Genomic DNA, 84,116 nt, shown 5'->3' with positions numbered 1-84,116 from the left:
TAAAGAAGACTGGGATTTGTTCAGGTTGTTCTGAGTCAGCAGAGACAGGCTGTTAGTGTTAATGACCGCCATAGTGGATATTCCTTAAATTCTGTTAGATTATGGTTCGAGCTTATCGCCCACGGTTTTATCACCGTTACAGCTTGTATCGGCGGATTTGACCAAACCTTTAATTAACTATTTTGGAATATTGCCCCTAATAGGCGGGTCAATGCCGCAAATAGCACTCTGTTATCCCCTGCTATTCTGCCCATCATTATTTATATTTTATGTGTAAACTTTTCCATCCCCTGGCCGATAACCCGGTAACGACACTTGAATATTAAGGATTAGACATGGCAAGTATCAGTTCGCTGGGCGTTGGATCAGGCTTGGAGTTAAGTTCTCTTTTGACGAGTTTATCAAATGCAGAACAAGCGCGATTAACACCGCTGACCACACAGCAAACAAGTTATAAAAGCAAACTTACCGCTTATGGTATTTTGCAAAGTGCGCTGGCAAAAGTGGAAACTGCTTCAGCAGCGCTGAAAAAAGCTGACACACTGACATCTACCGCCGTAAGTAGCACAAACACAGCATTCAGTGCGGTAACTGATAGTGCAGCCAGTGCTGGTAGTTACTCTATCGAAGTGACTAATCTCGCGAAATCACAGTCCTTGTTGTCCGCAGAGGTACCCAATTCGACCAATAAGTTAGGTAATGATAATGCCTCACGGACTATCACTATCACCCAACCAGGCAAAAAAGATCCGCTTGAAGTCACTCTAACCAGCGATCAAACTTCGTTGACCGGTATCCGCGATGCCATCAATAAACAAGAAGGCGGTGTTAGCGCCAGCATCATGAAAGCGGATGATAATACCTATTATCTGGCGTTAACGTCGAAAGACACCGGTACTCAGTCAGAAATGACTATCAATGTCACCGGTGATGATACTTTAAATGATTTTCTTAATTACACACCAAGCAGCACCGGTGGCAGCGGTGGCATGACGCAAAAAGTGGCAGCAGAAGATGCAGCACTAACCGTCAATGGTGTGGCAATTACTCGCCAAAGCAACACCATTACCGATGCACCACAAGGCGTCACTTTAACACTAAAAGCCAAAACCAAGACCGGTGAGCCAGAATCACTAAACATCACGCGCGACAGCACCGCGATGAAAACAGCAATTCAAACCTGGGTTGACGCTTATAACTCATTGCAGACTACTTTCGGCTCACTCACGCAATACACTGCAGTTGAGCAAGGAAAAGATCAGTCAACCAATAATGGTGCCTTGGTCGGTGATGGCACATTGCGTAGTATTCAAACACAATTGAAAAGTCAATTGGCTTCTGCGCAGCCGGGTGATGTGAAGACCTTGGCCAGTTTGGGAATCACGCAAGATATCAAAGGCAAACTGACAATAGACTCAACTAAACTGGATAAAGCCTTAACCGAGAAGCCAAACGGCGTAGTGGCATTCTTCGTGGGTGATGGCAAAGAGACTGGATTTGCAACCCAAACTGATAAATTGCTGACTACTGTGCTGGATACTACCAAGGGCACACTCAAAAGTGCCACTGATGGCATCAATAAGTCATTAAAGAATCTGGATACTCAAGTCACTGCAACCACGGCTAGCATTGCACTAACCATTGAGCGTTATAAAACACAATTTACTCAATTGGATAAAATGATGACGTCAATGAACAGTACTCTCAGTTTCTTAACTCAGCAATTTTCTTCATAAGGGATAGGATATGTACAACCGATCAGGGAGCCAGGCATATGCTCAGGTAGGCCTGGAAAGTGGGGTAATGAGTGCCAGCCCACATCAATTGATCGTGATGCTATTCGACGGGGCGCAGAGCGCCCTGGTTCGCGCTCGCATCTTGATGAATCAGGGAGATATTCCAGCTAAAGGTGCTGCACTTTCTAAAGCCATTAACATTATTAATAATGGGCTGAGTGCTGGCCTTAATATGGAAAAAGGCGGTGAGCTGGCAGAGAATTTGTCGGCTTTATATGACTATATGTCGCGGCGCTTGCTGCATGCCAACTTGCATAATGACGAACAGGCAATTACTGAAGTGCTCGCTTTGCTCGAAAATATTGCGGATGCCTGGCGGCAGATCGGCCCCAATTATCAACCTGATTAGGACCCCATTTAATGGAACGTCACCAGCACCTTTTGTCTGAATATCAACAAATCCTGACCCTCAGCGAGCAAATGTTAGTGCTGGCGACCGAGGGTAATTGGGATGCGCTGGTTGATCTGGAAATGACTTACCTTAAAGCTGTTGAAAACACCGCTAATATCACTATTTCTTCATGCTCATCGCTAATGCTACAAGATTTATTACGGGAGAAGCTAAGAGCTATTTTGGATAATGAAATTGAGATTAAACGTTTATTGCAACTACGCCTTGATACATTAAGTGACTTAGTTGGGCAATCGACCAAACAACAGGCGGTAAATAATACGTACGGCCAATTCCCTGACCATGCTTTGCTATTAGGCGAAACACAGTAATCTACCGCTAGCATGGTCATACAATAGTGTTTATAACTGAAAAATCGCTTGCAACTACAATTATTAAAATAGCAATCAATTCAAATTGTTATTGTTTTTAACAAAGAAATTTATTGATGGTAACAATTTTCCATGTCTGATTGACTATTATTCTCACTCCATAGCTTTTCGCTAAAATAGTCAGTGATGGTGAATTTTCTATTAAAATAAGTTGCTAGTCTGCCATTCAAAGCGTAAAGATATTCTCAGGCCAAAATTGTGAAATGAATATCGATGGAACGTACAATTAAATTTTGCCCCGGTGTGGGTAGCTCGGCACATGTTATTCAACATACAGAGCTACTCCTTACCTCAGTCTATATTGAGCATCCTTTGCTCATCATGGTTAACCGTGGGCATAAAGTCATTCGCTGGGATAATCAAGAGTGCATCGTCCGGCCGGGTGAAATAGTCGCCGTCAGTAGTGGCCAAACAATTGACATAATTAATGGACTATCTACTGAGGGGCTATTTTTTAGCCACCAACTTCGCTGCGATCCGCGTTTGATAACGACATTTGCTAATCACCCTGCCTCTGCAGGCCTTGGCGTTATACCTGGGGTTATGCCGGTGCGTGATTTGGCACCTGAATTTATTAATACTTTTGGTAATACATTTAAAGCAATATCCGATGTGGGTGATATCCCTCCTACTATTGTCAGGCACCGTATGCTTGAGTTATTACTTTGGTTAGCTCAGCGCGGTGTTAAATTTAGACTTAATGATGATCATTTATTAAGTGAAAAGGTACGACGCTGCCTGTCAATTGACCCACACAAAATATGGTCAGCCGCTGAAGTTGCCGATCATATGGCAATGAGCGAAGTGGTATTGCGGCGAAAATTAGCGGCCGAAAATATACTCTTACGTGATTTGATGATTGATGTCCGTATGACCAGCGCTTTACGTTTATTGCAAGGTACTGATTGGCCAATTTCATTAATTGCCAGTCAAGTTGGTTATGAAAGCGCATCACGTTTCGCAGAACGCTTTCGTAAACGTTTTGGATTTGCTCCTACAGCCATACGTGGGCATCATCGCTTACAACCTATGGATACTGATCCCCCCCCAGTGAGCTTTCAGCGTTATTTAAACCTAATTTAGGGCCTGGATGAGTCTGTTCAGACTCTATTTTTGATCTTTTTCGCCAGGATTTATCTACCCTCCCGCCATACACCCCGTTGCATCCCCTCATATTTTTGCTCAGCATCATCCGGACTGTTAAATACTGCTTTTAGATATTCCACACACTAAAACATTATTTTTTAGGCCACCTCCAGTTTTTTCCTCCAGCAATACAACCTTAATATCGATAAAAGTCTTTATAATCATATGAATAAATGTAAGCCACTGAAAGAAAGAGGAATATGTCACTTCTGCAAGGGCATCCTATGATTAAAATTGGTTAAATAATATCCTCTCAGGATCGCAATGATGCCCAGTAACTTGCTCGGACTAAAAAGCCGCTATCCATTGCATATCCAGATTGCGGTACTCTTCACTCTATTGATTGTCTCAATCGGTACCGTCATTATCATTTTCAGTCATAGCCAATTGACTAAATTGACTGAAATCAGCACCAACCGGCAGTATCAAAAAACGGGTGAGGCAATCGCAGCAGAATTAGACGCAGTAACACGGCCCATGATGATGTCTGTCAACATCCTTGCCAGTATGCAAATTACAGAGTTATCAACACTTGAACAGCGCATGAGTTTTGTCGGTAAATTTATTGAAATACTGAAACAGAATGATTATGCCAGTGCCGTATATAGTGCCTATCCTAATGGCGATTTATTTATGTTGCGGCGTCTGACCGAAGCTAACCGTAAACTATTTCACGCCCCAGAGGGGGCCGAGTGGATGATTCAAAGTAATCGATTCCTCGACAGTTTGCCAGAAAAACGGTTTATTTATCTGAACGAAAAGCAGCAAGTCATTGCCGTTATGCCCAGAGATAATGATAATTATGATCCCAGAAAACGGGATTGGTTTATTTTGGCATCAGCCACCCCTGGTCTTATTACATCACCTATTTATATTTTCAAGGGGACCGGTGAAGCGGGTTTCACTTATAGTCGTCAGTCTGAAAATAATCAGGCAATTATTGGGTTGGATGTTTCCCTGGCCTCGTTATCGCAGTTTTTAATAAGACAGAACCTACCGCCTGGCAGCCAGGCTATTATTATAAATTCTCACGGTGAGGTTATCGCAAGCTTACCTAAACCTAAAAATTCCCCAGTAGACCCTACTCATGCGGATAAGCAAGTCCCGGTATTACAAACATTATTAGATACCCAAGAAAATAGCCTTGTGAGCAATAACCAACAGGTTAATAACAATGGCAACAGCATCATGTTTGAAGCGCAAGGTAAGCACTGGTACGGCTCCATTGTCGATATTGATAACAGCGGCAATAAATATCAGCTAGTTATTGCGACGCCAGCCAGTTATTTGACTGCTGATGCAAACTCCATTCGGAATCACTCAACCCTTATCGCCTTTATCCTATTAATACTCAGTTTACCGTTGGTGTGGTATTTCTCTCGGAAGATATCCAATCCACTGATTCGCCTCCGCCAGGATGCTGATTCCATCAGTAACTTGCATTTCGAAGAGCGTGAGTCTGAACATTCTATGATTGAAGAAGTCGATGAACTGCACAAATCGATGTCAAAAATGAAATCGACACTGAAGCAGTTTATTTCAATGGGAAATATGCTGACAGCGGAAAATAACTTCTTCCGCCAGATGCAGGGGTTATTAAGTGAAACAACTGAAATCGCCGCGATGACCGGCGGCATTATATTCCTTGCAGATAAACAAGAAGGCCATTTCACACCGACAGCATTTCGTTGGAATGGTGAAAATATCCCAGTAGCTGAAATGTCCTCATTGAGTATAACAGAAGATAACTTCACCACTTTCCAGCCCGTTCTTGAGGGAAAAACTATTGCTGGAACGCTAAATAAAGAAAATATATTCAGTCAATTACAAGACTTCTTACAGCCTTATTTACCCTTACGGTTTGTTGCTGTGCCCATGAAAACTCACGATAAACAACTTTTAGGTTTTTTGTTGCTATTTAACCCTTATCAATTAAATGCAGAACGTGAACGTTCTAAAATTCAATTAGTTAATGCACTGGTCGGCAGTTTATCTGTTTCCGTAGAGACCCAGCAATTATTGCAGGAGCAAAAAAACCTGCTCAATGCATTTATTGAGCTTATTGCGGGAGCTATCGATGCCAAGAGTGCCTATACCGGCGGCCACTGCCAGCGAGTCCCTGAAATCACCAAAATGCTTGCCAGAGCCGCAGTGAATATCAAAGAAGGACCGTTCGCTAACTTTAATTTATCTGAAAATGAGTGGGAAGAACTGCATACAGCATGCTGGCTACACGATTGTGGCAAGATAACGACACCTGAATTTGTCGTGGACAAATCGACAAAACTGGAATTAATCTATGATCGTATTCATGAAATACGCATGAGATTTGAAGTCATAAAACGTGAAAAAGAGATCGACTTCTTACGTCATCATGCCACCGTTAACGTCAATGAAACTGATCAACAAGCACTGGCTGCGGAATTGCGCCAATTGGATGATGATTTTTACTTTATTGCCCACTGCAATATCGGTGGTGAATTTATGTCTGATGAAGCGATCGCGCGTATTCAGCAAATTGCCGGATATCAGTGGACTCGAACATTAGACGATAATGCCGGTATTGCTCAGGAAGAACGCGAGCGCAAAGCCCGGCAGCCAGCAATCCCATTACCAGTGCAAGAGCCTCTATTGGCAGATAAAAAAGAGCATATTATCTACCGAGATAATAAGAATAAACGCCCAGAGTATTATGATTTCAAACTACCAGAACCCACTTTGCTTTATAACCGTGGTGAGATTTATAACCTCAGTATTCGGCGTGGTACCTTGACCGAAGAGGATCGTTATAAAATAAATGAGCACATTATGCAGACTATTGTCATGCTCAAAAAACTCCCCTTCCCGCGTACCATGGCGAATGTTCCCTCTATTGCCGGTGGTCACCATGAGCGTATGGATGGCAAGGGATATCCCTATCAACTCACTTATAAACAGATGAGTATTCCGGTTCGAATGATGGCTATTGCTGATGTATTTGAAGCACTGACAGCGGCAGATCGTCCTTATAAACCAGGGAAATTATTATCTGAAGCACTCAATATTATGTTGAAAATGGTGAATGAAAATCACCTGGATAGAGAGCTATTTATTTTATTCCTGGAATCTGGAATCTGGCATGAATATGCCATTGCTCACTTGAAGGCAGACAAAATCGATGATGTGGATATTTCGGTAATACTGCAAAAAATTGGCCATCAAAATATAGTGCTGGCACAGAGCGCTTAGTCAGCAAGAAATAGAGAGTCATCGGTGGACGTTAAGGTTATGTTATGCTAAATCAAATCATTTTATAGTCGGCAATGTTGGGAGCAAATACGTGTTCTACAGTTACGGTGAAACAGAGATAAATCATCTTAAGCGGCGGGACAAAAAGATGGCGGCAGCTATCGAGCGATTAGGAATGATTGCCCGCCCATTATCACCAGATTTATTTGCTGCACTCATCAGAAACATTGTTGATCAGCAAATTTCTGTTAAAGCGGCACTCACCGTTAATGCACGTCTGATGACATTAGTCGGCACGGTAACACCAATAACTATTGCCGCAGCACCGATAGAAGCTATTCAGGGCTGTGGAATGACGATGCGCAAAGCCGGATATATTAAAGGTGCAGCGAATGCAGCACTTGATGGATCTCTGGATTTATCAGCTATTTCTTTGTTACCGGATAATGAGGTCATTACCCAGCTTTCGAGCCTGAATGGTATCGGTATCTGGACTGCAGAAATGCTACTTATTTCTTCGCTTTCTCGCCCTGATGTGCTCAGTTGGGGTGATTTGGCGATCCGCCGCGGCATGATGAATTTATATCGCCACAAAACGCTACCGCGCGAACGTTTTGAACGCTATCGCCGCCGCTACACGCCTTATGGCACAACCGCATCTCTTTATTTATGGGCATTGTCACATGAAGTTTAGACACCCATATTCATAACGTCTTGATAAGCCGCTACTAATTTATTACGTACTTGAATACCGAGCTGCAAAGATACAGATGATTTCTGCATATTTACCATCACGTCATTTATGCCAACACCGGGCACACCTAATTCAAAATTCTGCGCTAACGTACGGGCTGTTTGCTGGTTTTCACTGATTTTGCCGATAGCCGCTTTTAATTCACTCGCAAATCCAGCCTCTGCGGGCAGCGTTTTCGCTGAGCCTGATGCTTGCAATGCAGTGACCTGCAACTGCTGTAAAACCCCTTCGATACCTTGAACAGACATACTCATCCCCAGAGTGCTTCAGTTGGTCAATAACTGCGTGGCAAATCGATAAGTTACTGCAGTTGTTTGCCATCAAGCAGGTATCACTTTTTTCAGGATGACACCCTAACACATCATTTTTGAGCTAAAGCGGCTAAATAGACACAAAAATACCAGCTTATTGAGCCATCGAATTTCCACTTACAGCAAATAATGGCATGCCGATATAGTCCAAATAATTCGAGTTGCAGGAAGGCGGCAAGGGAGAGAGTCCCGATGAGCTTACTGTAGTAAGTGATTCGGGTGATTGAGCGCGGCCAACGCACATGCGGCTTGAAGTATGACGAGTATAAAAGGGGATATCAGCTATTGATGCGTTATCGCTCACAGCATTTGGGAGTCTGTTTTGTTCCAACACATTAGTTATATAAAAAATACTAACTCAAACGTTATTCAGCTTGGCCAAGGACGTGTATGAATGCCTCGATAACTGGCGGTGAAAATCGTGAGAACACCTTTACGACGACACTGGCACGCCTACGCGCGAATCCAAAAATCCCATTGCTGATTGCTGCGGCTGCGGCCGTCGCTATTCTTGTCGCGCTGATGTTATGGGCTAAAAGCCCAGATTATCGCGTTCTTTATAGCAACCTGAATGATCGTGATGGTGGTGATATCGTCACGCAGTTGACGCAACTGAATATTCCCTATCGCTTCGCTGATAATGGCGGAGCATTGCTGATCCCGGCAGATAAAGTGCATGAAACCCGTCTGCGCCTGGCTCAACAAGGTTTACCGAAAGGTGGTGCCGTAGGCTTCGAACTACTGGATCAGGAAAAATTTGGCATCAGCCAATTCAGTGAACAAGTCAACTACCAGCGGGCGCTGGAAGGCGAACTGGCACGAACGATTGGCACACTCGGCCCGGTATTAAATGTGCGAGTGCACTTAGCCATGCCGAAACCGTCACTGTTTGTCCGTGAGCAAAAATCACCAACTGCCTCTGTCACCTTAGCCCTGCAACCTGGTCGCGCACTTGACGATGGTCAAATCAACGCCATCGTCTATATGGTTTCCAGCAGCGTAGCGGGCTTACCGCCTGCCAACGTTACCGTCGTCGATCAAACCGGTCGTCTGTTGACACAATCGGATAGCGCCGGCCGTGATTTAAATGCAGCGCAACTCAAATTTACCAATGAAGTTGAGAACCGCTTCCAACGCCGCATTGAAACTATCCTGGCACCGATGGTGGGCAGCGGTAATGTTCACGCGCAAGTGACTGCACAAGTTGATTTTGCCAGCCGTGAGCAAACGGACGAAGAGTACAAACCGAATCAGGCTGCTAACCAAGGGGCGGTGCGCTCTCAGCAAGTCAGTACCAGCGAACAACTGGGTGGGACCAATGTCGGGGGAGTTCCTGGCGCGTTGTCCAACCAACCATCCGCGACACCGGTCGCACCGATTGAAGTACCTCAGGCAACCCCTGCGGCAGGTGCTGGCGCGGCGGCGAATGCCGCTAATGCAGCCAATCGTCCAGCAACCGCTGCCAGACAAACCGCGACGTCCAGTAATAGTCGTCACGACCAAACCACCAACTTCGAAGTTGACCGTACTATCCGCCATACCCAGCAACAAGCTGGCATGGTGCAGCGCCTCTCCGTTGCAGTGGTGGTTAATTACGGCAGCGATAAAGCAGGCAAACCTATCGCGCTGAGCAAAGATCAGTTGGCGCAAGTGGAATCGCTAACCCGTGAGGCCATGGGCTTCTCCACGGTACGCGGCGACACATTAAATGTGGTGAACACACCGTTTAATGCCACTGACGATGCTAGCGGCAGTAACTTGCCATTCTGGCAACAGCCGTCGTTCTTTGATCAGCTGCTGAATATTGGTCGCTACTTACTCATCTTACTGGTGGCGTGGATCTTGTGGCGCAAACTGGTGCGCCCATTGATTGCTAAGAAACAAGAAGCAGATAAAGCAGCGGCGTCGGTCAATAACATTGTCCAGGCTGCACAAACCACTGAAACAGCGAAACAAACTAAAGAAGAGCTGGCCCTGCGTAAGAAAAATCAGCAGCGAGTAAGTGCTGAAGTTCAGGCCCAGCGTATACGCGAACTAGCGGATAAAGACCCACGTATTGTCGCGCTGGTTATCCGTCAATGGATGAGTAATGACCAATGAGCCTGACCGGAACTGAAAAAAGCGCCATCATGCTGATGACTCTGGGTGAAGACCATGCCGCCGAGGTGTTTAAACACCTCTCCTCGCGCGAAGTTCAACAACTCAGTACCACCATGGCGAGTATGCGTCAGGTTTCTCACCAACAGTTGGTTGATGTATTGGCTGAGTTTGAAGACGATGCAGAGCAATATGCCGCACTGAGTGTGAATGCCAGCGATTACCTGCGCACCGTGCTAATAAAAGCATTGGGGGAAGAACGCGCCTCCAGTCTGTTGGAAGACATTCTGGAATCACGCGAAACCACCAGTGGCATGGAAACCCTCAACTTTATGGAACCGCAGATGGCGGCCGATCTGATCCGCGACGAACATCCGCAGATTATCGCCACTATTTTGGTTCATCTGAAACGTGCTCAAGCGGCCGATATCCTGGCGCTGTTTGACGAACGTCTGCGTAACGATGTCATGTTGCGTATTGCCACCTTCGGCGGCGTTCAGCCAGCAGCATTGGCTGAATTGACCGAAGTGCTGAACAACCTGCTCGATGGTCAGAATCTCAAACGCAGCAAAATGGGCGGTATCCGTACCGCGGCTGAGATTATCAACCTGATGAAAAGCCAGCAGGAAGAGACGGTTATGGACGCAGTACGCGAATACGACGGCGAGCTGGCACAGAAGATCATCGACGAAATGTTCCTGTTCGAGAACCTGGTCAGTGTCGACGACCGCAGCATCCAGCGTTTACTGCAAGAGGTCGACAACGAGTCGCTACTGATTGCGTTGAAAGGTGCCGATCAGGCGCTGCGCGAGCGCTTCCTCAGCAACATGTCGCTGCGAGCAGCAGAAATTCTGCGCGACGATCTGGCCACCCGTGGGCCGGTACGTATGTCTCTGGTCGAAAACGAACAGAAAGCCATCTTGCTTATCGTCCGTCGTTTGGCGGAAAGCGGCGAGATAGTCATCGGCGGCGGCGAGGATATCTATGTCTGATAGGATTAATACCCTGCCCTGGCAACCCTGGTCATTGAATGACTTTGCCAGCCAACCTGAGCCTACCGCGGCCACAGCGCCGCCGGATATCAGTATGCTGTTTACTGATGAGCCCAGAGAGGACGGCGAACCAACAGAAGGTGATGAACAGCAGATATTGATGAACCTGCAACTCGAAGCCGAGAAGCAGGGTCGCCAGCAAGGATTTGCCAAAGGGTTACAAGAAGGCCTGGATAAAGGTTATCAAACCGGTTTGGAAGAGGGTCATCAACAAGCGCTGGCAGATGCTGAGAAACAGTTGGCACCCATCACCGCACACTGGCAAACCTTGGTCAGCGATTTCCAAAATACCCTTGATGCGCTGGACAGTGTCATTGCCTCACGGCTAATGCAAATGGCATTGGCGGCAGCCAAACAGATTCTGGGCCAACCGGCAATTTGTGATGGCACCGCGTTGCTGGCTCAAATTCAGCAAATGATTCAGCAAGAACCGATGTTTGCCGGTAAACCGCAATTGCGTGTCAATCCTAATGATCTCGCCGTGGTTGAGCAGCGCTTAGGCTCGACCTTGAGTCTGCATGGCTGGCGTTTGTTGGGCGATAGCCAAATTCACCCAGGTGGCTGCAAAGTCAGCGCTGAAGAAGGTGATTTGGATGCCAGTCTGGCGACGCGCTGGCATGAATTATGCCGTCTGGCAGCGCCGGGAGAATTATGATGACTGCGCGCCTCGGTCGCTGGCTGGCTTCGATGGATAAATTCGAAGAACGTATTAGCCAATCAACTACCATTCGTCGTTATGGGCGATTAACGCGCGCCACCGGTCTGGTGCTGGAAGCCACTGGCTTGCAATTGCCACTGGGGGCCACCTGTCTGATTGAGCGCCATGATAACGGCGAAGTACAAGAAGTTGAGAGTGAAGTGGTCGGCTTTAACGGCCAGCGCCTGTTCCTGATGCCACTGGAAGAAGTGGAAGGGATTGTGCCCGGAGCCCGGGTTTATGCGCGCATCACCACCGGTGGAGCCTCTGCCAGTAAGCAATTGCCACTCGGCCCAGAATTACTGGGGCGCGTATTAGATGGCAGCGCTAAGCCACTTGATGGCTTACCCGCCCCTGAAACCGGCTACCGTGCCCCGCTTATCACTCCCCCGATCAACCCATTACAACGTACCGCGATTGAACAGGTATTGGATGTTGGCGTGCGGACCATTAATGCCCTACTGACCGTCGGCCGTGGACAGCGTATGGGCCTGTTCGCTGGCTCTGGGGTGGGGAAAAGTGTGTTGTTAGGCATGATGGCTCGCTACACCCAAGCGGATGTCATTGTCGTTGGCTTGATCGGTGAACGTGGCCGTGAAGTAAAAGATTTTATTGAGAACATTTTAGGCCCCGAAGGGCGTGCGCGCTCAGTTGTCATCGCGGCACCAGCTGACGTATCGCCGTTACTGCGCATGCAAGGGGCGGCTTATGCCACTCGTATTGCAGAAGATTTTCGTGACCGTGGTCAGCATGTCCTGCTTATCATGGACTCCCTGACGCGCTATGCCATGGCACAACGTGAAATCGCGCTGGCTATCGGCGAACCTCCGGCGACCAAAGGTTATCCGCCGTCGGTATTTGCCAAATTACCAGCGTTGGTTGAGCGCGCCGGTAACGGGGTGTCCGGTGGTGGATCGATCACCGCATTTTATACGGTATTGACTGAGGGCGATGATCAGCAAGACCCGATCGCCGACTCTGCTCGCGCCATTCTTGATGGGCACGTGGTGCTATCGCGCCGCCTGGCTGAATCGGGCCACTACCCTGCTATTGATATTGAAGCCTCTATCAGCCGCGCCATGACTTCGCTGATAGATGAAAACCACTACAGCAAAGTTCGCCAATTTAAACAATTGCTTGCAAGCTTCCAACGTAACCGTGATTTAGTCAGCGTAGGAGCCTATGCCGCCGGAAGTGACCCATTATTGGATAAGGCCATTGCTTTGTATCCGCAAATGGAAATCTTCTTGCAGCAAGGCATGTTCGAACGCAGCAGTTACGAAGATGCCTGCCAGCATCTGAAAAGCCTGTTTCCGGGTTAATAGCCAGTGACCCAAGCCACAGCCCCTGTCGTATACCCAAAGTAGTTGGCGTTGCAGGTAGGCGGCAAGTGAATAAATCCCGATGAGCTGACTCAAGTCAGTGATTCGGGTGCATGAACGTAGCTAACAACCCTGCGGCGTCAAATACGAAGGGTATTTGAGGAATACGATGAAAAATCAGTCACCTCTCGTCACCCTGCGCGACCTGGCTCAAAAGGCGGTCGAGCAGGCAAGTACTCAATTAGGGCAGGCACGCTTGTCCTATCAGAATGCTGAGCAGCAACTCAGCATGTTGCTGTCCTATCAGGATGAATACCGGGTGCGGCTAAATGACACGCTGAGTAACGGCATGGCCTCTTCCAGTTGGCAAAATTATCAGCAATTTATTCAAACATTGGAGCAAGCCATTGATCAACATCGTCATCAATTGGCCCAGTGGAATACAAAAGTTGAACAAGCAGTCAAGCATTGGCAAGAAAAGCAACAGCGGTTAAATGCGTTTGAAACACTGAATGAGCGGGCCGAAACCAGCGCGCGCTTGCAAGAAAACCGATTGGATCAAAAATTGATGGATGAGTTCGCCCAGCGCGCCTCACAAAGGAGTCTAAATTCATGAATCTGTCTTTATTGCCTGCTGTTACAACCGCTGGTGAAGCCGAGGGGGCATCATCCTCGTCATCCATTGCTGCGCTCTTTACCGACGCAGGGCTACCGGCTGATTTCGCCAAACTGTTAGGCGATCAATTGGGAAAAGAACTCACCGCTCTGGATGCTTCGACCCTGAAATCATCTCTGGCCGCAACAACTGACCTCACCGCTGATGTTGACAGTGGTAAGTCAGCTGGCGGTAGCAGCAAGTTGAACCAATTGTTGGCTGCATTAGGTGATATCAGCGCCACGTTACCTGCGGGTTTGACTCATGCTGGACAGACTGGCGAAGCAGCCGGTAGTAAGAAAACAGCAATCAGTGATGACAGTAAGCTCGACAGCGCCAGTGATAAAACTGATCCCACGGCATTGCAGACGTTACTGGCAATGTTGCCACATCAGGTCGCTAACACGTTGGGCACCGCAAACAGTGGGCAAAAGGCCACACTAACTGATGGCAAAGGCTTAACTGACAGCAAAACTACCGCCCAGCAAGATATTGCCACTTTGACCAGCCTGACATCGCAAGATAAAGGGTTAGCTGCGCTGATCGGTGGCACCGTAGGCAGTGTGAAGAGTGATAAAGCCGTGAGCACTGGCGATACATTAGCGGGCACAACCACCAAGAGCAAAACCAGTGCCGCACAAGATAAGCTGGCTCAATTGAGTGCGAAAGATGCCGATACCAGCACACTCAACGCCAAAGTTACACCACTGTCAGCACCCGTTGACACTGCAGCAACTGCTGCCGCAGACAGAACTTTGCTCAGCTCGGCTGCCGTGACCCCGTCTCTCCCTCCAGTGTCCAGCCCGGTGTTATCGACCACCGCCAGCACCCATATCGCGGCTCCCGCCAGTGGTTATTTAAGCGCACAGTTGGGCAGCCAGGAATGGCAACAGTCGCTGGGACAACAAGTGATTATGTTCAGCCGCAATGGGCAACAAAATGCCGAGTTGCGCCTCAATCCACAAGAGTTGGGTGCCTTGCAAATTAGTCTGAAAATCGACGATAACCAGGCACAGTTACACTTTGCTTCCGCGCACAGTCAGGTTCGGGCCGCAATTGAAGCTGCCATGCCAAGTTTACGCACCGCTCTGGCTGAAAGTGGTATTCAGTTAGGTCAAAGCAGTGTCGGCAGCGAAGGTCAATGGCAACAAGCGCAGCAACAAAGCCAACAGAATCAGCAAGATTTTGCCTCACGCGGTCAACCTGGATATGGTGAAGTCGCCACGGGAGAGGCGCTGAACAGCACACCATTGGTGACGCCAGCCTCGCTGCAAGCACTGGCAAATGGTAATGGCGGCGTTGATATTTTCGCCTAACGGGGATATTAATTGCGCCAAAAGGTGACAAACGGGCAAGTTAGGCCGTTTTTCGCCACCTATTCTGCCTATTGGGATTAAAGATACGCGGGATAATCATCAGTAATAATTCGGATAGCTTGGTGTCAGTTGCTCCTGGCTATTACCGTGATCCACCGGTTTGATACCAAAACAGGAATTTGCCTTCTCCATGTCTCAAAATACCTTCCCGGCCAAGCGTAAGAGTTCGATCTGGGTGATCCTGCTGGTGCTGATTGCCGTAGCAGCCACTGCGGGTGGCGGTTATAGCTGGTGGATACTCAATAAGAGTAAACCCACCACAGCGAAAGTGGTTCCGGTGATCCCGGTGTTCATGCCACTAGAGACCTTCACGGTCAATCTGATCACACCCGATAATAATCTGGATCGTGTGCTTTATATCGGATTAACGTTAAGACTTCCCGACGATAGCACGCGCACAAAACTGAATGACTATCTGCCGGAAGTGCGCAGCCGTTTGCTGCTACTGCTCTCCCGTCAGTCCGCTGATAGCCTGGCGAACGAAGAAGGCAAACAGCGGTTAGTTGGTGAAATTAAAAACGTTCTTAGCCCGCCAATGGTTAAAGGTCAACCTAATCAGGTAGTCAGCGATGTGCTGTTTACCGCATTTATATTGCGATAATCATTATGGGCGATAGCATTCTTTCACAAGCAGAGATTGATGCACTGTTAAACGGCGACAGCGGAGGTGATGAACCCGAAGCTGTCATCGGTAATGAGACAGACGTCAAGCCTTATGATCCGACGACCCAGCGGCGAGTGGTGCGTGAGCGCCTCCATGCGCTGGAGATAATCAATGAGCGGTTTGCCCGTCAGTTCCGTATGGGGCTATTTAACCTGTTACGCCGCAGCCCAGACATCACGGTTGGCCCGATAAAAATTCAGCCATACCATGATTTTGCCCGTAACTTGCCGGTGCCAACTAACCTCAACTTGATACATTTGAAACCGTTGCGCGGAACAGCACTGTTTGTTTTCGCTCCGAGTTTGGTATTTATTGCAGTTGATAATCTGTTTGGTGGCGATGGCCGTTTTCCGACCAAAGTGGAAGGCCGCGAGTTTACGCATACAGAACAACGCGTTATTAACCGGATGTTGCGCTTAGCGTTGGATGCTTATCGCGACGCCTGGGCTCCTATCTATAAAATAGATGTGGAATATGTCCGTTCTGAAATACAGGTGAAGTTTACCAATATCACCACCTCCCCTAACGATATCGTGGTCACGACCCCTTTCCAGGTGGAAATCGGTGCGTTGAGTGGTGAGTTTAATATCTGTATTCCATTCGCCATGATTGAGCCGTTACGCGAACTGCTGACCAATCCACCACTGGAAAATTCCCGTCAGGAAGACAGTCACTGGCGTGAAACACTGGTTAAGCAAGTTCAGCATTCCGAGCTGGAACTGGTGGCTAATTTTGTCGATATCCCGCTGAGATTGTCGCAGATACTCAAGCTACAACCGGGGGATGTGTTACCGATAGATAAACCGGACCGACTGATTGCTCATGTCGACGGCGTACCTGTGCTGACCAGTCAGTACGGGACATTAAACGGGCAATACGCCCTACGTGTTGAACATTTGATTAACCCTATTTTGAATGCTCTGAATGAGGAACAGCCCAATGAGTGACCCTAAGCTTCCGTCTGATGATGGAAAGGAATCCGTGGACGATCTGTGGGCTGATGCGTTTAATGAGCAGTTGGCATCGGACAAGCCAGCGGCCACTACTGATGGTGTATTTAAATCACTGGAAGCGCCTGATGCACTGGGTAATCTACAAGATATCGATTTGATTCTTGATATCCCGGTGAAGCTGACCGTTGAATTGGGGCGCACCAAAATGACTATCAAAGAGTTGCTGCGCCTGTCTCAAGGTTCAGTTGTTTCTCTGGATGGCCTGGCGGGTGAACCTTTAGATATTCTGATCAATGGTTATCTGATTGCGCAGGGTGAAGTGGTGGTGGTGGCGGATAAATACGGCGTTCGCATTACTGACATTATTACCCCGTCAGAACGTATGCGTCGTCTGAGTCGCTAATGACCGCAGCGCAAACAGTGGCGACAACCACCACTGACTCAACATCTTCTGATTCTGCACCGGCTGCCGATATGCCGGTGTTAGGAAATACTCAGGTGACAACACCGCAAACCCCTGTTACCGGATTTGCGGCCAGTCACCCGGGTATTGCCTCGCAACAAGCTGCCCCAGCGATGCCCGCAGGCTCGGTATTGACGCAAGTTGGCTCGGTGCTGGGCGGTATTTTACTGCTGATTTTATGTGCCGCCTGGTTGGTGCGCCGCTTAGGTTTTGCGCCACAGGCCCGCAACAATAAGCTGTTAAATGTGCGAGCCAGTTGTCAGGTTGGTCAACGCGAACGCGTTGTTATTGTCGAGGTGGACAATACCTGGCTGGTATTGGGTGTCACCGCCCAAAGCGTGACACAGCTTCATACTCTGCCACGCCCACCGGTTGACGAAACCGATACAGCGCTGTCGGCTGATAGTGGAAAACCGGCTGATTTTCGCCAGATACTGAACACCTATCTATTAAATAAGAAGTCAAAACCTCCGGAAAAATCGGCATGATGTCCCTGCGTCCGCTCATCAATAAAGCCCCCCTACTGCTACTCGCTCTGCTGTGCTCTCCGGCAGCAATGGCGCAACTACCGGGTATTATCAGCCAGCCGCTGGCCAATGGCGGGCAAAGTTGGTCTTTACCGGTACAGACGCTGGTCTTTATCACCACCCTGAGCTTCCTTCCTGCCGCATTACTGATGATGACCAGCTTTACCCGCATCATTATTGTGCTTGGTTTGTTGCGCAACGCATTGGGTACTCCCTCAGCACCACCGAACCAAGTGATGCTGGGTTTGGCGCTGTTCCTGACTTTCTTCATCATGTCGCCGGTGTTTGACAAGGTCTATCAAGATGCTTATCTGCCCTTCAGCCAGGACAAAATAAGTATGGAAGTGGCGATGGATAAAGGCTCACAACCGCTGCGCGAGTTTATGTTACGCCAGACCCGCGAATCTGACCTGGCACTGTATGCCCGTTTAGCTAATCTGCCGCCACTGGAAGGTCCTGAAGTCGTACCTTTGCGCATTCTGTTACCGGCGTATGTGACCAGCGAGCTAAAAACCGCGTTCCAAATTGGTTTTACCGTATTTATTCCGTTTTTGATTATCGACCTGGTAGTTGCCAGTGTGCTGATGGCTCTGGGGATGATGATGGTTCCGCCCGCCAGTATCTCGTTGCCCTTTAAACTCATGCTGTTTGTGTTGGTTGATGGTTGGCAGTTGCTACTCGGCTCGTTAGCACAGAGTTTTTATAGCTAAGGTAAATACGTCATGACACCTGAATCGGTAATGGCCCTCGGCGTTGAGGCAATGAAGATAGCCCTTGCATTGGCCGCGCCATTATTACTGGCGGCATTGGTCAGTGGCTTGATTGTCAGCCTGTTGCAAGCCGCGACACAGATTAACGAAATGACACTGTCATTTATCCCCAAAATACTGGCGGTGTTCGCCACTTTAGTTATTGCTGGCCCGTGGATGCTCAGCCTGATCCTCGACTATATGCGTAATTTGTTCACCAGCCTGCCAACGTTGATTGGCTAAGCATGCTTTCTCTTGATACCACTCAACTTAGCGTCTGGGTCAGCCAATACTTTTGGCCACTGATCCGAATATTGGCGCTGATCTCCACCGCGCCGGTATTAAGCGAGAAGCAGATAAATCGTAAAGTGAAAGTCGGTCTGGCGGTATTAATTACCTTTCTGATTGCTCCATCCCTGCCACCGGTAAATATTCCTTTAGTCTCCAGCGGGGCTTTATGGGTCGCTGGCCAGCAGGTATTGATTGGCGTCGCTATCGGCTTGACTATGCAGTTTGCTTTTGCGGCTATCCGATTGGCCGGTGAAGTGATTGGTTTACAAATGGGCTTGTCTTTCGCCACCTTCTTTGACCCCTCCGGCGGGCCGAATATGCCAGTGCTTGCCCGGTTGCTAAACTTGCTAGCGATGCTGTTATTTCTCTCGTTCGATGGGCATTTATGGCTGATTTCTTTATTAGCTGACAGTTTCCATACCTTACCTATCCAGTTCGAACCGCTTAATGGTAATGGTTTCCTGGCGTTAACCCAGGCCGGTTCGTTGATCTTTATGAATGGACTGATGCTGGCATTACCGCTTATTACTCTGTTACTGACCCTAAACATGGCGTTAGGGATGCTTAACCGTATGACGCCACAACTTTCTGTTTTCGTTATTGGTTTCCCTCTCACATTGACGGTCGGTATTATCTCGCTGGGATTAATCATGCCGTTATTAGCACCTTTTACCGAGCATCTGTTTGGCGAATTTTTTGACCGCCTGGCGGGGGTACTAAGTGGCCTGGCAAGTTAGAATTTAAGATTGCAGTGAGTGATTCGGGTAGCCGAGTGCAGCCAACACCGCTGCAACTTGAAAGATGACGGATAGAAAAGAAGGTATGTCACCCCAAACCTTAGTGGGAAAAGGTGACATACCAAAAAGTGTACCCGGTTTAAGTACACCTAAGAGGGAACCTGCGGGGCTGGCCCACAGGTAGAAGACAGATTATTTATTCAGTTGGAACAGAGACAAACCCTGCATATTGGTGAATGTGGTGTAAGACGCCTGCAATGCAGCCTGCTGCATGACATAAGACGAGATAGCCGAGTTCCAGTCCACATCTTGTAAATCACTCAAACGCTGTTTGTTGATCAAGGTACGATCAGAACCCAGGCTGTCAAGACTGTCTAATTCCTGTAATTGCGTACCTATCTCAGCCTGTACAGACAGCACGTTATTCAGTGAGTTAGCCATGCCACGGATACCTTTATCCATCTCATCAGAAGCCTGTTGCTTCACAGCATCCGTTGCGCCTTGCAGTGGGGTCTTCAATGATTTTAGAACCGTGTCGATGGTATTAAAGATATTGCTTTCGGCGGCCACCGGATCACCATTCACATCATTTGGCTCTGGTGTCGCATTGCTGGTTAATGCCATAAATACGCTGGAACCGGTATGCCCCACCGTCATGGTACGGTTCGAGTCTACCCGTTGTTGAATCGCGACGTCCCCCCCTACGTAAGTCACTTCACCTGTATTGCTCACCGCAAAAGGCGCTTTCTCGCTTTGAAATCCACCAAACATATAGCGGCCATTACCGTCAGTTGAGTTGGCCTGATTTAGCAACTGGTCTTTTAGACCCTGCAATTGTGTTGCCATTGACGCCCGGTCATCATCACTCAAAGAGTCTTTAGCGGCACCAATGATCAGACTTTGAATTGACTGAATGGTGGAGGTCGCCTGTGATAATACAGTTGTTTCCAGCGAGGAACTTTGACGCGCAAAGCTTCGCGCTAAGGTGTACTGGCTATTTTCCGACTGGGACTGTGACACCATAACCGCCTGAGATGCCGCCATCGGATCATCAGAAGGATTGACCACCCGTTTGCCCGTCGAGAGTTGTTGGCCCGACTGCATCCACAGGGATTGGGCATTAGTGACGCCCTGCATATTTTGCTGATACAGCATGCTGGTACTTAAGCGCACGATGTCAGTTCCTTTTTAGCAACAGCTTAGTCAGTTTTCCCGCATTGAGCGCAATACTGACTAAACCTAAAATGAGATAAGTAGCGGCATCAACGCCCTGCCGCTGACCAAACTTAACCGCGCAAGTCCAGCAGCGCATTAAATAAAGTTGAAGCAGTCTGAATCACCTGCGCATTCGCCAGATAATATTGCTGGAAACGTTGTAAATCGCCGTACTCTTCATCCAGATTTACCCCGGAAATTGACTGCTGTTCTGCTGTTAACTGGGTAACGATGTTGGCCTGTGCCGTGCTGTTGGTTTTCGCCGTAGCTGTCTGGTTGCCCACATTACTGACTAACCCGGCATAAGCACCTGAAAGTGTTGCTTTACCATCAACCAGCTTCTTGGTTTGTAGGTCTAACAGTGCTTGTGCGTTGACGTTGTCACTCGCACCACCATTAGCTGTACCACCCGCGGCAATCATGCTGGAGTCTTTAATATCGACCTGTAAGTTAGCTGCAACATTGGACACAGTTTTGATAGTAAATTTATCTTTGGCTTGCGGTCCGGTTGCGCCGTTATCAATACTGACCGCCACACCGTCAAAGTTTAGCGTCGGCTTACCGTTGGCATCCGTACCCGCCGTGGTAGGCACTTTGGTGTTATCCGACAAGCGTGTGACCTGCCAGTTAGTCCCATCAAATTCCACGCTATAATCACTGGCTTTCACTTTAGAGGTATCGGTGTAAGCCACGCTTAAACCGGCATCACCTTGATTTTTGGCATTTTTTAGCGCTGTAGGTTGGGCAAAGCTAAAGAAGTCAGTACCCGCATCGCCATTAGCATCAAAGCCAGCTTTATGTTGGGTGTTAAAGCTATCAGCCATCACCAACGCCAATTGCCCTAATTGGTTACGGGCGCTATCTAGCGCTTCACTGCGGAATTTCAAGGTTCCACCCAGTGACCCGGTAGTCAGACGACTTTCGTCGATCTCCATGGTGTCGCCAGAGCCGCGGTTATAGCCCAATGTCAGACGAGTCGCATCGGCGCTGGAGGGAATAGCTTCCACTTTATAGGCATTCGGCCCCTGAACCAGAGACAAACCACCGGCAAATGACACATTGTAAGTATCGCCATCTTGCTGGGTTACCGTCACGGCAACAATTTTGTTTAACTCGGTTACCAGTTGGTCACGTTGGTCGAGCAAGGCATTTGGCTCGCTACCACTGCTACCACGTAGGCGGGTAATCTGGTCATTTAGCTTGGCGATTTGCTCGGCATAGTTATTAATTTGCGTCGCACTATCGCTTATCTTTTGATTAACGCCGGTATCCATATCACGCAGATATTTATCGGCATTTTGGAATTGGTTAACCAACCCTTCAGCTTTACCTAATACTGTTTTACGCGCAGCGTCATCGCCCGCATTACTCACCAGATTTTGCAAGTTACTAAAGAAGTCCTGCATGGTGGTTGAGATGTTATTTGAAGTATTGGACAGTAAATTATCAATTTGCGAAATTTGTTGATAATAGGTTGTCAGCCCGCTGCTTTGCGTTTGCGAGGCACGCAATTGGTTGGTAATAAAGGCGTTATACTCACGGTTAACACCGGTCACGGACACACCGTTACCAATAAAACCCGCTGGGCTTAATGTCCCACCATTTTGTGCAAAAATGGTGTTCTGACGGTTATAACCGGCTACCTGGAAATTGGTGATGTTATTACTGACGGTGCTCAGGGCATATTGTGCTGCGCTCAGACCACTCATCGCAGTATTCATTAAACTATTGGACATGAAGAGATCCTTTTACCGCAGGCGATTCACATCGCACACCTGCATTTATTAATATGGGGATACTGCCTGAGGAAACCTAAGCCCCCGCACAGCCTATTCAGAGTATCGGCCCGAGTTTGGAAAACTTGAGTGAAAATATGGGTGTTATTGCCAGTAAAACCAATGAATAAAGTCGCGTACGTTACAGTGAGGACAGGCAGATCATAAAGACGCCGTACTTCTTTTGTTAAAACAAGCCTCCCTGGGGGCTCGAGCCGCGCCCTACCTGGCGCGGACGCTTTACTCTTCTGCCTATCCTCCCTCACCAATAGATATTGGAGATTTTGGAGTCCAAACACTGCCCAACCCCAAAATGCCATGTAAAATAGCCTATTAGAACAGCTGGCTCAGATCGCTGTTGTAGGCTTTTACCGCCTGTTCGCCGGCATTCTTCATTTGCTGAATGACACTCACCAATTTTTGGGCATATTGCGGATCAGTCGCATAACCGGCACGTTGCAAAGCATGCGCGCCTTGTTCAGGGCTTTGGGCAGCAGCGACATTGGCGTAGCGCGGATTTTGCGTCAGCAATTTGACATAATCACTGACAGCCTCGACGTAGGAACCATAAACCCGGAAACGGGCTTTGGTTTTCTTGGCCACACCTTGCTCATATTCCGTAGTGGTGATTTCACTGACCGGGCCATCCCAGTTGCTGCCTGCTTTGATACCAAAGACGTTGTAGCTGCTTTTGCCATCAGCTGTTGGGATCTCTCGCTGACCCCAACCAGATTCCAACGCGGCCTGCGCCATAATAAGCTGATGCGGAATACCACTCTGTTGGCTGGCAATTTGTGCCGGAATCGACATACGTGCGACGAAGTTACCGGTGCTTTGTGGCAGTGACGCTGAATTGTTGGCCGGTGGTGTCGGTATTGCCCGACGCACCATTTGCTCCAATGCCTGCGCAGGCAGGGTTTGCAAGACTTCGTTATCCAACATCATTGGCACTGTACCGGCAGTTTCACTCGGTGAAGTGGTACCCGAAAGCTGCTCCACCATCATATCCGCCAGCCCTAACCCTTTGACCGACATTTGCTGAGCAATCTGTTGGTCATACATTGAGGTATAGAGCCGGGTTTGATCACTGTTCATAACGCCATCTTGCGGCAAAGCAGAACGCATGCTTTTCAGCATCATCTGCACAAACATCCCCTCCACCTGCTGTGCAACCTTCTTTAGGTTGCCATCGGGATCTCTTGCCGCATCGCGTTTTAAGCTGTTCAGTGATTGGGTATCATAAGCCGCCCCGAACATTTCATTAGCGCTGCCGGACCTTGCCATCAAATCACTCATTAGATAATTTCCAATTTAGCCCGTAAGCAGCCAGCACTTTGCATCGCCTGCAAGATAGACATTAAATCAATCGGGGTTGCGCCCAGTGAGTTCAAAGCCCGAACCACATTATTCAGATTTGGGCTGGCATTAACGCGCTGCAATACGCCACCTTGTTGCTGAACGGAAATCTGAGTATTCGGTGTCACCACCGTCTGACCACCACCGAAAGGTGTATCAGGTTGACTGACGGTATTTTGTTTATCCACCACTACCGACAGGTTCCCTTGCGCTACAGCGCAGGAGTCCAGCACCACATTGCGGTTCATCACCACCGAGCCAGTACGGGAGTTGATAATGACCTTGGCATCGCCTGCATCAATATTCACCGGGATATTCTGGATATCCGCCAGGAAACGCACTTGCGAACTGTTGCCGCGCGGCACCAAAACCTGAATAGTCCGGGCGTCGATGGCGGTGGCAGAACCAAAGCCACGTTGGCGGTTAATGGCATCACTGACCTGCTGTGCTGTGGTGAAATCTTCAGTATTCAATTGCAGATTTATCACCCCATCGGTGCCAAAGGTGGTTGGCAGTTCGCGTTCAATAGTCGCACCATTGCTGATGCGCCCACCCGTCAATTGGTTGACCTGAACACTGCTACCACCAGAAGATGCACCCGCCCCGCCCACTAATACGTTACCCTGAGCCAGGGCATAAACCTGATTATCGACCCCTTTTAGCGGGGTCATCAGCAGCGTACCACCACGAATACTTTTGGCATTCCCCATTGAAGACACCACCACATCAATGGTTTGCCCGGCACGGGAAAACGCCGGTAACTTAGCGGTAACCATCACTGCGGCTACGTTTTTAAGCTGCATATTGGTGCCCGGTGGCACGGTAATCCCCAATTGGGACAACATGTTACTCAGACTTTGCGTGGTAAACGGTGTTTGCATGGTTTGGTCACCGGAACCATCTAAACCGACCACCAGGCCATAACCAATTAATGCGTTATCGCGCACGCCCTGAACGGTCACCAAATCGCGGATACGCTCGGCTGACGCCGGTGATGACACCAGCGTGAACAGCACAACAAGCTGCAGTATAAATTGAGTGATAAGTGACTGTTTACGCATCAATGGGCCTCTTAGTATGGCGAAACGTTAAGGAAGAACCGCTGCAACCAGCCCATGGTTTGCGCTTCATTGATATAACCATTACCCACATACTCGATACGTGCATCTGCCACCTGAGTTGAGGTCACGGTATTGCTGCCGCTGATGGTGCGCGGGTTGACTACCCCAGAGAAGCGAATGAATTCGGTGCCCTGATTAATGGCTATCTGTTTCTCACCCACCACATGCAAGTTGCCGTTAGCCAGCACTTGATCAACGGTCACCGTGATAGTGCCACTGAAGGTGTTGTTCGCATTGGCGCCACCTTTGCCACCAAAGGTGTTATCACCAGAAATATCCATATCCGCGCGTGCATTACCCAGTAACCCTTCGAGATAGCGAGGAGCAGTAGCAACACCAAATTTGCTAGAACCATTGCGGCTCGCATTAGCTGAAGAACTTTTGCTGGCACTGACATTTTCCTGCAAAGTAATCGTCAGCGTATCACCGATATTACGTGGGCGACGGTCTTCGAACAGTGGCTGATAACCATAGTTCATCGGCTGGGCAGCCTGGAAAATAGAGCCATTCGGCAGCGGCGCACTGGCAGGAGCAGGCTGGGCAGACGTCGAACCATCTACTAGTGATTTGTGCGGAATATACGCGCAGCCATTGAGTAGCAGCGTCGCCATCAAAGGCGCCCCCACCCATCTCAACTCAGCTAATTTACGCAGCGGCTTTCTATCCATCTCTGATTATCTGTCCTGTAACCTGTTGGAGGCTGGCAAGGTCAGCCCCAAAGACTCATTATTCTGCGGCAATCAGGGGACATCATTGCCCCCCGAGAGCGGATTTACAGCTGTGTCAGTTTTTGCAACATCTGATCTGAAGTTGAAACCGCTTTACTGTTTATTTCATAGGCGCGCTGCGTCTGGATCATGTTGACTAACTCTTCCGCCACATTGACGTTAGACGTCTCAACATACCCCTGATACAACAAGCCGCCGCCGTTCAGACCCGGCGTAGTTTCATTCGGTGCACCGGAACTGGCAGTTTCCTGATACAGGTTCTCACCAACACTTTCCAGACCACTGTTGTTGATGAAGGTCGTCAATGTCAGTTGCCCAACTTGCTGGATAGCTGTTTGCCCCGGCAAAGTCACGCTGACGATACCGTCGCGCCCAACCGTCATGCTTAACGCATTCGCTGGAATGGTAATAGCCGGTTGCACCTGAAAACCACCCGATGTCACCAACTGACCATTTTGGTCAACCTGAAAAGACCCATCGCGGGTATAGGCATTGGTGCCATCAGGCATTTGCACCTGGAAGAACCCCTCACCTTTGATGGCGATATCTTTGCTGTTATCGGTTTTGGACAGGTTACCCTGACTGTGCAAACGCTCAGTGGCAACCGGACGAACACCGGTACCAATCTGCAAACCCGATGGCAAGGTGGTCTGCTCGGAAGATTGTGCTCCCGGTTGACGCATGGTTTGGTATAACAAATCTTCAAAAACCGCCCGTTGGCGTTTAAAGCCATTGGTGCTGACGTTCGCCAGGTTGTTGGCGATAACATCCATATTGGTCTGCTGGGCATCCAAGCCGGTTTTGGCAATCCAGAGTGATCGGATCATCAGTTTATTCCTCTGCGCTTAGGCGCTTAGCTCATTGCTAACAGTTGATTAGCGCGCTGTTCGTTTTCATCCACACTGTGGATGACTTTCATCTGCATTTCGAAACTACGGGCATTGGCAATCATGTCGGTCATGGCTTCAACCGCTTTCACGTTACTGCCTTCCAGCACGCCCGGCATAATCTTGATAAGCGGGTCATTCGCCAACTGAGCACCCCGCGCCTGCTGTGTCTCAGGTGTCAGATGGAACAAGCCGTCATCACCGTGCATCACTTCACCCGCTGTTGCTCTAACCCGTTTAATCTGCCCAAGCTGCGCGATGGTATTCGGTGAGTCACCGGCGTTCAGCGCCGAAATAGTACCATCGGCAGCAATGGTGACAGCCGCTTGCGGAGGCACTTCAATCGGGCCGTTATCACCCATTAACGGGTAACCCTGTACCGTCATTTGCCCATCAGCTGAGATTTGAATATTCCCGTTACGGGTATAAGCCTCAGTGCCATCGGGCAGTCGAACCGCCAAATAGCCATCTTGCTGCAAGGCCACATCCAACGGGCGACCGCTGTAGTTCATCGTCCCCTGGCTGATATCTACGCCGGGGGTCGATGCTGTGACCATGGTCCGAGTGGCCATACTTGGCCCATCAATAGGCACAGCCCGCATCGCCGCCAACTGCGAGCGAAAACCCGGCGTCGAGGCATTGGCCAGGTTATTAGCGGTAACCGCTTGCAGTTCGAGTGACTGCCGTGCAGCCCCCATTGCGGTATATATTGCGTGATCCATGAGCGAGTCCCGTCAGTTCGATTAACGCAGGTTAACCAGAGTTTGTAAGATCTGATCCTGGGTTTTGATGGTTTGCGCGTTAGACTGGTAGTTACGCTGCGCCACAATCATATTGACCAGTTCTTTACTCAAATCCACGTTAGAGGATTCCAGTGCGCCGCTGGTCAATGTACCGAAACCGCCACTGCCCGCCGTCCCAAGGATTGGGTTACCGGATGAAAGTGTTTCTTTCCATACGTTATCGCCTTCGGATGACAAACCTTCAGGGTTGGCAAAGTTGACCATCACGATTTGACCAAGCAACTGGGTTTGTGAGTTGGAATAGGTTCCCATTATGGAGCCATCATTATTGATCTGGAAACCGGTGAACTCACCTGCGGCGTAACCCGTCTGGTTCTGAGTCACAATGCTATCTGTGCCGGTATTTTGTTGTTTGCTACCCGCTACGCTCAGCGCGAAGGTTTGTGCTGGCGCACCGTTAACCACACCCATTGGGATGGTCAAGGTAAAATCAGTGGTGCTGGCTGGATTAGTACCATTGGTGACACTTTGCAGTGCGCCGTTGGTATCAAAGGTCATAGAACCGCGCTTGGCCGCCGTTTCGGCTGGCTTGGCACTGCTGTCTAAGGTGTAAACATCCCACGAGTTACCCGCCGTGGTGCTTTCACTACGTTTAACGTAGAACACATTGATTTCGTGGCGGTTACCCAGGCTATCAAAGGTGGTCATGTTATTAACAAAACTGTAGGTCTCAGGTTTGTCTGGATCAAAGGTGGTTGCCGCTGGAATGACATCGTGGGTCGAGGTCAGGTTAGCGACCATCACACCTGAAGTGGTTGCTTTTGCCGGGATCATATTCTGCGGAACAGACAGCGCTACCGGGTTCGCCCCTTGCTGTACGGTCGGCGGGGTACCGGTTGCCGGGTAGCCGGTTAAGCTCAGGCCCTGCATATTGACGATATTGCGGTTCTCATCCAGTTTAAACTGGCCGTTACGGGCATATAACACACCGCCACTGCTGTCTTGCATACGGAAAAAACCACTTTGACTAATAGCCAGATCCAGACGGCGGTTAGTGGTGGTGGTGGTACCATCGTTAAAGTCCTGAGTGATGCCTGCGACTTTAACGCCCATCCCGGTCTGAGAGCCGGCAAACATATCGGCAAAAGAAACTGAGCCGGCTTTAAAACCTGACGTCGCCGAGTTGGCGATGTTGTTACCGATCACATCCAGGTTACTGGACGCTGCGTTCAAACCGCTGACTGCTTGAGAAAAGCCCATTTTCTTCTCCGTTAGATTCGGGGTCCGTGAAAGACCTTAAGCATTGATGACATATCAAACGCTACTTGTAAAAATGATGGTGAATCAGTTCGAATGATTGCTTCACCCTAATGTTTTTGATTACTGCTTCAGTTCAATAACCGGCTTACAAAATCTGACGGACCTTATCCATCGTGATAGTGCCTGCCAGGCCGAGATCCAATTTAGGGCCGTCGCCACCACGGGTGACGCCGTTGACAATGGCATAACTCAATGGTGTGGCAACCACTTGTGCGCCCCCATTAGTCGCACTGATAGTGACGGTATAAGCGCCATCCGGTGCATTGCCGCCAGCTTCCAGCGAACCATCCCAGGTAAAGGCATGCACACCCGCCGTCAGGCCGCCAATTTCAATGGTTCGGACAGCCACGCCATTGCTGTCGGTGATAGTGGCCGTCACTTTGTCTGCGGCACGCTCCAGCTCAACACCAAACGGTGTTGTCGTCACAACGCCATCTTTGCTGCCAGCCAAGACGTTGGTTCCCGGAACCATCACACCACGACCAATCAGGCTGCTCGCCTGCAAGGATTGGCTGTTATCAATCTGACCGGAGATAGAACCCAGCGTGGTATTCAACTTTTCAATGCCGCTCACGGTGTTGATTTGCGCTAATTGCGTAGTCAACTCGTTGTTTTGCATTGGGTTGGTCGGGTCCTGATTCTTTAACTGTGCCACCAACAATGTCAGGAAACTGTTTTGCAGATCTTGGCTGCTACTGCCGGTGGTCGAACTGGTACCGGTAGTGCTGTTAATACCGTAATCACTATCGGTCAGGGAATTCGTAATGGCCATTTATGCAGGCTCCTGTTATTGACCCAGTGTCAGCGTCTTGAGCATCAACGATTTGGTCGTATTCAATACTTCAACGTTGGCTTGATAACTGCGCGAAGCTGAAATGGTGTTCACCATCTCGCCGGTCACATCAACGTTTGGCATACGAACATACCCCTTGGCATCAGCCAGCGGATTGCCGGGTTGAAAGACCAAGCGATCCGGTGCCGGATCATCGATTATCTGTGCCACACGTACGCCGCCCGTTTCTTGCCCCGGCTGAGCCGCCACCTGAAACACCACTTGCTTGGCGCGGTAAGGTTGACCGTCTGGACCGGTGACGCTGTCGGCGTTCGCCATGTTACTGGCGCTAACGTTCAACCGCTGCGATTGGGCTGATAATGCAGAACCGGCAATATCAAAAATATTCAGTAAAGACATACGTCTTATCCTTGTTGTAACACTGACATCATCCCTTTGATCTGGCCGCCAAGAACGGTCAAATCGGTCTGATATTTCAGGCTGTTATCGGCAAAATTCGTACGTTCACGGTCCATATCTACCGTGTTGCCATCCATTGATGGCTGATCCGGGACACGGAATAACAAATCAAGATCAGGTGGCTGAACTGTACTTGCCGGGATATGACGGGCTGACGTCAAACTGAGCGACACCCCGGTACCGCTGGCACGTCCTTGCTCCATGACTTTTTTCAGTTGGCTGGAGAAATCAATATCACGTGCCTGAAAGCCGGGTGTATCCGCATTAGCAATATTGGACGACAGGATCTCCTGTCGTTGCGCGCGCAAATTAAGCGCCTCTTGTTGAAAACGCAGAGCACCGTCCAGTTTGTCGAGCATAGTCCCCCCACAAGGTTAGAATTTGGAGCCGACAGCATAAACGCCGTACAGGGAAGCCTATCGTCAGAATAAGGGCAAAATGCGTTGCTATTTGTTCCCTTAACCTCAGCGAGGTACAGGTACACTAGTGGGTAACAGGGGCCGACTCGGTGTTACCGGGTTGTGTAGACGGAGAAGAGATGGATGGCAATGAACAGAAATGGCGTCATAAAATGTGCATTGGGGGTGCTGTTGCTGAGTCAAGCCGTCACTCATCAAGCGATGGCGACAGATTTATCAGTGCAGGTAAATCAATTCTTCCAACAGCAATATCCGGATAAAGAGAGCCAGGTTAACGTGGTGATTAAAACCCCGCAGAACCAGTGGCCACAATGTGATATGCCGGAGATAACGCTACCGGCTAATGCCCGCCCTTGGGGCAATATTAGTCTGTCGGTCCGTTGTGATGGTGTGCGGCGTTTTATTCAGACCCAAGTACAAGTCAGTGGTCATTATGCAGTGGCGGCTCGTCAACTGGCAGCAGGTGCAAAAATTACACCGCAAGATATCGAAATGAAAAAAGGTCGGCTCGATACCCTGCCTCCCGGCGCGTTATTGGAACCCAACTTTGCTCAAGGTGCGGTCAGCTTGCGACAAATCAATGCTGGCCAACCGCTAACACGCAATATGTTGCGCCGCCTGTGGATAATAAAAGCAGGGCAAGATGTGCAGGTCTTGGCACAGGGTGAAGGGTTTAATGTTAACAGTAATGGTAAAGCGATGAATAATGCGGCCATTCAAGATACTGTTCGGGTGCGCATGGCATCAGGCCAAATCGTCAGTGGCACCGTGGCCGACGATGGCACCGTTCGTATTATGTTATAGTTATTAAAGTTTTTTTAACCTGTGCCGATAACCCTAATATGCAGTTATTTGCGGGTAAAAAGTGACAATCCCGCCATTCTTTTACTGAAAGATAAAAGTCTTGCGGGTCGATAAACGTCAATCCCGCTATAGAGGGAGCAACAGAACATGAGTATTGATCGCACTCAACCACTATTACCGGTAACACAAGTGCAGCCACGGGAAACCAGTGATATTGCGCAACAAACGCGTAAACCTTCCGCTCAATCAAAAACACCGGTAAGTGGTACTGAGGTTAAATTGAGTGATGCGCAGGCAAAACTGATGCAACCGGGCAGCCAGGACATCAATGTAGAACGTGTAGAAACCTTAAAACAGGCGATCCGTTCAGGCCAACTGACCATGGATACCGGTAAAATTGCCGATGCCTTGCTCAAAAATGTTGCCGATGACCTGAAGAATAGCTAAACGTAACAACAATCGTTGACCGTAAAATTATTAACCGTAAAAGGATAGGTGGTGGTGGAAAGATTACAAACCAATCTGGACCAGCAACTGGAACTGCTTGAATCGCTGAAAACCGTAGTAGCGCAAGAGCAGCAACTGCTGTGCTCCGGTCGGATTCAAGGTATCGTGTTGCAAGGCGTGACTGAACAAAAAAGTTCAATTTTAGCGACCTTGGCTTATCTGGACCAGACCCGGCTCACCACCGAAAAAAGTATCAATATTCAAGCGCCCTACAGCAACGTCACTGCATTAGCAGAGCGCTGGCAACGTATTTTGGAACTGGCCGAAGGCCTGCGCTACGGCAACCTGCATAACGGGCTTTTGCTGCAACAACATATTGAGCATAATACTCAGGCGCTGGCGGTGTTAAATACACGCCACGGCCAATCCTTGTATGGGCCAGATGGTCACTCTAAAGGTGCCAGTTTGCTGGGCCGCAAGATTGGTATTTAGTACTATTGAGGCTCCGAGCACAGTGGATATGCTGATGACACCGATGCTCCCTGCAATGCACCACTAGTCATATCCATGGCGACAAAATCTGTGCTGGTCGTTTTGGTCCAATAATTGCCTGTTGGCCAGCTTGAACTATAGGCGGCCAAACTCCCCCACTCGCCCCACAAAGTAGCGTCAGCTGAACGCGTGCCGCCATTGGTGGCGCGCGAGGACTCAATCAGCGCTACGAAATCACCAAGCTGCTGACACGCTCTACTCGCAGCTAAACTATCCATCAGCGAACTGCTTCCCATGAAGACCCACAAATTAGGTTTGAATTGATAGGTTGCCGTATAAGTCGGGAATTTTTTACTTTTTGCCGTCACAATGACGGTGCTGCTATAGGTCTTATAGGCAATCTTGACCTGACCCTGACTATCAACCGACGCGCTGGCCGCATAGGATGATGTCCAGTCATACTGGGTATTATTTGTCACATTATCATTCATCTCCAATTGGAACGTAGCACCCTGGAAGATAGTTTTGGGGAAGCTTTTATCTGTGGCAAATTGCTCACCGTTCACCTTAATACCGGTTATCTTTGGTATCGGATATAAGGTAATTGTTTTCTGCAACGAGCTAAATGGCACCCCATCCACCTGCGGCGTGATGTCGACATTTCCAACGGAATTCCCCACCACATTGGCGGTATAGTCGTCAGCATTTTCGGTGATCGTACCGATATTTATCGACACACCACTTTGAATAAATTCAAGATCTTTTATTCCGCTGACAAACTCATTATTTTTATTACGCGGTATAAATGATAGTAGCGATGACATAGTACCATCGGCAACAATATCAGCTGTGGAAACGTTAAAACTTGAGTTTGTGGCATCTGGCGGCAGCACGGCAAATCGCACATCAGTAGTAGACTGTTGCCCCTGAATATCTAAAGTGACCACTGACACCCCAGCAGTGGTGCTAGTTAATGCAATGCTTATCACGCCCTGCGCATCGGTTTTTTCCGTGACTTTACTGGGAAGCGCGCCATTACTGGTGGTTATCACCCCCTCTTGCCCGACAATCGGCGAACTATCACTATCAGTCACTGTAAATTTCACCGTGATGGGCGTACTGCCATCAGCAAGTGCACCATCATCAGTCACCTCCGAGGTGATAACAAACTGAGGTTGCTGCACAATTACGGTCAATGTCGAGGGGTTAGAACTATTGCCCCGGTTATCGATAGCCGTTGCGATGAGGGTATAGGTATTAACCGCCGGTTCGCTCTCACCAGCTTTCCCCGCAGTACGACTCGCTGGTGCCATCGGTTTATAAGGCGGTAACACCACATTGTAATCTGTTGCACTGACGGGTATTAATTTTCCGCCGGCAGCAACCCATTGCGCATCATTCCAGAGAATACGTTGTAGTGCAGATTGAGACTGTATTTGTGCACCAACGGAATAAACCTGCCCCGGCAGGCCGGAGAGTACGGCAGGTGAGAATGCTAATTTGAAAGTATTCTGTTTTTGGTATTCCAGAACAATATTTGGATTTCGTTCAACCAGATTATAACGGCTCTCAGCCAGTAAACGGGTTCCGGCCACTGCTGCGGGGCTAAACTGCGAACGGAAACTTTCCCCCAGTCGATAATCCATTTGTAAATTCCATTGTGTTTCATGCTGCCGACTTTTTCCCATTCGTTGATCGACCCCCAGAGTAATAAAGGGGATCGGCGTATAGATAAGCCCTGCGGTCACCGCATAAGGGTTACTTTGCAGGTTATCTTTATCAAACAAAGCCACCCGCTCACCATGATATTGCTCATATTTTAATTTTCCACCCAACTGTGGAAGTGCAGGTAAATACGCTTTAGCGTGAATATCACCTCCGCTTGCCGGGCGCTCATTATAGTCAACGAAATCACGAGATTGATGCCATCCATTGAGACGAAAATAACCATTAGCCGATAACTGTAAATAATCAGTCCAGGCTTCTGCACCCACGCCAAGACGATGATTGTGCCCGGTCATATCATTGTCATAGAAAGTGTTAAAACCATACATCCAGCTTTGTTGGAAGGTACGCACCCCAGCGCCGATATTAAGGGTATTGCGACTGTCTTTATTTCTTATACCCAACTGACTAAAAAAGATATACGAAGCAGAGTCATACCAAGGCAACAACCAATCAAGAGAACTTTCTTTGAGGGAGAATTTTTTATCCAAGTTAACATTAACCTGAGCCGTCCCGAATCTACTTAACCAGTGTTTTATTTCCTGATTTGCCGCATCATTTACCATTGACCTGGCAATATTGGATGCATTACCCGACGCCGCCAGACTGGTTCCGGTATTGATCATTTTATTGATGGTTTCATTGTGGTCAGCAGGGTTATCAAACTCTTCTGAATTAAAATAATATTGCTGTGAGAACCCATAAGTAAATATGCCAAATATTAAACCAGTCAACAATATTAACTTGGAAATTATTTTAGTCATAGTTAGTGCATTAAAAAATGAATACATTAATGTACCCCTTAGATATAAATTAACGCGGCAATATTTACTTAAATAACAGAAATGAAAACGGCGAAAAGAAATGGCCTCTTCTTCATTATCGCAAACACCAATAATAGAATAGCAGAACTTAAAAAAAGGAAATTAAAATATTAAAAACAACAGCGGTAACAAATAAAATGCAAAACAAGTTATAATGGTAATATTAGCTGGTTAATTTAATGACAGGTTATATTTAACCTGAATATATATGGCGATATATTCTTATTATCAAAATAGCTTACATCCGCCTCATAAAATAGACTCTCTCCATTTTTCACGAGGTATTAATCTGACAAGGCTAAGCAACCGTTGGCTTAGTTTAAAGGAGGGTATATGAAAAAACAGAGTGTACTATTGAGTTTGGTTTTTTGCGGTGTCATGGCGATGTCAGTACATTCAACAGCGCAGGCAAAACAGCTAAGCAGCATGATGCTACTTCCTATGTGTTGCGCCTTCACTTATCCATTTTGGATTCAACGATAATTGACGATGACCTGGTTATTAATGACTTGCAGTGGCGGATTGACCCGCCCTTTTCCTGCGATAAAGTAGATAAATGTCAGCTGAGTCGCAGCCGCTTCTCCGGCCAATCCACGACTCAGCCCGCTGCCACCCTCAAGTGGCATACAGCGGCTTGGCGTACATAATTTAACTTGTAAACCATCTGGTGCTGCTGACATTAATTGGTAGCGCCAACTTATCGATACAATTCGCGCATTTTCTTGAGCCAGTGCAACCGGTGATTGTAGCGGTTTGGCAGAGATTGCCACACCGCGAAAACTCTGAGTAACACCAATATCTTCGGCAACCCAAGAGCCTGAAGCTATTGCATTTAATGGCAATATTCCGATTGAAAATAAGCCCACCAGGACTCTTCGGGAAAGACAAGTCAGCATCAGGCAGCTCCAATGGTTGAGGTCATGCGGATTTGACGATTGTCGCCGATCTCCAGATTAGACAGCACCACCATCTGCGGCAGGCTGCGGCGCAAGAAGCGGGCTAATAATGCACGCAGTGCGTGGTTAACCAACAACACTGGCGGAGCGCCCAGCATCTCTTGACGTTGCAGCGCTTGCTTGGATTGTTCCAGTAGACGGTCAGCCAGCCCCGGCTCTAAACCGCTACCACCTTGCAGTGCTTGTAATAACAAACGCTCTAAGGCTGCATCCAACCCAATGACTTGAATCTCACCGGTACCAGGGAACCACTGCTGGGCAATTGAGCGGCCCAGCGCGACGCGTACCACCGCGGTTAACTCATAAGGGTCGGTTTGATTTGGCGCATGCTCGGCAAGCGTCTCAATAATGGTGCGCATATCACGAATGGAGACTCGCTCCAGTAACAGGTTTTGCAGCACCTTATGCAGCGTGGTTAAAGTCACCACTCCGGGAATAAAGTCCTCGGTCAGCTTCGGCATCTCTTGTGAAACCCTATCTAACAACTGCTGGGTTTCCTGACGACCGAACAAGTCACTCGCATATTGACTGATCAGGTGATTCAAATGTGTGGCGACGACCGTACTGGCCTCAACCACGGTAAACCCTTGAATCTGTGCTTGTTCACGTAATGCACTTTCAATCCAGACCGCAGCCAAACCAAAGGCAGGATCTTGTGTCGCTTCGCCAGGCAATGTCCCAACCGCATTACCCGGGTTGATCGCCAGCCAGCGGCCCGGATGGGCTTCGCCACTGCCAATCTCGACCCCTTTCATGAGGATCCGATAACTCGCAGGCGGGAGTTCCAGATTATCCCTGATATGAACCACCGGCGGCAGATAGCCCATTTCCTGAGCAAACTTTTTGCGGATACTGCGAATACGCCCGAGTAACTCACCATTTTGCTGGAAATCGACCATCGGGATTAGGCGATAGCCGACTTCCATACCCAGAGGATCTTCCAGTTGAACATCTGACCAGGTGGCTTCCGTCGCTTGTTGTTGATCCTGCATAACCGGTGCTTCTGCGGCTGCCGGTTGCTGCGACTGTTTACCCCGTAACCGCCAGGCCAGAGCCAATAAGGCCGCGGTGAATAGCAGAAACACAAAGTTAGGCATACCGGGCACCATACCCAGTAAACCCAATACGGCAGCACTCAACACCATCACCCGCGGGTTGTTGAACAACTGGGTGACCATTTGCTGGCCGACATCCTGATCAGTGCTCACTCGGGTAACAATAACACCCGCGGCGGTGGAGATAACCAATGCCGGGATTTGCGCAACCAAGCCGTCACCAATGGTCAACAATGTATAGGTTTCAGCTGCATGACCCACAGCCATATTGTGCTGAAGTACCCCGACTAACAGGCCCCCGACCACGTTAATGACCATAATCAGTAACCCAGCAACAGCATCACCACGAACAAACTTACTGGCCCCGTCCATTGAACCGTAGAAGTCCGCTTCTTGTGTCACATCAGAGCGGCGCTTTTTCGCTTCGTCTTCACCAATCAAACCGGCGTTTAAGTCGGCGTCGATGGCCATCTGCTTACCGGGCATACCATCGAGAACAAAACGTGCGCCAACTTCAGCAATACGCCCAGCCCCTTTGGTGATGACCATAAAGTTGATGATCACTAAAATAACAAAGACCACGATACCGATGGCGAAGTTACCGCCCACCAGGAAATGGCCAAATGCTTCAACCACCCGTCCTGCTGCCGCAGCACCGGTATGCCCATCCATCAGAATAATACGAGTAGAGGCCACGTTTAGGGATAAACGCAGTAAAGTCGAGAACAACAGAATAGTCGGGAATGCAGCAAAATCCAAAGTACGCTGAGTAAACATCGCAACCAGCAACACCATGATGGACAGCGCGATGTTGAAGGTAAACAGCAAATCAAGGACGAAAGGCGGCAGTGGCAGCACCATCATCGACAAGATCATGAGGATTAAGATTGGCCCAGCAAGAATTTGCCACTGCGTATCTTTGAAATTGCCCGGTAAACGAAGCAGGGCGGCCAAATTAGCCATTAGTCAGTCTCACTCTCTTCTGTTGCAAAATCCAGCCCTTCCGGTACCGGCAGATGTTCAGGTTTTTTCGGGATTAGCCCACCTTCCCGCTTCCAGCGTTTCAGCTGATACACCCAGGCAAGGACTTCAGCTACTGCCGCATAAAGGGTGGCAGGAATATGTTGACCCACTTCGCTGTGCCGGAATAATGCCCTGGCCAGCGGCGGAGCTTCTAATAAAGGAATGCGATGTTCAGCGCCCAATTCACGAATGCGCAGCGCCACGGCTCCCGCCCCTTTCGCCAGGACTTTTGGCGCACTCATTTTGGCTTCGTTGTATTGCAACGCAACAGCATAGTGAGTCGGGTTAGTCACTATCACATCAGCTTTGTGCACATCAGCCATCATCCGCCGGCGGGCCATGGCCCGTTGCTGCTGGCGGATACGCCCTTTCACATGAGGATCACCTTCTTGATCCTTGAACTCATCACGTATTTCCTGTTTGGTCATACGTAACTTTTTAATATGGCTGGTTATTTGGAAAAACACATCAAAACCGACCATGGGGGTCAAACCTAAAACCACCACTAGCCCACAGAAAATAATCAAGTGGAGCGCATCACCTAAGGCGGCCACCGGAGGAGCGGCCATTAACCGCATCATATCGGGCCAGTTATGCCAGAGAAATATGCCGGTAACCCACCCCACCAGTGTCGCTTTCAAGATGGCTTTTAGCAGTTCAGCCAGCGCCTGAGAGGAGAACATCCGCTTTAAACCGGCAATCGGACTCATCCGCTTGAGGTCAAATTTGATTGACTCGCCGCTAAACAGTACACCACCCAGTAGCATCGGTACCGCCATTGCCACTATGACCAATCCGGCAAAAATGGGTATCAGCGCTATCAGCGTTTGCCTGAGTAACATGCCAATTTGGCGCAGCATTTGCTTATCATCACTGATAAGGCCGTGATCAAAATGCAACCCCTGAGCAATCATGGCAGCCAGTTGACGCGCCATCGATTCCCCCGAAACCCACAGAATAGCCAAACCGGCCCCGAGCATCAGCATCGAGGTCAGTTCGCGTGAACGCGGTATCTGGCCTTTCTCGCGAGCCTTCTCCAGCTTATGGGCTGTGGGTTCCTCGCTTTTGTCCGCATCGCTATCTTCAGCCACAGCAATGGCTTCTGTTAGCGTAAATGTTCCTGTTCAGCGTAAGCGTTCCCATCTAAGAGAAAATTAATATGCGTAGCATGACAAACATTTAGTTAGCCTATGGATGGAACAACGCTGCAATTAGGGGGTTATTTCTCGGATGAGTGCATTCCATCAGCATAGATTGGAGTGGATTTATAAGTAAAAGATGCCTTGCACGTCAAATGCCCGCATAGCTAAGGTTGTTATGATATGAAAATGACATTGCACCTATTATTAAGTTAATTGAGCATTTAAAACGCGCTTGTTGAGTATATAGACAGATTGAGTGTTATATAAACAGTTTTGGCTCCAGCCATTTCTCCACATCTGAATAATAGCTATCCAGATAATAGTAAAATCATAACATTCATATTAAAGGGAAATTAAAATGAAAAGATTTGACGTTACTTATGATGTTTTGAACAATGAAAGAAAAATCATCTCAATAATAAAATCGGCTCATACCCTTGTTATAAGGATGCATCCAGAGAAGATTTTCTCCACCATGATGCTCAGCGCCATCAACGATAACACTATAAAATATAAAATTATTTTCAGAATTCCAAGTGCCAATACCTATGTTGTCAGCATCGATGCCCCCACGGATAGAGTGAGTGAGATCAAGAAAGCTATCGCTAATAATAAAATGGTCAGGTTCGCCGGGTATGGATTTAAAACTGAAAATAGCAAACAGCCATTTATTTATACAGAAAATATATTCGTTCAATTCAATGATGATTTATCCGAATCTGAATGCGAAAAAATAATATGTGGATATACGCTCACTGTTAAGATGAAAATAGCATTTCTTAAAAATGCTTATTTTGTTTCAGCACAAGAAGACACCGGCGACGGCACTTTTACTATTGCCGAAAACATTTTAAATAGAAAGGATATTAAGTATTGTCATCCTGAATTAATTTATCACAAAGAACACAAAATCATTCACCCTAACCAGTGGCATTTAAAGAAAACCACCGTGCGCCATGAAGTTGAGGTTGACGCCAGCGCCAATGTTGAAAACGCGCACAAAATCACCTTAGGCAAAGGCACAACTATCGCCGTCATTGATGACGGTTTCGATATGGGTCATCCGGAGTTTAGTCGTGAAGGAAAGATACTCCATCCTTGTAGCCTATCTGGTACCAACATCGATGATGATCCTACACCGGGCAAATATGATACTCACGGTACGCCATGTGCAGGGGTGGCCTGTGCCGATGGCCGCTATGGTGCCTCTGGTGTGGCACCAGAAGCTAACCTTATGCCAATACGTCAAGTTAGCGGGTTAGGCTCGTTAGATGAAGCTCTTGCTTTCGTATGGGCCGCTGATCATGGGGCTGATGTTATCTCTTGCAGTTGGGGGCCGAAAGGCAGTTTGTCGGCTAACTCAGATGATCCTCAACATGACGTTGTGGCCGCACTGCCAGCATTGACTCGTATGGCTATTGATTATGCTATTGATAAAGGGCGCAAAGGCAAGGGGTGTGTCGTCCTTTTTGCAGCCGGTAACGGCAATGAATCCGTCGAGATAGATGGTTACGCCAGTTATGAATCGGTTATTGCTGTCGCGGCTTGTAATGATCGGAGTACCCGATCCATTTACAGCAATTATGGTAAATCACTTTGGTGTTCTTTTCCCAGTGACGATTATGAAGACCCCACGTTCGGCAACCCTGCCCCTCTAACCACGGGTATCTGGACCACCGATCTGCGTCGTGAATATGGTGATAACCCAGGGGCTAGCACGGCTGTAGGGGATATTTTTGGTAATTATATTAATAATTTTGGTGGGACTTCCAGCGCCTGTCCCGGTGCTGCCGGTGTTGCCGCTTTGATTATTTCAGTCAACCCCACTCTGAACTATCAAGAGGTCAAAGATATCATTCGCGACAGTTGCGACAAAATAGATGAAAAAAATGGAGGCTATGATGAAAATGGTCACAGTGAATGGTATGGATACGGGCGAGTCAATGCGGGCAAAGCTGTGTTGTTAGCCCAAAAGTGGCATCAGGAAATTGTTGAAGTGCCGTAAATAAAGGAAGTGCGGAGAACTGCAGCTCAACCAGCAGTGGTGCAGATGAGGAAGCTGCCTCATCTGCACCCGAAACATTTTCTGCCGCTTAGAAGCCCAAGCTATCTAACAGATCATCAACCTGGTCTTGGCTGGCAATGACGCCAGCGCCATTTTTATCCAGTTGCGGCCCATTGAGTAGACTGTCGGTCGGTTTTTGCGGTTTTGACGGCATATCAGGAATGTTCTCCATCAATACCATTAATAACTGTTTCTCAATTTCTTGCACCACATCCATCATGCGCTTGATAACCTGACCCGTCAGGTCTTGGAAATCCTGCGCCATCATGATTTCCAATAATTGCGCATTGGTAAATGAGGTATGTTGTGGCACCACATCCAGATATTCACGGGTATCAGTGACCAGAGAACGGGCATCTGACAGCTCGATTGGATTCTCAAACCATTCATCCCAGCGAACTTTTAGTGCTTTAGCGGATGACTCAAGTTCATTCTGACGCGGCTGTGCTGCTTCAACACAGTTCAAGGCTCTTTCCGCAGCCTGCGCTGTCATATGAACCACATAGTCCAGACGGTCACGGGCATCAGGAATGGCTTCTGCCGCCTGAGCAATTGCCTGATCAAGACCCAACTCACGCAAACTGTCGCGTAACATCCGCGTCAGTTGGCCAATACGACTTATTATATCACTGGCTGATGCCGCATCTGTTGCGGGCATTTGATGGTTACTCATCTCGCCTCCTTACATACCCAACTTTTCAAAAATCTTATTGAGCTTCTCTTCCAAGGTAGCGGCAGTGAAAGGTTTCACTACATAACCACTGGCACCTGCTTGCGCTGCTGCGATGATATTCTCTTTTTTAGCTTCAGCCGTGACCATCAGAACGGGCAGAGTACCAAGAGCCCCATCAGCACGGATAGTTTTCAACAGGTCCAGGCCATCCATATTCGGCATGTTCCAGTCAGAAACCACAAAATCAAAACCACCCGTACGTAATTTATTCAATGCGTCTACGCCATCTTCGGCTTCTTCCACATTGTTAAAACCCAGCTCTTTCAGCAGGTTTCTGACAATACGACGCATGGTCGAAAAATCGTCTACCACCAAAAATCTGAGATTCTTATCCGCCATACCAACTCCTAAGGTTTGTTGCTCACCGCTGAGCGATTAAATACCAACGCCCGATTTCCACCGGAAAATTTCTACTAGATTCGCAGGGCTTGACCGCTGCTTATCTGTGCCAACATGCGCTGACTTATCTGGTTCAAATCCAGGATTTCATTAACGCCGCCCATCCCAATAGCTTCACGCGGCATCCCGAAGACCACACAACTGGCTTCGTTTTGTGCAATGGTATAAGCCCCTGCCCGATGCATCTCCAGTAAACCGGCAGCACCGTCATTACCCATTCCCGTCAGAATGACACCGACCGCATTACGCCCGGCATACTGCGCCACTGAACGAAAAAGCACATCGACCGAGGGACGATGACGATTAACCGCAGGCCCGTCATGAATACGCACCTGATAGTTTGCCCCACTGCGAGCCAATTCCATGTGCCGATCACCGGGTGCAATATAGGCGTGTCCGGGCAATACCCGCTCACCGTCTTCTGCTTCCTTCACGGTAATTTGGCACAATTTATTGAGCCGCTCCGCAAATGAACGGGTAAAACCCGGTGGCATATGCTGAGTTATCAACAATGCCGGGCTGGTCGGAGGCAAAGGTTGTAACACGGTACGGATGGCTTCAGTCCCCCCCGTCGATGCGCCGATCGCAATGAGTTTCTCACTACTGAGCAACGGCGTATGCGTCAGCATCACCGGTGCATGTTCCGGGCCGCGCTGTGGCAAACGAGCTTTGGCGGCCGTGCGGATTTTCTCTGCAATCAACTCGCTGTAAGCCAGCATCCCTTCTCGGATACCCAGCTGCGGTTTGGTGACAAAATCGATAGCCCCCAATTCCAGCGCGCGCATGGTTATCTCAGAGTTTTTTCCGGTTAATGATGAAACCATCACTACCGGCATCGGCCGTAACCGCATTAATTTCTCAAGAAAATCCAAACCATCCATCCGTGGCATTTCAACATCGAGTGTTAATACCTGCGGATTAAATTTTTTAATCAAATCACGGGCAACCAACGGATCAGGTGCTGCTGCAACCATTTCCATGTCTGGGTGACTGTTAATAATCTCTGTCATTAACTGGCGCATTAACGCGGAATCATCAACGCACAATACTCTGATTTTACTCATCACCTCTCCTTGGTCAGTCCATAAACGGTCTGCCCGCGCAAATAGAATTCCCGACTAATTTGACTGAAATTCTCCGAATGGCCTGCAAACATCAAGCCGCCGGGTTTTAGCAAAGGGACAAAGCGACGCAGAATGCGCTCCTGCGTTTCTTTATCAAAATAAATCATCACATTACGACAAAAAATAGCGTCAAATTGCCCCGGCAACGCCCATTCCGGTGCGAGTAGATTCAATTGCTGGAAATGAATCATATTGGCAAGTTCCGGGCGCACTCTTACCATGCCCTGATGAGGGCCGGTGCCACGCAGAAAGTAGCGTTGCATTTGCTGCGCAGACAATGAGCGCAATTCATCTTGTCGATACACGCCACTGGTGGCTTTCTCCAGGACTTGTGTATCAATATCACTGGCCAATATCTGGCAAGAACCCGACCGATTTCCCAACACATCACACAATGTCATGGCGATGGAATAAGGCTCTTCACCAGTCGATGCCGCCGTACTCCAGACCGAATAACTCCCCGGCCGCTGACGAGCATGCTCTGCCAGAATCGGGAAATGGTGCGCCTCACGGAAAAATGCCGTCAGGTTGGTGGTCAAGGCATTAACAAATGCCTGCCACTCCGCACTGTTAGGATCGGTCTCCAGTAAAGCAAGGTATTGGCCAAAATCGTTAATCCCCAGCAACCTCAACCGCCTCACCAGGCGGTTATAGACCATTTCCCGTTTGTGATCGGCCAGTACAATCCCGGCCCGTTGGTAAATAAGTTGGCAAATGCGTCGAAAGTGAACATCCGACAGCGGCAGCCGTTGAATCATCTGGGTCAAAGGAGACCCAAACTCTTGGGGTGATGGTTTCATCCGGCCTCACCCCACAACACACTCTTTTTTACGCCGTTTGACAATCTGGGGTTTCCTTAACAGCCGCTGTTTTCATGACAAATTGCTTACTACTGCGATCTGCTGACTGCCCCTCCCCGTTGTCGCTATCCTGCTCCAAACGAAAAACAGACACTGCATCGGAGAGCATACCTGCTTGCTCTTCCAGTGCATTAGCCGCAGCCGCTGCCTCTTCCACTAATGCGGCGTTTTGCTGAGTGACCTGATCCATCTGTGTTACCGCGAGTGAAACCTGCTCAATACCCCGGCTTTGCTCATCCGAAGCGGAAGCGATTTCACCCATAATGTCGGTAACCCGAGTCACTGAGCGAACAATCTCTTCCATGGTGGTACCCGCATTTTCCACCAGTGTGGAGCCCTGGCGAACACGGCTAACCGATTCATCGATTAACCCTTTGATTTCTTTTGCTGCCTGCGCACTGCGCTGAGCTAAATTGCGAACTTCGCCCGCCACAACAGCAAAACCGCGCCCTTGCTCTCCGGCGCGAGCTGCTTCAACAGCAGCATTCAGAGCCAGAATATTGGTTTGGAAAGCAATGCCATCGATAACACTGGTAATGGCACCAATCTTCTGCGAACTGGTAGCGATATCATGCATCGTTGTTACGACACTTCCGGCTAGTTCACCACCTTTAGCCGCCGTTCCCGACGCATCTTGTGCCAGTTGTGTTGCTTGACGGGCATTATCGGCATTCTGTTTCACCGTCGCCGTCAGTTGCTCCATACTGGCCGCCGTTTGCTCTAATGAAGCCGCCTGCTGCTCAGTTCTTGCCGACAAATCATTGTTACCGGCAGAGATTTCCTGAATACCCGTTAACATCGATTCTGTCCCATCGCGAACATGGCTAACCGTGGTGATTAGCGACTGTTGCATGGTGCGTAAACTGGCAAACATCTGACTAATTTCATTACGGCCCGTCACAGAAATCTGGGCGGATAAATCGCCTTCGGCAATGCGGTCAAAATGAGAGCGCATGGTTTTTAATGGTGATACAAACATGGTACGCAGCCAGATCAGTGAAGAAATTGCCATTGCGATCACCATTAGAATTGCACCAGCAAAGATCCACATGGCGAGGTGGTAAGCCTGTTGGTTCTGGGTGCCAGCTTCTGCAATCACTTCATTGGCATACTGTAAATACTGCAAGAAATCAGCTTCAAACAGATCTTGAGTTTTCTGGGTGGGTTGATCCATAAAACTCTGCAAATTACCGGCTTCCAGGAAATCGATTAACTCCCGTAATGAACTACGTAAGTTCTGATAACTGTTCTTGGTTGCATCTAACAACTCACCACCGGTATCGCTCTCATCCAGACGAGGTACCGCCAGAAACTGATTAAAATAGAGATCGGCTTTCTGTAGTGAGCTTCGCGCATTACCCATAAGCGCGTTGACTTTCTCCTGAGGAACTTTGAGAGCCGAGCGAGTCGCCGCCCGGTTTAAGGTATTACGCGCCTGAAGTAAGGATACCCAACTGAGGCTTAATGCATCCCGCTGCTGACTGCTGAGATCCACTCGGTTTAAATTTTGATAGTCTGAACGAAATGCAGTAAATGACAGACCACTTGAAATTAACTGTATCGAGCAAATCAACATCAATAACAGGAAAAAGCTGGTAGAAATCCGGATTCGGCCAAACATCGTAACCTCTTCTCAGCCAGCTCGTTGGCCGGCTTCTATTTATCCCCGTCATACTTCAAGCTGCAGGTGTGTTGGCTGCCTTCGCTCACCCCAGTCACTTACTGATGTAAGCTCCTGGGGATTCTCTTAGTTGCCGCCTTCCTGCAACTCGAATTATTTAGGGTATTTTTTTTGTGTAGGGGACTAGAAAGTTTCCCAATTCTCTTGCAGGTCACTTCCCAGTGCTTTTTTAGCAGTGCCGCTCTTATCCTGTGTCGGCTGCTTGGTTTTTCTCACATCTTTTTTGCTACTACTGTTATCCATACGCAGAATAAATACGGACATGGATTGGGTTAGCATACTGGCTTGTTCTTCCAGTGCTGCGGCGGCAGAGGCAGACTCTTCCACCAAAGAGGCGTTTTGTTGGGTCACACGATCCATTTCAGTCACCGCCTGACCTACCTGATCGATACCACGGCTTTGTTCATCGGAAGCTGAAGCGATTTCACCCATGATGTCCGTTACGCGGGTTACCGCATTCACGATATCGCCCATGGTTTCACCGGCACTTTCAACCAGCACAGAACCCATATCGACACGGTTGACTGAGTCTTCGATCAAACCCTTAATTTCTTTTGCGGCTTGCGCACTGCGCTGGGCCAGGTTGCGTACTTCACCGGCGACAACAGCAAAACCACGCCCTTGCTCACCGGCACGAGCAGCTTCGACCGCAGCATTCAATGCCAGAATATTGGTTTGGAAAGCGATGCCATCGATGACGCTGGTGATATCGGCAATTTTCTGTGAGCTACCGGCAATGTCATGCATGGTTTGCACCACGTTCGCGACGACTTTTCCGCCTTTTTGCGCGGTTTCTGATGCACTTAATGCCAGTTGGCTAGCCTGACGGGCATTTTCAGCATTCTGTTTCACCGTGGCAGTTAACTGCTCCATGCTGGCAGCGGTTTCTTCCAAAGAGGCGGCTTGTTGCTCGGTACGCGCTGACAAATCATTGTTACCCGCAGCAATTTCTGATGCGCCACTATAAATAGCATCAGCGCCTAAGCGGACATCGCTGACGGTAGTCACCAATTCAGATTGCATGTGCTTCAGGCTGGCAGCCAAGGTACCCATTTCATTGCGACTATGCACTTCGATATTCTGAGTCAAATCACCGTTAGCAATATGTTTGATATGCTCAATCAAGTGCTTCAGTGGGTTAATCAAGATGTGCTGCATACCCAGCCACACCCCCACAATCACCACGAATACTGCAATCAGTACAAAAACAATCACGCTCATCGCATAAGTGAAGGAGCGGTTACTGTCTTCCACTGCACTGGAGTAAAGACGATCGTTTTGTGTCAGGTAGGTGTTGTAGTCATGCTCAAAAGCATTTTGGAAACTGGAAGTTGGCTGGTCAAAGAATTCATTGATCTTACCGGCTTCCATCAATTGGATAAGCTCGGTCAATGCGCCAAAGTATTGCTCATAAGTTTGTTTTAACTTTTTAGCTGATTCTGGATCTTGTTGGCTATCCAGAGGAATTTGCTCGTAGCTTTTAAAACGCTCTGCCGCCACACCCAAGGTGCCTTTGGCTGAAGCCAAAAGATCATTCACTGTTGGGCCGCTGCCGGTGTGGTTCACATCCATCATGTAGCGAATGCCCGCACGGTTTAACGTATTGCGTGTTTGCAGTAGATTGACCCAGCTTTCATTCAGCACCGACTGTTGTTGACGGATAACTTGTAAAACAGCGAAGTTTTCTTTGTCATTTTTCAGGGAGTTGAAGAAAAGCCCGCCGGAAACCAGCTGTAAGGCACCAAATAGCACTAACACCAACAGCAAGCTGGTGACCACTTTCATACGCTTGAACATGTTATCCCTTCATAAGTACGTCAAAATATAGGTATGTCAAATACGGGTACGCCAAAACATAAGACGTTTAATTAACTGTGTTATCGGCACCAAAGGGGGGAACTTTACCGGGGAGAAAGATTATTTTACCGGGGAGATACCAGGGATTAACAATTTGATCTTGGTGTTCAGCAAAAACTTGGCGCAGAAGGGCTAACTTGCCCTCCCGCTTGATTGAAAAGGTGATGATAATGTGGTCACTGACTCGGCATCGAGTCAAAAACTGACCCCATTAGGCTTAATTAACCTTTCACCACTGAATCGAGCAATGACATCTCTTCGCTGCTCAGCAACTTCTCAATATCAACCAAAATCAGCATCCGCTCACCCAGCGAACCTAAACCTGTCAGGTATTCGGTCGCGAGAGTCACAGCAAACTCAGGGGCTGGGCGGATTTGCTCAGCCGTTAATGACAGCACGTCAGATACACCGTCAACAACAATACCGACGACACGCTGACCAAAGTTCAGCACGATGACGACCGTATTTTCGTTATAACTGACGCCCTGTTGAGCAAATTTAACCCGTAAATCAATAATAGGAACAATAACGCCGCGTAAGTTAGTGACACCTTTAATGAAAGCCGGGGTGTTAGCGATACGGGTCACTTGATCATAACCACGGATCTCTTGAACTTTCAGAATATCAATGCCGTACTCTTCAGCACCCAGCGTAAAAATCAGGAATTCTTGTCCTACCGTTTCGCCAGCCAGCTTCGTGACGGTTGCTAGTCCTGCCATGTTTTTACCCTTCAATCAATAGGTTGAATTTATGTTTATTTTTCAAAGCTCTATGCCCTAAATAATTCGAGTTGCAAGAAGGCGGCAAGTGAATAAATCCCGATGAGCTTACTGTGTTGTAAGTGATTCGGGTGATTGAACGTAGCCAACACGCATGCAGCTTGAAGTATGACGGGCATATTACGCGACGACTACATCATCAGCCGTAACACGCTTTTCCCGGTTTAAGGCCTGCAACGCCGACACATCCACAATTAATGCCACACTGCCGTCACCCAAAATGGTGGCGGCAGAAATACCTGGAACTTTGCGATAATTGCTTTCCAGATTTTTCACAACCACCTGATGCTGGCCAATCAATTGGTCTACCAGCAGGGCATAACGGCGACCGGCGCTTTGTAGAATCACAACAATGCCTTGGGTGGCTTCAGTTTTCGCATTTTCCACATCAAATACCCGGAACAGTTCCACCAGAGGCAGATACTCACCACGCACTTGTAATACGCGTTCACCACCCGCCAGTGGATGTAAATCCTCAGCCAATGGTTGCAGTGATTCCATTACGGCGTTCAATGGTAAAATGAACACTTCATTACTGACTTTGACGGACATGCCATCAAGAATAGCCAGCGTCAATGGCAGCAAGATTCGAATTGAGGTCCCTTTACCGGCCTGGAAACTGACTTGCACATGGCCGCCCATTTCCTGAATATTTCGCTTAACCACATCCATCCCGACACCGCGACCAGAAACATCCGTCACCTGCTCGGCCGTGGAGAATCCAGGGGCGAAAATCAGCATACCGACATCTTCATCACTCATATGCTCATTAACAGCCATACCCTGCGATTGTGCTTTCGCCAGAATTTTCTGCCGATTCAGCCCTGCCCCATCATCAAGGACTTCAATACAAATATTGCCACCTTGATGTTCGGCCGACAGTGTCAGATTACCTACCGGTTGTTTACCGGCCGCGATGCGCGTTGCGGGATCTTCAATACCGTGGTCCAGACTGTTACGCACCAGATGGGTTAATGGGTCGATAATGCGTTCAATCAGACTTTTATCCAGCTCAGTCGAACTGCCAAGCAGTGTCAGTTCAACTTGTTTATTCAGCTTACTGGCCAAGTCGCGTACCAACCGAGGGAAGCGGCTGAATACATATTCCATCGGCATCATACGAATTGACATCACCGACTCTTGCAAGTCGCGTGCATTTCGCTCCAACTGACCCATGCTATTGAGCAAGTCGCCGTTAATCACCGGGTCTAAAGTACTGGAACGCTGAGCCAGCATTGATTGAGTGATGACTAATTCACCCACTAAGTTAATCAGTTGGTCTACTTTCTCAACCGCGACTCGAATACTGGTGGATTCACTGGCTTTCGCTTTAGGTTTGACATGCTCCGCGCTGGCTGGCTGGGCAACTGCGGCCTCAACCTTAGGTGGATTCTTGATTTCAGCAACAGCGGCGGCGGTAACTTGAGGCACTTCAGCAACCGGCGCGACGACAGCCACTTCAACTTCAGATGCTTGGGCCGACTCGGCTTGGACAAAGCTAATCTGCTCCGGCTCTAGCACAAAACAGAGCACGGCACTGATGTCATCTTCACTAACAGAGGTAATCAGGGTCGCTTCCAGGCTATCTGCACCTTGGTGCGGATCTTTGACTTCACCCAAATTGCCCAGTTCTTCCAGCATCAGCGGGATTTCTTGCTCTTTCAAACCCGATAGACGGATGCGCATTCCCCCCTGAACTAAAGCCGGAGACTTGCTGTTGGCCTTGGCTTCAGCAGTCGGAGTGGCCGCTTTATCCGTAGTCGCCACATTATGGGTAGTTTGTTGTTCTAAAGCTTCGAGTGCCAGTTGGCGCAATGCATGGCAGATATACTCAAAACTTTCTGCATTAGGTTCTTGAGAGGTTTTGTAGGCGTCCAACTGTTCTTGCATAATATCTTTCGTTTCCAAAAACAGGTTGATGATATCAGTGCTCAAGCGCATCTCGTCGCGGCGGGCACCATCCAACAGGTTTTCCAACAGATGGGTTGTCTCTTGTAATACCGAAAAACCAAATGTCGCAGCGCCGCCCTTAATTGAGTGAGCAGCACGAAAAATGGCATTGAGTTGTTCATTATCAGGTGCCAGCGGATCCAGCAATAACAGGTGCTGTTCCATATCTGCCAGCAATTCATCTGCTTCATCAAAGAAAGTCTGATAAAACGCGGTAATATCCATGCTCACGGTGTCACCTCTACTGTGCGTCGCGGCTTGTCGGAGAGACCGGTGCATTACTGGCAGGTGCCGCTGGCAACGATGTCGTTGGCCCACTGGTCACTCGAGTAATGTTCTCCGTGCTCGATTGTTGTGTTTGTGGTGCTGTTGCAGGCGGTACCACCGCTTTCACAGACTCAGTTGCCGTCGCTGACGAAACTGTTGTTGTCGAAACTGTTGTTGTCGAAGCTGATGTTGTCGAAGCCGATGTTGTCGAAACAGCCGCAGGTACAGATGCTGATCCGCTAGTGCCAGATTGTGCTGTGGGTATCGCTGCGCTCGTCGTCGCTGGCGGTGTCACAACAGTAGCGGGTGATGTCAGCGCTGGTGTTGTTCCCGTGGAATCAATCTGTTTTAAGCTCTCGGCCTTTTCTATATCGAGCGCTTTGTTATCTAAATTCTCGTGCTCAATATCATGTTGAGTCTGTTTATTCAGAACCAGGATACTGATACGACGGTTAACCGGGTCATCTGATGCCTGCTCTTTTAAGCGCATCGTCGATGCCATGCCTACCACACGTAATACTTTGCCTTCATCCAAACCACCGGCCAGTAACTCACGCCGCGAAGCATTGGCACGATCTGCCGATAATTCCCAGTTGCTGTAACCCCGTTCACCGGAAGCATACGGCAAGTCATCGGTGTGGCCAGACAGACTGATCTTATTGGGAATGTCATTCAGAATTGGCGCTATAGCACGCAAAATATCGCGCATATACGGCTCGACCTGAGCACTCCCCATCTTGAACATGGGCCGGTTTTGGCTATCGATAATCTGAATTCTCAGCCCTTCATCCATCATGTTAATCAACAGATGTGGCCGTAAAGCTTTCAGTCTCGGGTCTGATTCAATTAATTGATCCAGTTTTTCCCGTAACTTATTAAGCCGATATTCTTCTTTGCGGCTTTCTTCAGAATCAATGTGCTTGCGCACTTCACCCACTTGTTGGGTGGGATCATCGCCACCGCCAGGAATTGGGCTGGTACTGTCGCTGCTTTTCTCACCGCTGGACAGTGCAACTTTCAACGGCGTACGAAAATATTCTGCAATTTGCGTCAGCTCTTGCGGGCTGGAAACTGACAGCAACCACATCACCAGAAAGAAAGCCATCATTGCTGTCATAAAGTCAGCATAAGCAATTTTCCATGACCCGCCATGATGGGCTTGACCATGTTTGGCTTTGCGCTTTTTGACCAGAATAACGGGGTGGTTCTGATGCTTCATGCGTCCTCTTCTGTCGCTTGCGGTGCCGGAGCTTTCACTCTACGCACATGCTCTTCCAGCTCAATGAACGAAGGACGTTCTGTGGTGTAGAGCGTTTTACGACCAAATTCCACGGCAATTTGCGGCGCATATCCGTTCAGACTGGAAAGCAAAGTCACCTTGATGCACTGCATCATTTTGGTGGTTTCTGCACTCTGTTGACGTAGCAACGTCGCTAACGGTGAGATAAACCCATATGCCAGCAAAATACCGAGGAATGTCCCTACCATTGCATGGGCAATTAACGCTCCGAGTTCTGCGGCTGGCCGGTCTGCGGATGCCAAGGCATGCACCACCCCCATAACGGCGGCAACAATACCGAATGCAGGTAGAGAATCGCCGACCATCGCCAGACTACCGGCAGGCACTTCGCATTCTTGCTCGTGAGTTTCGATCTCTTCATCCATCAAGGCTTCGATTTCAAAAGCGTTCATATTCCCACTGACAATTAACCGCAAATAGTCGGTAATAAATTCCACTAATATCTTATCGGCCAAAATTCTCGGATAATTAGAGAAAATTTCACTTTCCAATGGGCTTTCTATATCCCGCTCCAATGACAGCATTCCCTGTTGACGGGATTTTGCTAATAAGCGGTACAGCAGCGCCATTAAGTCCATATAGAGGACTTTATTATATTTAGAGCGGCGCATCAGTTTTGGCAGTGCCTTCATTGTGGCTTTTATTGCTTTACCATTGTTACCCACAATAAACGCACCAATACCCGCCCCGCCGATAATTAAAAATTCAGCGGGTTGATATAATGCGCCTAAGTGACCACCTACAATGATGTAGCCGCCAAAAACCGCACCTAAGACCACGATATAACCCAAAATAACTAACACGCGATATCCTTAGCAAAGTGTGTGGGTGGAAGGTGAGGCGTTAGCACCCTTTGAGGGTCATGAGTTGCCATTAACGGGTGACAGAAACGGTATCCATACCGCTGCTATCACCGAAAATTCTGACAACTCAAAGAAACTCAAACTGCGCGTCTAACCTGCTCATCCAGCAGTTGTGATGTAATATCGGCAGATTGCGGAGAAAGTTTACGTTTTTTTACTGCGCGGGAAGGTGGCTGGCAGAGACTGCAAACAAAGCTGTTTCGTGGCTGATGCGCATGGGTGATAAAAGTCCCACCACAGCAGTTGCAACCCGAAAGTTGTAACATGCCACTGTCAACGAAGCGAACCAAGGTCCAGGCTCGGGTTAGCGCCAGTAATGGCGGTATTCCGGACTGATCTGGGCACTGTTCGAGATAAAGACGATAAGCCTTAATAACGGCCTCAACACCGGTGCATTGCCCACTTTTTAGTAAGAAACTATAAGCGTTATAAAACATCGATGAATGAATATTTTGTTCCCAAGTCATAAACCAATCGGTCGAAAACGGTAACATTCCTTTAGGTGGAGGGCTGCCTCTCAGCTCTTTATAGAGCTTAATTAAACGCCCCCGGCTGAGTTGCGTCTCGCTTTCTAACATCTGCAAGCGCGCACCTAAAGTTATCAACTCCATTGCCAAATGAATGTCTTTGGCTTCTTGAACAATACTTTTCTCAACCATCGGTCATGCTCTTTTCTTAGACGCACTACCGTCTTTTAACGATAGCTCGTGGAGTAAGTGACTCGACAATAAAATTCCGGTATGGATTTGCTGCAAGTCATCCACACGAGATTCTTTCGTCAGATGATGAATTGTATTGTGGTCACTGAAACGGAAATGACAGACCAATTGGTTAGTCTCAGCTAATTTAACCATCTGCGGTAATGTTAACTGCGATAATGCATCGGCCATGGTATCTGTAATACCGAGACGAAACATCGCTGAGGCTTTCTCATCGTTAATTAACCGTTGTGCTAAAAGCAAGTATGACAAATTAATATCATAAATATGTTTGAGTAATTCAGACGTACTCATTTTACACATCCCGACTGATTATGTTTTAAAACATAAGTTGGATGATAGTATTCCTCACCCAAGACCTGGGATCCTTCCCGTTATACAGTTAATTAGAACCTATAGAACTAAAAGTAATTGAAACCTACTGGTGCAACATTGCAAAAATACCGTTTCGGTATGAAATGACATGTCGTCTATCTGGCAGTTTGATTTTAAGCTGCTCTGATTCTGATATTGCATCTTCGACATGAAACTTTTCTTACAAAATATTAGGAATAATCCTAGAGAGGCCCAACTCTACTCCCGAATCGTTAGCACATACAATGTGACTAGTGATTCATTTTAAATGTAATGTGACGTAGATCACAAAAATAAAATATAAATTCATTATCGATACCTTTTTTTGGCTGTTTTTTGACCTCCTGTGCGTTCAAAAAATAGCCAGAAGTCAGAAAAGAGCTAAAAAACTAAGGATATAGGCCCAATTCTTAGTGTTTTTAGATCAATTCGAACAAAAGCATCCCTAAAGCAAAATAGCAGAATATAAATCTGCCTTAACAACAAATTATCAGCATTAAGGCCTAAGATGTGACTTTATAACTCGGAAATTCCATAAGTAACCTTCCGGAACTATTTTGTTTTAACGAATATTTATGCGGCGCCAAAAGTGCTTTTTGTCGTTTACTTATTAACCTATTCGCCTTTTTTCGTTAAAAAGATCGATGATGCGTATTATAAAAGGCAGCAGAGGTAACCACATGTTTCACCTTTGCTGCGCACTTCCCTTTTCATCGAGCGCTTTTTCAACTTTGGTCTATATCCGTATTTTTGCAAGGGAGTTGTAAGAGAAATGTAAGAAATATTAATTAATAATGTTTGAAACATAAGTTTCACATATCTCTTCCTGAGCATTAACTCTATTTAACCCTATGCTATAAATGGTTTTTTTCCTTGTTCGATGTCAAATGTGACTAACATCGCATTTCTTAAAAGTGTGATCCCCTAACCTTTACGCTATAGCCGTGCTTATGGGAGCTTAATAATGGGATACAGGAATGTATTAGTTGCAGTAGCCCTTTCACCCGATAGCCAACAATTGGTGAATAAAGCGGTTTCTATCGTCCGACCTTATGATGGCCGCGTCTCATTAATTACCCTGACAACGGAACCGGAAATGTACAGCAGCTACGCTGCTCCGATGTTGGGTGATTTACGCTCGGTATTGGAAGAAGAGGCGCTGTTGTTTATGGAGGAGTTAGCTATTAATGCTGATTATCCCATTGAGAAGCGAAATGTTGTTCATGGTGAATTCGCCGAGAGTATGGCTTATTTTTGTCAGCAACAACATATTGACCTGGTGATATGTGGCAACCACAGTACAAGGTTGCTCAATAAATTCTCCTGCTCAGCTGCTCGGTTGATTAATACCAGTACAGTGGATGTGCTAATCGTCCCTCTCTAATCAGGCAGCCCTCTTCTCTCTAAAGGCGTTCGCCGCCCCCAATGGCAACGCTTTTCTCACTCTTGCGCACTATTAGCTGAACTCCTTCTGAAGAGTTCTACTATGATTTTCAGCGCTCACTCTTTTTAATACCCGTATTGAATGACTCCAAATAAGGGAATCTGATGACTCAAGATAAAATAAAGAATCGCCGCATTCTATTGGCATCACGCCCTCACGGCATACCTACTCACGAAAACTTCACCTTAGACACTCAACCCATTCCGCAACCGGCAGCAGGTCAGGTATTACTGCGTACTCGCTACCTGTCTCTTGATCCTTATATGCGGGGTCGAATGAGTGATGCGCCATCTTATGCCACTCCAGTAGAGGTGGGGGATGTGATGGTAGGGGGTGCTGTCTCACGGGTTGAAGCCTCACAACATCCGGACTTCCAGGTTGGGGATTGGGTACTGGCTCGTAGCGGCTGGCAGGATTATGCGTTATCGGATGGCTCTGATATTCGCAATCTGGGGCCGCAACTCTCTCATCCCTCCCGCGCACTCGGTGTGTTGGGGATGCCGGGCTTTACGGCTTATATGGGATTGTTGGATATTGGCCAGCCCAAAGCAGGTGAAACATTGGTCGTGGCAGCGGCCAGTGGGGCCGTTGGTTCCGTCGTCGGGCAAATAGGTAAATTGAAAGGATGCAAAGTTATCGGTATTGCTGGCGGGGCAGAAAAATGCCGCTATGTCGTTGAGGAGTTGGGGTTCGATGCATGCATCGACCATAAGGCAACAGATTTTGCGCAACAACTCGAAAAAGCCTGTTCAGCAGGCATTGATATTTATTACGAAAATGTGGGCGGTGCTGTTTTCGACGCGGTATTACCCTTATTGAATCCGCGTGCCCGTATCCCGGTTTGCGGCTTGATAGCTCGCTATAACGACACAGAATTACCGGACGGCCCGGATCGTTTACCACTGTTGCAAAGCATCATTTTGCGCAAACGCATTCGGATGCAAGGATTTATCATTTTTGATGACTATGCCCCGCATTTCGATGACTTCTTACAGGAGATGACACCTTGGGTCGAGCAAGGGAAAATCAAGTTCCGCGAAGATTTGGTTGATGGATTGGAAAATGCGCCACAAGCCTTTATCGGCCTATTGGAAGGTAAGAACTTTGGCAAGCTGGTTATTCGTGTCAGTAATGAATAATCATCGTAATACCGGGGCCTATTTGGCCCCGGATATCTTTATGACATAAACATCAATATACGTTGTTAGAACCACTTGCCGAAACGGCGGATATAAAACTGCTTCATCAATTGCGCAACAACACAGTAGCTAATTAAAGTACCGGCTAACCATGGGAAATATTGCCATGGTAATGGTTGCAAACCAACCAATGTTCCTAATGGTGAGAATGGAATATAAATGCCTATCGCCATAATGACACCGGTGGTTAATAACACTGGCAGTGCCGCTGTACTTTGAATAAACGGAATTTTTTGTGTGCGCAACATATGAACGACCAATGTCTGCGACAATAAGCCCTCAATAAACCAGCCTGATTGGAACAAAGCTTGATGCTCGACACTGTTGGCCGCAAAGACAAACCACATCAATGCAAAGGTAGTAATGTCAAAGATCGACGAAGTTGGCCCAATCCATAGCATAAAGCGACCAATATTTTTAGCATCCCACTTGCGCGGTTTACGTAAAAACTCTTTGTCCATTTTATCCCACGGCAGAGAGAGCTGAGAGATGTCATACATCAGATTTTGTAGTAATAAGTGAATGGCAAGCATGGGCAAGAATGGAATAAATGCACTGGCCACCAACACGGAGAAGACATTACCGAAGTTCGAACTGGCGGTCATATTCAAGTACTTGATGATATTACCAAAAGTCTCACGTCCTTTAATCACGCCCTCTTCCAACACCATCAAATTCTTTTCCAGTAAGATGATATCGGCTGACTCTTTGGCAATATCTGTGCCCGTATCAACGGAAATCCCCACATCAGCATCGCGCAATGCCGGGGCATCATTAATACCATCACCAAGGAAACCGACGGTGTGGCCGTTGCTTTGCAGCATTTTCAAAACACGTGATTTTTGCAGCGGTGTTAATTTGGTGAACACCGTGCGCAACTCCACTTCTCGCGCCAGCGTGACATCATCCATGTTCTCGATATCAAGGCCACTCAGTGGCTCGCCTGGCTCCAGCCCCACATCGCGACAGATTTTAGCCGTAATAATCGGGTTGTCACCGGTTAATACTTTTACCGCAACGCCATTTTCACGCAATGCTGCAATCGCCGCCTCTGCACTCTCTTTGGGTGGGTCAAGGAACGTCAACAACCCTTGAACAACCAACTCGCGCTCATCATCAATATTTAAAGGTAATTCACTGAGTTGCGTCCCCAACTCGCGGGTTGCCAGTAGCAGAACACGAAAACCGTCTTCATTATATTGTGTAGCCAATGCCAACAATGAGGTGCGGCGAGTTTCATCCAGTGGATAAATATCATCACCTTCACGCACATGAGTACAGATGCTCAGCATCTCCTCCACTGCACCTTTGCAAATCAATGTCTGATGCTGCTGTTCATCTTTCACCACGATAGACAAACGGCGGCGAATGAAATCAAACGGTAACTCGTCCACTTTATTAAAACTGCGCAAAGCATCAATTTCTGACTTGCCACGACTGAATTTGATAACCGCTTGATCCATCAGATTGCGCATACCACTTTGATGGAAGCTGTTGAGCCATGCCAGCTGTAATATTCTGCTGTCATTGCTGCCACGTGCATCTAAATGGTGTTCAAGAATGATCCGGTCTTGCGTTAATGTCCCAGTTTTATCGGTACATAATACATCCATAGCACCGAAATTCTGTATAGCATTCAGCCGCTTAACCACCACTTTGCGTCGCGACATCGCTATCGCGCCCTTAGCCAGGTTAGAGCTGACAATCATCGGCAACATTTCAGGTGTCAAACCAACGGCTACCGCCAACGCAAACAGCGCCGCCTCACTCCAATCGCCTTTTGTGAATCCATTAATCAGCAATACAATCGGTACCATCACCAACATAAAACGGATCAATAACCAGCTAACACTGTTAACTCCCCGGTCAAACGCGGTTTGCGCGCGGTTGCCCACAATAGACTTAGCAAGCGACCCGAAATAAGTATGCCCTCCAGTAGCAACCACCACCGCCATTGCTGTTCCACTGGCAACGTTAGTCCCCATCAGACAAATATTCGACAACTCAAGCAATTCACTCTCGCTGCTGGCATCCGCCTCGACGGATTTTGGTGCTATAGCCCCCATTGCATCATATTTCTCAATGGGTATGGCTTCTCCTGTCAGGATTGCCTGGCTGATAAACAAATCCCTGGATTTAATCAGTCGCAAATCAGCTGGGATCATATCCCCGGCAGATAACAAAATAATATCGCCCGGCACCAATTGCTTAATGGCAATTTCCTGTTTTGCCGGTTGAGCACTATGGCTGCTACGACGCAGTACCGTCGCCGTGGTGCGCACCATCGATTTCAGTGCTTCGGCAGCTTTGTTGGTGCGGTATTCCTGCCAAAAACGCAATAACCCACTAATTAAAACCATCGTCACGATAATGCTAACGCCGACCAGATCGGTTTCCTCGCCCCGCTGCAAAGGTAACCAATAATCAGTCACGAAGCTGATTGCCGCCAAAATCATTAAAACAAAAATAAAAGGGTTATTAAATGCAGCCAATAATTGAATCAGTGCCGGAGGTGCTTTCTCATGTGCAACTTCATTAAGACCGTATAACTCTAGCCGTTCTTTAGCATCTTCCTCTGTTAGTCCGTTTAAATTAGCATTCAGCTTGGACAAAGTTTGATCCAAGCTATTTTTAGCCTCTAATGCAATAGTAAAAGGTTTCTTATTATTATTGCTGCGGGCTGTACCTGTCTTTTGAAATTTGGTCATAACGCTTCTCTTTTAATTCTAAACGCACAGGGTTTATCCGCTCAATTATTGAGAGATAAATGTGCCGAACTATTATGGCGCTGCCAATTTTTATATTTAATTAGCAGCAGCTAATTAAGTTAACTCCGGGGTGATCGTCCATAACAACTCCTTACTACCACATGGGTTAGCATTATTTATTGACTGCTAATTTGAAAAGTATATTAATTCCATGACTTATACAGGTAACTCTGAGGCGATGCGCCAATGAATAGCACTAACACTCCGCTCCAGACTGACCCGACATACAATACTTTCAATTTCTTTTTGCGCTGCTGGCGTCGCCATTATTTCAGCACAGACTTCTAATTGCCCTGGCTTAGCAATATCGGCACTGCATAATGACTGCAACCGTAATGCCACACCATTGAGGGCCTGTAAAATAAGAGTACGAACCAATACTTCATCTTCCGCGCCACAAGTTACTTGAATGCGGTAACGAACTTCTAAATCAACGGCTTGCTGCTGAGGCTGCATATTAATACGTTGCGCGGCCTCGCGTAGCAATATATTGGCGCATAGAATAACTGCTGTCGCCACAACAGCATTCCAATACAATCCCAGGCCACAAAGCACGCCAATCCCTGCAGAGCACCACAAAGTTGCCGCCGTGTTCAGGCCTCGAATATTCATGCCCTCACGCATGATAACGCCAGCCCCAAGAAAACCTATTCCTGAAACCACTTGGGCAGCAATACGCCCTGGGCTATCAGGAGAGGTGGCATAGGAACTGAGAATAAATACGGCCGCACCCGTCGCAACTAATGCATTAGTCCGTAATCCAGCCATCCGCTGACGCCATTGTCTTTCGGCACCAATTAACGCGCCCAAACACATCGCCAGTAATAAATTCACAACAAAAGGAGTTAATGCCATGATTCTCTCCATGAATTAATCATTGGTAGAATAATCATGTGCTATTTAGCACACAGGTCATTGTGCTGATATATACCTAACGGTAAATCAGCAATAACGGGTGCTAACGCCTGGAGGAAAGAGTGCGTGGCTGTTAAATACCATAATAAAAACCCAAACTAATAAACTCAAAATATCATCATTGAGTTAGAAAACTATAGGGTATGCACAGCTCAGGAAATACAGAGAGGGTGCTGCCCGCCATGTTTCGGCAAGCAACAAATCGGTCGGGAGATGAGTTAACTTGCCTTGTTTATTTGACTACTACTTTGCGTGTCCATTAGTTTCTCCACCGAAATTTTTCAAGAGTATAGTTTCCAATGATAATTATGTAAAGGTTATATTTCTAAACAAAACTTAAACCAATTGGAGGTTAATTAAATAATAGAAATAGCAGTGTATTTTATGTCGAAAATTAATAACACCACATCATCGCGTATCATTTTGCCCAAAATAAGGCGACTACGGCAAAGTATTCACCTTGTTGCTACACTGCAAACATAAAGTTTTCACTGGAGTTTTTCATGAAAATATCGCAAACAGCAACGATGACTCACCAATTGTGGAGCAGCTTGGGTTATGCCGATTTACCTGATACCTCATTATTATTCACCGGTGAAGGGCAACTGCCATCAGCATTCCCCGTCAGCCAACTGGCTGGTGCATCCATTGCCACGGCGGGATTAGCGGTTGCAGCATTAATCAAAGCAAAACATGGTTTAAACCCACAAGTCACTGTTGATCAGCGTTTGGCTTCGTTGTGGTTTGCCTGGTCATTAAAACCGATTAACTGGCAATTGCCCTCCGCATGGGATGCCATCGCCGGCGATTATCAAGCCAGTGATGGTTGGATTCGTTTACATACGAATGCCCCTCACCATCGTAGCGTAGTCGAGCGACTATTAGGGCCGCATAAACATAAAGCAGCCGTAGCGGATGCAGTCAGTCGCTGGAAAGTCAGTGAGTTGGAGCATGCAGTTATCACCTCTGGTGGATGTGCTGCCCAAATGCATTCCCACCAATACTGGCAACAACATATGCAGGGAAAGAGTGTCGCACGAGAGTCAATATTTGCCGCTTTCGATCATCCGCAGGTAACCGCCCCCACTTGGGAAATCCCGCTGACGCAGCCATTGGCAGGTATGCGAGTACTCGATCTCACTCGTGTACTGGCGGGCCCCATCGCTACCCGCTTTCTGGCTGGGTTAGGAGCTGATGTCTTACGTATCGATCCCTTTTCCTGGGATGAACCGGCTATTGAGCCAGAAGTCACCCTAGGCAAACGCTGTGCGCGATTGAATCTTACTAATCACCATGACCGGCTTATCTTTGAAGCATTATTGCGTCAGGCAGATATCATTATCCACGGTTACCGAGCAGGTGCATTAGAAGGATTAGGCTACGGAGCGCAACAGCGGCGACAATTATCCCCAGGATTAGTCGATATTTGTCTGAATGCCTATGGCTGGAGTGGTCCTTGGCGTAGCCGACGAGGTTTTGACAGCCTGGTACAAATGAGTTGCGGCATTGCCGAAGCGGGGATGAGATGGCAAAACACACCGCACCCGTTCCCCCTTCCAGTGCAAGCGTTAGATCATGCCACCGGTTATTTGATGGCGGCAGCAGCGATACAAGGCTTGATTCAGCGCCTGATACAAAATACCGGTTACAGTGCCCGCCTATCTTTAGCCCGTACCGCCAATATATTGATTGATACTCCTTATAAGCCGGATAACATCAATTTAAAAACCAGCAGTGCAACAACCGAAGATTATCAATTGCAACCCGAAATGACTTATTGGGGCCCTGCTTTACGTTTACGTGCACCACTATCCTTATCAACAACCCAATGGTCTTGGGGGCTTGTCGCCTCTCCTCTTGGCAACGCTACTGCGCAGTGGCTTCAATAGAGCGTCCCTAACTGGCGCGCGACGTATTGCGCCAGAGAAAACCTTTCAAGTCATTGACGTAATTACAGAAATGTAATGACTCTTTAATTCAAACTGCGATCGCGATCTCATTTATAGTCCTAACTATTTTAGGGCTGTTGCCGATAGATTCTTAAAGGACTGTTGAGATTATTTTAGATATAGGGGTGGATTAACTTTAAGTAGCGATGCCTTAACCCAAACTCATTGAAGTTACCATTCGGCCGCCAACCACAAGGTAACTTCATATAAGGGCAGATAGGGCAAGGACCTTTCCTCGAGCGACTATAGAAACGGAACTGACAATGAAACGTGGAAGTACGCATAAGCCATTGGATATAAAAATAACGCCAGAACATAATAAAGATACGAAAGTGTTTTTTGTTAATAATATGCGTCTGGTCACTTTGTTTATCGCCATTTTGGCGGGGATACTGCTGTTATTTGCCGCGGCAATTGGTACGTCTGGATACTTTTTAAAACAAAGTAACCAATCGCTGGAAGAAGCAACTCAAGAACTGGATATCCGTCTGGGCCTGTCTAACAGCTCAAACCATCTGCGTACAGCACGCCTTATCTTAATTCAGGCTGCATCATCGGCACGTATTGGCGATGCAACGGGCTACCAGCAAGGCTTGAAGAATGCAGAAAATCGTATTTCTCAGTCACAACAGATGTTTGACCTCTACTATAACCGCCCAATCAAATCTGAAACGGACACCGCTCTGGACGGCCCCCTCAAAAAGGCCTATGAACAGTATCGCGACGATGGCATGAAACTCATGCTAGAGGCGACTAAAGAGGGACATTTCGAAGAAGTTATCTCACTGGAGGCAGAAAAACTTAATCAGTTAGATGATGCCTATAACGAGCCGTTGCTAAAAGCCGTTAAATATCGCACCGAGCGCGCCAACGAAATTAATCAGTCGGCTCAGCAGGAAGCGCGCCTGGGATACATACTGATGGGAGGGGCCTTTATTCTCGCTATTTTGCTGACATTAATTGCTTTTTTAGTGATCAGCAAAGTCATTATCAAACCGATTAACCGGCTGGTAGAAAGAATTCAACGCATTGCTCAAGGGGATTTAACACAACATCCAGCCCCATTTGGCCGCAATGAAATCGGTGTGTTAGGTAATAATATTCAGCAAATGCAGGATTCATTATCCTCCACGGTTGAAGCCGTCCGCAGCAGTGCAGAATCTATCTATCAAGGATCCAGTGAAATCGCGCTGGGTAATACAGACCTCTCCGCACGAACCGAGCAACAAGCCGCCTCACTTGAACAGACCGCAGCCAGCATGGAGCAACTGACCGCTACCGTTAAACAAAATGCGGAAAACGCCCACCATGCCAGCCAATTGGCAGCGAATGCATCCGGTAAGGCAGCCCAAGGTGGCGACATCGTGAATGATGTTGTTAGCACGATGGATAAAATATCGCTTAGCTCAATGAAAATTGCTGAAATTACTAACGTCATTAACAGCATTGCTTTCCAAACCAACATTCTGGCATTGAATGCGGCGGTAGAAGCCGCCCGAGCCGGTGAGCAAGGCCGTGGATTTGCCGTGGTTGCCAGTGAGGTTCGTAATTTGGCACAGCGCAGTGCTGATGCGGCCAAAGAGATAGAATCGCTGATCGAAGTCTCTGTTGACCTTATTGGTGATGGCTCTATTCTGGTTTCTGATGCCGGTAAAGCCATGAACGAGATTGTCACAGCCGTCACGCACGTGACTGATATTATGGGTGAGATTGCCTCTGCCTCGGATGAACAAAGCCGTGGCATTAGTCAGGTTGCACAAGCGGTATCTGAAATGGATAACGTGACACAGCAAAACGCCTCTTTAGTACAAGAAGCGTCAGCAGCGGCAGCCTCTTTGGAACAACAGGCTGAGATACTGACTCAAGCAGTTGCGGTATTCCATTTAAATGGACGTAACCCTGCCCCGGCACTTAAAACTCCAGTCCCAACTTCAACAGGCCAGAATAAAACCGGTGGTAATAAGAAGCCGACTGATGACTCGCTGAACTGGGAGACGTTCTGAGTTATAACTAGCGACTATTCAGCTGAATGATAATTGTAAAGGCTGATAGCAAAACCGGAGACAAGGCTCACACCTTCCTCCGGTTTTTTATTGCCGCTCGATGAGTGTCAGCAAATAAATGTGTGAGTCACTCTACTTGTGAAGAGGCTCAACAAAGGTGCCATCATGACTATCAATTTCATTAAAGAACCACACGCCTGCCGGATAATCTTCCAACGAAACTAAATACATAACACCTTCGCTAAACTGTTCTACCTCTAACACAACCCCTTCACGTCGTGGGCCGCCATCAGTTTTTACTGTCACCCGATCATTTACTTTCATGACATTACCTTCAATTAAATCAATGCTGCTAGTGTAGTACAGAATCAGGTGAGAATGATAAGGTTTACGCTCAATCAAGAGTATGGTTTTGATGAATATATTTAAGCAGAAGGAAATAGTGGGTTTAGATAAAGGGGGCTTGGGGAATCCGCGAACGGGGAAAAGTGACGCTGTATTATTTCCGATTGTTGAACGCCAGAAAGTAAAAAACCCGCCTTAGCGGGTTTTTTTATAATCAGCCAAAGGCCAATTAGATTGCAGTTACGTTTGCTGCAGACGGACCTTTAGCACCGTTCTCGATAGAGAACTGTACATTCTGGCCTTCAGCCAGGGTCTTGAAGCCTTGATCTTGGATTGCAGAGAAGTGAACGAACACGTCTTTGCTGCCATCAGCTGGAGTGATGAAACCGAAGCCTTTAGACTCGTTGAACCACTTTACTTGACCTTTCATCATGTTAGACATGTGTATTTCCTTTATTAAAAAATTTTGCCACCATGGGCGTGTTATAGCCGGTTATCAGTCGTTACTTATGGAGGCACTATGAAGGAAATTCGTCAGTGAAGAGCTATCAACGATAACGCTTTAAATATGAACCACTTTACTCAAGATGTCGTGCATAAATAGGTCTGTACCACAGGCCGAGACGCATTAACTCATGACCGGCTTTTAATAGCAACTCTTTTTAGCAGGCAAACGGAAGATTCTTGTTTACATGACTAAAATAAAACCAAAAAAGCTATTTATTATACTCTTGCTGTTCGGTATTAGGCAGAATAATCAGTAAAAACATTGTAAATACTCCCCAATGCTTATCCTGATTTTAGCATCAACAAAGTCAAAAAAAACTTCAATCGCCTGTTTTGATTCTATTTGCAGCTTGATGCTGAAAATTTATCCTTTGAATTTGCTATGATAAGCCGTCACCTATCCTTGAGATAAATACATGAAACCCAAGTCTGCCACTTTAGATGATGTTGCACGCCAGGCTGGTGTTTCCTATCAAACCGTATCACGCGTTTTAAACCAGGCCCCTCATGTCTCGCTTAAAACCCGTCATAAGGTTGAATTGGCTATGGTTGAGCTGAACTATGTTCCTAACCGGGTCGCCCAGCAATTAGCCGGTAAACATAGCCTGACACTCGGGCTAGCCACCACCGACCTTTCTTTGCATGCGCCCTCGCAAATAGCTGCCGCAGTAAAAAGGAAAGCCCGTGAACTGGGGTATAATGTGGTTATCGCCATGGCTGATGACCACGGCGAACACGCCTGCCAGCAAGCTATAAACGAGTTACTGGCTCAACGTGTTGATGGGATTTTAGTCAATGTTCCTTTGAAGCCCAAACGCAGCCAGAAAATTACCGAACAATGTGCTGATACTCCGGTACTTTTTCTTGATGTTGACCCACAGTCTGCTGCATTCAGTGTTCTATTTGATCCTAAAATAGGCGCAATTCAAGGTGCCAACCACCTCATTGCATTGGGCCACCAGAAAATAGTGCTTATTGGCGGGCCCAAAGACGCGATTTCAGCCCAATTACGTCATCAGGGCTGGTTACAGGCATTGACTCATGCCTCACTGACACCGCAAGCAGTCTACTACGGAGAATGGAGTGCCTTGAGTGGCTATCAGGCAACACAGAAATTGATTGCCAGCAATACCCCATTTAGCGCCATCTTGGTTGCTAACGACCAAATGGCACTGGGTGTCCTGCGAGCTCTGCATGAAATTAATGTCGATATCCCGAGGGAGGTTTCTGTTATCGGTTATGATGACACAGCGGACAGTGCTTATTTTCAGCCGCCACTCACCACAATCAGGCAGAATTTCAGGTTATTAGGGGAAGAGTGTGTATCCCGCCTAATCGTCAGATTACACCATACCATTGAGCCGCCTTCTCACTCGTTATCATTAGCAACTGAGCTGATAATCCGTCAGACCACCGCCCCGGTTAACCCCACGCGGCACAAAAACGAATAAATGCGATCACTCTCGACTATTTAACCAACCGCTATTTACTTTACTTTCAGCTGAACTCATCTTGATGTCATGACAATTGTGAGCGCATAACATTTTCACGATTAACTACATTTCCATGACTATGACTATGACTATGACTATGACTATGACTAACTCCATTTTCACGACTAACTAATAGTCTTAGCGCAAGCAAGCTAACTTTCGTAAAAGATAAGGCTGAAATTATGACGGCACAGCAAGAAGTTAAACCGCAGGCTACACCAGCCTTATCGCAGATTCTGTTTCGCCGGGATTGGGAAAATCCGCAGATAACACAGTACAACCGCCTGGAAGCACATCCGCCATTTTACAGTTGGCGTCATCTCGATGCAGCTCAAAACGATGCACTTTCTCCGCAGCGGCAGTTACTCAATGGACAGTGGTCATTCAGCTATTTTACCCAACCAGAATCCGTGCCCGATGAATGGGTTGATCACGATTTACCAGAAGCTGTATCTATGCCAGTGCCTTCCAATTGGCAACGCCACGGTTATGACATCCCGATTTATACTAATGTGCAATACCCTATTCCCGTTGATCCACCACGGGTACCGCAAAATAATCCAACCGGTTGCTATTCATATAATTTCACCTTAGAGCCTGACTGGCTCTTATCGGGACAAACTCGCATTATTTTTGATGGCGTGAGTTCCGCTTTCTATCTCTGGTGCAACGGCCGGTGGGTCGGGTATTCCCAAGATAGCCGCCTACCCGCGGAGTTTGATCTCACTCCATATCTGAAAGCTGGAAATAACCGTATTGCTGTTCTCGTATTACGTTGGAGTGATGGTAGCTATCTGGAAGATCAGGATATGTGGCGGATGAGCGGAATTTTCCGCGATGTCAGCCTACTGCACAAACCAGATATTCATTTGCGGGATATTCACATCTCTACACATTTATCACCAGAATTTAGCTACGCACATTTAGAGGTAATGGCCGCCATTAACATTCCTCTACTCGATATTAATAACTCACAAGTAACGAGAACCTATCAAATCCAGGTTCAGCTCTGGCTAGCGGATTCGTTAGTCGCCAGTTTGCGACAGCCCCTGGGTACTCAGCCAATTGACGAACGAGGCCATTATACCGACCGCACTCATCTAAGCTTGCGAGTAGAACATCCTTTATTATGGAGCGCAGAACAACCTACGTTATATAGGGCTGTCGTCTCGCTACTGGATAGTCAGCAAAAACTGATAGAAGCAGAAGCCTATGATGTTGGCTTCAGGCAAGTCGCCATTCATCAAGGTTTGCTCAAAATCAATGGCAAAGCAGTACTGATTCGAGGGGTGAATCGTCATGAACATCACCCACAAACAGGGCAAGCTATTGATGAAGAAGGTATGCTGCAAGATATCATTCTGATGAAGCAGCATAACTTTAATGCCGTACGCTGCTCACATTATCCCAACCATCCGCTATGGTACCGCCTGTGCGATCGCTATGGTTTATATGTTGTCGATGAAGCCAACATTGAAACTCATGGGATGCAACCTATGGGGCGGTTGGCAGATGATCCACAGTGGTTTTCCGCTTTTAGCGAACGAGTTACACGGATGGTTCAGCGTGATCGTAACCATCCTTGCATTATTATCTGGTCATTGGGTAACGAATCTGGTCATGGTGCCACACACGATGCACTCTATCGTTGGATAAAAACCAATGACCCCACACGCCCGGTACAATATGAGGGGGGTGGTGCGAATACTCAGGCTACCGATATTGTTTGCCCCATGTATGCCCGCGTAGATGAGGATCAACCTTTCCCGGCAGTGCCTAAGTGGGCCATTAAGAAATGGATTGGTCTACCGAATGAATCTCGCCCATTGATTTTGTGTGAATACGCCCATGCTATGGGGAACAGTTTTGGTGGATTTGCCCGCTATTGGCAAGCGTTTCGCCAATATCCCCGACTACAAGGTGGATTCGTTTGGGATTGGGTCGATCAAAGCCTTACCCGTAATGATGAAAATGGTCAGCCTTATTGGGCTTATGGCGGAGACTTTGGCGATAGCCCTAATGATCGCCAATTCTGCATGAATGGGTTAGTTTTCCCCGACCGTACCCCTCACCCCAGCTTGTATGAGGCGCAATGCGCGCAGCAGTTCTTCCAATTCTCATTGGTTAGCACCTCACCGCTGGTAATCAATGTAACCAGTGAATACCTGTTCAGAAACAGCGAGAACGAACATCTATACTGGCGCATCGAGTTAGCGGGTAAATCAGTTTTGGAAGGGAGTTTCCCGCTAGACCTATTACCTGAAAGCACACAACAATTCAGCCTAACCGAGCGATTACCCGCTATCAGTGGGCCAGGTGATTTATGGTTGAATGTTGAGGTTATACAGGTAAAAGAGACCGCATGGTCACCAGGTAATCATCGTTGCGCTTGGTCCCAATGGCGTTTACCACACTCTTTAACGGTCTTAGGTCACGGCTTAACTGATTCAGCTACGTCCAATAACCTCAAGTTGCACCAAGATACACAGCATATTACGGTGACCCACCAGCAACAACATTGGCAGTTTAATCGTCAAACCGGATTACTTGAACAATGGTGTGTAGGTGGGAAAAACAGGTTACTGACCCCATTGCGAGATCAATTTGTTCGTGCGCCGCTAGATAACGATATTGGCATCAGTGAAACAACGCGGATTGACCCAAATGCTTGGGTTGAACGCTGGAAAAAAGCGGGCATGTATCAACTGGAGCAACGTTGTTTATCACTACATGCAGATACATTGTCTCAGACAATACAAATCAGCGCGGAATATATCTACGAGTTTGCCCAAGAACAGTTATTACATACTCATTGGTTATACCGTTTTGATCAACAAGGGCGCATGACTATTGATGTCCGAGTCCAGGTAGCAACTTCACTACCCTCTTTAGCAAGAGTCGGCATGTGTTGCCAGTTATCTGATGTTTATGAAAATGTTGAGTGGTTAGGGTTAGGACCTCACGAAAACTATCCTGACCGTCAGCTATCGGCACAGCATCGTCATTGGTCGCAACCACTTGACCAAATGCATACTCCCTACATATTCCCCAGTGAAAATGGGCTACGTTGCAACACCAGGATGTTGAGTTATGGAAATTGGCAGTTAACAGGTCAATTCCATTTTGGTATCAGCCGTTACAGTACTCAGCAACTTATGGCAGCCAGCCATCAGCACTTACTTAGATCAGAAGCAGGTACCTGGCTAAATATCGATAGTTTCCATATGGGGGTGGGTGGTGATGACTCATGGAGCCCTAGCGTCCATGCTGATTACTTACTGACTAATGAGATTTATCAATATCAAGTCTGTTGGCAATACAAAGACTCAATCTGATGATAGCAACAGATTTTGTAACAATATAAACACAGAATTTCTAATACGCCCAGTTTCAGATTTATCCCTATATCGAACTTAAGGAAATATTCCTAGTATCAATATGTTCTAAACATCTCTTAGTCTCGCTTATTGCAATGCAACGAGTCATACATGTACTACTCCTTTGCAAATTTATGCGCCCACCCTATTGGGCGCTTTTTTTGTTTTCTGCTTTCACTCGCCGCTCTCTCCCTTTTGCGACCTTGTCATAACTTAAGCACATTCACTCCATGAATTATTTAGATTACGGGGCTAAGATAATTACTTCGTCATCGGCACAGCTCCTGACTCAGTATATTCATGTTACCAGAGGAATATTATGACATCGTTAACCCATCTCCCAGCGAACATGGTCGCCATTGAGATTACTCAGCCTGGTGGCCCTGAAGTCTTAACGCCCATTCAGCGCCCTACACCGATGCCCGCTGCGGGTGAAATTTTAGTGAAGGTTTCAGCCGCAGGAGTTAACCGCCCTGATGTCATGCAACGCCGAGGTCAATATGCTCCACCGCCAGGGGCCTCCGATATCCCAGGATTAGAAATTGCAGGTGTGGTAGTTGCAGTCGCTGCTGATGTCACGCGATTTAAAATTGGCGACAAAGTGTGTGGTTTAATCGCAGGTGGCGGCTATGCTCAGTATTGCGTTATCCATGAAACCAATGCCTTATTTATCCCGCCCAGTCTGACTGAAATCGAAGCGGCAGCATTACCAGAGACTTTCTTTACTGTGTGGACAAACCTGTTCCAACGTGGTCATTTCACAGCGGGTGAAACCGTATTGATTCACGGTGGATCTTCCGGTATAGGTACTACGGCAATATTGTTGAGCAAAGCATTTGGCGCAAAAATGGTTATTGTCACCGTGGGGTCAGAAGAAAAACGGCAAGCATGTCTGACATTAGGTGCCGACATCGCCATTAACTATCACACTGAAGATTTTGTCGCCGAAACAAAGCGAGCCACCGCAGGTAAAGGAGCTGATGTAATCGTGGATTTAATTGCGGGTGATTATGTCGCGCGTAACTATGAAGCTGCTGCAATGAATGGTCGAATTGTTCAAATTGGTACCCAGAATGGGCATGCCAAGGATCTGAATCTGATGTTAATGTTGCTAAAACGTCTGACTCACACCGGTTCAACATTGCGCTCACGTACCGTGGCAGAAAAAGCACTTATCGCTAAAGAGCTGGAACAACAAGTTTGGCCGTTGTTAAATGATGGGAAAATGAAACCACAGATCTTCCAAACGTTCCCGCTGGAAGATGCGGCAAAAGCCCATGAATTGATGGAAAGCAGCACGCATATTGGTAAAATTGTCCTGATCGCTTAAGGTTGTTCAGAACTACAATTGCCCGTACCATGAAAATTCATCAGGTGGAATCCAAGCATAAGTGCTTGTTTTCATCTGATGAATTAATAATAACTCCGCATTATTGCCTATTAGGCCATAACAGTTTTACTAACTAATTAATCAAACTGATATACCTTAAATTTAACTTCTCATGTTATTCTATAACAAACCGCTATGGTTTAACTTATATGAGTTATTCATCACAAGGTCATAATTATGGACATAATTAAGAAAATATTAATCGATGACATCGCAAGAATAAATCAAAAAGAAAAAAGAGATGGTCGGTTAAAATTTAACAGCGATTTTGTCTACAAGCATCCCTATCTTTGCCTTGCAATGTTGATATCATACTTTTTTGTTCTAGTTTTAATGTACTTAACCCCTTACTTTGGTACTGGCTATATGGTTGCCTTTACCGCTTTCTTTGTTTTGATGTCTGCCGTGCTCATGATGGAAATCAAACCCGTGTTTAAATTTGAGGATATTGGTATCCTCGACTTACGTGTTTGCTATAACGGTGAATGGTTCTTCAGCCGTGCATTATCGACGCAAGCAATTGATGAAATACTAAATAGCAAAAATATCAGTGATGACTTTAAAATTCGCTTTAAACATATTATTAGCAATAAAGGCGAAATAGACTTCTATGATGTCTATGATTTAGCTTATCTGCAAAAAAAGTCGATGAGAACCAATGAACTCAACCAAACTACCTCGTTGGCCAGTACCTCTGCTATCAGGCAATAATTATAGGCATCCTGTTTCATTTGACCCTGCTGAATCCTCAGCAGGGTATACTAGAAAACTCACTTTTTATTGACCAAACCCATCATATTTTTCAGGAAAGAATCATTGGCAAATTAAAATGATGCCTATAATAATGTTATTGTTTTTAATAATAAAAGGCACATAGGCATGGACAAGATTGATGAACAATTGATTGCCATTTTAGCAAAAAATGCACGGATATCTCTGAAAGACCTCTCACAGCAAGTAAATCTCTCATCCCCGAGTACTTCCGAACGTCTACGGCGTCTTGAAGAACGTCATATCATTCGCAGCTACACACTCGATTTGGACCAGCAGGCATTCGGCTACAATTTGCAAGCTATTGTACGCGTCAAACCCTTAGCCGGAATGCTGCGCGTAGCAGAAGAGATGATTCAAGAAACTCCAGAATGTGTTGAGTGTGACAAAGTGACCGGCGACGATTGTTTCATCAGCCGCTTATATATTCATTCGATGGAACAACTGGATACTATCATTGACCGCTGGTCAGAATATGCCGAAATCCAGACATCAATCGTCAAATCCTCCCCAATCATGCGACGGTTGCCCCCCTTAGTAAGGTTGCCCAGGGAAAGTAAAATCTGAAATCTGTACCCTACCCCTCATTTTATCTATAATAACGAGCTATTCTTTACCTGAATAAAATTATAGAAGCGAATAATTGATGAGTAATAATCAAAGTAATGCGTCAGATTCATCGATTCTTACGCTCCCCTATACCCGTTGGGACGAAGATAATGTGCAAAGCTCCAGTGCCGTCGAGGCTCTGGAGCAAGGTAAAGTACTTTTTCTACCCCATCTGGCGTTTGAACTGAATGAACAGGAAAAACTACTGCTTAACCCCGCGCTGGTTGATACTAAACGCAAAAATATCAGTTTTAAACCGCTGGACGGCACACTAACTGGTGTGACTGATGAAAGCAAAGTAGCGTTAACCCGCCAGTTGCTGGAGCGCTATTATCAGAGTTGCCTGAGTCTGGTAAATCAATTACTACCGGAGTATACCTCTGCACTGCGCAGCCCGACCAATAGCCTACGCTTGCACCCCGTTACCGCCTGGCGCGATAAAACATCGTGGCGAAAGGATGATAGCCGCTTGCATGTTGATGCTTTCCCTTCGCGGCCTAATTATGGTGAGCGAATCATTCGTATTTTTACCAATATCAACCCTCATAATGAACCCCGTTCGTGGCGTGTAGGTGAAGACTTTACGCAATTAGCCCGCCGCTATTTGCCGCAACTCGATAGCTATTCTCCTTTCAGCAGTTGGTTGCAGCATAAAGTTGGGATCACCAAGCGCCGCAGGAGCCATTACGATCATCTGATGCTTCAGCTACATGATAAAATGAAATCAGATGCCGATTACCAAAAAAATGGCAAGCAACAAGCTATTGATTTCCCAGCAGGTAGTAGTTGGATCTGTTTTTCAGATCAAACCCCCCATGCAGCGATGGGAGGACAATTTATGCTAGAGCAAACTTTCCTTCTGCCCGTTAAAGGGATGAAAGACCCCCAACAATCCCCGCTAAAAATACTGGAATCATTAACGCAGAAGCCACTGATATAACGCACCGCTTTCTGTTGTCGAGTGCCTACTGAAAATCCGCTGGCGAAGTAGATTTTCAGTAGGCATATTTTCCCAAAAAAAATGTTTATACGACTTGATCCCTGAGAAAAAAATAAATATCATTTTTCGCAGAATGTAAGCCAACTCCATAATACTTAGGTGTGAACATTGCGCCCGGCAGTTATTGAACCTTATCAGATAACTATTGGAGGTTAATATGGTTAAGGTCTATGACAGAAACAGAAACCAAATTATTCCTGGCAAACGTGTGATGGTCGCACAAACTGGGGAAATTGACGTAGCAAAAGCTATTCATGCTGAAGGTCTGGCACCTGTACAGGCAGAGCGGGAGCCGGTTGTAGAGTTACAACATACCGGTGAGCGCTATGTGCCTTTCGATTTAGTCAGACTCGGTTAATCATATTTAAACTGTAGTAGTTAAACTGTAGTACTTCCGCTAATTGCAACATTGCTTTCAGTGCGTTAGTCACTTTTTCGCCGGAGTTTTCTATATTTACCAGAAAGCTCCGGTTTTTTTATTTATATAATGCCAGAGATTATTAAATCTCAGGATAATAACCGATACTAAACAGCCCATAGTGCAACATCCTATTACATGATGGGCTTTTATCTTACCCGATGGGTATTTATGAGCATTCGATAATCTCAGCTTAAATATGGCAAGCTGGCTCTATCACTTGGGCAACTTTCTTTTGGAAAGTCTCAAGTTGGCAAAGTTTGTTATCACCCTCGCTCTCACAACCTTCAATGGTAATTGGAACAATTTTAGCTGGATTATTTTTCAGATCTAACTTCTCGGCATTTCGCAGCTGATCCATCGTTTGATAGAACATTTTCACGGCGACATAGCGCTGATGATTATCTGGGTTCTGCCATAGCTCAAAGACTAATCCGCCACCAGGCGGGGTATTATCAGGTTGTTGTGGTAATTGCCAATTGGCCCCTAACATCCCAGCGATATTAGCAATATTGGTATCATGCCCGCCGAGGAACAGCAATTTGGTTTGCGGTGACAGCGGCAGTGTTTGCCCTTGGGCATCGCGTTGCAGCACTAATGCCGTATCAATTTGTTGCAACAGCGGAGTCCCTTTATGGCGAGCGATATAAGGGGTTTTGGCCATCAAATCAAATTGCGCATTGTGTAACGACAATAGCGAAACCCAGTTCTCTTCACCGCTGAGCCGATGCCATGCCACATCCGACATAGCTTGTGAGTTTTGTAACAGGAAAATTTCACCCAATGTCGACGATAGTGCCAATGGCCCACTCAGAGAAACTTTAGTACCTTCTTCGTTTACCTTAATTTCATTTGCCATAAAAGTGGAAAAATCACAGGTTTTTCCATTTTGTTGCAGTGACTTGCAATAAGGCGATGCAGCAAAATTCAGTACCTCGCCCATCTGGGCAAAGGGTTTGGCATAGCGCTGGCTCAGATCACTCAATGGCCCGCCCAATCGCTCCTCAAAAGCCTGATGAGTTTTCGCTGAGTCCAGTTTACATACCCCCGCTTCGACGGTATGAAATAGCGGGTCAACTTTTTTCAAATCAGCCTGATAATGTACTTTCAGACCACAATCCGGTGCGATTCCATCCAAGAATGCCTGTCCGGTTAAGCGGGTTCGTTGGTCAACATCTGCCTGTGCATAAACGGAGCCATCGACCGGACACCCCGCAGACAACAACCCTTGGCTACGGAAATAATCACCATAAAACCCCCCCATCAACGTCACTAACTCAGCCCCTCGCGGTGTTAAATAACCCGCTTTTACTGGCCACTGGGGCCATTTATCAGGTGTGACATCATTCATTAGCTGGGTTTGTTTTGTCGGGGAGCGAACACCATGTCGACTCAAAATAACCACACGCTCTAATGTGTAGCCGGTCGGCGCTGTAACAATCGGGGCAGCGCCTGCTGTAAAACAGCCCATTATCAAAGTGACTGCGGATAAGTGCAGATATTTCTTTGCAACTGACATAATTTTATATCCTTATTAAAACTACGAATATTTTTGCCCTATCGAGTATGGTCGACGATCGCTGGCCTCACAATGCGGAAAAGCAACAAACATCCGCGTCAAATGGGATAGAAGGACGAAAAATTTTAAGCTGGAACGCGCTAAACTTGATTCGCTTCTCATTGTTAGAACGATATTTAGCCGATTATGTTATTAACGACACTAATACTTAAAGGAGGTATAAACCCGCACTATCAATCCGGTCACTGACCGGACAGTATTTAGCGCAATAGGGTTGATGGATATAGCCTGTCATCCAGCGGCTATACATACAAATTATAAGGAGTCTGACATGCGGAAAGCAGGCGATATCGACAGAGTCATGTCGGCCAGACAACTTCCCAATAAAGCCGTAGCCCTGATTCTTGCAGGAGGCCGCGGTTCACGCCTTAAAGACCTTACGTCTGTCCGAGCAAAACCCGCTGTTCACTTCGGCGGAAAATACCGCATTATCGACTTCGCACTATCAAATTGCCTTAATTCGGGCATTCGCCGTATCGGTGTGATAACTCAGTATCAGTCTCATACCTTGGTGCAACATATCCAACATGGCTGGTCATTTCTCAGTGAAGAGATGAACGAGTTTGTTGATTTATTGCCGGCACAACAACGTCAAGGACGAGAACATTGGTATACCGGTACCGCAGATGCTGTTTTCCAGAATCTGGATATTATCCGCCGCTATCGTGCTGAATATGTGGTGATTTTGGCAGGTGACCATATCTATAAAATGGATTACTCACGTATGCTGCTCGATCACGTAGAAAGTGGTGCGGCTTGTACTGTAGCTTGCATTGAAGTCCCCAAGACGGAAGCAACGGCCTTTGGTGTGATGGAAGTCTCCGAACAGCTACAGGTGAAAATGTTTTGGGAAAAACCTGAAGATCCTCCTACTCTGCCTGGTAAACCCAATAGTAGTCTGGCCAGCATGGGGATTTATGTCTTTAACGCAGAGTTCCTGTTTGGTCTGCTTGAAAGCGATCACGCGGACGAAAATAGCAGCCATGACTTTGGCAAAGATATTCTGCCGAAAATCACCGAACAGGGTCATGTTTGGGCACATCCGTTCTCATTATCTTGTGTTTCCACCTCGCCCGACGCCCCTGATTATTGGCGTGATGTCGGGACGTTAGATGCCTATTGGCAAGCTAACCTCGATCAGGCAGCTATTACACCAGAGCTGGATATGTATGATTCACATTGGCCAATACGCACCTATGCGGAGCCATTGCCACCGGCAAAATTTGTTCAGGATCGCTCTGGTAGTCATGGCATGACCATGAATACCTTGGTGTCCGGTGGCTGTTTTATCTCCGGTTCCGTGGTAGTCAACTCGGTACTATTTTCCCGAGTGCGAATCAATTCGTTCTGTAATATTGATTCTTGTGTATTACTACCCGACGTCAATGTAGGCCGCTCTTGTCGGTTGCACCGCTGTGTCGTAGACCGCGCCAGTATTATCCCCGAGGGCATGGTCATTGGCGAAAACGCTGATGAAGATGCTCGCCGTTTTTATCGTTCTGAAAGCGGTATTGTCTTGGTTACCCGAGAGATGCTGGCGAAGCTATAGCGCTGGGATGTTATTAATTCAGGGTCGGGCAGACATGGACAAGCAGGGAATAATTTATATAATCAGCCCAAACGAATAAAAGGGTCTGAATATGTCATTTACTGAATGGGTGATTTTAGGTGTGGTGATGGGTTGTGCCGTTGGTGCCTTACTGAAAATTTTTGGCAAGAAAAAAGACAGCTAGCCCTCTCAGTTCCCTCATTAATTCAAAAGCGGCCATCATCGGCCGCTTTTTGTGTTAACTGACTCATTGCTATTAACGTGTAACCGGTACAGTAACTTCGGGTTGTACAAAGCCATAGCGACTCAGTGGTGTGACTTTCACTGAAGTGGGTGATGACTTAATGGCAAATTGTTTGGTTTGGCCCGGCATAATATAAGGGCTACCCAAAGGAACAACCTCATTACTTGGGACTAAAATCACCTGAGGGCCAAGGCGAACCACATGCTTGCTCGGGTTTTTAATCATTAAGTTATTACCTGAGGTGGATAAAACCAATTCTTGCCATGGGGTTTTAATCTGTGGCACAGAATTTGGCTGGATAAGAAAACCAATTTCCTGACGTATTGGCATCACAGTCGCATTACCCGGCACCTGCTCAACACCTTCAAACGAAGCTTTTAACAGAACTTCTGAATCCAATGCGGTGCCTTTCTTCAATACAAAGTTAACTTGCTGGCTTTGCCCGGCATCAATTCGGGTTACCGGTGGGGAAATCAAAATTTGCTTACTCAGATTTTTGCCATCCAAGTCGACCAATTTAGTCACCAGCAATATTGGGTTTGCCGATGTATTTTCGATAGTAAAGCTGGTGCGACCCTCATTTTCTTTTAAAATAACCGTAGTGCTTTCTAATTTGAAAGATGCATAGGATGCCAAACTCCAGCAACTTAACAGCACCAGTAAATTAAACATCAAAAATGATTTAACACGTTTGATGAGATGAGTGTATGCAGTCATTGCACCAACACTGCCATTATTAACCATGATATTTTTCATAATAGATCCTATGTCTAAAAAATCGTTACTGAGTATCTGCTTGCTCGACAATATTTAAAATCAATGACATACAGCGTCGGCAACTTCATACAATGCATCCGGGTCAAACTTCTCCGGCTCAACATAACTCACAATACATTCACTGCGGTTGGTAGCCTTAACACGCAAAGCTGCCCCAATCGCTTTGTTTTCCAACATAAAGTTGCCATCACCAATAATCGTTCCCAGGAAGTTGCCCTTTTCGTCGAGCACGTTAGCGCCTATCGGCAACATTTCACCATTACTATCACGAATACTGAGCAGCAACTGGCGGGTCTCGGTTGCTTCAAAATTACGGGTTGCCACTGTGCCGCGTGTCATCTTCAAATCTGCACTGGTGCTGTTAAGACGAATATTCAGTGGCAATGTTTTGGTGCTTATCTGTGCTTTTGATGCCGTGTAAGGCATCACGGATGGCAATAAGGCGGTTCCAGCATAATCGGTGATTGACGTTCCGCTACTAGGCGAAGAAACACGTAAATCAGATTGGCTAGGCACATTTATCACCGCAAAGGTATCGCCGATTGCCGATGAAGACGTCGCAAAGGTGTTATTCGCATAAGCCATTGATCCATTTGCCGAAACATAAGCTGACCGGCTATTGTTAGTGGCCTGAGAAACCCCACCAGCCAGTTGCGAATACGCCGTGTTCATATTCAGTGCCCCATTAATACGCCGCTGACTATCACTACCTGTTATACCGACCTGATACCCTTTGTTATCACCCCAACGGCCTTGGTAAGTACTACCTAAGGTCATATTGCCATTGTTGCGTTGCATCCGCCCGCTGAGGGATCCATTACCCAATGGCATATTGATGCCAATGTAGACTGAATTTTGCCCCTGCGAAGTTGACTGAAAACTTAGCGTGGTAGTCACTCGGCCAAATTGTTCGCTCGCAGAAAATGTATGGGAAACACTGTCTGCGGCCTGATAATACATATTATTAGACAAAACGTAGGAAAATGCGCCCCAACGAGGATGCGCCCAGGATACGGCGGCCGATGTCGAGTTCTTCAGTTTGCCGTACTTCAGTTCATTCAGATTATTGCCACTGCTCAGGGCATTATCCGGCGACCAATAGCTCGATGAGTCATATAATGTCGACAATGAAGCGCTTAAATTGCCATTAATGGCTACCTGATTTTGTAACGTCAGCTGATACCCCTGCCCGGCATCTTTGGTATTAGAGTAACTTGCCGCCGCTGAAAACCAGGCACTCTCCAGCCCGCTATAAAGATTTTGTACACTGAGATTTTGATAATCAGGGGAAACCAGCCCAGCCGAAGTGACACGCAATGCATTTACCGGGCTAAAAGAGACCTCACCCGATGCTAATAATGGCGATTTAGTTTCACTTTCATTCAAACTATCCCGATAACGGCCCAACCCCAGTTGGTATGTGGTCGCCTGCTGTTCAAAATTAGGGTCAAGAGAATTTGATACCGTAAAATGCTGCTGGGTACCATCTTCTTCAATCACATCAACATCAGTAACCACGCCACTGGAAAAATTACTGATATTGGACAACGAGAATGGCCCCGGTGGCACGACGGTCCGGTAAATAACACGTCCACGTTGGCGAATTTCAATAGTGGCGTTGGTATTAGCAATCCCTTCAATGGGCACCACCAGCTGTGTATTATTCAGTTGAGCATTATCGGAATATAGTTGGGTACCTACGATCGGCAGGCCCGAATAAGTGTCACCGACTAAACCAAATTCACCCAGCTGCATGACTGATTTCAGTGATTCCACCGCGCGTAATGCGTAGGTTTCCTGATTATCGTAGTGGCCTACCCCTTGATTATAGGTATAAGAACCCCGGTTACGCAGTACCCAGTTATACAGATTAATACCCGGCTGAAACTGCCCTTGAAATAAATTAAGATTATCGCTATTAGTTTCGATCCGCTGGCCGAACAAATTGTAATTCAGTAATAAGGCATGGCCGCCACTTTGGTAGTCACTGCTTTCCATTTCGGGATCAAATGCCTCTTGCGGCAAGGTCATTTCCACACGAAATTGACCAGGGAATAACTTTATTACGACACCCGGCCACAAAGCTTCAAGGTTTTCACAGCTATCACCACTGTCTTTATGACGCAACTTCAATGCAATGAGTAAGTTACGATCCACACACAAATGACCTTCACTGTCGAAGGTAGCTGCAACATGATAGGTTTTATTGGCATTAACAATGATAGCGACATCATGCTGACCGGGTAAAAATTTATCCTGTTGACTAAAAAAATTCGCTAATTCTGCCGAATACCCTAACCCTTCCAGTGTTTTTATATCAAACGCCACTGCACCCTCTTTTGTGGCGGAAAGAGCCGCTACAGGGAAAAGAGATAAGAGGAATGCTGTAAACGAAAACGATACGCAACGCGCAAACACAGTGTTGTCCTAAAAAGTAAGGGAAACAAATGGGTTAAGAGGCAATATTGTTTTATACAATAAAGAGTACACAAGGTTATTAAAAAATGAAGACAACCTTGTGTATAGGATTTTTATGAATTAAATACCAAAAGAAAAATTCATGGTGGCAGAACCATCAATATTAATATTTTCAGTGATGGCTCCGCCCATAGTAGTTGAACCTGCCAATGTCGGTATTACTGTAAAATCGGCACTGAATACTTTACCCGCTTTTGCTGTGGTGGCATTTTCAGACCAGCCAAAACGAAAATTATTGGTTAATGTTTCCAGAGTATGCCCCCCCTGCAATACGTTATTCGCATCGATAAAATACAGTAAGCTGCTGACACCATCGACCGTAGCATTGCTCATCGTCGTTTTATAAAAACCCAGTTTCCCAGTACCATTCACAAAACCCAAACCAAAGTTATGAATAGTGCTATCACTAACAGAAGCTTTACGGTTATCTATCGCAGTTAAGCTCAGATACGTCAAGCTATCACAGGTGACCGTCCAGGTTTTTGTGATTGATGGCAATACTGTTACTGCGGTACCACTTTTTACCTGGCTTGCTGAAATTTCACCGACATTATAAATACCGCCATCAGGGGCATTGATAGTGCAAGTTGGAAGACCAATCTTCCCTTTAACCTTCAATTCAGCAGTCGGTGCTGCCGCATGGGCGGTCACGCTTAATAGAAAAGAAGATAAGATGGCAGAATTTATAATCAGGCTTTTCATAACCATTAAATACCAAATGAGAAGTTCATTGTTACTGAGCCATCGATAGTTGCATCTTCGGTAATTGGGCCATTCATCGTCGTGGTCCCCGCCAATGTGGGTGTAATAGTAATATCAGTACTAAATGATTTACCCGCTATGGCGATAGCGGAGGCATTAGAGAAGCCATAATAATAACTATCAACTAAAAATAAGCTGCTTCCAGCAGTTGCAGCCCCTGTACTCAATCTGTAATACATGGAAGTGCTGTTTCCATCAACGCGTGAGTTACTTAATGTCGCAGTATAAAAACCAATTTTACCGGTACCATTAATATTACCTAGCCCATGATTTCGGGTGGTTGAAGTATCACTGACGGATGCCAGGCGGTTATCAATACTGGTATAGCTTAAATACGTTATAGCATCACAATTGATAGTCCAGGTTTTGGTCATCGTTGGTAATGCTGTGGTGGCGATACCCGATTTCACATTCGTGGCTGAAATCTTACCTAAATCGTAAATACCACCATCTGGGGCGATTACCGTACAACTTGGCACTCCCAATTTACCCTTAACTTTTAATTCTGCCGAAGGCGGTGCCGCTTGTGCTGCCACAGATAAAATTATTGAAGTAAAAAGAGTGAATTTGAAAATATACGTTTTCATAAAATGAGAACCACTCGGATACATTAATGTTATTAGCACTTATTCTGAAATAGAGCTTCAGGCAAAATAAAGGGCAGAAATATAAGTCTGCCCTTATTTTATACCCTGATGTACGGGTAATTAGATACCGAATGCAAAGTTCATGGTCATTGAACCGTCGATTTCTGCATCTTCAGTGATTGGGCCAGCCATAACGGTAGTACCACCCAAAATTGGGCTAACGGTAATATCAGCAGTGAACACTTTACCAACGCTTTGGGTGTTGGCAGCTGATGACCAACCGGTACGCATACCCGTGGTCAGGTTGGCAACGGTTGTGGCGGTGAACGTTGAGTTCACAGAAGAAAATACGTTAGATACTTTACCATCAACGGTACCATTCTTGATTTGTGCCGTGTAGTAACCGATTTTGCCGGTGCCGTTCACGTTACCCATACCAAAGCTAGTGGCTACCCCAGTGTTGGCAGATGATGCTGCGCGGTTATCCACTGGTGTAAAGTTCAGATAAGTTTCCGCATCACAGTTTACTGTCCAGTTTTTAGTGATTGGTGTCAGTGCTGTGGTGGTCGCACCTGATTTAATCAAAGATGAAGATAATTTACCAAAGTCGTAAACACCATCATCCGGTGCATTCACGGTGCAGCTTGGCACAGTTAAAGTACCGATAACTTTTAATTCCGCAGTAGGTGCTTCTGCATTGGCAGCGTTAATACCAAAAATCAAAGAAGACAGTACAGTAATTTTAGCCAGTTGCTTTTTCATTTAAATAATCCTGATATATAATGTTTATCGCGTTGCGATACCCAAACTTTATAGGCCTGGTGCCTGGGAGTTGAATTCATTTTTAATATGGTTGATCCAAATCAAAATATGAGCTCAAAATTTATGCTGCTATTAAACGATTTAAGACTTTCCTTGTATATGAGACTTAGGGCTGACTTGGTGTAGGAAAGGTCTTACGCATCGACGCTTTATCGCATGATTTAGGTGAATAAAATCCTTTAATCTGTGTTTAATTAAGAAAAAACCAGAGAATATCTCGAAGGGATAATTTAGATAAAAATATAAATACATGCTAAATCAATAGATTAAATTAACCATCCTATCCCCAGCTCAGACTCATTTTTATATTGTATAGCCAGTACTATCCGTGGAAATATAAAAACAGTACTCCAGCGGTCACTGATTAAAATCGAAAACCTGCTTTAGCCAGTATATTTGTGATTAACCATGCCTTTTTCCATTTTCATTACAGTTAAATATTGAGATGGTGTGTTATTTCAGCCAATTCCCTCATCGTAACCCTAAGCTAATTTTCAACTTTACTATCCAATAAAAAGCATATTGGATCAGTATCTTACTAAGCGCACAGCCCTTTATACTCAGAACATTATGACTTTTATAATGGTAATACCCGATGGATTATTATCTCGGAATTGACGTAGGAACCTCAAAAGTAAAATCAGTACTATTTGACACCCATTTTAATGAGTGTCTGGTTGCATCGGTCGATAACCTCACTCTATCGCCCCATTCCGGCTATGCAGAACAAGATATGCAAAGCCTTTGGCTTGGGGTGGTTTCCACCTTGAAAACAGTAATGAACTCGCCTTTATTACGGCGAAATAAAATTCGTTCTATTGGCATAACCGGGCAAGGTGAAGGTGTCTGGTTAGTGGATAGCCAGGGGAGACCGGTGCGTAATGCTATCTTGTGGAGTGACACGCGTAGCGCCGCATTGGTTGAGTATTTTAAGCAACAACCGGGTCTGGAAGAGCAACTGTTCGCCATCAGCGGCACACCGTTATTGCCGTGCAACAGCAGCATGATCCTCCGTTGGTTACAGCAATATGAACCTGAAACATTGGCGCAAGCAGACCACTTCTTTTTTGCCAAAGACTGGATTCGCTATCAACTGACAGGGGAATCCTGGCTGGAAATCAGTGATACCGGCACCTCATTACTCGATTTGCGGCGCGGTGAGTTATCAAATGAGGTTCTGTCGCAACTAGGAATAACGAATACTGCCCGATTATTCCCCCCGTTGTTGCCATCAGCTGCTATTGCAGGCCACATCACCACGCAGGTCGCGCAAATTACCGGATTAGCAGTGGGT

General features: G+C 47.0%; 75 protein-coding genes (1 of these 75 only partly in view). 37 read left to right on the top strand and 38 right to left on the bottom strand.

All coding sequences use genetic code 11. From position 1 onward, the window contains the following. The first annotated feature begins 335 nt into the window (after positions 1-335). The 6 genes from fliD (at position 336) to QSV56_RS17050 (ending at position 7,647) form a co-directional block, all read left to right on the top strand. On the top strand, positions 336-1,736 hold the full coding sequence (fliD, locus tag QSV56_RS17075; protein ID WP_046695168.1) for a flagellar filament capping protein FliD: 1,401 nt from the start codon (positions 336-338) through the stop codon (positions 1,734-1,736). 10 nt (positions 1,737-1,746) lie between these two features. Further along, entirely contained in the window at positions 1,747-2,145 is a 399-nt protein-coding gene (gene fliS / locus QSV56_RS17070) for a flagellar export chaperone FliS (RefSeq protein WP_019080833.1), read from the top strand. An 11-nt stretch (positions 2,146-2,156) separates the two neighbouring features. Continuing rightward, positions 2,157-2,519 carry a flagella biosynthesis regulatory protein FliT gene (gene fliT, locus QSV56_RS17065; RefSeq protein WP_019080834.1) on the top strand — a complete coding sequence of 121 codons (363 nt, stop codon included), beginning with the start codon at positions 2,157-2,159 and terminating at the stop codon, positions 2,517-2,519. Between the two features lie 273 nt (positions 2,520-2,792). Further along, positions 2,793-3,662 carry a helix-turn-helix transcriptional regulator gene (locus QSV56_RS17060; RefSeq protein WP_019080835.1) on the top strand — a complete coding sequence of 290 codons (870 nt, stop codon included), beginning with the start codon at positions 2,793-2,795 and terminating at the stop codon, positions 3,660-3,662. Positions 3,663-3,992: 330 nt separating this feature from the next. Then, the gene (locus tag QSV56_RS17055; protein WP_050158472.1) at positions 3,993-6,953 is read left to right on the top strand and encodes an HD domain-containing phosphohydrolase; all 2,961 of its coding nucleotides are present in this window, start codon (positions 3,993-3,995) and stop codon (positions 6,951-6,953) included. 91 nt (positions 6,954-7,044) lie between these two features. Next, on the top strand, positions 7,045-7,647 hold the full coding sequence (locus tag QSV56_RS17050; protein WP_019080837.1) for a DNA-3-methyladenine glycosylase: 603 nt from the start codon (positions 7,045-7,047) through the stop codon (positions 7,645-7,647). Here the strand turns inward: QSV56_RS17050 and fliE are convergent. Then, entirely contained in the window at positions 7,644-7,955 is a 312-nt protein-coding gene (gene fliE, locus QSV56_RS17045) for a flagellar hook-basal body complex protein FliE (RefSeq protein WP_005160376.1), read from the bottom strand. The genes QSV56_RS17050 and fliE overlap by 4 nt on opposite strands. A gap of 453 nt (positions 7,956-8,408) precedes the next feature. Here fliE and fliF point away from each other — a divergent pair, with 453 nt between their 5' ends. The 13 genes from fliF (at position 8,409) to fliR (ending at position 19,601) form a co-directional block, all read left to right on the top strand. Then, on the top strand, positions 8,409-10,118 hold the full coding sequence (gene fliF, locus QSV56_RS17040) for a flagellar basal-body MS-ring/collar protein FliF (protein WP_019082872.1): 1,710 nt from the start codon (positions 8,409-8,411) through the stop codon (positions 10,116-10,118). Beyond that, positions 10,115-11,107 (top strand): flagellar motor switch protein FliG, encoded by a 993-nt coding sequence (gene fliG, locus QSV56_RS17035; RefSeq protein WP_005160381.1) that lies wholly within the window; start codon positions 10,115-10,117, stop codon positions 11,105-11,107. Before fliF ends, fliG begins: the two co-directional genes overlap by 4 nt. Continuing rightward, positions 11,100-11,822, top strand: a complete 723-nt coding sequence (gene fliH, locus QSV56_RS17030) for a flagellar assembly protein FliH (protein ID WP_005168831.1) — start codon at positions 11,100-11,102, stop codon at positions 11,820-11,822. Before fliG ends, fliH begins: the two co-directional genes overlap by 8 nt. Beyond that, positions 11,822-13,186 (top strand): flagellar protein export ATPase FliI, encoded by a 1,365-nt coding sequence (fliI, locus tag QSV56_RS17025; protein WP_026018001.1) that lies wholly within the window; start codon positions 11,822-11,824, stop codon positions 13,184-13,186. Before fliH ends, fliI begins: the two co-directional genes overlap by 1 nt. A gap of 169 nt (positions 13,187-13,355) precedes the next feature. After that, a complete protein-coding gene (gene fliJ, locus QSV56_RS17020; RefSeq protein ID WP_005160389.1) occupies positions 13,356-13,802 on the top strand; it encodes a flagellar export protein FliJ in 447 nt (148 codons plus the stop codon). Further along, entirely contained in the window at positions 13,799-15,157 is a 1,359-nt protein-coding gene (locus QSV56_RS17015; RefSeq protein WP_046051163.1) for a flagellar hook-length control protein FliK, read from the top strand. The genes fliJ and QSV56_RS17015 overlap by 4 nt, the downstream gene beginning before the upstream one ends. Positions 15,158-15,347: 190 nt before the next feature. Beyond that, positions 15,348-15,818, top strand: coding sequence for a flagellar basal body-associated protein FliL (fliL, locus tag QSV56_RS17010; protein ID WP_005160394.1), 471 nt, complete (start codon positions 15,348-15,350; stop codon positions 15,816-15,818). A gap of 5 nt (positions 15,819-15,823) precedes the next feature. After that, positions 15,824-16,828 (top strand): flagellar motor switch protein FliM, encoded by a 1,005-nt coding sequence (fliM, locus tag QSV56_RS17005; RefSeq protein WP_005160396.1) that lies wholly within the window; start codon positions 15,824-15,826, stop codon positions 16,826-16,828. After that, positions 16,821-17,237 carry a flagellar motor switch protein FliN gene (gene fliN / locus QSV56_RS17000; protein WP_005160399.1) on the top strand — a complete coding sequence of 139 codons (417 nt, stop codon included), beginning with the start codon at positions 16,821-16,823 and terminating at the stop codon, positions 17,235-17,237. Before fliM ends, fliN begins: the two co-directional genes overlap by 8 nt. Beyond that, positions 17,237-17,785 (top strand): flagellar biosynthetic protein FliO, encoded by a 549-nt coding sequence (gene fliO, locus QSV56_RS16995; protein ID WP_019080841.1) that lies wholly within the window; start codon positions 17,237-17,239, stop codon positions 17,783-17,785. Before fliN ends, fliO begins: the two co-directional genes overlap by 1 nt. Further along, complete coding sequence (gene fliP / locus QSV56_RS16990) at positions 17,782-18,534, top strand: flagellar type III secretion system pore protein FliP (protein ID WP_005160406.1); 753 nt, start codon at positions 17,782-17,784, stop codon at positions 18,532-18,534. The genes fliO and fliP overlap by 4 nt, the downstream gene beginning before the upstream one ends. Positions 18,535-18,546: 12 nt before the next feature. Continuing rightward, entirely contained in the window at positions 18,547-18,816 is a 270-nt protein-coding gene (gene fliQ, locus QSV56_RS16985) for a flagellar biosynthesis protein FliQ (RefSeq protein WP_005160414.1), read from the top strand. Positions 18,817-18,818: 2 nt separating this feature from the next. After that, positions 18,819-19,601 (top strand): flagellar biosynthetic protein FliR, encoded by a 783-nt coding sequence (gene fliR / locus QSV56_RS16980; protein WP_005168816.1) that lies wholly within the window; start codon positions 18,819-18,821, stop codon positions 19,599-19,601. 192 nt (positions 19,602-19,793) lie between these two features. Here the strand turns inward: fliR and flgL are convergent, their stop codons facing one another. From flgL to flgB, 11 genes are all read right to left on the bottom strand, one after another. Next, positions 19,794-20,774 (bottom strand): flagellar hook-associated protein FlgL, encoded by a 981-nt coding sequence (gene flgL / locus QSV56_RS16975; RefSeq protein ID WP_019080843.1) that lies wholly within the window; start codon positions 20,772-20,774, stop codon positions 19,794-19,796. A gap of 113 nt (positions 20,775-20,887) precedes the next feature. Further along, positions 20,888-22,552: a flagellar hook-associated protein FlgK gene (gene flgK / locus QSV56_RS16970; protein ID WP_019080844.1), complete on the bottom strand. Its 1,665-nt coding sequence runs from the start codon at positions 22,550-22,552 to the stop codon at positions 20,888-20,890. 372 nt (positions 22,553-22,924) lie between these two features. Then, a complete protein-coding gene (gene flgJ / locus QSV56_RS16965) occupies positions 22,925-23,887 on the bottom strand; it encodes a flagellar assembly peptidoglycan hydrolase FlgJ (protein WP_019080846.1) in 963 nt (320 codons plus the stop codon). Continuing rightward, positions 23,887-25,008, bottom strand: a complete 1,122-nt coding sequence (locus QSV56_RS16960) for a flagellar basal body P-ring protein FlgI (RefSeq protein ID WP_019082868.1) — start codon at positions 25,006-25,008, stop codon at positions 23,887-23,889. Before QSV56_RS16960 ends, flgJ begins: the two co-directional genes overlap by 1 nt. Positions 25,009-25,019: 11 nt before the next feature. Next, the gene (gene flgH, locus QSV56_RS16955; protein WP_050158475.1) at positions 25,020-25,736 is read right to left on the bottom strand and encodes a flagellar basal body L-ring protein FlgH; all 717 of its coding nucleotides are present in this window, start codon (positions 25,734-25,736) and stop codon (positions 25,020-25,022) included. Positions 25,737-25,840: 104 nt separating this feature from the next. Further along, positions 25,841-26,623, bottom strand: coding sequence for a flagellar basal-body rod protein FlgG (gene flgG, locus QSV56_RS16950; RefSeq protein ID WP_019080848.1), 783 nt, complete (start codon positions 26,621-26,623; stop codon positions 25,841-25,843). A 26-nt stretch (positions 26,624-26,649) separates the two neighbouring features. Then, complete coding sequence (locus tag QSV56_RS16945; RefSeq protein ID WP_019080849.1) at positions 26,650-27,405, bottom strand: flagellar basal body rod protein FlgF; 756 nt, start codon at positions 27,403-27,405, stop codon at positions 26,650-26,652. A gap of 21 nt (positions 27,406-27,426) precedes the next feature. Next, the gene (gene flgE, locus QSV56_RS16940) at positions 27,427-28,686 is read right to left on the bottom strand and encodes a flagellar hook protein FlgE (protein ID WP_050880373.1); all 1,260 of its coding nucleotides are present in this window, start codon (positions 28,684-28,686) and stop codon (positions 27,427-27,429) included. A gap of 145 nt (positions 28,687-28,831) precedes the next feature. After that, the gene (flgD, locus tag QSV56_RS16935; RefSeq protein ID WP_005160457.1) at positions 28,832-29,518 is read right to left on the bottom strand and encodes a flagellar hook assembly protein FlgD; all 687 of its coding nucleotides are present in this window, start codon (positions 29,516-29,518) and stop codon (positions 28,832-28,834) included. Positions 29,519-29,533: 15 nt separating this feature from the next. Next, positions 29,534-29,938 carry a flagellar basal body rod protein FlgC gene (gene flgC, locus QSV56_RS16930; protein ID WP_005168794.1) on the bottom strand — a complete coding sequence of 135 codons (405 nt, stop codon included), beginning with the start codon at positions 29,936-29,938 and terminating at the stop codon, positions 29,534-29,536. Between the two features lie 5 nt (positions 29,939-29,943). Then, a complete protein-coding gene (gene flgB, locus QSV56_RS16925) occupies positions 29,944-30,357 on the bottom strand; it encodes a flagellar basal body rod protein FlgB (protein ID WP_005160463.1) in 414 nt (137 codons plus the stop codon). A 183-nt stretch (positions 30,358-30,540) separates the two neighbouring features. Between flgB and flgA the strand changes: the two genes are divergently transcribed. The 3 genes from flgA to QSV56_RS16910 all read left to right on the top strand — a co-directional run bounded on the left by flgA (position 30,541) and on the right by QSV56_RS16910 (position 32,160). After that, entirely contained in the window at positions 30,541-31,221 is a 681-nt protein-coding gene (gene flgA, locus QSV56_RS16920) for a flagellar basal body P-ring formation chaperone FlgA (RefSeq protein ID WP_046695177.1), read from the top strand. 147 nt (positions 31,222-31,368) lie between these two features. After that, positions 31,369-31,668, top strand: a complete 300-nt coding sequence (gene flgM / locus QSV56_RS16915) for a flagellar biosynthesis anti-sigma factor FlgM (protein ID WP_019080852.1) — start codon at positions 31,369-31,371, stop codon at positions 31,666-31,668. Between the two features lie 51 nt (positions 31,669-31,719). After that, on the top strand, positions 31,720-32,160 hold the full coding sequence (locus QSV56_RS16910; protein WP_019082867.1) for a flagella synthesis protein FlgN: 441 nt from the start codon (positions 31,720-31,722) through the stop codon (positions 32,158-32,160). A 2-nt stretch (positions 32,161-32,162) separates the two neighbouring features. Here QSV56_RS16910 and inv read toward each other — a convergent pair whose 3' ends face one another. Beyond that, a complete protein-coding gene (inv, locus tag QSV56_RS16905; RefSeq protein ID WP_050915582.1) occupies positions 32,163-34,676 on the bottom strand; it encodes an inverse autotransporter invasin Inv in 2,514 nt (837 codons plus the stop codon). Positions 34,677-35,042: 366 nt separating this feature from the next. Here inv and QSV56_RS16900 point away from each other — a divergent pair, with 366 nt between their 5' ends. Next, a complete protein-coding gene (locus QSV56_RS16900) occupies positions 35,043-35,192 on the top strand; it encodes a hypothetical protein (protein ID WP_172666725.1) in 150 nt (49 codons plus the stop codon). Here the strand turns inward: QSV56_RS16900 and QSV56_RS16895 are convergent. Genes QSV56_RS16895 through flhB form a run of 3 tightly spaced genes read right to left on the bottom strand, consistent with a single transcriptional unit; the run spans position 35,183 to position 38,834 of the window. Beyond that, positions 35,183-35,605 (bottom strand): flagellar protein FlhE, encoded by a 423-nt coding sequence (locus tag QSV56_RS16895; RefSeq protein ID WP_019080856.1) that lies wholly within the window; start codon positions 35,603-35,605, stop codon positions 35,183-35,185. The genes QSV56_RS16900 and QSV56_RS16895 overlap by 10 nt on opposite strands. Further along, a complete protein-coding gene (flhA, locus tag QSV56_RS16890) occupies positions 35,605-37,683 on the bottom strand; it encodes a flagellar biosynthesis protein FlhA (RefSeq protein WP_019080857.1) in 2,079 nt (692 codons plus the stop codon). Before flhA ends, QSV56_RS16895 begins: the two co-directional genes overlap by 1 nt. Next, complete coding sequence (flhB, locus tag QSV56_RS16885) at positions 37,683-38,834, bottom strand: flagellar biosynthesis protein FlhB (protein WP_046695180.1); 1,152 nt, start codon at positions 38,832-38,834, stop codon at positions 37,683-37,685. The genes flhA and flhB overlap by 1 nt, the downstream gene beginning before the upstream one ends. Positions 38,835-39,243: 409 nt before the next feature. Between flhB and hreP the strand changes: the two genes are divergently transcribed. Then, on the top strand, positions 39,244-40,890 hold the full coding sequence (hreP, locus tag QSV56_RS16880; protein ID WP_301212997.1) for a subtilisin/kexin-like serine protease HreP: 1,647 nt from the start codon (positions 39,244-39,246) through the stop codon (positions 40,888-40,890). An 88-nt stretch (positions 40,891-40,978) separates the two neighbouring features. On the opposite strand, the gene cheZ is transcribed toward hreP, so the two are convergent. From cheZ to flhD, 12 genes are all read right to left on the bottom strand, one after another. Further along, entirely contained in the window at positions 40,979-41,623 is a 645-nt protein-coding gene (gene cheZ, locus QSV56_RS16875; protein ID WP_005164477.1) for a protein phosphatase CheZ, read from the bottom strand. 9 nt (positions 41,624-41,632) lie between these two features. Next, positions 41,633-42,022, bottom strand: coding sequence for a chemotaxis response regulator CheY (cheY, locus tag QSV56_RS16870; protein ID WP_005164479.1), 390 nt, complete (start codon positions 42,020-42,022; stop codon positions 41,633-41,635). Positions 42,023-42,096: 74 nt separating this feature from the next. Then, positions 42,097-43,146 (bottom strand): chemotaxis response regulator protein-glutamate methylesterase, encoded by a 1,050-nt coding sequence (locus QSV56_RS16865; protein WP_005164481.1) that lies wholly within the window; start codon positions 43,144-43,146, stop codon positions 42,097-42,099. Next, positions 43,146-44,006: a protein-glutamate O-methyltransferase CheR gene (gene cheR, locus QSV56_RS16860; protein ID WP_019080859.1), complete on the bottom strand. Its 861-nt coding sequence runs from the start codon at positions 44,004-44,006 to the stop codon at positions 43,146-43,148. Before cheR ends, QSV56_RS16865 begins: the two co-directional genes overlap by 1 nt. Positions 44,007-44,034: 28 nt before the next feature. Next, positions 44,035-45,687 carry a methyl-accepting chemotaxis protein gene (locus tag QSV56_RS16855; RefSeq protein ID WP_050131829.1) on the bottom strand — a complete coding sequence of 551 codons (1,653 nt, stop codon included), beginning with the start codon at positions 45,685-45,687 and terminating at the stop codon, positions 44,035-44,037. Between the two features lie 183 nt (positions 45,688-45,870). Beyond that, on the bottom strand, positions 45,871-47,544 hold the full coding sequence (locus QSV56_RS16850) for a methyl-accepting chemotaxis protein (protein ID WP_019080861.1): 1,674 nt from the start codon (positions 47,542-47,544) through the stop codon (positions 45,871-45,873). Between the two features lie 281 nt (positions 47,545-47,825). Further along, a complete protein-coding gene (gene cheW, locus QSV56_RS16845; RefSeq protein WP_005164488.1) occupies positions 47,826-48,323 on the bottom strand; it encodes a chemotaxis protein CheW in 498 nt (165 codons plus the stop codon). 180 nt (positions 48,324-48,503) lie between these two features. Continuing rightward, on the bottom strand, positions 48,504-50,558 hold the full coding sequence (cheA, locus tag QSV56_RS16840) for a chemotaxis protein CheA (protein WP_046051169.1): 2,055 nt from the start codon (positions 50,556-50,558) through the stop codon (positions 48,504-48,506). A 16-nt stretch (positions 50,559-50,574) separates the two neighbouring features. Further along, positions 50,575-51,819 carry a flagellar motor protein MotB gene (motB, locus tag QSV56_RS16835; protein WP_046051170.1) on the bottom strand — a complete coding sequence of 415 codons (1,245 nt, stop codon included), beginning with the start codon at positions 51,817-51,819 and terminating at the stop codon, positions 50,575-50,577. Continuing rightward, the gene (motA, locus tag QSV56_RS16830; protein ID WP_019080864.1) at positions 51,816-52,703 is read right to left on the bottom strand and encodes a flagellar motor stator protein MotA; all 888 of its coding nucleotides are present in this window, start codon (positions 52,701-52,703) and stop codon (positions 51,816-51,818) included. Before motA ends, motB begins: the two co-directional genes overlap by 4 nt. A 137-nt stretch (positions 52,704-52,840) precedes the next feature. Continuing rightward, a complete protein-coding gene (gene flhC / locus QSV56_RS16825) occupies positions 52,841-53,422 on the bottom strand; it encodes a flagellar transcriptional regulator FlhC (RefSeq protein WP_005164496.1) in 582 nt (193 codons plus the stop codon). A gap of 3 nt (positions 53,423-53,425) precedes the next feature. After that, positions 53,426-53,776 (bottom strand): flagellar transcriptional regulator FlhD, encoded by a 351-nt coding sequence (gene flhD, locus QSV56_RS16820; protein WP_005164498.1) that lies wholly within the window; start codon positions 53,774-53,776, stop codon positions 53,426-53,428. 1,024 nt (positions 53,777-54,800) lie between these two features. Here flhD and uspC point away from each other — a divergent pair. Together uspC and QSV56_RS16810 are read left to right on the top strand one after the other, a co-directional pair. Further along, a complete protein-coding gene (uspC, locus tag QSV56_RS16815) occupies positions 54,801-55,220 on the top strand; it encodes a universal stress protein UspC (protein WP_019080865.1) in 420 nt (139 codons plus the stop codon). A 164-nt stretch (positions 55,221-55,384) separates the two neighbouring features. Then, on the top strand, positions 55,385-56,419 hold the full coding sequence (locus QSV56_RS16810) for an NADP-dependent oxidoreductase (protein ID WP_301212996.1): 1,035 nt from the start codon (positions 55,385-55,387) through the stop codon (positions 56,417-56,419). A gap of 65 nt (positions 56,420-56,484) precedes the next feature. Here the strand turns inward: QSV56_RS16810 and mgtA are convergent, their stop codons facing one another. Then, a complete protein-coding gene (gene mgtA / locus QSV56_RS16805) occupies positions 56,485-59,187 on the bottom strand; it encodes a magnesium-translocating P-type ATPase (protein ID WP_050122726.1) in 2,703 nt (900 codons plus the stop codon). A 216-nt stretch (positions 59,188-59,403) separates the two neighbouring features. Then, a complete protein-coding gene (locus tag QSV56_RS16800) occupies positions 59,404-60,102 on the bottom strand; it encodes an MgtC family protein (RefSeq protein WP_019080867.1) in 699 nt (232 codons plus the stop codon). A gap of 563 nt (positions 60,103-60,665) precedes the next feature. Here QSV56_RS16800 and QSV56_RS16795 point away from each other — a divergent pair. Both QSV56_RS16795 and QSV56_RS16790 read left to right on the top strand, forming a co-directional pair. Continuing rightward, a complete protein-coding gene (locus QSV56_RS16795; RefSeq protein WP_301212995.1) occupies positions 60,666-62,051 on the top strand; it encodes a CoA transferase in 1,386 nt (461 codons plus the stop codon). A gap of 323 nt (positions 62,052-62,374) precedes the next feature. Continuing rightward, positions 62,375-64,114, top strand: a complete 1,740-nt coding sequence (locus QSV56_RS16790) for a methyl-accepting chemotaxis protein (protein WP_301212994.1) — start codon at positions 62,375-62,377, stop codon at positions 64,112-64,114. Between the two features lie 132 nt (positions 64,115-64,246). Here the strand turns inward: QSV56_RS16790 and dsrB are convergent, their stop codons facing one another. Next, positions 64,247-64,438 (bottom strand): protein DsrB, encoded by a 192-nt coding sequence (dsrB, locus tag QSV56_RS16785; protein WP_004701013.1) that lies wholly within the window; start codon positions 64,436-64,438, stop codon positions 64,247-64,249. Positions 64,439-64,688: 250 nt separating this feature from the next. Next, a complete protein-coding gene (cspE, locus tag QSV56_RS16780; RefSeq protein ID WP_002210893.1) occupies positions 64,689-64,901 on the bottom strand; it encodes a transcription antiterminator/RNA stability regulator CspE in 213 nt (70 codons plus the stop codon). A gap of 481 nt (positions 64,902-65,382) precedes the next feature. Between cspE and QSV56_RS16775 the strand changes: the two genes are divergently transcribed. From QSV56_RS16775 to ydfZ, 7 genes are all read left to right on the top strand, one after another. Further along, positions 65,383-66,417, top strand: coding sequence for a LacI family DNA-binding transcriptional regulator (locus tag QSV56_RS16775; RefSeq protein WP_046695184.1), 1,035 nt, complete (start codon positions 65,383-65,385; stop codon positions 66,415-66,417). Between the two features lie 224 nt (positions 66,418-66,641). Further along, complete coding sequence (locus QSV56_RS16770; RefSeq protein WP_046051175.1) at positions 66,642-69,794, top strand: beta-galactosidase; 3,153 nt, start codon at positions 66,642-66,644, stop codon at positions 69,792-69,794. 361 nt (positions 69,795-70,155) lie between these two features. Beyond that, a complete protein-coding gene (locus tag QSV56_RS16765) occupies positions 70,156-71,166 on the top strand; it encodes an NAD(P)H-quinone oxidoreductase (protein ID WP_019080872.1) in 1,011 nt (336 codons plus the stop codon). 237 nt (positions 71,167-71,403) lie between these two features. Next, positions 71,404-71,937, top strand: a complete 534-nt coding sequence (locus QSV56_RS16760) for a YlaC family protein (RefSeq protein WP_019080873.1) — start codon at positions 71,404-71,406, stop codon at positions 71,935-71,937. 168 nt (positions 71,938-72,105) lie between these two features. Then, positions 72,106-72,564 (top strand): Lrp/AsnC family transcriptional regulator, encoded by a 459-nt coding sequence (locus tag QSV56_RS16755; protein ID WP_019080874.1) that lies wholly within the window; start codon positions 72,106-72,108, stop codon positions 72,562-72,564. Positions 72,565-72,643: 79 nt separating this feature from the next. Next, a complete protein-coding gene (locus QSV56_RS16750) occupies positions 72,644-73,546 on the top strand; it encodes a Kdo hydroxylase family protein (RefSeq protein WP_050329045.1) in 903 nt (300 codons plus the stop codon). Positions 73,547-73,763: 217 nt separating this feature from the next. Beyond that, the gene (gene ydfZ / locus QSV56_RS16745; RefSeq protein WP_019080876.1) at positions 73,764-73,964 is read left to right on the top strand and encodes a putative selenium delivery protein YdfZ; all 201 of its coding nucleotides are present in this window, start codon (positions 73,764-73,766) and stop codon (positions 73,962-73,964) included. Between the two features lie 253 nt (positions 73,965-74,217). On the opposite strand, the gene QSV56_RS16740 is transcribed toward ydfZ, so the two are convergent. Continuing rightward, positions 74,218-75,543: an AppA family phytase/histidine-type acid phosphatase gene (locus QSV56_RS16740; RefSeq protein WP_301212993.1), complete on the bottom strand. Its 1,326-nt coding sequence runs from the start codon at positions 75,541-75,543 to the stop codon at positions 74,218-74,220. 331 nt (positions 75,544-75,874) lie between these two features. Between QSV56_RS16740 and glgC the strand changes: the two genes are divergently transcribed. Then, positions 75,875-77,152, top strand: coding sequence for a glucose-1-phosphate adenylyltransferase (glgC, locus tag QSV56_RS16735; protein ID WP_011816633.1), 1,278 nt, complete (start codon positions 75,875-75,877; stop codon positions 77,150-77,152). Between the two features lie 256 nt (positions 77,153-77,408). Here the strand turns inward: glgC and QSV56_RS16730 are convergent, their stop codons facing one another. From QSV56_RS16730 to QSV56_RS16710, 5 genes are all read right to left on the bottom strand, one after another. Further along, a complete protein-coding gene (locus tag QSV56_RS16730; protein WP_019080879.1) occupies positions 77,409-78,152 on the bottom strand; it encodes a fimbria/pilus chaperone family protein in 744 nt (247 codons plus the stop codon). 60 nt (positions 78,153-78,212) lie between these two features. Continuing rightward, complete coding sequence (locus QSV56_RS16725; protein WP_050870515.1) at positions 78,213-80,591, bottom strand: fimbria/pilus outer membrane usher protein; 2,379 nt, start codon at positions 80,589-80,591, stop codon at positions 78,213-78,215. A gap of 120 nt (positions 80,592-80,711) precedes the next feature. Continuing rightward, positions 80,712-81,359: a DUF1120 domain-containing protein gene (locus QSV56_RS16720; protein WP_050298825.1), complete on the bottom strand. Its 648-nt coding sequence runs from the start codon at positions 81,357-81,359 to the stop codon at positions 80,712-80,714. Beyond that, entirely contained in the window at positions 81,359-82,000 is a 642-nt protein-coding gene (locus tag QSV56_RS16715) for a DUF1120 domain-containing protein (RefSeq protein WP_050131848.1), read from the bottom strand. The genes QSV56_RS16720 and QSV56_RS16715 overlap by 1 nt, the downstream gene beginning before the upstream one ends. A gap of 120 nt (positions 82,001-82,120) precedes the next feature. Beyond that, positions 82,121-82,762 (bottom strand): DUF1120 domain-containing protein, encoded by a 642-nt coding sequence (locus QSV56_RS16710; RefSeq protein ID WP_046051181.1) that lies wholly within the window; start codon positions 82,760-82,762, stop codon positions 82,121-82,123. 655 nt (positions 82,763-83,417) lie between these two features. On the opposite strand from QSV56_RS16710, the gene QSV56_RS16705 reads away from it, so the two are divergent. After that, positions 83,418-84,116: the start of an FGGY-family carbohydrate kinase gene (locus QSV56_RS16705; RefSeq protein ID WP_050131850.1), read on the top strand. Its footprint extends 825 nt past the window's final position; only the first 699 of its 1,524 coding nucleotides appear in the window; its start codon is at positions 83,418-83,420; the stop codon falls past the right edge of the window.

The organism is Yersinia sp. 22-579 (assembly GCF_030433455.1).
In the GTDB taxonomy this organism is placed as follows: Bacteria; Pseudomonadota; Gammaproteobacteria; order Enterobacterales; family Enterobacteriaceae; genus Yersinia; species Yersinia enterocolitica.
The sequence above is the reverse complement of the archived record's forward strand: the minus strand, read 5'-3'. Positions and strand labels throughout refer to the sequence as shown.

Bases quoted from the DNA above. Each gene is read 5' to 3' on its own strand.
- fliO (WP_019080841.1), top strand. From the start codon at position 17,237: ATGACCGCAGCGCAAACAGTGGCGACAACCACCACTGACTCAACATCT.
- cheZ (WP_005164477.1), bottom strand. From the start codon at position 41,623: ATGAGTAACCATCAAATGCCCGCAACAGATGCGGCATCAGCCAGTGAT.
- QSV56_RS16800 (WP_019080867.1), bottom strand. From the start codon at position 60,102: ATGGCATTAACTCCTTTTGTTGTGAATTTATTACTGGCGATGTGTTTG.
- fliP (WP_005160406.1), top strand. From the start codon at position 17,782: ATGATGTCCCTGCGTCCGCTCATCAATAAAGCCCCCCTACTGCTACTC.
- QSV56_RS16710 (WP_046051181.1), bottom strand. From the start codon at position 82,762: ATGAAAAAGCAACTGGCTAAAATTACTGTACTGTCTTCTTTGATTTTT.
- QSV56_RS16760 (WP_019080873.1), top strand. From the start codon at position 71,404: ATGGACATAATTAAGAAAATATTAATCGATGACATCGCAAGAATAAAT.
- QSV56_RS16945 (WP_019080849.1), bottom strand. From the start codon at position 27,405: ATGGATCACGCAATATATACCGCAATGGGGGCTGCACGGCAGTCACTC.
- flgE (WP_050880373.1), bottom strand. From the start codon at position 28,686: ATGGGCTTTTCTCAAGCAGTCAGCGGTTTGAACGCAGCGTCCAGTAAC.
- fliE (WP_005160376.1), bottom strand. From the start codon at position 7,955: ATGTCTGTTCAAGGTATCGAAGGGGTTTTACAGCAGTTGCAGGTCACT.
- fliI (WP_026018001.1), top strand. From the start codon at position 11,822: ATGACTGCGCGCCTCGGTCGCTGGCTGGCTTCGATGGATAAATTCGAA.
- hreP (WP_301212997.1), top strand. From the start codon at position 39,244: ATGAAAAGATTTGACGTTACTTATGATGTTTTGAACAATGAAAGAAAA.
- flhD (WP_005164498.1), bottom strand. From the start codon at position 53,776: ATGAGTACGTCTGAATTACTCAAACATATTTATGATATTAATTTGTCA.
- QSV56_RS16900 (WP_172666725.1), top strand. From the start codon at position 35,043: ATGAAAAAACAGAGTGTACTATTGAGTTTGGTTTTTTGCGGTGTCATG.
- QSV56_RS16720 (WP_050298825.1), bottom strand. From the start codon at position 81,359: ATGGTTATGAAAAGCCTGATTATAAATTCTGCCATCTTATCTTCTTTT.
- QSV56_RS16810 (WP_301212996.1), top strand. From the start codon at position 55,385: ATGACTCAAGATAAAATAAAGAATCGCCGCATTCTATTGGCATCACGC.
- flgH (WP_050158475.1), bottom strand. From the start codon at position 25,736: ATGGATAGAAAGCCGCTGCGTAAATTAGCTGAGTTGAGATGGGTGGGG.
- flgD (WP_005160457.1), bottom strand. From the start codon at position 29,518: ATGGCCATTACGAATTCCCTGACCGATAGTGATTACGGTATTAACAGC.
- QSV56_RS16740 (WP_301212993.1), bottom strand. From the start codon at position 75,543: ATGTCAGTTGCAAAGAAATATCTGCACTTATCCGCAGTCACTTTGATA.
- QSV56_RS17055 (WP_050158472.1), top strand. From the start codon at position 3,993: ATGCCCAGTAACTTGCTCGGACTAAAAAGCCGCTATCCATTGCATATC.
- dsrB (WP_004701013.1), bottom strand. From the start codon at position 64,438: ATGAAAGTAAATGATCGGGTGACAGTAAAAACTGATGGCGGCCCACGA.
- motB (WP_046051170.1), bottom strand. From the start codon at position 51,819: ATGAAGCATCAGAACCACCCCGTTATTCTGGTCAAAAAGCGCAAAGCC.
- QSV56_RS16960 (WP_019082868.1), bottom strand. From the start codon at position 25,008: ATGCGTAAACAGTCACTTATCACTCAATTTATACTGCAGCTTGTTGTG.
- fliL (WP_005160394.1), top strand. From the start codon at position 15,348: ATGTCTCAAAATACCTTCCCGGCCAAGCGTAAGAGTTCGATCTGGGTG.
- fliR (WP_005168816.1), top strand. From the start codon at position 18,819: ATGCTTTCTCTTGATACCACTCAACTTAGCGTCTGGGTCAGCCAATAC.
- cheR (WP_019080859.1), bottom strand. From the start codon at position 44,006: ATGAAACCATCACCCCAAGAGTTTGGGTCTCCTTTGACCCAGATGATT.
- flgG (WP_019080848.1), bottom strand. From the start codon at position 26,623: ATGATCCGATCACTCTGGATTGCCAAAACCGGCTTGGATGCCCAGCAG.
- QSV56_RS17015 (WP_046051163.1), top strand. From the start codon at position 13,799: ATGAATCTGTCTTTATTGCCTGCTGTTACAACCGCTGGTGAAGCCGAG.
- QSV56_RS16850 (WP_019080861.1), bottom strand. From the start codon at position 47,544: ATGTTCAAGCGTATGAAAGTGGTCACCAGCTTGCTGTTGGTGTTAGTG.
- fliH (WP_005168831.1), top strand. From the start codon at position 11,100: ATGTCTGATAGGATTAATACCCTGCCCTGGCAACCCTGGTCATTGAAT.
- QSV56_RS16765 (WP_019080872.1), top strand. From the start codon at position 70,156: ATGACATCGTTAACCCATCTCCCAGCGAACATGGTCGCCATTGAGATT.
- cheA (WP_046051169.1), bottom strand. From the start codon at position 50,558: ATGGATATTACCGCGTTTTATCAGACTTTCTTTGATGAAGCAGATGAA.
- cspE (WP_002210893.1), bottom strand. From the start codon at position 64,901: ATGTCTAACATGATGAAAGGTCAAGTAAAGTGGTTCAACGAGTCTAAA.
- QSV56_RS16715 (WP_050131848.1), bottom strand. From the start codon at position 82,000: ATGAAAACGTATATTTTCAAATTCACTCTTTTTACTTCAATAATTTTA.
- QSV56_RS16770 (WP_046051175.1), top strand. From the start codon at position 66,642: ATGACGGCACAGCAAGAAGTTAAACCGCAGGCTACACCAGCCTTATCG.
- fliM (WP_005160396.1), top strand. From the start codon at position 15,824: ATGGGCGATAGCATTCTTTCACAAGCAGAGATTGATGCACTGTTAAAC.
- glgC (WP_011816633.1), top strand. From the start codon at position 75,875: ATGCGGAAAGCAGGCGATATCGACAGAGTCATGTCGGCCAGACAACTT.
- QSV56_RS16895 (WP_019080856.1), bottom strand. From the start codon at position 35,605: ATGCTGACTTGTCTTTCCCGAAGAGTCCTGGTGGGCTTATTTTCAATC.
- fliQ (WP_005160414.1), top strand. From the start codon at position 18,547: ATGACACCTGAATCGGTAATGGCCCTCGGCGTTGAGGCAATGAAGATA.
- fliS (WP_019080833.1), top strand. From the start codon at position 1,747: ATGTACAACCGATCAGGGAGCCAGGCATATGCTCAGGTAGGCCTGGAA.
- uspC (WP_019080865.1), top strand. From the start codon at position 54,801: ATGGGATACAGGAATGTATTAGTTGCAGTAGCCCTTTCACCCGATAGC.
- QSV56_RS16795 (WP_301212995.1), top strand. From the start codon at position 60,666: ATGAAAATATCGCAAACAGCAACGATGACTCACCAATTGTGGAGCAGC.
- flgC (WP_005168794.1), bottom strand. From the start codon at position 29,938: ATGTCTTTACTGAATATTTTTGATATTGCCGGTTCTGCATTATCAGCC.
- mgtA (WP_050122726.1), bottom strand. From the start codon at position 59,187: ATGACCAAATTTCAAAAGACAGGTACAGCCCGCAGCAATAATAATAAG.
- QSV56_RS17060 (WP_019080835.1), top strand. From the start codon at position 2,793: ATGGAACGTACAATTAAATTTTGCCCCGGTGTGGGTAGCTCGGCACAT.
- fliG (WP_005160381.1), top strand. From the start codon at position 10,115: ATGAGCCTGACCGGAACTGAAAAAAGCGCCATCATGCTGATGACTCTG.
- QSV56_RS16750 (WP_050329045.1), top strand. From the start codon at position 72,644: ATGAGTAATAATCAAAGTAATGCGTCAGATTCATCGATTCTTACGCTC.
- fliN (WP_005160399.1), top strand. From the start codon at position 16,821: ATGAGTGACCCTAAGCTTCCGTCTGATGATGGAAAGGAATCCGTGGAC.
- flhC (WP_005164496.1), bottom strand. From the start codon at position 53,422: ATGGTTGAGAAAAGTATTGTTCAAGAAGCCAAAGACATTCATTTGGCA.
- QSV56_RS16755 (WP_019080874.1), top strand. From the start codon at position 72,106: ATGGACAAGATTGATGAACAATTGATTGCCATTTTAGCAAAAAATGCA.
- flgJ (WP_019080846.1), bottom strand. From the start codon at position 23,887: ATGAGTGATTTGATGGCAAGGTCCGGCAGCGCTAATGAAATGTTCGGG.
- flgA (WP_046695177.1), top strand. From the start codon at position 30,541: ATGGCAATGAACAGAAATGGCGTCATAAAATGTGCATTGGGGGTGCTG.
- QSV56_RS16855 (WP_050131829.1), bottom strand. From the start codon at position 45,687: ATGTTTGGCCGAATCCGGATTTCTACCAGCTTTTTCCTGTTATTGATG.
- fliF (WP_019082872.1), top strand. From the start codon at position 8,409: ATGAATGCCTCGATAACTGGCGGTGAAAATCGTGAGAACACCTTTACG.
- cheW (WP_005164488.1), bottom strand. From the start codon at position 48,323: ATGGCAGGACTAGCAACCGTCACGAAGCTGGCTGGCGAAACGGTAGGA.
- flgM (WP_019080852.1), top strand. From the start codon at position 31,369: ATGAGTATTGATCGCACTCAACCACTATTACCGGTAACACAAGTGCAG.
- QSV56_RS16730 (WP_019080879.1), bottom strand. From the start codon at position 78,152: ATGAAAAATATCATGGTTAATAATGGCAGTGTTGGTGCAATGACTGCA.
- flhA (WP_019080857.1), bottom strand. From the start codon at position 37,683: ATGGCTAATTTGGCCGCCCTGCTTCGTTTACCGGGCAATTTCAAAGAT.
- flgK (WP_019080844.1), bottom strand. From the start codon at position 22,552: ATGTCCAATAGTTTAATGAATACTGCGATGAGTGGTCTGAGCGCAGCA.
- cheY (WP_005164479.1), bottom strand. From the start codon at position 42,022: ATGGCGGATAAGAATCTCAGATTTTTGGTGGTAGACGATTTTTCGACC.
- fliJ (WP_005160389.1), top strand. From the start codon at position 13,356: ATGAAAAATCAGTCACCTCTCGTCACCCTGCGCGACCTGGCTCAAAAG.
- QSV56_RS16865 (WP_005164481.1), bottom strand. From the start codon at position 43,146: ATGAGTAAAATCAGAGTATTGTGCGTTGATGATTCCGCGTTAATGCGC.
- QSV56_RS16790 (WP_301212994.1), top strand. From the start codon at position 62,375: ATGAAACGTGGAAGTACGCATAAGCCATTGGATATAAAAATAACGCCA.
- fliT (WP_019080834.1), top strand. From the start codon at position 2,157: ATGGAACGTCACCAGCACCTTTTGTCTGAATATCAACAAATCCTGACC.
- flgB (WP_005160463.1), bottom strand. From the start codon at position 30,357: ATGCTCGACAAACTGGACGGTGCTCTGCGTTTTCAACAAGAGGCGCTT.
- fliD (WP_046695168.1), top strand. From the start codon at position 336: ATGGCAAGTATCAGTTCGCTGGGCGTTGGATCAGGCTTGGAGTTAAGT.
- inv (WP_050915582.1), bottom strand. From the start codon at position 34,676: ATGTATTCATTTTTTAATGCACTAACTATGACTAAAATAATTTCCAAG.
- ydfZ (WP_019080876.1), top strand. From the start codon at position 73,764: ATGGTTAAGGTCTATGACAGAAACAGAAACCAAATTATTCCTGGCAAA.
- QSV56_RS16775 (WP_046695184.1), top strand. From the start codon at position 65,383: ATGAAACCCAAGTCTGCCACTTTAGATGATGTTGCACGCCAGGCTGGT.